At 62.7% G+C, this 113043-nt stretch carries 115 protein-coding genes, 1 tRNA gene and 9 pseudogenes (2 of these 125 only partly in view); 43 read left to right on the top strand and 82 right to left on the bottom strand.

Annotated elements, in window-relative coordinates:
* From CI805_RS16120 to CI805_RS21185, 3 genes and pseudogenes are all read left to right on the top strand, one after another.
* Window positions 1–736, top strand: partial view of a Ku protein gene (locus tag CI805_RS16120; RefSeq protein WP_260929185.1) — the 3' portion only. 143 nt of this gene lie to the left of the window's left edge; 736 of the gene's 879 nt are visible here — the last part of the coding sequence; its start codon lies off the left edge, out of view; the stop codon is at window positions 734–736.
* Window positions 717–1118 (top strand): annotated as a pseudogene (locus tag CI805_RS16115) (DNA polymerase ligase N-terminal domain-containing protein); the annotation flags it as partial. The gene CI805_RS16120 and the pseudogene CI805_RS16115, both read left to right, overlap by 20 nt.
* 235 nt (window positions 1119–1353) lie before the next feature.
* Window positions 1354–2114 (top strand): IS5 family transposase gene (locus tag CI805_RS21185; protein ID WP_260929692.1). Its coding sequence is split into 2 segments (ribosomal slippage): window positions 1354–1690 and window positions 1690–2114, totalling 762 coding nucleotides; the frame shifts between segments, so codons are not numbered across the junction.
* A gap of 754 nt (window positions 2115–2868) precedes the next feature.
* Here the strand turns inward: CI805_RS21185 and CI805_RS16105 are convergent.
* From CI805_RS16105 to CI805_RS16075, 7 genes are all read right to left on the bottom strand, one after another.
* Window positions 2869–3048: a hypothetical protein gene (locus CI805_RS16105; protein WP_260929184.1), complete on the bottom strand. Its 180-nt coding sequence runs from the start codon at window positions 3046–3048 to the stop codon at window positions 2869–2871.
* 434 nt (window positions 3049–3482) lie between these two features.
* Window positions 3483–4409 carry a cation transporter gene (locus CI805_RS16100; protein ID WP_260929183.1) on the bottom strand — a complete coding sequence of 309 codons (927 nt, stop codon included), beginning with the start codon at window positions 4407–4409 and terminating at the stop codon, window positions 3483–3485.
* Entirely contained in the window at window positions 4406–4873 is a 468-nt protein-coding gene (locus tag CI805_RS16095; protein ID WP_260929182.1) for a hypothetical protein, read from the bottom strand. The genes CI805_RS16100 and CI805_RS16095 overlap by 4 nt, the downstream gene beginning before the upstream one ends.
* A 457-nt stretch (window positions 4874–5330) precedes the next feature.
* Window positions 5331–7814: a DNA ligase D gene (gene ligD / locus CI805_RS16090; RefSeq protein ID WP_260929181.1), complete on the bottom strand. Its 2484-nt coding sequence runs from the start codon at window positions 7812–7814 to the stop codon at window positions 5331–5333.
* 72 nt (window positions 7815–7886) lie between these two features.
* Window positions 7887–8543, bottom strand: a complete 657-nt coding sequence (locus CI805_RS16085) for a DUF6766 family protein (RefSeq protein ID WP_260929180.1) — start codon at window positions 8541–8543, stop codon at window positions 7887–7889.
* Window positions 8544–8726: 183 nt separating this feature from the next.
* On the bottom strand, window positions 8727–8972 hold the full coding sequence (locus CI805_RS16080; protein ID WP_260929178.1) for a cysteine hydrolase family protein: 246 nt from the start codon (window positions 8970–8972) through the stop codon (window positions 8727–8729).
* Window positions 8962–9351 carry a hypothetical protein gene (locus CI805_RS16075; RefSeq protein WP_260929176.1) on the bottom strand — a complete coding sequence of 130 codons (390 nt, stop codon included), beginning with the start codon at window positions 9349–9351 and terminating at the stop codon, window positions 8962–8964. The genes CI805_RS16080 and CI805_RS16075 overlap by 11 nt, the downstream gene beginning before the upstream one ends.
* Before the next feature lie 572 nt (window positions 9352–9923).
* Between CI805_RS16075 and CI805_RS16070 the strand changes: the two genes are divergently transcribed.
* On the top strand, window positions 9924–10601 hold the full coding sequence (locus tag CI805_RS16070; protein WP_260929175.1) for a Crp/Fnr family transcriptional regulator: 678 nt from the start codon (window positions 9924–9926) through the stop codon (window positions 10599–10601).
* Between the two features lie 49 nt (window positions 10602–10650).
* Here the strand turns inward: CI805_RS16070 and CI805_RS16065 are convergent, their stop codons facing one another.
* Window positions 10651–10995: a hypothetical protein gene (locus tag CI805_RS16065; protein ID WP_260929174.1), complete on the bottom strand. Its 345-nt coding sequence runs from the start codon at window positions 10993–10995 to the stop codon at window positions 10651–10653.
* A gap of 160 nt (window positions 10996–11155) precedes the next feature.
* On the opposite strand from CI805_RS16065, the gene CI805_RS16060 reads away from it, so the two are divergent.
* Window positions 11156–11698: a Crp/Fnr family transcriptional regulator gene (locus CI805_RS16060; RefSeq protein WP_260929173.1), complete on the top strand. Its 543-nt coding sequence runs from the start codon at window positions 11156–11158 to the stop codon at window positions 11696–11698.
* A 170-nt stretch (window positions 11699–11868) separates the two neighbouring features.
* Here the strand turns inward: CI805_RS16060 and CI805_RS16055 are convergent, their stop codons facing one another.
* The 5 genes and pseudogenes from CI805_RS16055 to CI805_RS16035 all read right to left on the bottom strand — a co-directional run bounded on the left by CI805_RS16055 (window position 11869) and on the right by CI805_RS16035 (window position 15830).
* Window positions 11869–12612, bottom strand: a complete 744-nt coding sequence (locus CI805_RS16055; protein WP_260929172.1) for an alpha/beta hydrolase family protein — start codon at window positions 12610–12612, stop codon at window positions 11869–11871.
* Window positions 12609–13699: pseudogene (locus CI805_RS16050) on the bottom strand (DUF3182 family protein). Before CI805_RS16050 ends, CI805_RS16055 begins: the two are co-directional and overlap by 4 nt.
* Window positions 13700–13914: 215 nt before the next feature.
* Complete coding sequence (locus CI805_RS16045) at window positions 13915–14052, bottom strand: hypothetical protein (RefSeq protein ID WP_409934972.1); 138 nt, start codon at window positions 14050–14052, stop codon at window positions 13915–13917.
* A gap of 12 nt (window positions 14053–14064) precedes the next feature.
* On the bottom strand, window positions 14065–15255 hold the full coding sequence (locus tag CI805_RS16040) for a zinc-dependent alcohol dehydrogenase (RefSeq protein WP_260929171.1): 1191 nt from the start codon (window positions 15253–15255) through the stop codon (window positions 14065–14067).
* Window positions 15255–15830, bottom strand: coding sequence for an SRPBCC family protein (locus CI805_RS16035; protein ID WP_260929170.1), 576 nt, complete (start codon window positions 15828–15830; stop codon window positions 15255–15257). The genes CI805_RS16040 and CI805_RS16035 overlap by 1 nt, the downstream gene beginning before the upstream one ends.
* 568 nt (window positions 15831–16398) lie before the next feature.
* Here CI805_RS16035 and CI805_RS16030 point away from each other — a divergent pair.
* The 3 genes from CI805_RS16030 to CI805_RS16020 all read left to right on the top strand — a co-directional run bounded on the left by CI805_RS16030 (window position 16399) and on the right by CI805_RS16020 (window position 18763).
* On the top strand, window positions 16399–16878 hold the full coding sequence (locus tag CI805_RS16030) for a ribonuclease E inhibitor RraB (protein ID WP_260929169.1): 480 nt from the start codon (window positions 16399–16401) through the stop codon (window positions 16876–16878).
* Window positions 16879–16915: 37 nt separating this feature from the next.
* On the top strand, window positions 16916–18004 hold the full coding sequence (locus CI805_RS16025) for an IS5 family transposase (protein ID WP_260927953.1): 1089 nt from the start codon (window positions 16916–16918) through the stop codon (window positions 18002–18004).
* A 216-nt stretch (window positions 18005–18220) separates the two neighbouring features.
* Complete coding sequence (locus CI805_RS16020; RefSeq protein ID WP_260929167.1) at window positions 18221–18763, top strand: MgtC/SapB family protein; 543 nt, start codon at window positions 18221–18223, stop codon at window positions 18761–18763.
* A 46-nt stretch (window positions 18764–18809) separates the two neighbouring features.
* On the opposite strand, the pseudogene CI805_RS16015 reads toward CI805_RS16020, so the two are convergent.
* Window positions 18810–18995: pseudogene (locus tag CI805_RS16015) on the bottom strand (IS3 family transposase); the annotation flags it as partial.
* A gap of 300 nt (window positions 18996–19295) precedes the next feature.
* Window positions 19296–19475, bottom strand: coding sequence for a hypothetical protein (locus tag CI805_RS16010; RefSeq protein ID WP_260929166.1), 180 nt, complete (start codon window positions 19473–19475; stop codon window positions 19296–19298).
* A gap of 1372 nt (window positions 19476–20847) precedes the next feature.
* On the opposite strand from CI805_RS16010, the gene CI805_RS16005 reads away from it, so the two are divergent.
* From CI805_RS16005 to CI805_RS15965, 9 genes and pseudogenes are all read left to right on the top strand, one after another.
* Complete coding sequence (locus tag CI805_RS16005; RefSeq protein ID WP_260929165.1) at window positions 20848–21618, top strand: LuxR family transcriptional regulator; 771 nt, start codon at window positions 20848–20850, stop codon at window positions 21616–21618.
* Between the two features lie 101 nt (window positions 21619–21719).
* Entirely contained in the window at window positions 21720–22349 is a 630-nt protein-coding gene (locus CI805_RS16000; protein ID WP_260929164.1) for an acyl-homoserine-lactone synthase, read from the top strand.
* A gap of 124 nt (window positions 22350–22473) precedes the next feature.
* A pseudogene (locus tag CI805_RS15995) lies at window positions 22474–22665 on the top strand (GntR family transcriptional regulator); the annotation flags it as partial.
* 15 nt (window positions 22666–22680) lie between these two features.
* Entirely contained in the window at window positions 22681–23079 is a 399-nt protein-coding gene (locus tag CI805_RS15990; protein WP_260929771.1) for a hypothetical protein, read from the top strand.
* A 237-nt stretch (window positions 23080–23316) separates the two neighbouring features.
* Entirely contained in the window at window positions 23317–23892 is a 576-nt protein-coding gene (locus tag CI805_RS15985) for an RNA polymerase sigma factor (protein ID WP_260929163.1), read from the top strand.
* Window positions 23889–24887 (top strand): FecR family protein, encoded by a 999-nt coding sequence (locus tag CI805_RS15980; protein WP_260929161.1) that lies wholly within the window; start codon window positions 23889–23891, stop codon window positions 24885–24887. The genes CI805_RS15985 and CI805_RS15980 overlap by 4 nt, the downstream gene beginning before the upstream one ends.
* Before the next feature lie 90 nt (window positions 24888–24977).
* Complete coding sequence (locus tag CI805_RS15975) at window positions 24978–26168, top strand: TonB-dependent receptor (protein WP_260929160.1); 1191 nt, start codon at window positions 24978–24980, stop codon at window positions 26166–26168.
* Window positions 26162–27526 (top strand): TonB-dependent receptor domain-containing protein, encoded by a 1365-nt coding sequence (locus CI805_RS15970; RefSeq protein WP_313958601.1) that lies wholly within the window; start codon window positions 26162–26164, stop codon window positions 27524–27526. The genes CI805_RS15975 and CI805_RS15970 overlap by 7 nt, the downstream gene beginning before the upstream one ends.
* Window positions 27520–29718 carry a prolyl oligopeptidase family serine peptidase gene (locus CI805_RS15965; protein ID WP_260929159.1) on the top strand — a complete coding sequence of 733 codons (2199 nt, stop codon included), beginning with the start codon at window positions 27520–27522 and terminating at the stop codon, window positions 29716–29718. Before CI805_RS15970 ends, CI805_RS15965 begins: the two co-directional genes overlap by 7 nt.
* Here CI805_RS15965 and CI805_RS15960 read toward each other — a convergent pair.
* The 28 genes and pseudogenes from CI805_RS15960 to CI805_RS15825 all read right to left on the bottom strand — a co-directional run bounded on the left by CI805_RS15960 (window position 29710) and on the right by CI805_RS15825 (window position 51973).
* Complete coding sequence (locus tag CI805_RS15960) at window positions 29710–30414, bottom strand: asparagine synthase-related protein (protein ID WP_260929690.1); 705 nt, start codon at window positions 30412–30414, stop codon at window positions 29710–29712. The genes CI805_RS15965 and CI805_RS15960 overlap by 9 nt on opposite strands.
* Window positions 30411–31424: an asparagine synthase-related protein gene (locus tag CI805_RS15955; protein WP_260929156.1), complete on the bottom strand. Its 1014-nt coding sequence runs from the start codon at window positions 31422–31424 to the stop codon at window positions 30411–30413. The genes CI805_RS15960 and CI805_RS15955 overlap by 4 nt, the downstream gene beginning before the upstream one ends.
* The gene (locus tag CI805_RS15950) at window positions 31421–32119 is read right to left on the bottom strand and encodes a lasso peptide biosynthesis B2 protein (RefSeq protein WP_260929154.1); all 699 of its coding nucleotides are present in this window, start codon (window positions 32117–32119) and stop codon (window positions 31421–31423) included. Before CI805_RS15950 ends, CI805_RS15955 begins: the two co-directional genes overlap by 4 nt.
* Before the next feature lie 23 nt (window positions 32120–32142).
* A complete protein-coding gene (locus CI805_RS15945; RefSeq protein ID WP_260929152.1) occupies window positions 32143–32283 on the bottom strand; it encodes a hypothetical protein in 141 nt (46 codons plus the stop codon).
* Window positions 32284–32593: 310 nt separating this feature from the next.
* The gene (locus CI805_RS15940; protein WP_260929689.1) at window positions 32594–32809 is read right to left on the bottom strand and encodes a DUF2274 domain-containing protein; all 216 of its coding nucleotides are present in this window, start codon (window positions 32807–32809) and stop codon (window positions 32594–32596) included.
* Between the two features lie 3 nt (window positions 32810–32812).
* Complete coding sequence (locus tag CI805_RS15935; RefSeq protein ID WP_260929150.1) at window positions 32813–34093, bottom strand: TrbI/VirB10 family protein; 1281 nt, start codon at window positions 34091–34093, stop codon at window positions 32813–32815.
* A gap of 110 nt (window positions 34094–34203) precedes the next feature.
* A complete protein-coding gene (gene trbG / locus CI805_RS15930; RefSeq protein ID WP_260929148.1) occupies window positions 34204–35181 on the bottom strand; it encodes a P-type conjugative transfer protein TrbG in 978 nt (325 codons plus the stop codon).
* Between the two features lie 65 nt (window positions 35182–35246).
* Window positions 35247–35927, bottom strand: a complete 681-nt coding sequence (gene trbF / locus CI805_RS15925; protein WP_260929146.1) for a conjugal transfer protein TrbF — start codon at window positions 35925–35927, stop codon at window positions 35247–35249.
* Between the two features lie 26 nt (window positions 35928–35953).
* Window positions 35954–37222, bottom strand: a complete 1269-nt coding sequence (trbL, locus tag CI805_RS15920) for a P-type conjugative transfer protein TrbL (protein ID WP_260929144.1) — start codon at window positions 37220–37222, stop codon at window positions 35954–35956.
* The gene (locus CI805_RS15915; RefSeq protein ID WP_260929143.1) at window positions 37219–37503 is read right to left on the bottom strand and encodes a hypothetical protein; all 285 of its coding nucleotides are present in this window, start codon (window positions 37501–37503) and stop codon (window positions 37219–37221) included. Before CI805_RS15915 ends, trbL begins: the two co-directional genes overlap by 4 nt.
* Window positions 37500–38189: a P-type conjugative transfer protein TrbJ gene (gene trbJ / locus CI805_RS15910; RefSeq protein ID WP_260929141.1), complete on the bottom strand. Its 690-nt coding sequence runs from the start codon at window positions 38187–38189 to the stop codon at window positions 37500–37502. The genes CI805_RS15915 and trbJ overlap by 4 nt, the downstream gene beginning before the upstream one ends.
* Entirely contained in the window at window positions 38186–40627 is a 2442-nt protein-coding gene (gene trbE, locus CI805_RS15905; protein ID WP_260929139.1) for a conjugal transfer protein TrbE, read from the bottom strand. Before trbE ends, trbJ begins: the two co-directional genes overlap by 4 nt.
* Window positions 40621–40893, bottom strand: coding sequence for a VirB3 family type IV secretion system protein (locus CI805_RS15900; RefSeq protein WP_260929137.1), 273 nt, complete (start codon window positions 40891–40893; stop codon window positions 40621–40623). Before CI805_RS15900 ends, trbE begins: the two co-directional genes overlap by 7 nt.
* Window positions 40893–41213 carry a TrbC/VirB2 family protein gene (locus tag CI805_RS15895; protein WP_260929687.1) on the bottom strand — a complete coding sequence of 107 codons (321 nt, stop codon included), beginning with the start codon at window positions 41211–41213 and terminating at the stop codon, window positions 40893–40895. Before CI805_RS15895 ends, CI805_RS15900 begins: the two co-directional genes overlap by 1 nt.
* Window positions 41214–41218: 5 nt before the next feature.
* A complete protein-coding gene (trbB, locus tag CI805_RS15890; protein WP_260929135.1) occupies window positions 41219–42202 on the bottom strand; it encodes a P-type conjugative transfer ATPase TrbB in 984 nt (327 codons plus the stop codon).
* A 185-nt stretch (window positions 42203–42387) separates the two neighbouring features.
* Complete coding sequence (locus CI805_RS15885) at window positions 42388–42837, bottom strand: CopG family transcriptional regulator (RefSeq protein ID WP_260929134.1); 450 nt, start codon at window positions 42835–42837, stop codon at window positions 42388–42390.
* Window positions 42838–42955: 118 nt separating this feature from the next.
* A complete protein-coding gene (locus tag CI805_RS15880; protein WP_260929685.1) occupies window positions 42956–44941 on the bottom strand; it encodes a conjugal transfer protein TraG in 1986 nt (661 codons plus the stop codon).
* A 46-nt stretch (window positions 44942–44987) separates the two neighbouring features.
* Complete coding sequence (locus tag CI805_RS15875) at window positions 44988–46517, bottom strand: DUF3363 domain-containing protein (RefSeq protein ID WP_313958589.1); 1530 nt, start codon at window positions 46515–46517, stop codon at window positions 44988–44990.
* Between the two features lie 223 nt (window positions 46518–46740).
* Window positions 46741–47010, bottom strand: coding sequence for a hypothetical protein (locus CI805_RS15870; protein ID WP_260929133.1), 270 nt, complete (start codon window positions 47008–47010; stop codon window positions 46741–46743).
* Window positions 47007–47648 carry a lytic transglycosylase domain-containing protein gene (locus CI805_RS15865; protein ID WP_260929132.1) on the bottom strand — a complete coding sequence of 214 codons (642 nt, stop codon included), beginning with the start codon at window positions 47646–47648 and terminating at the stop codon, window positions 47007–47009. Before CI805_RS15865 ends, CI805_RS15870 begins: the two co-directional genes overlap by 4 nt.
* A 125-nt stretch (window positions 47649–47773) precedes the next feature.
* Window positions 47774–48109 (bottom strand): DUF736 domain-containing protein, encoded by a 336-nt coding sequence (locus CI805_RS15860; protein ID WP_260929130.1) that lies wholly within the window; start codon window positions 48107–48109, stop codon window positions 47774–47776.
* 5 nt (window positions 48110–48114) lie between these two features.
* Window positions 48115–48561, bottom strand: coding sequence for a S26 family signal peptidase (locus tag CI805_RS15855; RefSeq protein WP_260929129.1), 447 nt, complete (start codon window positions 48559–48561; stop codon window positions 48115–48117).
* On the bottom strand, window positions 48561–48770 hold the full coding sequence (locus CI805_RS15850; protein WP_260929128.1) for a hypothetical protein: 210 nt from the start codon (window positions 48768–48770) through the stop codon (window positions 48561–48563). Before CI805_RS15850 ends, CI805_RS15855 begins: the two co-directional genes overlap by 1 nt.
* Window positions 48767–49261 carry a DUF2840 domain-containing protein gene (locus CI805_RS15845; protein ID WP_260929127.1) on the bottom strand — a complete coding sequence of 165 codons (495 nt, stop codon included), beginning with the start codon at window positions 49259–49261 and terminating at the stop codon, window positions 48767–48769. Before CI805_RS15845 ends, CI805_RS15850 begins: the two co-directional genes overlap by 4 nt.
* Before the next feature lie 238 nt (window positions 49262–49499).
* Window positions 49500–50371, bottom strand: a pseudogene (locus CI805_RS15840) (replication initiator protein A).
* 3 nt (window positions 50372–50374) lie between these two features.
* Complete coding sequence (locus CI805_RS15835) at window positions 50375–50638, bottom strand: helix-turn-helix transcriptional regulator (protein WP_260929126.1); 264 nt, start codon at window positions 50636–50638, stop codon at window positions 50375–50377.
* Between the two features lie 117 nt (window positions 50639–50755).
* Window positions 50756–51544 (bottom strand): DUF2285 domain-containing protein, encoded by a 789-nt coding sequence (locus CI805_RS15830; protein WP_260929124.1) that lies wholly within the window; start codon window positions 51542–51544, stop codon window positions 50756–50758.
* A 111-nt stretch (window positions 51545–51655) separates the two neighbouring features.
* Window positions 51656–51973 carry a DUF736 domain-containing protein gene (locus CI805_RS15825; RefSeq protein WP_260929122.1) on the bottom strand — a complete coding sequence of 106 codons (318 nt, stop codon included), beginning with the start codon at window positions 51971–51973 and terminating at the stop codon, window positions 51656–51658.
* A 706-nt stretch (window positions 51974–52679) separates the two neighbouring features.
* Here CI805_RS15825 and CI805_RS15820 point away from each other — a divergent pair.
* Window positions 52680–53195, top strand: a complete 516-nt coding sequence (locus CI805_RS15820; protein ID WP_409934981.1) for a thermonuclease family protein — start codon at window positions 52680–52682, stop codon at window positions 53193–53195.
* 190 nt (window positions 53196–53385) lie between these two features.
* Window positions 53386–53562: pseudogene (locus tag CI805_RS21180) on the top strand (DUF4236 domain-containing protein); the annotation flags it as partial.
* Window positions 53563–53763: 201 nt separating this feature from the next.
* Here the strand turns inward: CI805_RS21180 and CI805_RS15815 are convergent.
* From CI805_RS15815 to CI805_RS15805, 3 genes and pseudogenes are all read right to left on the bottom strand, one after another.
* Window positions 53764–54234 (bottom strand): annotated as a pseudogene (locus CI805_RS15815) (transposase zinc-binding domain-containing protein); the annotation flags it as partial.
* Between the two features lie 4 nt (window positions 54235–54238).
* The gene (locus CI805_RS21175) at window positions 54239–54604 is read right to left on the bottom strand and encodes a tyrosine-type recombinase/integrase (RefSeq protein ID WP_409934971.1); all 366 of its coding nucleotides are present in this window, start codon (window positions 54602–54604) and stop codon (window positions 54239–54241) included.
* A 208-nt stretch (window positions 54605–54812) separates the two neighbouring features.
* Window positions 54813–55117: pseudogene (locus CI805_RS15805) on the bottom strand (integrase); the annotation flags it as partial.
* A gap of 264 nt (window positions 55118–55381) precedes the next feature.
* Between CI805_RS15805 and CI805_RS15800 the strand changes: the two are divergent.
* The 5 genes from CI805_RS15800 (at window position 55382) to CI805_RS15780 (ending at window position 61099) form a co-directional block, all read left to right on the top strand.
* Window positions 55382–55840, top strand: a complete 459-nt coding sequence (locus CI805_RS15800; protein ID WP_260929118.1) for an excisionase family DNA-binding protein — start codon at window positions 55382–55384, stop codon at window positions 55838–55840.
* 3 nt (window positions 55841–55843) lie between these two features.
* Window positions 55844–56434 carry a PIN domain-containing protein gene (locus tag CI805_RS15795; protein WP_260929116.1) on the top strand — a complete coding sequence of 197 codons (591 nt, stop codon included), beginning with the start codon at window positions 55844–55846 and terminating at the stop codon, window positions 56432–56434.
* Window positions 56435–56727: 293 nt separating this feature from the next.
* Window positions 56728–57294, top strand: a complete 567-nt coding sequence (locus CI805_RS15790; RefSeq protein WP_260929114.1) for a PAS domain-containing protein — start codon at window positions 56728–56730, stop codon at window positions 57292–57294.
* A 113-nt stretch (window positions 57295–57407) separates the two neighbouring features.
* Window positions 57408–60752, top strand: coding sequence for a CheR family methyltransferase (locus CI805_RS15785; protein WP_409934980.1), 3345 nt, complete (start codon window positions 57408–57410; stop codon window positions 60750–60752).
* Entirely contained in the window at window positions 60749–61099 is a 351-nt protein-coding gene (locus CI805_RS15780) for a response regulator (RefSeq protein WP_260929112.1), read from the top strand. Before CI805_RS15785 ends, CI805_RS15780 begins: the two co-directional genes overlap by 4 nt.
* Window positions 61100–61127: 28 nt before the next feature.
* Here the strand turns inward: CI805_RS15780 and CI805_RS15775 are convergent, their stop codons facing one another.
* From CI805_RS15775 to CI805_RS15730, 10 genes are all read right to left on the bottom strand, one after another.
* Window positions 61128–62930: an ATP-binding protein gene (locus CI805_RS15775; RefSeq protein WP_260929682.1), complete on the bottom strand. Its 1803-nt coding sequence runs from the start codon at window positions 62928–62930 to the stop codon at window positions 61128–61130.
* Between the two features lie 293 nt (window positions 62931–63223).
* Entirely contained in the window at window positions 63224–63847 is a 624-nt protein-coding gene (locus CI805_RS15770) for a group II intron maturase-specific domain-containing protein (protein ID WP_409934979.1), read from the bottom strand.
* A complete protein-coding gene (locus CI805_RS21170) occupies window positions 63744–64541 on the bottom strand; it encodes a reverse transcriptase domain-containing protein (protein WP_409934970.1) in 798 nt (265 codons plus the stop codon). Before CI805_RS21170 ends, CI805_RS15770 begins: the two co-directional genes overlap by 104 nt.
* Before the next feature lie 718 nt (window positions 64542–65259).
* Window positions 65260–66594: an efflux transporter outer membrane subunit gene (locus CI805_RS15760; RefSeq protein ID WP_260929680.1), complete on the bottom strand. Its 1335-nt coding sequence runs from the start codon at window positions 66592–66594 to the stop codon at window positions 65260–65262.
* A gap of 56 nt (window positions 66595–66650) precedes the next feature.
* Window positions 66651–67769: an HlyD family secretion protein gene (locus tag CI805_RS15755; RefSeq protein ID WP_260929109.1), complete on the bottom strand. Its 1119-nt coding sequence runs from the start codon at window positions 67767–67769 to the stop codon at window positions 66651–66653.
* Window positions 67766–68821: a hypothetical protein gene (locus CI805_RS15750; protein WP_260929107.1), complete on the bottom strand. Its 1056-nt coding sequence runs from the start codon at window positions 68819–68821 to the stop codon at window positions 67766–67768. Before CI805_RS15750 ends, CI805_RS15755 begins: the two co-directional genes overlap by 4 nt.
* A complete protein-coding gene (locus tag CI805_RS15745; protein WP_260929105.1) occupies window positions 68821–69339 on the bottom strand; it encodes a hypothetical protein in 519 nt (172 codons plus the stop codon). Before CI805_RS15745 ends, CI805_RS15750 begins: the two co-directional genes overlap by 1 nt.
* A gap of 493 nt (window positions 69340–69832) precedes the next feature.
* The gene (gene rtcA / locus CI805_RS15740; protein WP_260929103.1) at window positions 69833–70849 is read right to left on the bottom strand and encodes an RNA 3'-terminal phosphate cyclase; all 1017 of its coding nucleotides are present in this window, start codon (window positions 70847–70849) and stop codon (window positions 69833–69835) included.
* Window positions 70846–71214, bottom strand: coding sequence for a hypothetical protein (locus CI805_RS15735; protein ID WP_260929101.1), 369 nt, complete (start codon window positions 71212–71214; stop codon window positions 70846–70848). Before CI805_RS15735 ends, rtcA begins: the two co-directional genes overlap by 4 nt.
* Before the next feature lie 154 nt (window positions 71215–71368).
* Complete coding sequence (locus tag CI805_RS15730; RefSeq protein WP_260929099.1) at window positions 71369–72595, bottom strand: RtcB family protein; 1227 nt, start codon at window positions 72593–72595, stop codon at window positions 71369–71371.
* Window positions 72596–72857: 262 nt separating this feature from the next.
* On the opposite strand from CI805_RS15730, the gene rtcR reads away from it, so the two are divergent.
* Window positions 72858–74444 carry an RNA repair transcriptional activator RtcR gene (gene rtcR / locus CI805_RS15725; RefSeq protein WP_260929097.1) on the top strand — a complete coding sequence of 529 codons (1587 nt, stop codon included), beginning with the start codon at window positions 72858–72860 and terminating at the stop codon, window positions 74442–74444.
* A gap of 135 nt (window positions 74445–74579) precedes the next feature.
* Here the strand turns inward: rtcR and CI805_RS15720 are convergent, their stop codons facing one another.
* Window positions 74580–74894, bottom strand: coding sequence for a group II intron maturase-specific domain-containing protein (locus CI805_RS15720; RefSeq protein ID WP_260929095.1), 315 nt, complete (start codon window positions 74892–74894; stop codon window positions 74580–74582).
* A gap of 97 nt (window positions 74895–74991) precedes the next feature.
* On the opposite strand from CI805_RS15720, the gene istA reads away from it, so the two are divergent.
* Both istA and istB read left to right on the top strand, forming a co-directional pair.
* Window positions 74992–76512 carry an IS21 family transposase gene (gene istA, locus CI805_RS15715; protein WP_260929679.1) on the top strand — a complete coding sequence of 507 codons (1521 nt, stop codon included), beginning with the start codon at window positions 74992–74994 and terminating at the stop codon, window positions 76510–76512.
* Complete coding sequence (istB, locus tag CI805_RS15710) at window positions 76502–77281, top strand: IS21-like element helper ATPase IstB (protein ID WP_260928206.1); 780 nt, start codon at window positions 76502–76504, stop codon at window positions 77279–77281. The genes istA and istB overlap by 11 nt, the downstream gene beginning before the upstream one ends.
* A gap of 66 nt (window positions 77282–77347) precedes the next feature.
* Here the strand turns inward: istB and CI805_RS15705 are convergent, their stop codons facing one another.
* Entirely contained in the window at window positions 77348–78304 is a 957-nt protein-coding gene (locus CI805_RS15705) for a ParB/RepB/Spo0J family partition protein (protein WP_260929093.1), read from the bottom strand.
* A gap of 537 nt (window positions 78305–78841) precedes the next feature.
* Here CI805_RS15705 and CI805_RS21165 point away from each other — a divergent pair.
* Both CI805_RS21165 and CI805_RS15700 read left to right on the top strand, forming a co-directional pair.
* Window positions 78842–79057: pseudogene (locus CI805_RS21165) on the top strand (helix-turn-helix domain-containing protein); the annotation flags it as partial.
* Between the two features lie 77 nt (window positions 79058–79134).
* Window positions 79135–80217 (top strand): tyrosine-type recombinase/integrase, encoded by a 1083-nt coding sequence (locus CI805_RS15700; protein WP_260929091.1) that lies wholly within the window; start codon window positions 79135–79137, stop codon window positions 80215–80217.
* 35 nt (window positions 80218–80252) lie between these two features.
* Here CI805_RS15700 and CI805_RS15695 read toward each other — a convergent pair.
* The 4 genes from CI805_RS15695 to CI805_RS15680 form a co-directional block, all read right to left on the bottom strand.
* A tRNA-Lys gene (locus CI805_RS15695) sits at window positions 80253–80328 on the bottom strand.
* Window positions 80329–80357: 29 nt separating this feature from the next.
* Window positions 80358–80849, bottom strand: a complete 492-nt coding sequence (gene folK, locus CI805_RS15690; RefSeq protein WP_260929090.1) for a 2-amino-4-hydroxy-6-hydroxymethyldihydropteridine diphosphokinase — start codon at window positions 80847–80849, stop codon at window positions 80358–80360.
* A gap of 27 nt (window positions 80850–80876) precedes the next feature.
* A complete protein-coding gene (gene aguB, locus CI805_RS15685) occupies window positions 80877–81752 on the bottom strand; it encodes an N-carbamoylputrescine amidase (protein ID WP_260929089.1) in 876 nt (291 codons plus the stop codon).
* A 30-nt stretch (window positions 81753–81782) separates the two neighbouring features.
* The gene (locus tag CI805_RS15680; protein WP_260929088.1) at window positions 81783–82556 is read right to left on the bottom strand and encodes a class I SAM-dependent methyltransferase; all 774 of its coding nucleotides are present in this window, start codon (window positions 82554–82556) and stop codon (window positions 81783–81785) included.
* A gap of 182 nt (window positions 82557–82738) precedes the next feature.
* On the opposite strand from CI805_RS15680, the gene msrA reads away from it, so the two are divergent.
* Window positions 82739–83284, top strand: a complete 546-nt coding sequence (msrA, locus tag CI805_RS15675) for a peptide-methionine (S)-S-oxide reductase MsrA (protein ID WP_260929087.1) — start codon at window positions 82739–82741, stop codon at window positions 83282–83284.
* A 314-nt stretch (window positions 83285–83598) separates the two neighbouring features.
* Window positions 83599–84711 carry a choice-of-anchor A family protein gene (locus CI805_RS15670; RefSeq protein WP_260929086.1) on the top strand — a complete coding sequence of 371 codons (1113 nt, stop codon included), beginning with the start codon at window positions 83599–83601 and terminating at the stop codon, window positions 84709–84711.
* A 58-nt stretch (window positions 84712–84769) separates the two neighbouring features.
* On the opposite strand, the gene CI805_RS15665 is transcribed toward CI805_RS15670, so the two are convergent.
* The gene (locus CI805_RS15665) at window positions 84770–85999 is read right to left on the bottom strand and encodes an RsmB/NOP family class I SAM-dependent RNA methyltransferase (protein ID WP_260929085.1); all 1230 of its coding nucleotides are present in this window, start codon (window positions 85997–85999) and stop codon (window positions 84770–84772) included.
* 43 nt (window positions 86000–86042) lie between these two features.
* Between CI805_RS15665 and CI805_RS15660 the strand changes: the two genes are divergently transcribed.
* Window positions 86043–86249 carry a DUF1674 domain-containing protein gene (locus tag CI805_RS15660; protein ID WP_260929084.1) on the top strand — a complete coding sequence of 69 codons (207 nt, stop codon included), beginning with the start codon at window positions 86043–86045 and terminating at the stop codon, window positions 86247–86249.
* 68 nt (window positions 86250–86317) lie between these two features.
* Window positions 86318–87211, top strand: a complete 894-nt coding sequence (locus CI805_RS15655; RefSeq protein WP_260929082.1) for a formate/nitrite transporter family protein — start codon at window positions 86318–86320, stop codon at window positions 87209–87211.
* Window positions 87212–87221: 10 nt separating this feature from the next.
* On the opposite strand, the gene CI805_RS15650 is transcribed toward CI805_RS15655, so the two are convergent.
* Entirely contained in the window at window positions 87222–88274 is a 1053-nt protein-coding gene (locus CI805_RS15650) for an endonuclease/exonuclease/phosphatase family protein (protein WP_260929079.1), read from the bottom strand.
* Between the two features lie 119 nt (window positions 88275–88393).
* Complete coding sequence (locus CI805_RS15645; RefSeq protein WP_260929077.1) at window positions 88394–89305, bottom strand: LysR family transcriptional regulator; 912 nt, start codon at window positions 89303–89305, stop codon at window positions 88394–88396.
* A 110-nt stretch (window positions 89306–89415) separates the two neighbouring features.
* Between CI805_RS15645 and CI805_RS15640 the strand changes: the two genes are divergently transcribed.
* Both CI805_RS15640 and CI805_RS15635 read left to right on the top strand, forming a co-directional pair.
* Entirely contained in the window at window positions 89416–89844 is a 429-nt protein-coding gene (locus CI805_RS15640) for a DoxX family protein (RefSeq protein WP_260929677.1), read from the top strand.
* Between the two features lie 29 nt (window positions 89845–89873).
* Window positions 89874–90674, top strand: a complete 801-nt coding sequence (locus CI805_RS15635; RefSeq protein WP_260929076.1) for a DODA-type extradiol aromatic ring-opening family dioxygenase — start codon at window positions 89874–89876, stop codon at window positions 90672–90674.
* A gap of 210 nt (window positions 90675–90884) precedes the next feature.
* On the opposite strand, the gene CI805_RS15630 is transcribed toward CI805_RS15635, so the two are convergent.
* The 6 genes from CI805_RS15630 to CI805_RS15605 all read right to left on the bottom strand — a co-directional run bounded on the left by CI805_RS15630 (window position 90885) and on the right by CI805_RS15605 (window position 97820).
* Complete coding sequence (locus tag CI805_RS15630; RefSeq protein ID WP_260929075.1) at window positions 90885–91427, bottom strand: murein L,D-transpeptidase family protein; 543 nt, start codon at window positions 91425–91427, stop codon at window positions 90885–90887.
* Between the two features lie 5 nt (window positions 91428–91432).
* Window positions 91433–92722 (bottom strand): adenylosuccinate synthase, encoded by a 1290-nt coding sequence (locus tag CI805_RS15625; protein WP_260929074.1) that lies wholly within the window; start codon window positions 92720–92722, stop codon window positions 91433–91435.
* Window positions 92723–92871: 149 nt separating this feature from the next.
* Window positions 92872–93138, bottom strand: coding sequence for a hypothetical protein (locus CI805_RS15620; protein ID WP_260929073.1), 267 nt, complete (start codon window positions 93136–93138; stop codon window positions 92872–92874).
* A gap of 347 nt (window positions 93139–93485) precedes the next feature.
* Complete coding sequence (locus CI805_RS15615) at window positions 93486–94610, bottom strand: ATP phosphoribosyltransferase regulatory subunit (protein ID WP_260929072.1); 1125 nt, start codon at window positions 94608–94610, stop codon at window positions 93486–93488.
* A 387-nt stretch (window positions 94611–94997) separates the two neighbouring features.
* Window positions 94998–96584, bottom strand: coding sequence for a phosphoglycerate dehydrogenase (gene serA / locus CI805_RS15610; protein WP_260929071.1), 1587 nt, complete (start codon window positions 96582–96584; stop codon window positions 94998–95000).
* Window positions 96585–96689: 105 nt separating this feature from the next.
* Window positions 96690–97820, bottom strand: coding sequence for a phosphoserine transaminase (locus CI805_RS15605; protein WP_260929070.1), 1131 nt, complete (start codon window positions 97818–97820; stop codon window positions 96690–96692).
* A 449-nt stretch (window positions 97821–98269) separates the two neighbouring features.
* Here CI805_RS15605 and CI805_RS15600 point away from each other — a divergent pair, with 449 nt between their 5' ends.
* Entirely contained in the window at window positions 98270–98971 is a 702-nt protein-coding gene (locus CI805_RS15600) for an extensin family protein (RefSeq protein WP_260929069.1), read from the top strand.
* 42 nt (window positions 98972–99013) lie between these two features.
* Window positions 99014–99673, top strand: coding sequence for an SDR family oxidoreductase (locus CI805_RS15595; protein WP_260929068.1), 660 nt, complete (start codon window positions 99014–99016; stop codon window positions 99671–99673).
* A 7-nt stretch (window positions 99674–99680) separates the two neighbouring features.
* Here the strand turns inward: CI805_RS15595 and CI805_RS15590 are convergent, their stop codons facing one another.
* The 6 genes from CI805_RS15590 to ykgO form a co-directional block, all read right to left on the bottom strand.
* Window positions 99681–100436, bottom strand: coding sequence for a proteasome-type protease (locus CI805_RS15590; protein ID WP_260929067.1), 756 nt, complete (start codon window positions 100434–100436; stop codon window positions 99681–99683).
* 55 nt (window positions 100437–100491) lie between these two features.
* Window positions 100492–101388, bottom strand: a complete 897-nt coding sequence (locus CI805_RS15585) for a transglutaminase family protein (RefSeq protein WP_260929066.1) — start codon at window positions 101386–101388, stop codon at window positions 100492–100494.
* Window positions 101389–101399: 11 nt separating this feature from the next.
* A complete protein-coding gene (locus CI805_RS15580; protein WP_260929065.1) occupies window positions 101400–102338 on the bottom strand; it encodes an alpha-E domain-containing protein in 939 nt (312 codons plus the stop codon).
* A gap of 1 nt (window position 102339) precedes the next feature.
* Entirely contained in the window at window positions 102340–103740 is a 1401-nt protein-coding gene (locus CI805_RS15575; RefSeq protein ID WP_260929675.1) for a circularly permuted type 2 ATP-grasp protein, read from the bottom strand.
* A 162-nt stretch (window positions 103741–103902) separates the two neighbouring features.
* Complete coding sequence (locus CI805_RS15570) at window positions 103903–104577, bottom strand: HAD family hydrolase (RefSeq protein WP_260929064.1); 675 nt, start codon at window positions 104575–104577, stop codon at window positions 103903–103905.
* Window positions 104578–104675: 98 nt separating this feature from the next.
* Entirely contained in the window at window positions 104676–104801 is a 126-nt protein-coding gene (gene ykgO, locus CI805_RS15565) for a type B 50S ribosomal protein L36 (RefSeq protein ID WP_004210176.1), read from the bottom strand.
* A gap of 231 nt (window positions 104802–105032) precedes the next feature.
* Here ykgO and CI805_RS15560 point away from each other — a divergent pair, with 231 nt between their 5' ends.
* The 5 genes from CI805_RS15560 to CI805_RS15540 all read left to right on the top strand — a co-directional run bounded on the left by CI805_RS15560 (window position 105033) and on the right by CI805_RS15540 (window position 108424).
* The gene (locus CI805_RS15560) at window positions 105033–105566 is read left to right on the top strand and encodes a hypothetical protein (RefSeq protein ID WP_260929044.1); all 534 of its coding nucleotides are present in this window, start codon (window positions 105033–105035) and stop codon (window positions 105564–105566) included.
* Window positions 105563–105814 (top strand): DUF4136 domain-containing protein, encoded by a 252-nt coding sequence (locus tag CI805_RS15555; RefSeq protein ID WP_260929042.1) that lies wholly within the window; start codon window positions 105563–105565, stop codon window positions 105812–105814. The genes CI805_RS15560 and CI805_RS15555 overlap by 4 nt, the downstream gene beginning before the upstream one ends.
* A 77-nt stretch (window positions 105815–105891) precedes the next feature.
* Window positions 105892–106482 carry a DUF4136 domain-containing protein gene (locus tag CI805_RS15550; protein WP_260929041.1) on the top strand — a complete coding sequence of 197 codons (591 nt, stop codon included), beginning with the start codon at window positions 105892–105894 and terminating at the stop codon, window positions 106480–106482.
* Window positions 106479–107621: a M14-type cytosolic carboxypeptidase gene (locus CI805_RS15545; protein WP_260929039.1), complete on the top strand. Its 1143-nt coding sequence runs from the start codon at window positions 106479–106481 to the stop codon at window positions 107619–107621. The genes CI805_RS15550 and CI805_RS15545 overlap by 4 nt, the downstream gene beginning before the upstream one ends.
* A gap of 176 nt (window positions 107622–107797) precedes the next feature.
* Window positions 107798–108424: an RBBP9/YdeN family alpha/beta hydrolase gene (locus CI805_RS15540; protein WP_260929037.1), complete on the top strand. Its 627-nt coding sequence runs from the start codon at window positions 107798–107800 to the stop codon at window positions 108422–108424.
* Window positions 108425–108573: 149 nt separating this feature from the next.
* On the opposite strand, the gene CI805_RS15535 is transcribed toward CI805_RS15540, so the two are convergent.
* From CI805_RS15535 to CI805_RS15525, 3 genes are read right to left on the bottom strand one after another with little or no spacing between them, the layout of a single operon-like run.
* Window positions 108574–109032: a cytidine deaminase gene (locus tag CI805_RS15535; protein ID WP_260929035.1), complete on the bottom strand. Its 459-nt coding sequence runs from the start codon at window positions 109030–109032 to the stop codon at window positions 108574–108576.
* Between the two features lie 11 nt (window positions 109033–109043).
* Window positions 109044–109754 (bottom strand): glycoside hydrolase family 25 protein, encoded by a 711-nt coding sequence (locus CI805_RS15530; protein WP_260929034.1) that lies wholly within the window; start codon window positions 109752–109754, stop codon window positions 109044–109046.
* Window positions 109755–109763: 9 nt separating this feature from the next.
* Window positions 109764–110246, bottom strand: a complete 483-nt coding sequence (locus CI805_RS15525; RefSeq protein ID WP_260929033.1) for a UPF0262 family protein — start codon at window positions 110244–110246, stop codon at window positions 109764–109766.
* 178 nt (window positions 110247–110424) lie between these two features.
* Here CI805_RS15525 and CI805_RS15520 point away from each other — a divergent pair, with 178 nt between their 5' ends.
* Complete coding sequence (locus tag CI805_RS15520) at window positions 110425–111984, top strand: replicative DNA helicase (protein WP_260929032.1); 1560 nt, start codon at window positions 110425–110427, stop codon at window positions 111982–111984.
* Between the two features lie 91 nt (window positions 111985–112075).
* On the opposite strand, the gene CI805_RS15515 is transcribed toward CI805_RS15520, so the two are convergent.
* Both CI805_RS15515 and CI805_RS15510 read right to left on the bottom strand, forming a co-directional pair.
* Complete coding sequence (locus CI805_RS15515) at window positions 112076–112582, bottom strand: CHAP domain-containing protein (RefSeq protein ID WP_260929031.1); 507 nt, start codon at window positions 112580–112582, stop codon at window positions 112076–112078.
* A 173-nt stretch (window positions 112583–112755) separates the two neighbouring features.
* Window positions 112756–113043: the 3' portion of a helix-turn-helix transcriptional regulator gene (locus CI805_RS15510; protein ID WP_260929030.1), read on the bottom strand. It continues 570 nt past the right edge of the window; only the last 288 of its 858 coding nucleotides appear in the window; its start codon lies off the right edge, out of view; its stop codon occupies window positions 112756–112758.

The raw sequence follows: 113043 nt of genomic DNA, 5'->3' as shown, positions 1-113043 counted from the left end.
AAAGGTCGCGCCCGGCGTCGGCCCAGTCGACCGCGACGAGATCATCAAGGGCTTCGAGATTTCCAAGGGCAGTTACGTTTTGCTCGACGAAGAAGAGATCGAAGCGGTCAGGATCGAAAGTCGCAAGACGCTCGAACTTGTCCAGTTCGTCGATGCCCACGAGATCGACGTGCTCTATTACGAGAAGCCCTATTTCGTCGTCCCGGCCGATGATTTGGCAGAGGAGGCTTATAGCGTATTGCGCGAAGCGCTGCGCAAGGCCCGAAAGGTCGGCCTTGGCCAGCTGGCGGTGCGCGGGCGTGAACAACTGGTCTCGATCAAACCGTGCGGGCGCGGACTGGTGATGGAAGTGCTGCGCTATGCCGACGAGGTCCAGAAGGCCCAAGGCTACTTCCGCGAGATCAAGGACACGGCACCGGATACCGATCTTCTAGACCTTGCAACCACGCTAATCGAAAAGAAGTCCGCGCCGTTCAAACCGGCCGAATTCCACGACCGCTATGTCGATGCGCTCCATCGCTTGATCGACAAGAAGTCCAAGTCCAGGAGCAAAAAGCGTATACTTGAGGATGTCGAAGAACCGACCCATGGAAAGGGGAACGTCATCGACCTGATGGCGGCGCTCAAAAAGTCAGTCGGGGGCAAGCCCGCCAGCAAGTCCACCTCATCGAAGCGCAAAACCGCGGTGGAGACGACCTCTTCGTCGAGTGGTAGCCGTGCACGCAAGAAAGCGTAGCGGCAAGAGCGGAAGCGCCGCTGCCGATCTCTTCGCGCAATATAACCGCAAACGGGATTTCGCGAAGACCGCCAAACCTACCGGCAAAAGTGGCAGGACCCGTGGCAATTCCTTTATCGTGCAGAAGCAAGCCGCCCGGCGGCTGCACTGGGCTTTCCGTCTCGAAGTCGACGGCGTGCTCAAGTCCTGAGCGGTAACGTGTGGACCGAGCGCCGATCCCGACGACAAGCGCCTTGCCGTGCGCGCCGAGGATCATCCGTTATCCCATGGCGAATTCGAAGGTGGTATTCTCAGAAGGGAGTATGGCGGCGGCACAGTGATGCTTTGGGATAAAGGTACCTGGCCGCCGATCGCGGGCAAGAGCGCGAGGGACATCGAAGAAGTGAACTGATGCGGTGGATGCCTCCCTTCACCGCATTAGTTCAGCCAACCATGGCAATTGAAAGTCACCGGGAAAAACCCAGCGCCGTAAAAGCTTCGGGTCGGTTGGGAGGGCCTTGAAGGCCTTCGGGTCACAGCCGTCATATTCGCTGCAAAGCGTTAGGCTGTAAACTCATAAAATGCCTTGAGGATTGGCTGTTCGCATGATTCAGAGTGTTCCAGACTTGGAGGGCTTGATGGCACGACGGCGGTACGAACTGACAGATCGGGAATGGGCGATTATTGAGCCGTTGTTGCCCAACAAGCCACGGGGCGTGGCACGGGTGGATGATCGCCGAGTTCTCAACGGGATCATGTGGCGCTTTCGCTCGGGAGCGACGTGGGCCGAAGTGCCAGAGCGCTACGGACCTTCGACGACCTGCTACAATCGGTTCGTGCGCTGGCGCAAAGCCGGGGTCTGGGACCGGCTGCTGGCGGCGGTTTCCGCTGGATATAATGGCGAACTGGTGATGATCGATTCCACCTGCATGCGCGTCCACCAGCACAGTGCGACGGGCAAAAAGGGGGAAGCTGCGATCGTGGCATGGGACGTTCCCGGGGCGGTCTCACCAGCAAACTCCATGCTCTTGCCGATGCTGACGGACGCCCTGTCAGCCTGAGGCTGACAGGTGGGCAGGTTCACGACGCCTGCGAAGCCGAGGCGCTGATCGAAGCCATTCCCGACGGTGCAACTCTGCTGGGCGACAAGGGATATGACAGCAACGCCATTCGCGAGGCGGCTGCGACCAGGAACGTCTGGGCCAACATTCCCAACCGATCAAACCGCAAGCAGCGCTTCGCCTTCTCGCCATGGCTCTACAAGCAGCGAAACCTCGTCGAACGCTTCTTCAACCGCATCAAGCAGTTCCGCGGTATCGCCACCCGATACGACAAAAAACCCGCCAACTTCCTCGCAGCCATCAAGATCATATGCATCCGCATCTGGTGCAGCGCGTAATGAGTCTACGCGGTAACAGGTTGCATCGCTTCAAGGATTTGTTGGCTCATCAGCAAGATGGAGGAACCATCTGACACGATCAGCATTATGCACTCACCGACGGCGCTTACCCCCGTTTGTCTCGTCGGTAGTTGATCGGGCCGGCCAACCTGCCCTGGTAACCGGCCCGATCACGAATAGCGGACGTCAGCACAGCCTGAAGCGCTTCTCCCGTCAGATCCCAATCTAGATCAAGACGCTGAAACTATCGTCGATGGGCCGTGTTGAGGTTATGCCAGCGCGACTTCCCACCCCGAAGCGCTGGACTTGATCGGGCTGGCCCGTTGGCTGAATACTGCGGGCCAGCTCGATCATAGCGCGATCACTGGGGACCGCGTGGTGGGGCTCCGTCCTGCCGGCGCCTGTCACCAGGTGCCGGCACTTTTTTGAGCCCTGATGCTTTGAAGCTCTGTTTGGCGCAGCACTAGATATCCACGAATGACAAATAAGAAGGTGCTAGTGGCTTGCGCCATAGAAAGAATTTTGCCACCGCCCTATTTACTGCGATGCTCGGTTACAACACGCGACCTGTCGCCGACATCGCAGTACCATTTTTCATACATACATTAGGACAGCAGCTTGGACTGTCGTTCGACCGCCTATTGATTTGGCGCCTTCTCGATGGCAAGCAACCGCACGGCTGCGGGTTACGGCAGTCCATTCGATGGAGCCCCGCAGTCAACCGATCTCCGCGCAACAGGCCGCACCAGCGCGTCTAGTTCATGATCGGCGGAACAGCGCTGTCTTGAGGATGGACCCATTCAAAGCTTTCGAGGATCGGAACTTCCTCCAGAGGCTGAGTGGTCTTTTGAATAATCGTGAGCCAGAGGCCGTCGAAATCAGGGATGACCGCCATGGCCGGGCTTTCGGCTTGAGGAAACACGCTGGGGTCCACTTCGACCGCAACGCCTAACCGTATCGATGGCTCGAGCACATGCTTGCGCTGAATATGGATGCAAAGTTCTATAGCCCAACCATATTAACGACATGATTTTTTCTGTCACGGCCACAAACAACCCGAGGCAGGGAACTCCCGGAACCATGTGGCCGGAGCGGCATTATGCACTCACCGACGGCGCTGCCCCCCTGTTTGTTTCGTCGGCAGTTGATCGGGCCGGAGAGGTTCTCCCTGAGCTACCGGCCCGATCACGAGCCTCCGCATGCCGTGGCCTTCAAGACAGGAATGCCATTGGTTGCTAGCTGCCAGAACCGGACGGTCCTTTCCTATGAGCGTAAAATTGGCAGCTGAGTGACTGAACCGGTCATTCGTGGGATAGGCGAATAACCAGGATTGGGCGTGCGATTGCATTTGCGGTATTGTGGCGCCTCTTACAATCCATCCGTAATCGGAGGTATGAAACTGACTTGCGCAAGCCGCCATGCACGGCCTTCTTCCTTGGGCCAATAATGGCGCGGCTGCCGATCCTCCTCTGGCGCATATACGCCGTGGACTTCGGCTCGGATCAAGCGACCTGTCTCGCGCAGTCGAATAATCGCGTTTGGAAATTCATCGCGCAGACGCTCTTCGAGTTTAAGCGCATCGCCGGAAAGCTTAGGGCTGGAAAGGGCCCGTGGTGAACCGTCGATCAATTCGGCGGTTGAAGATCGCAGCGCCTTGACGCCATCGCTGATCACATCGATCGAAATGATCGCCGCCGCTATGGAATCGGACCACCACCAGCCAAACCCAAGGCCTATGACCCCGGCAAGGCCCGCCGCCCCGGTCAGCCAATTCGCTTTGTTCATAAGGGCATCGGTATGCAGCAGCTTGTCGTTCAGCTGCTCGGCGAGTGGTAGCTCCTTCCGTCCGATAAGAATGGGCGGAATAAGCGAATAAAGCTGTGCTGCGATCATCAGCCACCCAAGCCAGAAATCATAGCCCAGCAGCGCGATTGATCCGACCGTCGCGTGGTCGGCAGTCACAAGGGCTACGACCGCGTTATAGAGTAGAAGCAACCCCACCGCCGTAAGCGCGACTGCCGCAACGAAAAAGCCGAGCCCGTTGACCCGCTCGAAGCCGAATGGAAATCTTTTGGACCTCTCACCCTTCAGTTCCATGTGAGCGGCGATGAGAAACATGATCGGAGGTACGACACCAAGGGTGTCCTCTACCCATGCCGTCTTCATGGTTTGGCTTTGGCCGAGCACGAGCCCCATCACGACGATGATGGTCGACGTCCAGAACAGGTTCCAATATTCCAGCCTGATAGCAGCGCGCATGGTATTGCGAAGTTCGGTTGGCAAACTGTTGCTCATTGGCTTCTCGCTTCCGCTGAAACGGCGCGCGATGCGCGTTCCACAAGCATGATCCAACGGTTCTCACCGTTTCGCATCGCTGCCTTCAGTTCGAGTGGATCGCTTTTTGGACCTGATGCTCGCAGGGGTGGCCCGAAAGCTACCTCCGTCTTCCACGGACTGGCTTTGGTGAACTCACCTAAAACGAGATCGAGGTTTCCATCAGACACTCGTTGGAGAAGATCTTCCGCTGTGCCAACCGCAATACTCGGATGTGCGTAGATGCGCTTGGAAATCTCGCCTATCAGCTGCTGGCCCTCCTTCCTGCGTTCGGTGCCGGCAACCATTCCAACTTTGAACTGCCTTTCATGCGCAATCCTTTGTGACGTATTTTCCGGATCGCGCGGCAAAGCCTCACAACCTGGCAGCAGAAATGCCGTTACAAGCATGGCCCATTTCATGTTGAAGCGGTATTTGTTCATCATCGCTAATAGAACGACGCAGTCCCTATGTGGTTTCGTCAACATAGAGATGTAGCAGGGACATTATGCGGAAACTTCAGACAGGGCTTTGCATGCTTTTGCTTTACGTACCACAGGCGGCTTTCGCGCAGGATAGCGGATCATCTTTGGCAGCGCGGAATTGCGCATCGAGAGGCCGCCATTGCAGCCTACACGGTCGAGCTCGGACCGCTCTAGGTGGCATTTGGACTAGCTAATTGACAACTGGGCAAAACAGCGAGCCGCGAGAGGGTCAATTGACGTTGAAAGATATCCAGCGGCGCTATGGACTAGCGGCACAAACTAAAGTCCAGCTTTCACGGAGAGCATATGGGCGCACGACGAGGCGCGATCACCAAACGGGGCCCTGCACGACAATGGAATCGGGGTCCAGCTAAGCCTAAAGGCCCTCAATGATTGCCTTTAGGCTTAGCTGGACCGGTTAAAGATCAGGGATAAACTGGTCGGCCCGACCCCACATCGCGAGATTTTTCGATGATGCACGCTTCAGCATTTCGGCACCATCGCCGATGTGCCAGCGGGACGGCTTATCAAGATTGCGCAGTTCTTCCCAGGTGACTGGGACCGCAAGCGGGGCGTGTTCGCGGTTGCGCGCGCTGTAGGGCATCACCGCTGTGGCGCCGCGCTGGTTGCGCAGATAGTCAATGAAAATCCGTCCGGTCCGTCTCGCTTTCGAAAGCGCAGCAGTGAAGCGGGTCGGCTCCGACTGCTCCAGCGCCGTGGCAAAGCGATGGGCAAAGTCCTTCACCACCGGCCACTCCGCCGACGGAGTGAGCGGCGCGATGACGTGAACCCCTTTCCCACCGGTCACCATCGGAAATGTCGTAAGCCCCATTTCGGACAAAAGATTGCGCATATGGAATGCGGCAGACACGACATCCTTGAAATCAAGGCCCTCGTCAGGATCGAGGTCGAACACGAGTCTGTCCGCCTTCTCGACATCCTCGATCCGCGCCCCCCAGCCATGGAACTCGATTGTACCCATCTGCACGCAAGTGAGAAGGCCGGTAGGCGTATCGACGAAGAGATAGGCTTCTTCATGTCCATCCTTTTCCCGGATGCCGACCTGCCTGACTGTATCGCCGAAACTGCCGGCGTCGTGCTTCTGGAAAAAGCATTTCTTCGCCCGCCCCTGCGGGCACCGTACCAAGCTGATAGGCCGGCTCCCCGCCCATGGCAGCATGATGGGCACCACGGTTTCGTAATAATCCGCCAACTGACCCTTGGTGAGCTTGCCTTCGGGAAAGATCACCCGTTCGCGGTTGCTGATATTCACTATGCTGATCGAAGAAGCAGTGGCCACATCAACCGCTGCTTCCTTTTCGATGACCACCGCTTCTGGCTTCTTGTCCTCACGCAAGCCGAGATAGCTGGGATGGCGTAAGACCCCTTCATCCGTGAATTCCAGATACGCGATCTCTGCGACAAGCTTTGGCTCGATCCAGCGGGCCCCGCGCACGGCGGCGCGCGGAGCCTCGACAGTTGGTTCGTTTCGGGCGAGCGGAGCCATGATTTCCATCAGCCGCGTGATCTCCTCGTCGGCGAAGCCAGTACCTACTTTTCCCGCGTAACGAAGCTGGCCATCCTCGTTGACGGCCAGTAGCAGCGAGCGGAATCCGCGCTGCTTGTCCGAAGGGGTGAAGCCAACGATCACGAATTCCTGACGGCGTATGCACTTGGTCTTCATCCAGTTGCCGCTCCGCGACCCGCTGTAGCGCGCGTCGGCGCGCTTTGAGATCACCCCTTCCAACCCGACATCGCAAAAGCTGGTCAACAGCTTCTCTCCATTGCCGACGATATGGTCGGAGTAGCGAAGGTGCCCCTTTTGCTGGGCCAGGAGCTCGGCAAGCTTTTCTTTCCGCTTGATGAGCGGGAGGCCAGTCAGATTCTCCCCATTCAGTTCAAGCAGATCGAAAGCATAATAATCGATCTTGCCAGGATCATCCTTCAGCGCAGCCTGAAGGGCCGCAAAGCTGGTACGACCATCGGCTAGTGTTACCACAGCCTCGCCGTCGATCAGCGCGCTGTCGACATCGAGCTGGACAGCTTGGGCGATCAGACCCGCAAATCGATCCGACCAATCGAGCCCTGATCGGGTATAGGCCCGCCCTTCGCCACCGCCCACGGCAATGAGCGTTCGGTAGCCGTCATATTTAAGCTCATGCAGCCAGCGGTCGCCTGATGGCACATGGTCCACTAGAGCTGCAAGCTGGACCGGTTGAAAGGGCGGCAGCTTGCCGTTTTTGTTGCGCTGGCTCGGAGCAGCTTTTCTCGCCGGCGCGGATACCGCCGCTTTGGCCCTTACATTGCGTTTCTGTATCGTTTTGCCAGCGGCGATCTCTTCCATCGTGCGGCCGCTGTCTACACTGGTGAGATGTATCCCGATAAGATCATCCGAGCCAGCGGCGAACTCATCCTCGATCTTTCGCAGAATCCAGTTTTCGCCTTTTTCGCGTCCGCGAGGCTTGAGGCGGAACATGATCCACTCACCCTGCATCCGGCGTCCGTGTAGCGTGAAATGCAGATGGCCCTCGGCCAATGTCTTGCTTGGATCCTTTTCCGGGACCGGCTCCCAGGTGCCATTGTCCCACAGCATCACGGTGCCACCGCCATATTCACCTTTCGGAATCGTACCCTCGAAACGCGCATAGTCGAGTGGATGGTCCTCCGTGCGAACCGCCAGGCGCTTGTCGTCGGGGTTCGGACTTGGTCCACGCGTCACGGCCCAGCTGACCAGCGTGCCGTCGAGCTCAAGGCGAAAATCATAATGGAGGCGACTCGCGGCATGTTTCTGCACGACGAAGCCGTTGCCCGCTGTCGGCGTGGATACTCCTGACGGCTCAGAGGTCCGTGTGAAATCGCGCTTGCCTCGATACCTAGCAAGACGCTCTTCTGCTGACGCCATTTTTGCTTTTGAAGCTATTACCATGTCCGCTCCGATCGAGATTGCAAATTGTGGAATGTTTACGGCTTTCCTCTATTCTCCGGTCTGACTGTTGGGCGCAGCGACAGCCTTGGACTCTGGAGACTCGCGCTGCCGCAAGAATATCGAAAGGACGACCAGCACGGCGGTCGAAAGGAACTCACTTTGCCAATTCTGGAAAGATTCAAACCACAGTTTCCCGTCGGCAAGATAGGCCAGGACTGAGAGTGGTGTCTCACCGTGCTCCAGCGCATCCTCCGCCGCCGCGTGCGCACTCTGAAACCAGTGCATTGCAAACGACGCTGCAAATAGCAGAGCGAGCACAAAGCCAAGAGATCGGGCGTACAAGACGCGCAACGCCGGTCCTTTGTGCAATACGGATGGCGCTCCGGGCCGATAAGCCTGATGGTACAGATGTTCGTCTCGTTTGGGATCATCAGGATCTTTAGATTCAGCAGAGCCCTGCTGGATCAGAAACGCGGTGAGAACCACATAGGCTGCCATTTGCAAGAACTCGCTCTCCCAGTTTTCGAAAACCGACGAAAGAAATTGCGGACTGGCGGCATAGGCAAATAGCGACAAGCTTGGCTCGGCATGCCTTCGGGCATCTTCCAACGCGACATGCCACCCCGAAATCCACTGCCCGACAATGCAGATCGCAAACAGGGAAAGGAGGGCAATCGTCAGCCCGTTGTTCTTCAGCCACCCCATGGGGGTCTCTCTCCCATTCTTTCGGCCGTCCATAGCAACACCTGGAGAACAAATCGGTTCGCTGGGCAAGCTGCTAGTACTTCAAGCTGGCCAGCCCATCCATCGACCATAAGTTCCGAGATCGCCGAATTGTCTGCGCCCATGCTCTGTACCATGATTTCCAAAGCCCATCGGCCCCGGTTTTCATGTTCTGCAGCGACCGCATTCCGAAGGCACCCATAGGTCGTAGTCACGCATATGGGCATCTGCCGCAGTGAACAGGACGCATATGTCCGTGGCAATCCCGCTCAAAACCAGTTTGCTGGCGCCAAGCTGCGGTAACAGGACCGGCAGGTTTGTCGCATAGAAGGCGGAAAACTGCGGTTTGATTATGAAATAATCGGCCGGCGCCGGCTGCAGCAGCTCGGTAGCAGGATTTTTAATTTCCAAGGCACCGGCAATCAGGCTGGAAGCTTCCGAATGCCGATCGCCAAATCAGGATGGAAGCTTCCGAATGCCGATCGCCAAAATTGTCATTCACGTAAATGACTGGCCATTGGCGATCACGAAACTCACCTCGCAAGCGATGAATGTTACGCGCCGCTGCCAGCGCGGACGGTTGGAGATCGTCAGCTCCTTCAAAATCGAAGCAGTTGACCATGTCCAGAATGAACATGCCTGGACGATCACGTAATTCAGGGGGCTTCCTCAAACTGGCAAGACTTACCTCACCTATGAAGGTGCGGGGCGAATAGCGATCCAGCGCCGGGCGGTAGCCACTTACCGTATCCTTTTGCAATTTTGACGGCTTGCGCGTCCAGCTTGTCATGATCGTTTCCTACGCGATTGATAAGCTCCTGCGCGCAATCCCCACCACAGCTCCTTAATATCCGGGCTTGTCTGGATTCGCTACGCGCAGCTTTTACCTCTTCAGCGTGTCACGTCTCCGTCTCGGCGCTCCTTGGCCGGATATTCATCCGGATTTACTTCACCCACCATTGGGCGGTCTTCGATCTTTTCGGGCTTCTGTCCGCCACCCGCGCGAGGATCATGATGCTCGTCGGGGCGAGCGTCGCCTAACGCACCGCGCGGCGTCTCCGATGGGTGTGCCGGGTCCGGGCCGCGGTCATCCTTATCTGGGCTAGTCATGGAGCGTCCTTTCAGTGATGCAGACTGAAGAAGAATCCGCGTCCGTTGTTCCAGTCTAGAAGCGCAAGGCTAACCTCGATCAATGTATTTCAATCCGGATGGCAGGGATTGCCCCTGAAAGGTGTTGTACTTCGTCGCTCTAAATGGGCGCTTCATCCGATCAGGGTCAAAATCGCAACCTGGATCAATGCTGCCCTGAAATGAAACCCTACCGAATATGCAGGGAGCGGGCAAACCGGAGAGGCGCATAGCATGACTGATCCTTCCGCGTTGTCATATCGCGAGTTCCGCAAACACGACCATCTGGCGCGTAAGAACGATATCCAGGAGAATATCCTTCGCATCGAGGAAGGCTGGGCGAGCCGTAATTGCGTCCTGCCCGACGGCCGCAGAGCGATAACCTCGTTTTTTCTTCCAGGTGATTATTGTGAGCCTCATTGGCTGCTGTCGGGGAAGGCTGACCTGCCAATTGTAGCCCTGACCAACATAAAAGCGCGACTAATCCCTTTGGCAGACATTCACAGTCGACGTGAGCACGGGGTTAAGGACCTACTCGGCAGCATACTAACAATGCACCGCCGTCAGACCGACATGGCCGTGAGCTTGGCGCGCAAATCCGCCCTTGAACGTGTTTCCGGCCTGCTTCACGAGCTCTTTACACGGCTTGACGCTGCCGGGCAGGCGGTTGGCGACCGGTGCAGCATCCCGCTCACTCAGCAAGATATCGCGGACATGCTTGGTTTGACATCGGTGCACGTGAACCGCGTGCTGAGCGAGCTCAAGAGCCGCGGTACGATTAGGTTAGCCAGCAAGACTTTACGTATACTGAATCCCGCGACCTTTGACGCTTCGCATTCGTCTTTTGCAGAGCCGGGGAGCCCGTCACGGATCCCCCCTATTTCATCTCGACCGAAGGTGGTCGCCGCGTAATTGAAACTTACAGGCTGCTATCGCTGATTCCATTGAGCGTGGGCTCGAATTATGCGAGCATCAATCCGATCCCGATAAAGGCAACGCCGATGGCTCTGAGAGAGTATTTGCCAAGGGTCGTCAATCCGTAGTCTCCCAGAATCGTGCTCGCGACGACAATCAAGCCGAATGCGCTCAGGATCATCATCGGGATGGAGAGATGCGCCATTGAAACCGCCCTTTGATCGCACTGAATGTGATCACCGTACACGCGAACGATTTGGGTGCGTTGACCTATGTTAACGCCGGAACGTTTAGAGGTGGGAACAAAGCCTACGGTCATGGGCTCTACTGTCGCGCTGCCGGAAGGACGGCGCAGGTCATGAATAACCCCTTTGTCCTCAAACTCCAGCACGGCGCCAAGCTGACGGAAGAGGATCGAGAAACTCTCCGTGCGGTGAGCTGCGCTACGCGCCCGCTACACGCCAGGCAGGACATCATTAGCGAAGGCGAACCGCCTCTCAACGTCCACTTGCTAATGGAGGGGCTGGCTTGTCGCTACAAACTGCTGCCGGATGGAAATCGACAAAATTTTTGCACTGTTTGTGCCTGGCGACATTTGTGACCTCCACGTCCAAATCCTGGGGTGCATGGACCATAGCATCGGCACCCTGACCGCTTGTCGACTTGCTGAACTGAGCCCTGCCACCGTCGCGCGGTTGACGGCGAATCCAAGGATTAACCGCGCCTTGTGGTGGGCGACGCTGGTAGATGAGGCGACGTTGCGCGAGTGGCTGGTCAACATGGGTCAGCGTTCTGCAGATCGCCAGCTTGCTCATCTATTGTGTGAGCTGCTCATGCGGTACCGCCTCGTGGAAATGGCCAAGGATGATAGCTTCCAGCTTCAGATGACGCAGAAGGAGCTTGCCGACACCACCGGGCTCACGACGGTCCACGTCAATCGTATGATGCGCGCGCTTCGTGAAGGGAGCCTTATCTCTATCGAAGGGAAACGTATTTTTGTGCCTGATGTGACCGCACTCACAGAGTTTTGTGATTTTGACGCTAACTACCTGCATCTTGACGATAAATCGCCCCAGTTGGGGCGGCGGCGCTGAAGCGAGACACCCACAAATGTATTAAAACCTCCGCTACCCTATGACGATCGGCTTGTGGCAAATGTCCTCGCTAAGCGGATTCCGGCCGCACGAGATACCAAAAAGGAAAGCCGAGCCCTCGATCTTCTGATCGGTCGCCTCCAAGCGCCAAGCCTAGCTGAAACCATCTCTCATTTCACTCTGCGGCCACCGCGAACCATTTCCTCGACCCAAGTCAGCAGAAGGTCGTGATAGGCCTTGCGACATGTCTCGTCGCGCAGCGCGTGATCGGCGCCCTTGAGAATGCGATAGCTGAGTGAATTACTGTGATGAAAAGATGAGATGAACGAGCTTATAGTCTCGTGCGGTACGTAGTTATCATTCTCGGATTCAACAATCAGTACATCTCCGGCAAATGCCTCGCAGGCAGCGAGCGCCTTATCGTGCTGTCCGGTACGGAAATGGCTGCGGTAAGTCATGATCTGATCCCGAGGGAGCAGTGCTTTGGGTTTTTCCCAATGCTCGTCGGGATATAGCGCTGGGACCCTTAAAGCCAGCCAGGCTACAGGTCGATATTTGGTCAGCAGCGCAGAGAGGTAACCGCCATAACTTGTCCCGACCACAGCGATTGCCGAACGATCGACCTGCGGCTGCGAGGCCAGGAAATCGTAGGCGGCAAGGACATCAGCCAACCCGTCCGATCGAGTAACTGTATTGCGCTCGACGTCGTGACGCGCATGACCGCGCAGGTCAAATGTGAAGCAGATGCAGCCCAGTTGGGCAATTTCTTCAGCGCGAGCCAGATCCTGAACCTGCGACCCGCCCCAGCCATGCACGAAGAGGACACCCGGTATCAGCTTCGCTGGCAAGAGCAGCGTTCCATCAAGCGTTTGCCCTTCGACATTTATCGTTACGCCTTTACGTCCTTCGATCATCGTCTCTCTGCATACTTGTCGAGAAGTCCGACCGCCGGATCTCTCCCATGAAAATAGATGGTGGCACCGGGCGGCAGAACCGATGTGCCTCCGTAAACTTCGACCGTAGCTGTCTCCACCATTTCAAGGTCTGGATCTGCGGCGAAAGCTTCAAAAGCGGCAATTTCCGCGCCGCTCGCTCCGCCCGCGCGCCAACTTTGTTCAAGCACCCCAATCTTTCGCAATCCTTGCGCATCGGTGCCGGACACTACATCGTAATTGCGACGCGACGCGATTATATCGGGATAAGCATCGAAAACCGCCGCATCGAAATGCCGCGCCTTAGCGACAATCTCAGTAAGAGAGGGCATTTCGCATGGCGTTGCGAGTGCTGCCCACCCGCCGCGGACACATCGCAAGTGCGAACCCGCATAGACTTGGGCGCCACGGTTATCGCGCGTGAGGTTCTGCGTACCCCAATAGGCGATCGAGTCTCCGAACAGGCTTACCGTTCCTACACTGTAGGTTTTTACCGCCTCTAGGTTTTCTTCTATGACGAGACCGGTGCGTCGCAGTGCTGTTGGATCGTAACTAACAACGGCGGCATCTAGGGCATCACAATCGCGCACGACGACCTGTCCTCGCCCGATGTTGCCTCGACATCTTTTAGCCTGATAGGCCCAAGTTCGAGCAGCATCCGGCCTGCCACCCGCGCTTCATCAGCCGAAAACACGGAGTAGCCGCGCAACACCGCATCGCCGAGGTTGGCGCTCAATGTCCGCGCCCAACCGAAGGGATGAATAGCAGCAGCATCCCAGAGCCCATGGCTAATAATTTTCGTCGCGACGAACGGCTCGGGCACAGCCCCTCCGTATAATTGTTCTTCAGATAGGATCCCAAACTGGGTAGCCTCCTTGAGAGTCAAAGTATCAGCCGGAATGAAGAACGGTTGAGAATCAGATCGCACGCCCGGCTCGATGACCCGGCCGCCGCACAACCCAGCGAGACGCTGCGCCAGAACGGCACGTGTCGATATATCGTGACCATTTGCAAAGTTCTCTCCAAGTAACCTAGGCTTAGGAAGCAGTATTGAGATTTCGACATCCATGCGTGCTTCTCCCAATTGACCGGTTTGCGCTTCCGCCCGGATAAGGATCTCCTTGAATGAGCCGCGCATTTTGCGCGGCATTGCCTGCAACCATCTTCGTAGTTTTGGCGGCCTTTTAGGGGCCTAATCGACATCTTTTAGACGGTAAGCGGGCGGTCGATGCCATCCAGCGTTGACGAACTGCCTCCATTGGCACGACGTTGCCCTGCGCAAGCTCAAATCGGTTGCGGCTGCCTCGATAGCGGTTCGTCCGCTACCACCAGCAGATCGTAACCGGCCCACACGACGCAATGCGCAAGCTCGAACCTGATCCCGATGGCCGCGTCCGTAATGACGGCGAATTTATCGGCCATGTGCGACTCTCCTCATACGGCGACGCGGTCGAGGCCAGGCTTCATCACGACCTTGGTCACGTCATTCTGATGGTCGTGAAACAGGCGGTACCCCTCTGGCGCCTGCTCCAATGGCAGTCGATGGCTGATGAGGAATGTGGTGTCGATCTTGCGCTCGACGATGGCGTTGAGCAGTCCCGGCAGATAATGCTGCACATGAGTCTGGCCGGTCTTAAGGGTCAGGCCTTTTTCCATGAACGCGCCAAGCGGGAACTTGTCGACGAAGCCACCGTAAACGGCGGGCATCGAAACCCGTCCGCCCTTGCGGCAGGCATGGATCGCCTGTCGTATGCTGTGCGTTCGGTCGGTCCCCGTAAAGGTCGAGACTTTGATTTGATCCCAAACGTTGTCCGCGAAGAACCCATGGGCTTCGAGGCCCACCGCATCGATGCAGGCGTCCGGGCCTATACCACCTGTCATCTGGATCAGAGCCTCGTATGTTTTTGTTTCTTCATAATTGATTGTCTCCGCTCCGAACTTTCGCGCGAGTTCGAGGCGGCGCGGAAAATGGTCGATGGCGATGACGCGTTCTGCGCCCATCAGGAAAGCAGACTGGACGGCGAAAAGCCCCACCGGGCCGCATCCCCACACTGCGACCGTATCCCCCGGCTCGATCTGCGCATTCTCCGCCGCTTGCCAGCCCGTGGGAAGAATATCCGAAAGGAACAGCACCCGGTCGTCATCGATGCCGTCTGGAATGACGATAGGCCCCACGTCGGAGAACGGCACACGCACGTATTCAGCCTGGCCGCCCGCATAGCCGCCGGTCATGTGACTGTAGCCAAATAGACCGGACATCGGCTGGCCGTAGAGTTCCTGAGCTATATCCTGATTGTCCGCCGGGTTGCCGTTGTCGCAGGCAGAGTACTGATGCTTGCCGCAATGATAGCAGCTTCCGCAAGCGATAGTGAACGGCACGACTACGCGCTGGCCCTTTTGCAAAGTCGATCTGGAACCTGTCTCGACGACTTCGCCCATGAATTCGTGGCCGAGGATATCGCCTGCCTTCATCGTAGGGATGAAACCGTCGTAAAGGTGCAGATCTGAGCCGCAGATCGCCGTTGACGTCACCTTGATGATGGCGTCACGCGGATTGAGGATTTCGGGGTCATCCACGGTATCGACCCGAACGTCGTGCTTGCCGTGCCAAGTTACTGCGCGCATCAGGCAGTCTCCTCTTCGCGTTGCTTGAACGTGCGGGCCGCGGTGGCAACCTCGCCTGTTTCCATGAGTTGCTTGAGGCGCCTGAGATCGCGCCGCGTCTGGGTGCCGGGTTCGCGCTGGAACAGCTTGGCGACCAACTTGCCAACAAACCCTGCCGGGGGCTTGTAGAGGATTGTTGCAGTCACGACTGTCCCTCTCCCGCCTGCATCGCTAAATTCCACTCGGCCGCTATTGGAAACGTCTGAGCTATTCGTCGATACCCAGGCTAATGCTTCACCGGGAAGGTCCTGGACGATTTCTGCGTCCCACTCGACGGTCATTCCGGCGGGGCCTGTCACGACCCAGTGAGACGTGCGATCATCCTCCACATCAATACGCCTCACGTTTTCCATGAACTTGGTGAGGTTCGGAAAATGCCGCCAGAATCGATACAGATCGTCTCTGCTGCGATTAATTGTCACAGAACAGGCAATAAGGGTGCCTCTCTCACCGGAGGCGCTTTCGCGCACCGCATTTTGCATGGCACTTGCATGCTTTATCGTGGCCGGCGGGGCATCGTCACGCAAGTCCGTCATTGTGGGTCCCTATTCGTATGAAGTGCATTGGTAATATGCCAACCATTTAAATTGTGCCGATGCTGTTCCGCAGTGGGTTGGCGGGGTGCCAGGCCGGAACGCTTATGCTTCACCAAGCGATCCCCACCGACAGCGTTCCCGGATGGCGCCCATGCGCTAACATGGATCAGTCTGTCCGATTGCTGGAGGAGCGTGACTTGATCGAGGTTAGGAATACTCGGTTGCTGGGAACGGATAATAATACCTGGCCCTTCCATCATGTAACGGAACGGAAGGAGCGATATGCCCCGTAAGATCACGCTCACAAACGGTGAGGAGCCCCGGCTACGTGCTGGCGATGATCCCTATGAAACACCGCACGGTCAAATGGGGACGCCCGTCCAGACGAGAAGCACAATCCTCCAACGCGCGGCGCTCAGAAACCAGAAGAGGCGGATGATCGGCCCGTCGTCAGGAGCGTCAAACCGGAGGATTATCCCGAAAAGGAACGGTGCGACGGGGACGTCGATCATGACCCTCAACGATCAGCCTGATTATAAGGCGGACGAAAAATCGAGGAGAATTAAGCATGAGACCAGATGAAGACAGCTCTAAAAACGCCGAGGCTGAGAACGAGATGATCTGCCCTCCCTCCTACCAAGGTGTACAACTGCGTCCGACCACTGGGCCTGCACGTTCCGGATCGTCCAACATTCGGAATCCCGAATATGCTGACGAAACAAGAGCGACCAACGAAATGCAACTTAGTAAGGAGGCGGATGAAATAAAGACGATTGTCTTCTCCTTCGTTTTTCTCAACCGGGCGTCGGCACAAGCTTTCGCTGTTTCCATCGAGAACGAAGAAGTACACGCACAGGTCGCAGATCCGACGGACGGGACTACATCCTGCACTGTTCAGGTATCCAAAATCCTTGCTGCTAATTCCGAACGGATATTGTCAGAGCAAAAAGAAATGCAAACAGTAGCGGAGCGTCAGGAAGGTAGATCTGACGGCTGGCTCGTCCGCGAACTGGACACCTCGAAAAACTCGTGGCGTCTGACGGCGTGAAGTGCTTCACTGCCTTTGCGCGATAGCGGAGGTGATGATGGCAGGGCAGCCGGGTTTCTTCGATCTTTCGGACCGATATGAGGCGTTGAGCGCGGCGGGCGATCCGCTGGAGCGTCTGGCGGCAGTGGTGGACTTCGAGGTTTTCCGGGGACCGCTGGTAGTGGCGCTGCGCCGTAGCCCTCGCGGCAAGGGTGGCCGCCCGCCGTTTGATCCGGTCCTCATGTTCAAGGTCCTCGTGCTCCAGGCGCTCTACTCGCTTTCGGACGAAGCCACCGAGTTCCAGATCAAAGATCGCCTCTCTTTCCAGCGTTTTCTGGGGCTTGGTCTGGATGGTACGGTGCCCGATGCGACGACAGTGTGGCTGTTCCGGGAGCGTCTGGTGAAGGCCAAGGCGATCGACAGGTTATTTGCCCGCTTCGATGCCGCTCTCACGGAGCGAGGGTACCTTGCCATGGGCGGGCAGATCATCGACGCGACCGTAGTGCCGGCCCCGAAGCAGCGGAACACCGAGGAGGAGAAGGCGGCCATCAAGGAGGGCCGGATACCCGAGCGCTGGAAGGGTAACCCTGCGAAGATCCGGCAAAAGGATCGCGATGCCCGCTGGAGCGTCAAGTACACCAAGGCGAAGGTCAAGGAAGGCGCGGCTCCCAAGGCCTTCAAGCCGGTCGATCTTGCTATCCCCATGTTCGGCTACAAAAACCACATAGGGATCGATCGCGCACATGGCTTGATCCGCACCTGGGATGCCAGCGCCGCCAATGCCCATGATGGTGCAAGGCTGCCGGTGTTGATCAGTCCAGATAACACCGCCTCGGGCGTCTGGGCCGATACGGCCTACCGATCAAAGAAGAACGAGGCGTTCCTCGCCAAGGGCATGTTCACCAGCCACATCCACCAGCGCAAGCCGCACCGCCGAGCGATGCCCGAGCGTATTGCACGGGCCAATGCGAAGCGGTCGGTGGTTCGCTCTGCCGTCGAACACGTCTTCGCCGGGCAAAAGCACCGCATGGGCCTCGTGGTGCGGACCATCGGCATCGCTCGCGCCCGCATCAAGATTGGGATGGCGAATCTCGCCTATAATTTCCAGCGACTGGCCTGGCTCGAGGGGCGAATTGCGCCTGCATGACGCCGAACACGGCCTATGCTCTCGGATCCGTTACGCAAATCACTGAATCAGCCTCAAAAACGGACGCTCCCAATTCGCCCCGCGCGCCGTCACCTTGCTATCATGCCGAAATCAGGCGGTTCTTCGAAGTGTCCAACTTCGTCAAAAACGGAGCAGCCGAGCGTAGCCGTTATTGTGTGAGCATTGGTAAGGCTCACAACCATCCGGATATCGCCAATGCTTGACGGGGATTTCACTACAGCAATCTTGCGGCTCGGACTGGCAACAGTGTTAGGTGTTGCGTTGGGCCTAGAGCGGGAACGGCACTGTCATGATGCGGGCCTTCGCACGCACGGCCTCGTCGCCCTTAGCTCAGGTATGCTAACACTCTCCGCTTTAGAAATGGTGGAGCATCACGGCCAAGGCGATCCGGTTCGCGTGATCCAAGGGCTTGCGCAAGCGATCGGCTTCATCGCTGGCGGACTTATTTTCGTGCGTGGGGGCGATGTCCGCAACATGACTACTGCAACTAGCCTTTGGATGGCGGCAGCGGTCGGCATTACAGCCGCTGCCGGCCAATACGGTCTGGTCCTCACTGGCACTGCCCTGGCCTTAGCATTACTCGGTGCTGCAACTGCAGTTGAAAAACCATTGCCGCGCCAGGATAAAAGTTTGCGTAGCGGGGAGCAAGGCCAGATGCCCAATCGCCGAGGGGCGCTACCCCAGGCGACGCAGTTCGATGACCAGGTTGTGACCTCAAACGAGCAGGACAAAAATTAGATGCCCAATCGCCGAGGGGCGCTACCCCTGAGTAGCCCCTAGTTTTCTAGACACCTTGAGCCCTCAAAGCCTGCCGTCGTTCGAACTCGACGGGCGACAGCATCCCGTTTCTGGCATGCTTACAGATCGGGTTGTAGAACATCTTGATATAATCGAACACGTCCTGCCGGGCTTCGTCGCGTGTTTTGTAGGTGCGTCGCGGGATGCGCTTGAGCGATGAGAAGAAGCTTTCGGTCGCAATCAAGAATTTTGGTCTGGTAAAAATCGTACAGCGCCAGAGCCTGCTCGAGGGCAAAGATGTGTTCATCTCGCCAGGTGCCAGGCAGGGCCGCGCATATCTTCTCGGCAGATGCATGACAGCGAATGTCGCGCATCGCCGCCAAGGTATCTGGCACCGGCTCGCCCGAGACGATCGCCCTGATGATCCGCATGCCCGTAACCCCTGTGATATTAGTGACGACATGGTGGAGCTGCACATTCATCTCCATCAACGCCTTCTGCATGTGTTGGATGTGCGAGGCGCAATATTCGATCAGGCGTTCACGTTGCCGCAAATAGGCCCGGAGCGTGGCGCACCTCCTTCCGGGGGAAAGCTGCCGCGCAGTAGACCATAGCTGTGAAGGCGTTGTAGCGAGGCGGCGTCGTTCACATCGGTTTTGCGGCCCGGCACATTCTTGGCGTAACGGGCGTTGACGAGGATCGCGAAAGCCATGTTCCTCGAGCACTTCATAGGCCGGTATCCAATAGACGCCGGTCGATTCCATCGCCACGCTGGTGTCACCGCAAGTCTTGAACCAGCGCGCTATGGCGTGCAGATCGCCGGTGAAGGTACCAAAGGATTGCACAAGATCACCGTCAGCATTCGGATTGACGGCTGCCATGTGCATGGTCGAGCCAATATCAACGGCGGCTGCGCCCGGATTGACCATGGACAGGGCGTTCATGCTTCCAGATTTTGGTCGAGTCATTCCACATTCTCCTCCGGGTCCGGAGGGTATGGGCGATGCAAACCGTCATTTTCCTAACCGGGGTCACCGCGACGCGGCGCTACCACTCTCAAGTGCTCAAATGCCCACGGGCCACGTTCTTTAACGGGGTATCATACCACCAATAAGCTATCGGCCGCGGCCCTTCGTTCCCCGACTTCTTTCTATATTTTCCAAACCGCAGGAATATCGCGCCCAAGCTGCGCGCGCTGATCAATCACATCAAGCGGCAACGGGTGCAGGCACCAGCATGACGCTTAGTCGGAAATGGCTTGGGTCTGAATCATAAATCCCTGTTAGGCAGGGTTGATCATTCAGACCACTCGGCGAGCAGAGACTGCCCAGCCCGTGATGGATATTGATACGGGTCGGGGTCTTTGCACCTTCGCCATTCGAACCCTCGCGTGCAGGACGTGGGATACCCCGCCTGGAAATTGAACTGATGCGATGAAGGGAAGCATTCCACCGCATCCGTTCAATCGCCGGTTGGCGCGTCGATGCGAGCTGGCTCGATTTGGGTAGGGGATTCGACGTTTGTCGCCACAGGTTTGGCCGATCTTCCTAGCGAGTGCTCTTGCGCTTGCATTAGCCATAGAACAGCAGTTTTTCGAGCCCTATTTCCACTTTATGTTTTGCCCTACAGGTTATGGAAAGATCCCTTGGCCGATCTTCTGGCCGAATTTTAGTACCCGATACTGCGATCACGCGCGGAATTTCATAAGTATCGCTCGGTGTCGCGCGCCACTAAACTGGTGCGGTGGATGCCTCCCTTCATCGGGCTCGTATGATGCTGGACGGTGCCATGGCAGCGCCAGAAGGAGGAGCGTAGCAGAGGCAGGACACGTTCGAAATCTGCCCAGCCCCTGCCCCCGATGATATCGCAGCAAGGCCCTTTGCGTCCCGGTTGAGCAACCAGCTGACATAAAAAGACGTTGCCAATCGGAAATTGTTCAGAAATAGTTGCAGCATCAATAAAAATTGATCGCTTTGCGGAAGAGGAAGTCTCGACCGGCACCAGCCTGTGTCCAGGGCACGACGGGGAATCGTTGCAACGGGGCACACAGCTTGAAAGGGTGTTTTGCGCACGGTGAGGCGAACGTGCCGTCGCAGACGCAGTGCTTTGATATGCGACTTGCGCTTATAGAGGCGCTGCGCGCGCCGATCCTGGAGGCCTCATCGCTCGACGAACTCCACGAGGCACTGGCGCGCGCCAGCTATGACATGGGTTTCGAACGCTTTGCCCTTGCTCTCGAGATCGGCCTTGGCGGCGATGCCGGAACATCGCTGTTGGTCCACGACTACCCCGCAAACTGGGCCGACGTCTATACCGGCTTCAACTTGGCCGCGACGGACCCGGTTCGCCGGGCAGGAGAGCACAGCATGGTCGGCTTTCGCTGGCAAAGGATCGGCGCACTTATACCCCTCACCAAGCAGGAATGCATCATGCTGGAAATTGGCCAGCAATTCGGGATTTGCGATGGCTTCACCGTTCCCCGGCATTTGCCGGGCACCCTGACCGGAAGCTGCAGCTTTGTCACCGGATCTCAAAGCCTGCCCGAGCCCTACCTGATTGTCGCAGAAGCCGTTGGTGCGATGGCACTGGAACGTGCCAGTCAGTTGTCAGGACAAGTGTCACGCCCGCAAAAGGCGCGCCTGACGCCCAAGCAAATCACCTGCCTGTTATGGGCAGCGCGCGGCAAAAGCGATTCTGAAATCGCCAACATAGAAGGCATCAGCTACCAGACCGCAGCCCAGCACCTCAAGGATGCCCGGCTACGCTACAATATCGGTCGGCGCGAACTGCTCATCGTCTATGCGCTGTTCGAAGGGCTGGTCAGTTATGCAGATATCTTTCGCTGGCGCGATTGACGCCTGGAGGCTTCCCGCGCCCGGCTCCCCAGATATGGGGATAGGCGACTCGCACGCAAATCGTCTTCCTTGCAGAGGCATCACTGCACAGGAAAATGACCATGATTGCAGAACTCTACGACGGCGCGCTGGCGCGCAGCCGGTCACCACTTCGTGCCATGTTCCAGGCACGCAAGGAGGTTTTCGTCGATCTTCTGGGCTGGGACGTACCGGTGTCTGCAGAGCATCTGGAAATCGACCAGTTCGACAATGCCGATGCCCGGTATCTCGTGCTAAGCGATGAACAGGGACGCCATAGGGCCTCGAGCCGACTGTTGCGCACCGACCGCCCCCACCTGCTCGCCGACTGTTTCGCGCATCTGTGTTCCACTCCGCCTCCGGCCGGTCCGACCGTGCGAGAGATCACCCGTTTCTGCCTCGATCGCCACCGGCGCGCTGCGGAACGTCGCCTCGCCCGGAACCGGATTGTCACCGCGCTAAGCTGGTATGCGATGAATGTCGGCATCACGGCCTATACGGGCGTGGCCGACCAGGCCTGGTTCGAACAGATCTGCACCTTTGGCTGGGATTGCGAAGCTCTGGGTCGACCTGCCCGGCATGGCAATTCCTGGATTGTTGCGCTTCACATCGCCATTGCGCCCGACACGCTTGAACGTCTGCACAAGAGCGACATCTTCGCGCCGGTCCCGCTGACGATGATGCCATTTGTGATGGCCGATGCGATCGCATGACCGATAGCCAACTCACGCGAGCCACAGCGGCCCGACGGAGGACGTCCGGCAGGCCACCGGACACCTGCGCCTCGCCATCTCCCCGCCGCGAAGGAGCGCATTGCTCGCCAAACGGAATGGACCTGTGAGCCCTGCGCACGTACTCGAGCCGACCTATCACGCGCTGCGACGGCGTCTTGTGAGCGGTGCGTGGCCTTCGGGCTTTCACCTCGAGGCCGCGAAACTCGCGACCGATCTGTCAGTCAGCATCACCCCTGTACGCGATAGCCTCAACAGACTGTCGGGAGAGCGACTTGTCACGACCAGACCGGGGGCCGGTTTTCAGGTTCCGGTGATCGACGAGGCCGCGTTCCTTGCCCTTGTATCCTGGCATCATACCTTGGCCCAGCTTGCCATCGCGGCCGTTTCGTTGCCGGTGCTGTCCATCGAAAGCCCGCAGAACCGGGAGGGAGAAGCCGACGCGGCAGCGATCCTTTTCGCCTCGATCACGGCAAGAAGCGGCGATCCGGAACTGGACTGGGCACTAGGCAACGCTGCGGCCAGATTGGGGCCTTTTCGCCGATGGGAAAGCGCGATCCTGCCACGTACAGCACAGGAGTTGCGTACACTGCGCACAGCCGTTGGCGGACGCGATCGCGGCAAGGTGTCCGACCTGATCGCAAGATACCACGACAGACGGCGAAAGTTTGCCCGGCAACTGGTTGAAGCCGCGGCATCGGGCCACGCTTAAATCGCGCTTGCACCATGAAGACGGTGCAGCGATGATGCCCGGGCGCGGATCACGTTCTGGCCGCTCCGTGCGCAACCTTGCCAGGCATCATGTACGCCGGTCCTGTCGGGACAGGCGGCCGGACCGGAACGGTGACGCCACAAGGCTTTCTTGGGCGAACCCAACGACGGCGCAGCTATGGAAGCGTGTCCTTCGGTTTTGCCGAGCAGGACGTGCGCCTGTCGCGGACATGCTAGCGTGCCGTCCCTGCCTGCATCGATCGGCGATCCTGCGATCGAGATCGAAGCCACCGAACCTCTCGGCCCGGGCGATGAGACCCATGCCGTCACTCTTGCGCTCGTTTTCCGTCAGGAAGAGCCAAGATTGCTGCGCTATTTTCGTCGCCGTGCCGGGCAGGATCTTGCTCCTGACCTGGTGCAAGATGTCTTCGTCCGCGCGGCCGGAAGCGCCCAGGCGCATTCGCTTTCCAACCCTGCCGCCTTCATCGCACGCATTGCCCGTAATCTCCTGATTGATCGCGCCAGGCGCCACAAGCACGCAGCGGCCATCGATCTTCCGCTCGATGAGGAACGGGATCTTGCCACTGAACCGGTACAGACCCATGCGATCGAGGCCGCCGATCTGTTGCGCGTGTATGAGAATGCCCTCGATCTGCTGCCGGAAAAGACCCGGCGGGTTTTCCTCATGCACCGGGTCGAGGAGTTGACCTATCGCGACATCCATCAAAGACTGGGCATCAGCGTGGCGACCGTGGAATACCATATGATGAAAGCCCTGCGGCACATTGCCCTTCATGTGGATGCGGCCCGATGAACGAGACACCGATCGACAACGCGCCACTTCCTGCTGATCTGCGGGACACAGCCATCGGCTGGTTCGTGCGCCGGCGGGGCGAAAATGCACCGGACCATGAGGATGCGTTCATCGCTTGGCATGGCGCCTCGCCACTCCACCAGCGTGCCTATATCTGGGCCGAAAACCATTTTGCCGAAGCGGCCATCGTGAAACTGTCTTCGCGACATGGCACTATCCAGCCATCGCCACGCCCCCACCACTTTTACGGCAGAGCGGCATTCGCGCTGGCAGCAACGCTCGCTTTGGTCATAGGGGTTGCAGGGTATCTTCTCGTTCCGCGCCAAGTCCTGCCGGCGGCAGCGCCAACCATCGCGCTGGCCAGCCAGGCAGGACAGATCCGCGTATTCACCTTGCCGGATGGATCACGCGTAACTCTCGATGCATACAGCCATGCACTGGTGCATATCGGCGGTCGCGAGCGGCGCTTCACGCTCCAGTCCGGACGCGCGCGGATCGCCATCGCATCCAATTCCACTCCCTTCGTCGCGTCGATCGCATCGGGACGTGTCACGAGCTCGCAAGGCATCCTCGATCTGGATTTCGTTGGCACTTACGGCGCACGCGTTGCCTTGCTCGACGGACACGCCGCACTCTCCGCGGCCCGCGCGAGCACGGCCTACATCAGGCCAAGTCACATGCTGATCAAGGGACAGGCCTTGTCCTATTCGGCAACCCGTTTCGACCCGGCTCCGGCGCCAGCCTCGGATGTGGATGAGCGGGACTGGCCCCAAGGATGGTTGGACTTTCGCGCTGTTCCCTTGAGCGAACTGGTCGCCCGCACAAATCGCTACGGCCCGCCCGTCATCGTCCTGGACAACAGCCGGCTTGGGACACTGCGCATATCGGGCCGCTTCAAGGTTACCGACCCGGCCAGAATCGCCGCCAGGGTGGCAGACGTCTTTTCTCTGGCCGTCACTCATCGACCCGACGGCATCCATCTCGACGAAAAATAAATTCGTACCACGCACTAAGGTCGCGCTTCCCCTCACGTCAAAGCTCCTCGGTAGCGGGAAAATCCCGCCAAAACCAAGGGGGCTTTGATCATGAGGAACAGATTGCTTTTCGCGCTTTCGCTGGGAACCGGCGTTGGCATGCTGTCCATACCGGCATCGGCTCGCACGGAGACGGTCCTGCCATTCGACATGCCGGCACAAGGCCTCGGCGATGCCCTGCGCGACGTCGCCACCCGCGCAGGTTGGGAGCTGTTCGCGCCCGGCGACATCGACAGCCTGCGCGCGCCTGCCCTGCACGAACGATTGAGCGCTCGCGAGGCGATCGTGCGGCTTCTTGCAGGAACGCACCTTCGTGCCCGGTTCTCGGCAGGCGCGGTGACGATCCGGCGCATCACCGACGCCCCCCGGCCGGGGGGCGACCAGCCAACCGGCGCGCAGATCCTCGTGACCGGCAGCCGCATTCATGGCGCGCCACCTTCGGCGCCGGTCCGGACAGTCACCGCTCAGGACATCGATGAAAGCGGACAGGCGGATCTGGGCGAAGTCCTGCGCAGTTCCCCGCTCAATTTCGCAGGCGGCCAGAATCCCGGCGTCGGGACAAGCCAGGGGGATGACGATGGCAACGTCAACGGAGCCAGTTCGGTCGATCTTCTGGGACTGGGGCCCAACGCGACCCTGACCCTACTCAACGGCAACCGGCTAAGCTACTCGGGCATCAATGCCGGCGTCGACATCGATGCCATTCCTGCCGGCGCGGCCGAACGGATCGAGATCGTGGCCGACGGTGCTTCGGCGATCTATGGTGCCGACGCCGTGGCCGGTGTCGTCAATGTCGCCTTGCGCAGCGATTACCAGGGTCTGGAAACCGAGGCGCGCATCGGCGGCTCGACCGATGGCGGCGATTTCCAGCAGCAGTACAGTCTCCTCGCCGGTCACATCTGGGCGCGTGGCGGCATCATGGCCGCTTATACCTATACCGGCAATTCGGGTATCGCCGCATCGCAGCGTGACTATGCAAGTTCGATGGGGACGGATGCCTCGCTGTACCCATCCCTGAAACGACACAACCTGCTGCTCAGTGCGCATCAAGATATCGGCAGCGCCCTCACGGCCCGGATCGACATGCTGTACAAGCAGACCCGGCAGTATTCGGTGTTCGGCGGAACCGCAGGCCAGAGCCACCTGTACGGCGGCCAGGATAGCCGAGGCAAAAACCCCTCTTTCACGGTCGCCCCACGCTCAAGGCTAATCTTGGCCATGGCTGGACCGGCAATCTGCTGACCTCCTATGCCTTCGATAGGACACATTTCATCTCGGGCGTCTATGCGCAGGGCGTCCAGACATCGCAAGGCGACCGCCGCTACGACAACTCGGCCTCTTCCATCGAGATCAATGCCGATGGCCCGGTATTCGCTCTGCCCGCAGGCGCCGTGCGAATTGCCATCGGCGGCGGTCTACGCAGGACCAGCCTGTCCCTGCTGGCGGCATCGGCGGCTTCGACCACTGGCTTCGATACCCATCGATATAACCGCTTCGGCTATATCGAGACGTTCATCCCCCTGCTCGCGCCAGGGCAAGCTTCTGCCCTTGGGCGCTCGCTGTCGATCACCGGCGCGTTTCGATACGAGGCGAACAGCGGCACCGCCTCTGCCGCCGTCCCCAAGGCCGGGATCATCTATGCGCCGGTGGAGGGTGTAACACTCAAGGCCAGTTGGGGCCGCTCTTTCCGACTGCCGACTTTCTATGAGCAATACAACGGCTATGCGCTGGTGCTGCTGCCTGCCTCGAGCTATGCCAGCGGCTATCCCGCAAGCTCGACATTCTTGTACCTTGCAGGTTCCAATGCCAACCTGAAACCCGAGCGCTCAGAAAACTGGACCGTGTCCGGAGAAATAAAACCGCAAGGATTGCCAGGACTTACAGCAACACTGGGCTACTTCCATTTCAACTACCGCAACCGGATCGCGACCCCGATCTCGTCGATCACCGGCGCCTTTTCCAACGACCTTTATGCCAGCTTTCTCGATCCGGATCCGTCGCAGACGTTCCAGGATAGTCTGATTGCCGGAGCCAACAGCCGTGGCCTGCAAAATGGAACGGGGGCTGCATACGATGGCGATACGGTCGTTGCCGTTCTCGACAATCGCTACCAGAATGTGGCGCGGGAAATCTATCGCGGGCTCACCGGCTCGGTGCGCTATACCATGGTCCTTCCTCAGGGCGCGAAGCTAGGCCTCACACTCGATGGCGTTTGGATCGACAGCGACCGGCAGCTCATCGCTGGCGCGTCAATGGTCCAGCTGGCCGGAACGCTGTTCAATCCGCCTCATATCCGTGTCCGTGGCGGTATCAGCTACTCAACGCGGCAATTCTCGCTTTCCGGATTTGCCAACCTTGCCTCGAAGCTGACCGACACCCGCACCAGCACCCGTTACAGCATTCACGGTCCCAGAACGATCGATCTGGCGGCGCTGTTTCACGCAAGCGGCGGCCTTGATCTGGGCATGACAGTGAACAACCTGCTCAATGCCAAACCGCCCACGATCGTCACCAGTTCTGGCTACGACACCCCGTTTGATTCCACCAATTTCTCGGCCATCGGGCGGTTCATCTCGGTCAGGATCCGCAAGTCATGGTAAAAGCCCTGATCAACCGGCTTGCCCTTGCGCTGATCGTTGTTGCCGGCCCGAATACCGCGACCGCCGCGCCGCCAACACAGCCCGCGCGCGTCGCTCGGACATGGACGATCGAGGATATACTGACCATCCCTCAAGTCGAGCAGATCGCCTTGTCGCGCGATGGCAGGAGCGCTGCTTACCTAGTACGTGTGACACGCAGCCAGGATGACGGGCCGGTCTTCGAATTGCATGTCCTGGATCTGCAATCCCGTCGGGACGTGATTCTTGCCCGGTCTGACTGGATGGAACACCTCGAAGCGATGCCCGCAGGGCCGGGCTGGAGTGTGCTTGCAGACTTTGGCGCAGGCGTGCAGCTCTATCGTGTTAGCGGGAACACCCCACCCTCTACCCTTGTCTTCAATCCCCGGCCAGTTCTCGTCGGCAATGTCGATGGCGGCGAGTTTGGTGTGACTTTCACCCGTCCGCTGCGTTTTGGTGTGGCCTTCTACAGCTGGTCGCCTGATGGCAGGAGACTGTTCTATTCGACGCTCGAAGCCTCGAGTGCCCCCCCTGCTATCGTGGCAAACGAGCCCATCGCGCGCGCCAGCCTGCACCACCGGACCGGCCCTCCTGTTTCGGTTCATTTCTTTATGAAGCAGCAGCAGGTCGCACCTGTTCCGGTCATGACCGTGTCCGACCACGACAGAGTCGCGCGCTGGCTCGGTGCCATGCCAGTCTGGCGCGCGGATGCGATCGAGTACGCACGGCAAATAGACACTCGCAGCGATCCGACAGTCCAGCGCTTCGCGTGGGATTTTGCGACCCGGCAGTCGACACCGCTGCCCGCTGCAGCGGGCCTCGCGCGCCCGGCGGTCATCGGACCGCACGGCGGCACGCTGGCAATCGATCGGCTCGACAATGTCCTGCGCCTGCGCGAACATCAGCCCGATGGCCGGGTCTACGACTACGGCGCCAGCGAGGACACCCTGTCCGATCCCCGCTCGCCCGGCAGCTGGCGTGCAAGCGACGGCGCGTTTTCCTTGACGGCCGTGCGCATACCGCGAGAGGCACGCTATGCGCTCCTGAAGATCGACGAGGCAGGCCACAGGCAGCTGATCGATGCGCGCGGGTCGCTGAGGAACTGCGCATTCGATAGCGCGCTGCACCGAGGTATCTGCATCCACGAAGCCCTCGACCGGCCGCCGCAACTGGCATCGGTCGATGCACGCAGCGCTCGTGTCACCGATCTGCATGCGGTCTCGGCGCGGTACGAAACGATCGCGCCCCTGCGGATCACGCCGCGGACTTGGACCAACGCCTATGGTTTCGTTTCCGCCGGCTTCGTCATCTATCCCCGCGGCTACCAACCCACCAAGCGATATCCCGCGATCATCGTCACGCATGGCTCGGATGCGGACCAACGGTTCGGGGCGCCAAGTTTCCAGTGGAACTACCCCGTGCAGGTCCTGGCCGAACGCGGGTATGTCGTCGTGCTTCTCAATGACCCTTTCACGGCGCAGAGCCCGACGATCGAGATGGCGGCTACGACGGAAAACAGCTGTGACGGCAAGACCAGCCCCGCCGAAGTGCGCCAGCTGCTCTGGCTCAACACCGTCGAGAGCATGCGCAGTGCGATCGCCCAACTGGATAGGGACGGGATCATAGATCCGGCACGGGTCGGGGTTGCCGGCTACAGCTTTGGCTCGCAGATCGTCAATGTGGCCGTGACCCAGACCCATCTGTTTCGCGCAGCCTCAAGCGGCGATGGCGGATTTCTTGAACCCAGCGTCTATCTGGCCGCGGCATGTTCCTACAACGCAATCTATGGTGGCGCCCCCGGTGACCCTGCTGCTGCCGGCGCCTATCAGGCTTTTGCGCCCTCCTACCGTGCTTCGTACACGCATACCCCTGTCCTGCAGCAACTCGCCGAACCGCTGGCCATTCCGACGACGGATTTCTACCGTGCCTTGCGCGCGCACGGTGTCCCGGCGGAAATGACGCTCTATCCCGGTGAAAGCGAAGCCTCAGACGAAACCCATATCTTCCACATTCCGGCAAACCGACGTGCCGCGATGCAAGAGAACCTCGAGTGGTTTGACTTCTGGTTGCGCGGGATCGAGCCGTCTTCCGGGCCGGACGGACAAAGGCGCCAGCGCTGGGATGCCCTGCGCGACGAGGCCCGGCGCGACGAGGCTGAGCCCATGTCACCTTGATGACTGCTGCCAAGCCTGTGCCCAGTTCTCGGCGGCAAGCAAAGCCAGCAGGCGGCGCCCGGCGCCAGGTTCGAGCGATAGCCTCTCATCCGGCGCCGGGAGATCGTGGACCACGCCCTCGCGTTTCAGCAGGCCATCGTGAAGGCGTTGCACGATGTGCTGCTGGTGCGCCAGAAACAGCGCTTCGGTAAATCCCGAAGGGCCGCCTTTCGAGCGACGCGCGACGATCTGGGCTGGAAGATCCCCGGCGAAAGCATCCCGTGCCACCGAACGGTCCTGTCCCCTGGTAATCCACCGCCAGCTCGGTATCCGCAGGCACAGTTCCACCACGGGCTGCGCCAGCAGTGGGCAGATCATGGGGGGATGCGTTGTGCGGCTATGGATACCATCGTGGCCATGCGCGCGTCGGATCGAACGGACGTGGGCGGCGCGGCCGGCTGGCGTCGGGGAAGGCGGCTGATTCCATGGGTGTGAGGCGATTTCATCGCGTGCCGCGCGAAAGCGGCCAACGTCGAGAAAACGCAGATCGGCTGTATCTCGCGAGGGACGCCGGGCCAGTCGCCGTGCAAGGTGTAACAGGATCGTGGGCAGGTCGGCATCGTTCAGACGCGCGACATCGGCGATCGTACGCATGATAGCCAAAGGACCTTGCAAATCCAGCATGGCGTCAAGAACAGGCGTGACCGAGCGGATCATACCAAACACGTTGTCGCCGCCGTGCCCGGAGATATAGCCCTCGGGTACCCAAGGACATCGTCTGTCGCGGCCAGCGCCTGAACATGGAACGACAGCTGGGGGCGCGACGTGTCGCGCACGACCGGCGCATCGAGATCCACGTCCGAAAAACGATAGGCGGCTTCCTGCAGATCCACCCCCGCCGATTGCGCGGCCAGCCGGGCCCATGCGCGCTCATCGCCCTCGCCGTCGGGCCAATAGAGCGTCACGCCCCGAACTCTGGTCCGTGAACGGTGCAGCGCGGCGGCCACGATCGAGGAATCGAGACCGCCCGACATGCCCAGAAGCACCGAGGCGAAAACATCGCCCCATGCGGCGACGACATCGGACACGACAGCATGCAGGTCGTCCGCCGTGACCTGCGCGTCCTGCCGGCGGTCGTGAACATGATCCCACGGCGACCAGAGCGCTGTGTTTCGGACACCGTCGTTGCCAAGACACAGCACTTCGCCAGCCAACAGTTCGCTGACACCTGCCAGGCAGGTCGCCGCGCCGGCGTGATGGGCAGCGCCGAGATGAAGGCACAGGGCCTCGTAATCGATACCCACCCCGTCTTGGTAGCGAAATGGGGGTTCCTCGAGGCCGGAGGCCAGTGCAATTCCGGCTGCCAATCGCCGCCAGTAAACAGGGAGTGTTCCCGAGGGGTCGCGCAAGATGTGCCAGCACCCCTGCGCATCGAGAAGGAAAGCGACATAGCCTCCCCAGAACTCGCGCACCAGGCTGGCCCCCTTCGTTGCCACAATACGCTCGATCCGGTCCGGCTCGAGACGCAGAACCCGGCGACTGACCGCTCCTCGTTCGAAAAGATGGCCGATGATCGCACCCTGACCGCATAGCGGGATGACCGGGCCGCTGGCCCTGAGGTCGAGGCCCTTGCCGGAAGGCACCGGGACCAGACCACCGTTACGGTTGGTATGCCATGGCATTGCATGATCGGTGCCGAGCCAGGCCGAAAAACGCGGTGTGGTCATGTCGACCAGATGGGATGGAAGGGCGTTATCGCCTCGAGGCGATCGCTGATCAGTCGATCTTCGCACTGGACCCAGCAATGAGCGGCAATCGGCAGACATACGCCGATCACGATCCGGGGGCGATGGCCATGACGCGCGAGCACCGAGGCCAGCGCAAGGCTATCTGGCACACAACGGCCATCGCCGGCGAGCCACAACCTCGAGCATGCAAAGGCTGTGGCGATCTCCGCTTCGCCATGAGATCGCCGCCAGCGTGCAGGCGATCGTTTGGGCGCGACCGCATCGCGCAGCGCCTGCAACGTTTCACCGAAGGGCCGGCCGCGTAGATGGTGCCGCGCCGCAAGCCGCTTACCGAGAGCGGCCATCACTCTCTTGCCAGGCACGGTTTGTGACAGGTCTTCTCGCCGGGACCTGGTGACGACAGGCGCATCATGCACGCGCACCTGCGCTTTCGCGTCCCAAGCGAGGAGGCCGTGGCAGCGCAGCATGTCCTCCATTGCGGATGGCATCTGGCGCTCGACGGCATCGAGCAGACTGCGGGAAGCATCGCCGCGAAGGGTCAGATAGCGCCCCTTCGCCGTATCAAGGAGCACCGGCTGATGAGCGATGGTACAGCCATGAAGCGTATCCGACAAAGTGTACATCGTGCCCCCGCCCTTTTCGAGATCGGATGCGAAACGGGCGCAGTTCTCCAAGAAAACTGCGCCCGCTCGCAAGGTCAATCGTCCTGGCTGATGCCGCCTGAAGTGCGCGACATGTCGTTTAAGGTATCCTGCGGGCCGAGGAGGGCATCGCCGCGGGTCAAGGCCACGGCATCGCCAAGCTCGACGAGTTCGGCGGTGGTGTCGGAACGATCCATGATCTGTACTCCTTCGTCAGGTGCGGCCACCATGACCGCAACACAAAGGTTTCATGACCATCCGACATCGGCCAGTTTATAATCAATTATAATACGGTCATGCCGCCGAGACCTGGCAATCCATCGGTATGAAAAGTGACCGAGCGGGGAAACGTCCGGCGAACGAACGCACTGGAACCTTTAGCGATAAAGCCTGGACATGCGCACCAGCGACCCGGTCACGATACTGCATCAAAAGGTGCAGCACTGCCAGTATGGTCACCATTCATATTGTTTCAAACGGTATCTCACTGATTTCTTGTCATGCACTTCAACGTGCACGTCTTGCAAATCCGCGATCCGAAGCCATGAAACGCTCGAGCATCGGCGCGATCAGTTTCTCGGGACTTCTGGCCTGCGCCTGTCCGTGCTGCGCAGCATGGGCCTGGGCATAGGCCACGAGATCGCGGTAGGTCGCGGCCGGGATTTCAACGGTAAGCTTGACCGGCCGATCATCCTCGAGCGGCCCGAGTTTCAAAGTGCCCATCATCTACCTCTTGGAAACAGGTGCCAGTACAAGGTCGCGGGTCACAATGACCCGCAAGGGATATCCAGGCCTGACCGACAGGGTTGGCGGCACATCGATCTCGCGTTGCACGAGTTGTCGCCCTGTCTGGCTTACGGTGTCCTGCGTGCCTTCGCGCAACGCGCGCACCAGACGTCCATCGCTGTCAGCCGCCAGATCGCTTCCCACGCTCAGCACGCTCGAGACGAGGGCCGCCTTGAGGACATTGCCCCAGTGGTGGTTGGTGCGGTCGGCAAGCCCTGCCATACCCGATGCATCCGCGCCTGCGAGACGGTCCAGCATAATCGAGCGCCCGCCTGGAAAGATCAGGCGGTCCCATGCAAAAAGAACCCGCGTCTGGCCTGCGGCGATGGCGCTGTCGTATGTGCCGATCAACCGGGCGCCTTGCGGGATAAGCAGGATGGTGCCGGTGGGACTGTCATAGACGTTCTGGGTAACCTGAGCCGTGATCTGGCCGGGGAGATCGGACTGGATACCGGTGATCAGCGCTGCCGGGATGATACTGCCGGCCTGGACGACATTGGCGGATGGAGGCGTCACGATACGGGCATCACTGACGGGGGATGCCTGCTCGCCTTGTCGCAGAAAGGCACGATTGCCAGCCACTCCTGCCGTATCCGCCGAAGTCGTGGCAGCCGGCTGCGACGCGGATGCCGACATCTGCGATGCGAGCGACAGAGGCAACTGCGTCATTGACGTACCTCCTGGGGAACTGCCGCTGTCATCTTCGTTCGCGTGCGCCGCAAACAGCCCACTGGATCTCGCCGCCTCGATACTGGCTGCCCTGCGTTCACGAGCCTGCTGTGTTTTCGTATCTTGATCTGGAGGGGCCGGATTTCGGGCCTGTGCCTGTTCGGCTTCCAGAATCGGGCGCCCCAGATCACCGGGCAGCGGTGGTCCCAGCCGGGGCACCTGCGAATAGTCGCTGGTGCCCCCCGCAAGGCCGAACGCCTTGGTGGCATTCATCGGCTCCACGAGATTGCGCGGCGCAGCGGGCGGCGAGGTGCGCAGCGCATAGATGACAGACCCTGCGACCAGGGCTGCGCTCACCCCGCCCAGAATGGTGAGCGAGTTGCGCGACAGTCGCTTGACCTGCGGCCATGGAACCCCGAGACGAAAGGGATCCGCCCCGGGTTCCGGGCTCGGGTTGAAGTCGGGGAACGGCGCAGGTGCGTCATGAACTTCATGCCCGACATCGCCCCCTTCTCCATTGCCCGGGTTTGAACCGGTGCCGGACTGCGACACGGGGCCCCCGGCTGCATCGGGCACCGCGCGATCGCTTGCCGCAGCCTCTTTCCGATCGAGGCCTTGAACCGGATCGCTTCCCTGTCCGACATGCGGGTCTTGCGTCGCGTTCATGTGCCAGCCTCGCTGCGCCGCGCGCGCGCGACATGCTCTATGATGACGGACTGCTGCGTCTTTGCAGTTCCCAGCCGCAGCTGCGCCTGATCAAACAGGCGATCCACGATCATGTAGCGCCCCTCGACCCGATAGTTCACCAGTTCGCTGGCACCGTGCTCGCCCATCACAAAAAGCGGCGGCATTTCACCGGTGCCGATATCGTCGGGAAACTGGATCAGCACCCGGTGTCCGTCACCGAAGACGCGCAGCGGACGCCAGCGCGGTCGATCGCCCTTGAGGCGATACCCGAAATCGAGAGCGGCAGCATCAATGGCCGGCCCTGAAGGCGACGGCGATGGCGACGGCACCATTCCGGCACCAGCCTGCAGTGCAATCAGCGCATCGGCGGGATAGGTCCAGGACACCGAGGCCATGTAGGTCGAAGGCGTGGCGTGCAGCTCAATGTGGTACGTGCGCCGGTCGGTGTTGATCACCAGATTGGTCGCAATGCCCGCGCGCGCCGGTTTGACCAGCACATGCAAATGCGCGCTCGCCCCTGCCCCGCTTGCAGTATCCCCGATGATCCAGCGGGCCGTATCGCCGGCCGCGACCGGCCCTGATCCTGCAAATTTCTCACCGGCCTCGAGAACGATGTCTGTCACTCGCCCGGGCGCCGTATAGACCTGATATAGTGCGCTTTCACTCCACGCATATTGCACGATCCCGCTGGCATCGCTTTCGGCGTCGGGTCCGATCCGCGCTGCAGCATTCGCTTGGCGGACGCGCGCTGCCGCACCGTTGCGAGCCCGCGCGCGGGCTGTTGGAGCCGGACGGCGGCGTAACCTATGGCGCGCGCCATGGTGCGCCGTGGCGTGAACGGCAACGATGTGCTTGCCGTCTGCGGGGCGGACCGGCACCGTTGGTTGGCTGCGCACCGCAATCCTTGCGCCTGGCAAAGCCGTTGGCACGCCCAGTCCGGCAGCAAAGGACACAGGCGCTGCAAGACCAAGGAAAGCCCCTGTGACAAGGCAGCAAAATCTACGCGCAGTGTGGACCATCAGCCAAGTTCCTTTGACCAGTCGAAAGCATCGACGAAAATTCCCAGCGGATTGCGACGCAGGCCATCGGCCGTGCGCGGCGGTTCGACAGCGATCGTGAGGATCGCAGACCAGCGCGTGGTCTGGGCCAGTGCACCGTCCTCATAGCGCCGCTCGCTCCAGGCGACCCGGAAGCTGGATGGTGATGCCCGGATGACACTCGAGACATCCACGGCGACCTGTGTCTTGCCGATCTTGGCAAAGGGATCATCGCTGCGCGCATAGTCGTTCAGGGCCTGACCACCACGCTCAGAGGTAAAGTCATAGGCTCGCAGCCAGTTCTGACGCAGCACGACCGGGTCGGAAGGGATCGAGCGCACCTGCTCGATGAAGCGCGCAAGGTGATACGCGATCTGAGGATCCGAAGGCCGGTATCCGGCTTGGGCCGGAGCAACGGCACGAGCCTGCCCTAGCCGGTCGATTTCGACGACCCAGGGTATCACGGATCCTCGCGAGGCCTGCCAGACCAGAGCGCTTGCCAGCCCAGCGGTCAGTCCCAGGCAGCAGAAGCAGGCCAGGCGCCAGTTGCGCGCCTGCACCCGCGCGGACCCGATCCGCTCGTCCCAGACCTGCGCTGCGCGCTGGTAGGGCGTAACCGGGACAGGGCTCTTGCCGTAGCGGATCGAGGATCGTCGAAACATGATCTGTGGCCTCCAGTGCTTAGCGTTCAGCTCTTGTCGGAAATATCCGGCGCACCGCCTGCACCATGGCTGTCGCCAGCCTTCAGCGTGTGAGCGGCAACGCTGGCGCCATGACTGAGGGTCTGGCCTCGTTTCATCGCGACCGCCCAGCGCGGTGCGCGGCCTGCTGTCGAAGAGGCGGAGCTTTCGGTTTCGGCATCGGGCGTACCGCCTGCGAAGCGTTGCGCGAGATGGGTGGCCGCCGCGCGCAGCGGAGAGCCTGCTGCCTGTGCGCTTTGCCGGGCAACACCGGAAAGCCCTCCAACCGCGGCACTGGCCCCGCTCCTGCCTGCCGCTCCTGCGGCAAAGGCACGAGAAAGCCCGCCCGCCGCGGCCGCGCCGGAACCGGCAAGGCCGGCGGCAGCTCCGCCGGCGAGACCCACTGCAGCACCTGCGCCACCCACGGCGGCCCCGGCGGCAAGTGCGGTTCCTGCAGCCGCCCCTGCGCCCAGTTGGGGGCCTCCGGCGACGATTCCGTTGGCGATACCGGGCCCGAAGATCGCAAGCCCCAGCAAGCTCAGCGCCGCCAGCACAAGCGCCAGCACCTGTTGCAGGGTCGGCTCGCTGCCGAGCCCGGCCGAGGTGAACTGGCTGAAGAGCGTCGTGCCGATCCCGGTAATGACGGCCAGGACCAGGAGCTTGATGCCCGAGGATACGATATGTCCGAGCACCTTTTCAGCCATGAAGGCCGTGCGCCCGAAAAACGCGAAGGGCAGCAGCACGAAACCGGCCAGCGTCACCAGCTTGAACTCGATGATGGTGATGAAGACCTGGATGGCCATGACGAAGAACGCGAGAACGACGATCAGCCAGCCGATCAGCAGGATCGCGATCTCGACGATATTGGTGAACAGACCGACCGGTCCCAGCAGGTCGGCGGTCGCGTCGAGCAGCGGCATCGCGGCATCGATCCCGGTCGATGCGAGCGTTCCCGGCTTCAGGAAATCACCCAGCGCAAGGGAAGATCCGGTTGCCTTGAGGCCCAGCCCTGCAAAACTGTCAAACAGGATCGTCGCCAGATTACCGAAGTTCCCGATGATCCAGGCGAAGACGCCGATATAGAGCGTTTTGCGCACGAGGCGCTGGAGCACGTCCTCCTCGCTCCCCCAGGCCCAGAACAGTGCCGCAAGGGTCAGATCGATCCCGATCAGGCTCGAGGAGAGAAAGCCGACTTCCCCGCCCAGCAGTCCAAAGCCGCTATCGATGTACCGGCTGAAGACCGAGAGGAAGGTATCGATGACGCTCGTATCGTTCATGGTGCACTTCCTCCTGCGGTCTGCTCCCCGAAGAAATGCCGTCGCCGTGCATCCCAGGCCTGCTCGCAGGAAGCCACCGGCACACTGGCGCTGCGGCAGCCGGACGTATCGCTACTCTGGCCCCTTGCGTCGGCCTGGGTTTCGATATCGGGAGCGAAGCGCTGACCAGGTTCCAGTAAGGCGTCCGGAGCAGGCCCCTCGCCGGCAAACACCAGTGAAATGCCGATCATCATGCAGGCGCCAATGACCGCCACGGCGAGGCGGAAGCGGCGCCGCATCATTCTCCCCTGAACCGCTTGAAGCGCGCGGCGCCTTCGGCCTGGGTGGCACTCGCATTGGCAGCCTCCAGAGCCTGGGCCCGAGCCTGCGCGGCCATCGCTGCGGCCAGATCAGCCAGTTGCTGCGACTGGAGCGCCAGCAGCTGATTACCGACCTGAGCCGCCTGGAGCGCGCCACTGGCCGACTGGCTGGCACCGACCAGTCCGGTCACAGTTTCGCGGGTGTCACTCAGATTGCCGACCAGGGTCGCACCGACTTTCAGCGAATCCTGGAAAGCCGCAACGCTGTCGCTCCAGCGCGCCTGGGCATTCGTCGCCATCTGGCTCGCGCTGCCGGTCAGGGCCGAGCCTGTATAGCGCTGCGTGAACGCACTATCGATGCTGGCAACACTGTAGGAAATCCGTTGTGCCTCGAGCAGTAGCTGTCGTGTCCGGTCGAGCTGCTGCTCCAGACTTGCCAACCGGGTCTCAGGCAGAGACGCCAGGTTCTTCGCCTCGTTGACCAGCGAGGTCGCCTGATTCTCTATCTGGCGGATCTGGTTGTTGATCTGTTCGAGCGCACGCGCGGCCTGCAGGACATTCTGGGCGTAGTTTGTCGGATCATAGACGATGAACGCCTGGGCGCGCCCGCAACAGCTCACCAGCGCAAGGGCCCCGGCGATGATCGAGGCTGGCACCCGGATCTTCATGCCACCCTCTCGTGGCCATCGACATCGTCGATCAGGTCGGCGGCCCATGCCAGACCGCAGGCACACAGCCACGCCCGGGCAAACCCGGTGCGCCCGTGTTTGGCGAGAATTGCATCGATGCGGATCTGATCTTGCGCCGCCGAAGTTGCGGTGAAGGCCAGCGCGACATCGCCCAGCCCAAGTTCGAACAACCGGTTGCCCCGTCGCGACTGGCAGTAGTAATCGCGCTTGGGCGCCGCTTGCCCGAGGATCTCGATCTGGCGGTCGTTGAGCCCGAAGCGCTGATAGATCGCCGCGATCTGGGGTTCGCTCGCGCGCTCGTTGGGCAGGAAGATGCGGGTGGGGCAGCTCTCGATGACCGCCGGTGCAATGCTCGAGGCTTCGATGTCGGCAAGGCTCTGGGTCGCAAAGACCACGCTGGCATTCTTCTTGCGAAGCGTTTTGAGCCATTCGCGCAAGGTCGCCGCGAAAGCCGGGCTGTCGAGCACGAGCCAGCCCTCATCGATGATGATCAGGCTGGGGCGTCCATCGAGCCGCTGCTCGAGGCGATGGAACAGATAGGTGAGAACCGGCGCAGCCGCCGCCGTACCGACCAGCCCCTCGATCTCGAACGCTTGTACCATCGAGCTTGCCAGGTGTTCGACGTCTCCATCGAGCAGGCGCCCCCAGGGACCACCCAGACAATAAGGGGCGAGCGCCTGCTTGAGCCGCTGCGAGGAAAGCAAGACCGCAAGACCGGTCAAGGTCCGCTCCTCGACCGGCGCCGTCGCCAGCGATCCGAGCGCGCTCCACACCGCCTCCTTGATGGCAGGCTCTTGGGCAATGCCCTCGGCCTGGAGCAATGTCGCGAGCCAGTCCGCCGCCCAGGCCCGTTCGGCCGGCTCGTCGATACGTGCGAGCGGCTGGAGAACCGCCACATCGGGTACGGCGCCAGGATCGAGCGCGATGCCCAAGTCCTGCCATTCCCCGCCCATCGCAAGGGTCGCAGCCCGGATCGACTTGCCAAAATCGAAGGCAAAGACCTGTGCAGCATCATAGCGCCGGAACTGCAGTGCCATCAGCGCCAGAAGCACCGACTTGCCGGCACCGGTGGGCCCTACCACCATCGTGTGCCCGACATCGCCGACGTGAAGAGCGAAGCGGAACGGCGTGGCTCCATGGGTCTTGCCGAAGAACAGCGGCGGACCTGCAAGATGATCATCCTCCGCCGGCCCGGCCCAGACGGCCGAAAGCGGGATCAGATGCGCAAGGTTAAGTGTGCTGACAGGCGGCACACGGACATTGGCATAGACATGGCCGGGCAGCGAGCCGAACCAGGCCTCGAGGGCATTGAGCCCTTCTGCGCTGCACGTGAAATCGCGGCTCTGGATCACCTTCTCGACAAGGCGCAGGCGATCGGCGGCAACGCTCGGGTTTTCGTCCCACACTGTCACTGTGGCGGTGACATAGGCGATGCCGGCATGGTCTGCCCCCAGCGCCTGCAGCGCCTGGTCGGCATCGGCGGCCTTGTTCGCGGCATCACTGTCGAGCAGTACCGACTGCTCGTTGGTCATCACTTCCTTGAGGATCGCAGCCACCGACTTGCGCTTGGCAAACCACTGGCGACGGATCCGGGTGAGCAGCCTGGTCGCATCGGTCTTGTCCAGCATGATCGCGCGGGTCGACCAGCGGTAGGCGAACGCCTGACGGTTGAGTTCGTCGAGAAGGCCGGGAAACGTGGCGCTGGGAAAACCCGTAATCGTCAGCGTCCGCAGGTGCGCCTGCCCCAGCCGGGGTTCGAGGCCGCCCGCAAGCCCCTGGTCGGCCAGCAGCGCGTCGAGATAGATCGGTGTCTCGGGGACACGGACCTGCTGGCGCCGTGTCGAGACGCAGCTGTGCAGGTATGTAAGGGTCGCGCCATCGTCGAGCCATTGGGCCTCGGGCATGAAGCCATCGAGCAGATGCAGCACGCGCTCGGTGCGATCGATAAAGGCACGAAGCCATTCTGCTGCATCATGGCCGTGATCGCTGCGCCCTTCGTAGAGCCAGCTTTCCACCCGCGCGGCCTCCTCTGCAGGGGGCAGCCAGACCAGGGTCAGAAAGAAGGCACTTTCGAAATGGCGGCCCGTTTCGCGAAACTGTGCCCGACGTTCGGCATCGACCAGCGCGGAGGCAGGATCGGGAAAGCGGCTGTGGGGATAGGCCTGGGCCTGTGTCCGCTGGGCCTCGACAAACAGTGTCCAACCTGACCCCAGGCGTCGCAGCGCACCATTGAGGCGCGCGGTCACGGCCATCAGCTCGGACGGGGTCGCGCTATCGAGATCGGGCCCGCGAAACCGGGCGGTGCGCTGGAACGAGCCATCCTTGTTGAGCACGATGCCAGGCGCCACCAGAGCGGCCCAAGGCAGGAAATCGGCAAGCCGGTCGGCCTTGCCGCGATATTCGGCAAGGCTCAGCATGGCCCCATCCAGACCGGATAGCGTATGTGTCGGCGCGCGACATCGACAAACTGCGGATCACGCCGGGCCGACCATACCGCCAGCCCATGTCCCAACGCCCAGACCACGAGACCGACGATCCACAGCCTGAGACCGAGCCCCAGGGCGCCCGCCAAGGTGCCATTGACGATGGCAAGCGCGCGCGGAGCACCGCCCAGCAGGATCGGCTCGCTGAGCGCGCGGTAGACCGGGACGTGGAACCCGGCGAGCTCGACCGGCTGCGCCATCAGACGAGTGCCCCGCCGGAAAAGCTGAAGAAGCTGAGGAAGAAGCTCGAAGCTGCAAAGGCGATCGAGAGCCCGAACACGATCTGGATCAGTCGCCGGAAACCGCCCGAGGTATCCCCGAAGGCTAGGCTGAGGCCGGTGGTGATGATGATCATGACGGCGACGATCTTGGCGACGGGCCCCTCGATCGATTCGAGGATCGAGTTGAGCGGGGTTTCCCACGGCATCGAGGAACCGCTGGCATAGGCCGGCGTGGTGACGATCAAAGCGATGGCGAGGGCGCTGGCGACCCGGCCACTGCGGACACGAATGAAGGGCATAGCAGTCATGGCAGTTCATCCAGTTCGGCTAGAAGGGAGACAAGGCGGTAGTCGCCGGTGACAGGATCGAGCCCGTCGAGGCGGATGAGCTCGGCGAGGCGGCGGCCGTGACCGTCACGAACCAGCACCGCGACCAGATCGATGGTCTGGGCGATCAGCGTGCGAGGTACCGAGACCACCGCCTCCAGGATCAACTGCTCGAGGCGATGCAGCGCGCCTGACGCACTGCCGGCATGGATGGTGCCGATACCGCCCGGGTGTCCGGTGCCCCAGGCCTTGAGCAGATCAAGCGCTTCGGGCCCACGCACTTCGCCAATGGGAATACGGTCGGGACGAAGGCGCAAGGAGGAGCGAACCAGATCGCGTAATCCGGCAACGCCATCCCGGGTACGCAGGGCCACAAGATTGGACGAGCTACACTGCAGTTCGCGGGTGTCTTCGATAAGCACGATGCGGTCCGCCGATCGGGCGACTTCGGCCAATAACGCGTTGACGAGCGTGGTCTTGCCGGTCCCTGTCCCTCCGGCCACCAGGATGTTGCAGCGCTCGGCGACAGCCCGGCGCAGCGCAACTGCTGCGCCGGGCGTCATCATGCCGCCCGCGACATAGGCCTCGAGCTCGAAGACGATGCTGGCGGGCTTACGGATAGCGAAAGCCGGTGCGGCCACTACAGGTGGCAGCAGCCCTTCGAAGCGCTCGCCCCCTTCGGGCAGTTCGGCGGAGAGACGCGGCGCGCCTGCGTGCACTTCCACCCCGACATGGTGCGCGATGAGCCGGATGATCCGCTCGCCATCGGCCGCACTGAGCTGCGCGCCGCTGTCAGCCATTCCCGAAGACAGACGATCGACCCACAGGCGCCCATCGGGATTGAGCATGACCTCGATGACACCGGGATCGGACAACCATCGGGCGATGTCGTCGCCCATCGCAGTGCGCAGCATGCGTGCGCTGCGCGCATTCGTATCGCGGTGCAGGCCCGAAGCGGACATTCTCGTTCCTCGCAAGGCGACCGGGATGGCCGCCTGACGGGATCGATCAAGAAAGGCATAAAGCCGTGGCGATCAACATCTGTTTGGGCCGAGCGTAGCCTGGCGTAGAAAGACTTGCGCTGGCGTAGGCCATAGAAGTTCACCTGGCCCGCCAGCGCCTTGCCCTGACATCCTCATGACCGCGGCTAATCGGCTTGTTGCTCACGGTCAGACCCGTCATCCTCCTTCAGGTCAGCCGCGAAATCCTCGCCGATCTCGTTCATGAGATGGCGGCCGGCGGCATAACGACGCGCCAGTGTTTCAAGGAAACCTTCATAGCGCTGACGCCCCTTGACCTGTGCTGCGGCCTGATCCTCATCGGGCAGCGGCGGCGTTACCGACAGCCAGAAACGCACGAACAATGCCAGAGCCTCGGTCGTGAGCCCGGCGTTGCGCTCGAGGCGCTGGACGTGCCGGCTCAGGCGATCGAGCCGGCGGGCGAACGCGGCTTCGAGCCGATCCGAACCGTCTGGCGACATGTAGGATGCCACGGCGGCCTCGATGATCGCCGAACGCGACAGCCGGCGCCTGATCGCAAGCTCGCTGACCTGACGGGCCAGGTCCGGCGCAAAGTAGACGTTGAGACGAACGCGCATCGTCTTTCTCCTTTAGAACCGTCTGGGATCTGACAGCGTGCCCCCATCCCCCGACTTCGCGATATGCTGCGTATTTGTGCGATCTTCCGGGTAATTTTCCCGGTGATTGCAAGGTGCTCTAGAGCTGCATTTTGTCATCGGGATCGAGCGAGGCCTGCCGCGCCACCTTGCGCTGGCGCTTTGCGACGGCTTTCCTGCTTTCTTCGCCCAGCGGAGGATCGTCGGTCACCGAAAACTCGTTGGACGGCTTGGGTGAAGGGGCGCGGCGTACCTTCGCCGGTACCTTCATGGCCACCTCATCCATCCCGCCATCGTCGCCGGTCACCGACGGAGAACGTCGCCGTGGCGCCCCCCCAACGGGCGAGACCTTTGCAGGAGGTGTTGGCAAAAAGGCTTCCCCCTTGCCGGTCCAGTCATCGCCACTGGCCTGACGCGGCGGTGGTAGAATCCGCGCTGCAAACCGCCGGTCCTCGAAATAGCGCACTTTTTTCGCGCGTACCGGACGCGCGCCTGCCAGCATGACGATTTCCTCATCGTCAGCCAATTGCATAACCTCGCCGGGCGTCAGCAACTGTCGTGCCGTTTCCGAACGCGAGACCATCAGATGTCCGAGCCAAGGTGACAACCGATGGCCGGCATAGTTCTTCATGGCCCGCATCTCGGTTGCCGTTCCCAGCGCATCGGACACGCGCTTGGCCGTGCGATCGTCGTTGGTCGCAAAAGCCACGCGGACATGGCAATTGTCGAGGATTGCGTTGTTGGGCCCATAGGCCTTCTCTATCTGGTTGAGCGACTGGGCGATCAGGAAGGCCTTGATGCCGTAGCCGGCCATGAAGGCGAGAGCGCTTTCGAAAAAGTCGAGCCGGCCCAGCGCAGGAAATTCATCGAGCATGAGCAGCATGCGATGGCGCGTCGCGACGGGATCGAGCGTTTCTGTCAGCCGCCGCCCGATCTGGTTGAGGATGAGACGGATCAAAGGCCGGGTCCGGGCGATATCGCTGGGCGGAACCACCAGATACAAGGTGACGGGCTGCGGCCCCTCGACAAGGTCGGCAATGCGCCACGCACACTGGTGGGTGACCTGCGCAATGACCGGGTCGCGATAGAGCCCGAGAAAGGACATCACGGTCGAGAGCACACCCGAGCGCTCGTTTTCCGATTTGTTGAGCAGTTCGCGCGCCGCGCCAGCGATCACCGGGTGGGGACCGCGCTCGCCCAGATGCGGTGTTTCCATCATCAGTTCGAGCGTCTGCTCGATGGGGCGCGACGGATCGGACAGGAATGCCGCGACACCGGCCAGCGTCTTGTCCGCCCCGGCGTGCAACACGTGCAGGATCGTTCCCACCAGCAGCGAATGCGCCGTCTTTTCCCAATGATTGCGCGCCTCGAGCCGACCATCGGGATCGACCAGGATATCCGCGATATTCTGGACATCGCGCACCTCCCATGTTCCGCGGCGGACCTCGAGAAGCGGGTTGTAGGGTGCAGAGGCAACGTTGGTGGGATCAAACAGCAGCACCCGGCCATATCGCGCCCGGAAACCCGAGGTCAGTTGCCAGTTCTCGCCCTTGATATCGTGAACGATGGCCGAGGCAGGCCAGGTCAACAAGGAGGGAATGACCAGCCCGACACCTTTGCCGCTTCGCGTGGGGGCAAAGCACAGAACATGTTCAGGACCATCGTGGCGCAGATAGCGGCGGCCCAGTCGCCCCAGAATGACACCACGGCGTGCGCGCAGCCCGGACCTGCGGACCTGAGGCGGTGATGCCCATCGCGCCGACCCGAAAGTTTCAGCGACCTTGCGTTCACGCGCGCGCCACACCGACATCGTCATGGCAACCACAATTGCGGCCACCCCGCCCGAGGCCGCAATGACCGCACCTATCGCAAAGACACGCGGCGCATAGGCGTCGAACGAAAACCACCACCAGAAAAACGCGAGCGGTTGATAGATCGGGCGATGGGCCAACGTGAACCAGGGTGGCCCAAGCTGCGCCTGATACGAGAGCGCAGCGGCCGTCCACTGTGTGGCAGACCACAGCGCGGCCAGCACGATCGCGAACACGGCGACAATCTGGCACCACAAAATCTTAGTAGCAGCCATGACAGGACCTCCTTTGTAGACGGGGAAAAACGCAAGACACCGAACGTCACCGGCTGAGGCCACGCTGGCGCCCCAGCGACCATTCGATACCGCCACCGGGCCTCGCCAGCCCCGTGACCCGCTGGCCTGCGAGCCCGTCAAGATCGCGAGACCACGGCACCAGAGTGAAGCCCAACCCACCCTCGATCACGGCAAAGCGCCCCGAGCTGAGCGCGAGACGCCGACGATATGTCCCCGCGACCGATTGCCCGGCGCGCGTATCGCGCCAGCTGTGTCCCGAATGCGTGGCAATTTCGCGCGCCACCGCCTCGAGTTCATCGCCGCGCAGCCTCTCGAGCAGCCCCTTGGCAAAGACGACCCGTTCGCCGATGCGCCTCGCCAGTCCCAGATCGACAAGATGATCGCAGCGCGCATCCATGGCGCGCCGCACGTCCTGACCGAAGCCCTGGTCAGCGATACCCTTGCCCCGTTCGATCAGCCGGTGATCGAGCCACGTCGCGCCGGGTGCGGCGACCTGACGTGCCAGATCCCAATCCGAGCGGGTCACGAGGCGTAAACCTGTTCGGCTGCCCGCACCTTCTCTCGCGCTGTGCAGTTCGACAATGCCGCTCGCATCCGACGGCCGATCGATGGCCTCGGCACCGGGCAGGATGACATGATGGGTCTGCCCGTCGACGCCGTCTATCACCGCATAGACGCTGCCGGAGAGTTCATCGTGCAGGCCGCTTGCAAGGAGCCGCCCGACAACCGGTCGCCGTGGCGCGCCGTGGACTATCGCATATCGCTCCAGTCCGCGCTCTTCGCCGGCATCGGCAAGTGCGCGGGCAATCGTGTGAATGATGTCGCGCCGCCTTCCCATATCGCGCAGAGTGCCTTGCGCGCCTTCGGCAAGATGCCAGCGCCCGGGGGCGGTTTCCTGAGCAAGCCCGCCCTTCTCGAGATAGTTCAGGCGCGCGATCATCAGGCGCCGGATGCGCGGATCGCCCGGGCCGGTTTTGCCGGGGCGCATATCGATCTCGCCCCGCTCGCCAGCCGCCCGCACGATCTCGGCATCCAGCCCGGTCCAACGATCCGCCGCGATATCGCGCGCCAGCGCCTTTTCGATCGCGTGCTCGGATCGCGGCCCCAGTTCGGCCATGACCAGATCCTGCGCCCGCGAACGCAGGCCATGCGCGATGTAATCGCGAGAAAGTACCAGATCCTGACCGGCAGCATCGACCCCGCGCACCAACAGGTGGACATGCGGATGCGCGGTGTTCCAATGATCGACCGCAACCCAGTCGAGCGGCGTTTCAAGATCGACCTGCATCTGGACCATGAGATCGCGGGTGAAGGCGCGCAGATCCTCCATCTCGCCCGCATCTTCGGGCGAGATAATGAAACGGAAGTGATGCCGATCCTGCTGGCATCGCGCCGCGAAATCCGCAGCATCGGCGGTGTCTGCGTGCGCGTCGAACAGCCGTGCCTCGGCGCCATCGCGCGTGACGCCCTCACGAACGAGATAGGCGATATGCGCACCAAGCGGCGCGGCGCGCGATCCATTATGCCGATGGCGGACCGGGAGCGCCTTGATCACCACCCGGCGCGCCGATCCGAAAAGCCGGCTGTGCGCAAAGGCTGTCCGCCCCGACCGAATGTCGAGAACCCGCGAGCAGCGCTTGCGCCCGACCGGCGATATGGTCCCGGTGACCGCCCTGCCGTTCCGCGCGCTGCGGCGCGCAGGACATCTGCGACCAGTCCCCCTTCGCGCGGCGAACGCCGGGACCGGCCGGGACGCGGCCGAAAGGTGTCCTCATCCCTCACAACACCAACTCCAAGGGGCCAAACTGCCCAGCAGTGCCATCCGGAAGTCTGAAATCGCTGCCTTTTTTCTTCCGGGCGGCACGCCCGTCGACCAGCGCCCCCTCATCAACCGATTGAAAGACAGCGTCTTTTTCCGGAATTGGGGCGCGCCTTGTATCTTGCCATCGCCCCTTCCCCTCCCGAAAACCTTCAGAACACACCTGATCACTGCTTTTGGCCAGTGCACGTCCCCGATCCGCCGCAGCCTCTTTCTGTGCGCCATTCATGGCTGGTCATGCCAACCGGCAGGCACGAACAGCCCTTCGGTCCAGTAGGGTGCCCCTGACACCAGAGCAGGCGAGGCATCGGTGTTTACAGGAGCGCCTGTCGCAGACGTGGAGGCGCGCAAGAGCTCTCGATCCCGCACCGGGCGAGCGACCGGATCGGCAACGGCGAACAGAACATCGGGCGACCGAAGGTCTCCTCCCCGCGCCGGCAGCCTGTCGCCGTTGTCGATCCCGGCAAGGACATGCGCGACGTAGGCGCTGGTTTCCTCGGGCAGCGCACGTGTCCCCGCCAGCCAGGCATCGACACGTGCAGGGCCTGCATTGTAGGCGGCCAGAGCCACCACCAGACTGCCATATCGCTCGAACATCTCGTGCAGGCAGGCTGCACCGGCCAGAATGTTGGCGCGCGGATCGAAGGGATCGCTTCCCAGCCGATAGCGCGCCGAAAGCGTGCGCCAGGTCGCCGGCATGACCTGCATCAGACCGCGCGCACCGACTGGCGAGACGGCATCTGCGAGGCCCGCACTTTCGGCCTGCATGACGGCCTCTATCCATGACGGCGCAATGTCGAAGCGCTGCACCGCTTCTGCCACGAAAGCGCCATAGCGTGAGCCGCTCAACCGCTGTTCGGAAGACACAATCGCGCGCGGTTCCTGCGCATGGAGACTATCCGCATTGCAGCCCGACAAACCCAGCCCCGCTATGACAAGGGCCCGGACAAACCCGTGCCTTGCACACCGGAGCGTTCCTGCGGGCCACGTGTTCACGAGCTTTCCTTGCCGCGTGCGCGCGGCGACCAGTGCAGCACGTGATCGCCATTGCCATCGCGCGGAGGTAGCAAACGGGCCCGGATTGGGCGTGGGAGCGCCGGGCACTGGAGCTGCACGGCGAGGAACGCGACGCCGGCCGCGCTTGTATTGTTCCAGGCGACGCCGACCTCGACTTCGTCGCGCCCTTCGCCTGCCAGGATCCGCCAGTCCGGCGCCGCCGCTGAGGTCCCGCCCTCCAGCACGACAATGCGCAGTGCCAGGTCCAGCGTCAGGGTCTGCAACCGACCCGCAAACGCCTTGTTACCGGGCGTGAAAGTACCAATCCGCATGATGTCTATCCTTTCGTGAAAGGCAGGGAAGAGGAGGAGACCGACCGCCTGGTCTGCCGCATGCCGATAGCTGCTGCGTCGGCCGCTTCAGTGTCCGGGGCCGTAGCCGGGCTGGCGCCGATGCCGCGCCAGTGAAGCGCCTCGCCCGGTCGGCGACGCGTCAGGAGCGGTATGGCGCGCGCGATGACACTGGCGCGCGGCACGGCTCCGAAATAGCGGCTATCGAAGCTGTCCGGGGCAGCGTTCAGAACGAAGACTTCGTCTGCTCCGAGCCGATGACACCCCTGCCAGGCCGGCAGGGCACGGTGGTGGCTGTCGCGGGCAAGGGCGCGCGCAGCGGTCCGGCCATTGATGGTGATGGCGTCACCAAACCGGCAGACCTTGTCGTCGCCAAGTGCAGCGATCCGTTTCAGCAGCGGTACCGAACGGGGCAGATATCGGCGCCGTGCCATCAGTCCTGCCAGCCTTTCGGGCGCGCGAAGAACGACAAGATCACCGCGCTGTATTGCCCATCGGACAGGCGATAAAGGCCGATCGGCGCACTGGCTGTGGCATTCCAGACAAGCATGGGTCTGGGCTGCACGAGCAGGACAGCCAGGTAGAGCCCGGCGAACAGTTCGGCACATACCAGCGTGACGACGATGTAGCCGAGCCGGCTCACTGACCGGTTGCCTTGCGCTTGAGCCAGGCGGCGTGGCGAAGCGGCGTATAGGCGCGGGCAGGCTGCCCGGCGGCAATCCGATTGCCGAGATGCAGCCAGTGCTCGGGCGCCGTTTCGCAAGGGTCGAGCGCCTGGGCCTCGATCGCATCGATCTGGGCAAGGACCTGCGACACCTTCGGCCAGCCCTGCACCGAGAGCAGCACCTCGCCGCCCGGACGCACGAATGGCACGCTGGTGTATGCCTCCCCGCGACCGACCGCACGCAGGACATCGATACGCGAATGCACCGTGCCCCAGTCGTTGGCCGACCAGCGCACGAACGCGAAAACGGCGTCCGGGCGAAACGAGACGACCCGCGTCCGGCGTGTGAGAATGCGCTCGTGAGCGATCCGGCCGAAGCGGATCCAGTGCTCGAGGCGCTTTTCGATCCACACGAGCTCGACGTCGGTTAGCGCGCGCCGCGGTGCCCCGAACAGGGAGCCCGCGTTCACGTGCCCTGCTCCGCCTGGGCGAGCGACAGAACATACGCCTTGCGCGCTCCGTATGCGCTCCCGCTCGGAGCCGTTAGCAGGAATCCGAAGGATTCCTTTCTATTAGCATCGTTAGAAGGGCACCAATATTCCAAGCATTGGCAGTCCCTTACGCATGATCCCGGTTCCCGATCGGACGAGGTCCAGGTTCCTGATCGGACGAATGGATGGGTTCCTGATTGGACGAGTGACATGATAGTTATCCACAGGGCTTGAGGCGCACACGGCGCATGGCGGCGGCAAGGGTATCGGCGGGCTGCGGCGTGAACTGCAGACGCTCGCGCCCGAACGCCCGCTCCATCGCCAGCGTGTAACCGGGCAACGGTTGGCGCCGGACAATCTCACGAAGTTCGAAGGCGAAGCGCTTGCGAGGCGAGAGGGCCCCGGATTTGAGGTGGAGGTGCGCGACATCGAAGCTCCATCCGCCGCTCTGGCGCCCCCATGCTTGCGCACGAGCCGGTAGAGCCAACGCTCCAGGCCGCCTGTCAGCGCGAAATAGGCCTTGTCGATCGTCAGCACGAGCGCGCGGTCCATGACGCCTGCGTAGAACCATTCGGCCAGCACCAGCTCGATGCCGAGAGGACGCCCTGTGGCATCGAACCGCTCCTGCCATTCGTTGATCCATGAGAAGCGATGGAAACGTCGCTGATGCGGCTGGCGGATGGAGGTCGCCACCGTGGTCGACTGCAGGCGATCGAGCGCGGCCTTGAGGCGCTCGTAATTATCCCGCCCGGTACCGCGTCCGACGAACTTGAGGATTTCGTGGGGTGTGGTCGCTATCAGGCGCGAGGTGGAACGTCCGGCATCTCGGGCCTCGACCAACTGGCTCGCGGCCCAGATCAGCACGTCGGCATCCCAGATCGTCGCCATGCCATGTTCGGAAACGGCTTCGACCTGGATCCACGTCTCGCCCATCCGGAACGAGATCGGCCGGGTGCGCCGGGACTTGGCGAGACTGAAGAACGGCCATGTCATGAGGTCCTGGGCATCGCGCACGGCATGATCGCCCGGTACCGAGCGGAACAGTTCGAGCTGGCCGCGTCCCTCCAGCGATGGCGGAAACAGCGTCATGGCTCAGCGCCGGACCGCGCCGGCGGTACGCCGGGCAGGCCTGCAGGTGCCTTTGCCCGGATCGCTCGTCGAATGGCGCTGACCAAGCGCGGCCCAGGCTTCCAGGGCCTCGATCGCGTATACAACGCGGCCTCCCAGTTTGTGGAAGACCGGCCCGGTTCCGAACACCCGATGCTTTTCAAGCGTGCGGGGCGACAATCCGAGACGCAGGGCTGCATCGGGGGTCGTGAGGTAGCGGCGCACGGGAAAGCGGCCGGCATCATCCATGAAAACCTCCATCGAACGCTGGCGTGCTGCGGGTAGCTGCCGGCTGTTGCGGAGTACGCTGGCGCATCGCCCGCCAGCACGGGGAGCGGCTATTGTGCACTCTGCTTTTTGTCGCCCTCACCCGACCAGCAGATCGCGATATCCGCCGTGCATCAACCCGAGCGCCTCGCGTATGAGGCGCTGGGTGCGGCGACGCTGGGAGGATGTCTTCCACACCGCCCCGCGCCCCAGTGTCATGCCACGATAGACATGGCGGCCTGCAATATCGTGCAGGCTCATCCGGGGACGGTCCGCCGCTCCGATGTCATCAAGAATGCCCAACAGCATCGCAAGACGGGCCCGCTGGAAGGGCGACAACGCTGTGCCGCTCCCGCGCGCTTCTTCTGCCCCTGCCCCGTGATCAGGCGCGAGCTTCAGACGCCGGAGCAGGTGCCGTGCCGCTGCGAAACGTCGATCGGCAAACGCATCGCCGGGAACCGAAACGGCCAGTGCCCGCGCAGGATCGAGCGAGCGCAGCCATATCCGGTGGGGCACGTTGCAGTCCCCCAGCACGAGATGGCGCCCGTCGGCGAGTATCCGGTCAGCCTGTATGTCCGGCCAGGAAAACAGGGCATGCGCAGTGATGCCGTCCATGCCGGGCGGCGCCGGCTCGAGGATCACCACCGCGGGCACAGCCCGGGCCAACCAGAGCGCCGGCCCATCGCTCGCCGAAACATCGGGATCGCACGGGAAACGCCAGGCCCCATCGCCGGGCCATGACCTCGCCTTCCCCTGCATGCGCGAGGCGGGAGGCAAGCGCGCATACTCGGCACGGTAGACCGGATTGCGGCGCAGAAATTCCTGCGCAAACCCGACAGCATCGAGCGCCTGAAACGGATTATCGATTTCGCGCGCGATCGAGGCCATGCGGCGTACCTTCCAGGTGGGAGGCCCAAACCTGCCGCGCCTGTGGCTTTGACGGTATTCCGGGATGCGGGGAGGCCCCTCCCCAAATTTGGGGAGGGGCCTTGGGAAGGGTTACTCGCCCGTGCGACGCGAGCTGCGGGTCCAGACCAGGTCGTGGGTGCCGTCGGGGTTCTCAAACAGCTGGGCGAAGATGGGCGCCACGAGGCTGGGGTCGTCGAGCTTGACCGAGAGATAGGTCCGGTCGTCCTGCGTGCTGCGGGTCCAGGCTGCACCGATTTCTGCCTCGCCCGCGAAGATGCGATGGCCGGGCGCGTTGCCGGTGGCAGTCTCATCGGGGACGATCCTGACCGACTTGGCCTGTACAGCCAGGGTCGTGATGGCGCCGCGAAGTTCGCCCGAGATGATCTTGAATGTGCCGATCTTTGCCATTGTCTACGTTCCTTTTTTGCTCGAGCCGCGCCATTGCGGCCTCGATGCGCAAGGTCAGCCGCCCGCGACCGGCGCCGCAGCCGCAGGCCCGCAGCATCGCGAAGGACGTCTCGATCCGCGTGTTTCCTGTCTCGCGAGGAACGCCCCATCGGGGCGGGGGATGAAACAGGGGGACGAGACGTTGCGGCAAGCCGGGCGAGCACCAGCGACGCGGCGGCCATCAAGCGCATCGAAGGCGAGGCCGTCATGGCCCGGATACCACCTGGAACGTCTGCATGGCATCAGAACCGCACAGATCCCGACGGCAGGACAGCAGGCAGTTCTTACCCCAGGCCAGCCAGGATGGCAGCATCGTCCGGGCTTCGCGAACACCTGCCTGTGTACCGACACGCATACCGGATGCGAGGCCTCTTGCGGCGCCGGGGACGAGGCGGGATCTCTTTTTTGGGCCCGGATCGGCAAGACCGGCTTTACCATTGCCAGACTAAGGTGCGTTCATGACTAACGCTCCCTGCGAACGGGCCCTGCGGACCGGATATCGCCTTGCCTGCGGCTTTGCACTCACTGCGGGCCTGACGGCCCTGCCAACATCCGCACATGCGCAGATCTATTCGGGGCCGGCCACGGTCATCGATGGTGACACTCTGCAAATGACCGGCGAGCGCATGCGTCTGTTCGGCATTGATGCCCCTGAGAAAGCGCAGTCCTGCATGCGCGACGGACAGCCTGGCCCTGCGGCGCCGAAGCGACCCGCAAAATGGAGGAATGGGTCGGCGACCAGACACTCGAATGCACCCAACAGGGCCGCGACGAGTACGGCCGCGTCGTTGCGATCTGTACGGTCAGCGGCGTCGATCTTTCCGAACGGCTCGCGCGAAACGGGCTCGCGATCACCCTGCCCCATTTCACCGACCGCTACCTCACAGCGCAGCAATACGCGCACCAGCACGGCATCGGCATCTGGGCCGGTACATTCGACACGCCGTCTGCCTATCGCGCCGCCCACCCACGCCAGTATAGGCCTGCGCCGCCGCGCCCCCGGCCGGCCACGCCCGCACGGACAGCAGCTACGCCCTCTCGCCCGGATCTGTATTTTCGCAGCTGTCGCGAGGCTCGGGCAGCAGGCTATGCCATGATGCGGCGAGGAGAGCCTGGCTATCGCGTCGGGCTGGATGGCGATCTCGACGGCATCGCCTGCGAACCGCCACCCCATCGACGTTAAAGTGTCCCCCCAAAACAGGCCATACTTCATCAGCCGGCGAATCCTCCCGGCTCATTGAAAGCTCCCCTTCGTTCATCGCTTCTGCGGAATCTCGCACGTCAATATCGCGTCGCTCGAAGCCCAGCGTGAAAAATTGGAAATCCGGCACGCGCTTTACCAATTTTCGTCCCGAGGTGGCTAATCCGAAGCGATGAGAAGGTACGCAGTTGGACGATTCAAGGTGCCGTTCTATTTCCGAAAATCGGTGAGCGCAGGCCCCTTTCGCTTTAATTTCTCATCCGGCGGCGTCGGTATGTCGGTCGGCGTACGGGGTTTGCGCGTCGGTACAGGCCCACGAGGTCACTATGTACAGGCTGGACGGAACGGCTTTTATTACCGTGCTTCCCTCGGAGGCGCACGGAAGTCGGGTTCACCAAGGCGAGCAGGCGTTCATGTGCCAGCAGCAAGGCTTCCCGACAGCCCTGTTGAGATGATCGAAGTGACCTCGGGCAACGTTCTCGCGATGGAAGATGCATCCTTCAGCGACGTCTTGGCAGAGCTCAATGCGAAACACAGGCAACAACGCCTGGTGAGACATTGCCGTCCCCCAGGTATGCAGCACGGCGGTGATCCCGATCCGGGCGCCCAGATGGCGGGGATCGGCGGCGATGGTCAGCATCGTCTGCGCGGCCGCCTTGAACAACAGGTCGTAGACCAGCGCCTTGTTCTGCCACGCGATGTCGGCAACCTCGGCGGGTAGCGTGAAGACGACGTGGAAGTAGTCGACGGGAAGCAGGTCGGCCTCCCGTTCGGCCAGCCAGGTCCGCGCGGCGGCGCCCTGGCATTTTGGGCAATGCCGGTTGCGACAGCTGTTATAGGCGACCCGCCAGTTGCCGCAGTCCTCGCAGGCCTCGACGTGCCCGCCCAGGGCTGCGGTGCGGCAGGTCTCGATCGCGGACATCACCTTGAGCTAAGTAAGGCTCAGGTGCCCGGCATGGGCCGCCCGGTAGGCTGGCCCTGCAGAACGGAAGATGTCCGCGACCTCGAGGTCGGCGCGCACCGGCTCATCCGGCGTCGTCTGGTCTTGTGGGCGCCTTGCCCTCCATCAACGCCATCAGCTGGTCGAGCGGGCTCGAGACGGCGTGGATCGTGCGGGTCGACACCTTGGTGTAGAGCGCGGTGCTCTTCAGCTTTCTGTGGCCCAGCAGGACTTGGAACACGTGGATATCGACATCCTGCTCGAGCAGGTGCGTGGCGAAGGAATGGCGCAGGGTGTGCGGGCTGACGCGCTTGCGGATGCCCGCCACCTCGGCCGCCTCTTGGACCGCGCGGTGCCGTTGCCGGGTCGAGATGGCGTCAGTGACGTTCTGGCCGGGGAACAGCCAGCCATGCGCAATCAGCACCCCGCGCTTGTGCCATTCCTTCGCCACCACATCCGCAGCAGCTCGAGTAGCTGGGGCGAGAGCATCGCATTGCGATCCCTGCCGCCCTTGCCCTGTTCGACGCGGATCAGCATGCGCGTGCTATCGATGTAGCTTCGCTGAACTTCGTTTCGTCGACCTTGAGGTGGGCCACCTCCGACACGCGCAGGCCCGCGCCATAAGCCACACCCAGCGCCGCCTTGTACTTCATGCCGGGCGCGGACTGCAGCAGTTCAAACTGAACCGGCCTGCCCGTCTTTTGCTGCACGACCGTAGCCCGTGTTCGAATTTTCCGATCACAAACGATATCGCTGATCCTGATCTTCACCAGATTACATCCACGAACTTACTGTCGATGGCGAGGTCAAAAAGCGCCCGGTCGCGGACCCGCTCATGCTGATCGAGAAAGAAGCGGATCCCCCATATCTGACGGGGTTTGAGCGCTCGCTTTGCACCAACTTTGCGCCCGGCGTTCCACGACACCCTCTCGCGAGCGGCGGGATCAAATTCGGATAATCCCATGACATATCTCCTGTGGCCCTGACGGCCATCGGTAGAACGCTTCAAAGCAGACGTACCGCCCCTTATCGGGCACTCTGGCTCTGAATCTAGTTGCCCACGTACGGCCCGGCAGCTTTCCCCGTCGGGGCAACCAATAGGGCCCGGCGACCAGCATCAGCGGATTAAACGGCCGATGGGAAGGTTCCCCCCATCCCAAGGGAACCAATTTTCGTTGCGTTTATTTCGAATATGCGCTATTGAATTGCTCTACAACGGAGAGTTTCCATGACGTTGCCTGCGCATTCAGAGCCGTTCGGCGGCCATATGCCGTCGGCTGATGATCGTCAGATCGCTAACCAGCTTCGTCGCATGCTTGCTGCCCAAAAGTCGGGAGAAGCAACCTTGCGTCTCCAAGAGCCGGAATCAAAGAGGCGTGTCGAAATCACTCTCACTCCTGCCATGTCTGACCTGTTTCTGGAATTGCTGCGCCATATCGGCAGCGGCAGCGCGGTAACACTTGTACCGATCCAGGAAATGCTGACGACGCAGCAAGCCGCCGACCTCCTCAATGTGTCACGTCCATACCTGATCAAGCTGCTTGAGCAGGAGGCCATGCCCCACACTCTAATAGGACGACATCGCCGTATTCGGGCCGATGACGTGTTCCGCTATAAGGCGCAGCGCGATGATGAACGTTCGCGGGCCCTCGACGAACTCATCAGCGGCGATGCGGACTTAGCCTGAACCGTGTTCGCAAACCGCTACACTGCCCTCATTGATGCCTGTACGCTCGTCAGTATCTGGCGGCGCAACTTGCTGCTGTCGCTTGCCGAAGCCGAATTTTTCCGCATCCGCTGGTCAGAACCCATCCTGAACGAGACCAAGGCTGCCCTGATCAAGATGGCGCGAGAGCGCGATCTCGATGATCCTGAGGCGCGAGGGATGCGAGCGGTAAAGGCCATGCAGACGGCTTTCCCGGAAGCCATGGTCGAAGACTTCAAACTGATTGGTAGCGCTCAGTTTGGCTTGCCCGACCCTGGTGACGAACACGTCATCGCCGCTGCCGTCAAAACGCAAGCTCAAGCCCTTGTCACCGAGAATCTGAAAGATTTTCCAGCTGCCATCCTCGGCCAGCTCAACATCGAGGCTCGAAGCGCCGACGACTTCATTGCCGACACTATTGCCCTTGAAGAGGGGCGGGCGATCGCAGCTATCCGAAAAATGCGGGAGCGCCTGAAGCGACCTGAAATGTCCCCTGAAGATTTTCTACGGGCATTGGAAGCCAACGGCCTGCTCGAAACAGCTTCTGTCCTTACTCCCCACCTCAGCTCAATCTGAAGGTCAGTTTCCAGCATCTCCGACCCTATGCGGCCGTTGAGCGGGCAATTTTACGCTCCCAGGTGCGGACTGGCAGCTTTCATCGTAATCGCTCCTTACTACAGTGATTGGCAGACTGCTCTGGCTCGCGATGGTTGAGCCGTCATCAGGTCCGCGCACTTTCGCCTCGAATTTCGTCAGAGAGAGCAGAAGGCTCGTGACCCTACTCCACAAATCAGGCACATACGGCTGCGCAACCCGATGGGATTGATGGGTTGGTGAGAAACAAAGTGCAAGCGACGCTTGCAGGAGACATGGAAGTGCAAAACCTGAGCGTGCCCGACGAGCTTAAGACGTTTTTCGAGAATTCGCCGATAGCGCTTGCCCTCGCTCTTCCTGACGGAGACCACCCGCTGGCACTGGTGAATCGCAGGTTCGTGGAACTGACCGGTTACGCGTCTTCGGAATTGATCGGACACAACTGCCGCGTGCTCCAGCGCGATGCCGACGAGAGCGAAGCTCGGGCCAAGCTGCGCGCCTTTCTGGAAGACGACCTGTCTCCCAACGTGCGCACCCCGATCCTCAACTTCCGCAAAGACGGAACGCCTTTCGTCAACTTGCTTTACATGTCCCGGCTCCGATCACTGGCGGGTGAGACACGATATATCTTTGCGTCTCAGTTCGACGTGAGCCGGGCCCAGCCAGAGCGTCTTCAGGGTTATGACCGGGAACTGAGCCAGACGCTGACCCGGCTAAGCCCCGTTGCCGCAGAAAGCGGGATAATCGTCGAGGGCACCTTGACCACAATTGCCAATTCGGCCGCTATAATTGCACAGGCCAAACTGACCCTCGCCAACCTCGACGACAGTTCGATCCTTTGAGCGACGACAACAAACCTGATCATGTGGCGTTGCACTCTGAGGGCACGTCTCCGATAGCGGTACCGGTCGTAGGCATTGGTGCTTCGGCTGGAGGGCTTGAGGCGTTGCGTGAGATGCTGTCGGCCGCGCGCCGCCCCACTAACATGGCGTTCGTGATCGTCCAGCATCTCGATCCCAATTACGAAAGCATGCTCGCGCAGTTACTCGACCGGGCGTGCCCGCTCGATGTGTTGCAGTGTGAGGGTGGCGAATCCTTGTTGCCCGATCGGGTATATATCATCCCACCCGGTCGAGGGCTGGCGCTACAGGATGGCAGGCTGCAACTGACCGAGTTCGCCCAACCGCGCGGGCTGCGTCGGCCGATCGACGACTTCTTTATCTCTTTGGCGTCAGACCAACAGGCGAATGCAGCCTGCGTCATCCTATCGGGAACCGGGGCCGATGGATCCACTGGCCTGCGCGCCATCAAGGAGCATGGCGGCGTCTGCGTCGTCCAGCAGCCTGAAACGGCGCGCTACGACGGCATGCCGGTCTCGGCGGTTGGCACGGGTCTGGTGGATTACGTCAAGCGCCCAGCAGACATCATCGACTGCCTTTCCGCATTCTTCGAACGTCGCAGCGTCGAGCCTCGCGAGCAGCAGGCTGAATTCGTCGCCGATCATGTCGATGACCTGTGTGGTACCCTGCGCTCGGCGGTGGGGCACGACTTCTCGGGCTACAAGCGCTCGACGCTCGTGCGGCGCGTGGAACGGCGGATGCACGTGCTCTCCATTGCGTCAGCGCGATCCTATCTGGACCGGGTACGCAGCGATCCTGCCGAATGCGAGGCGCTGTTTCGCGACCTGCTCATCAACGTAACGCGTTTCTTCCGTGATCCCGAGATGTTCGAGGCGCTGCGAACCAAAGTCATCCTCCCGCTCTTGCGCAACCGCGAGACCGACGAAGAAGTTCGCGTCTGGGTACCAGGCTGCTCCAGCGGCGAGGAAGCCTATACGCTGGCAATTTTGTTCGCAGATGCCGCACGCGAGAACGGGTTCGCCAACCCAGTACAGATTTTCGCGACCGACATTGACGAACAGATGCTGCAGATTGCCCGCGATGGCAGCTATCCTGCTTCCGCGCTTGCCGACATTCCCAGCCCTTTGCGCGAACGATGGACGAACCCGCACGGCGAGCGCTTCTCTATCGCGAACCAGATCCGCGATCTCATTCGGTTTTCCAATCACAGCGTCGTCAAGGATCCGCCATTTTCGCGGATCGATCTAGTATCCTGCCGTAACCTTCTGATCTACTTCGATGACCGCCTTCAGCAGTCGGTCATGCCGATCCTGCATTACGCGATCCGGCCCGGCGGTTACCTGTTCCTTGGTCCGTCAGAGAGCATCGGCCGTTTCGATCATTTGTTCCCTCCCGTCGATCATCACGCCCGCATCTTTGAGCGGGGCGCTGGCAGCCCAAGCTATCCGATCGATCTTCCCGCCAGCGACCGAAATACCCAGCGGCAACGTCAGGTGTCGAGCCGGGCGGAGGGCGGGCGCAGGGCCGCAGAAAATGAGATCGCCATCCAGCGGCTGACGGAACTCTATGCACCGCCCTCAATGGTGTTGAACCAGGACGGCGCGGTACTGGCTGCGTACGGAAAGTTGAGCCGCTACTTCGACTTTCCTGTGACCCGTACCGGCGGCGCCAACGCCATTTCACTCGCGAAGCCTGGTCTTCGCGACGTGCTTGGGCCACTCGTGCGCCAGGCACGTGACGGCAAGAAGCGCACCGTCGCGCGGGAAGTTGAGGTCAAGTCGGACTACGGCCTGCAGCCGATCGAAGCGGTTTGCGAGCCGCTGCCTGATGGCACCCTTCTGCTCGTGTTCCGCGACCGCGCGCCGTTCCGCCCCTTCGATGAGCATGATGCAGCAGAGATCGAGGACGGCGACGATCACATGGAGGCGCTGGAAGAGGAACTGCGCCTTACCCGCCACAAGCTGCGGACGGCGGTCGAGGAGCTGGAGACGGCAAACGAGGAACTGAAGAGTTCGAACGAAGAAATGATGTCGATGAACGAGGAGCTTCAGTCGACAAACGAGGAATTGTCCACCGTCAACGACGAGCTCAAGAGCAAGGTCGACCAGCTTACCGTCGCAAATTCTGACCTACGTAACTTCTTTGAATCTACCGATCTTGCCGTGATTGTTCTCGATCGCAACCTGCGCATCCGGAGCTTCACCGAGGCCGCAACCGGTATCTTTCCGCTGCGCCCCAGCGACCGGGGGCGCCTGCTCGCAGACGTCGCGACGCGGCTCGACGACAACGGCTATCTCGACGATGCGCTGCGGGTTGCCGAAACTGGCGAGGCTCTGCAGCGGCGGGTCCATACGCGCGAAGGGGGACGCACGCTGGCGCTGCGCGTGCTCCCCTATCGTACGCAGCATGGGGGAGTGGACGGCGCCACGCTGGTGCTAACCGATATCACCGTAGCGCTGCTTATGGAAAGCGATCTTGCTGCCGAGCGCGAGCGGCTCGATCTTGCGATCACGGCGGGAGGCATTGGCGTCTGGGAGTACTGCGAGAAAACCGATGAACTCATTCCCGATGGCACCAATCGCATTCAGTTGGGTTTACCGGTCAGAGGCGAAGTGACGGTGGCAGACGTGCTCTCGCGCATCCATAGCGAGGACCGCGCGGCGGTTGAGGAAGGCCTCCGCCGCACTGCATCGGGCGCCGAAGACTTCGCTGTGACGTTCCGCGTGCCCCAGCAGGACAAGGACGGAGTTGTCTCCGACCGCTATCTCAAAAGCTTCGGGCGCACGATCGGAGGTTCGAACCCGCTGCGCATGGTGGGGGCCGCAATCGACATCACTGCCGAATACGCCCTTGCCGATGCGCGCGGCCTGATGCTGCGCGAAATGAACCACCGCGTCAAAAACCTCTTCGCGGTAGTCAGCGGCATGATCGCTGCGGCGAGCCGAACTCACAACGATGTCCAGAGCTTATCACTGGACCTGCGCGAGCGGATTTCAGCCCTTGGCAGCGCGCATTCGCTGGCTGCCCCGGCTGGCGAGCCGCGACCGATATCATTGAGAGACCTGATCGAAACGACCACGGCGCCTTACTCGGGTCAAGCAAATATCAAAATCGATGGCCCTGACGTCACGGTCGCGCGCACGGCCCTGTCCTCGCTCGCGCTGATCCTGCACGAATGGACAACCAATGCGGCAAAATATGGCGTGCTGGGCGCCCGAACCGGCAGCCTTTCGATCACATGGACGTTACGCGAGCGAACCATCTCGATGGAATGGATCGAAGCAGGCGAGAATGAGATCGACGTGACGGAAGGCAAGGGATTTGGGACGTTGCTTGTGGCCACGTCGGCCCGTCAGCTCGGCGCGAGTATCGAGCGCACCGTGGAAAGCGGCAAACTGGTGCAGCGGATGGAATTGCCTGGCTCGGTGATTGCCGGATGACGTGCGCTGTCCTGATTGTTGAAGACGAACTGTTCGTGGCGCTTGATCTGGAAGACACAGTCGAAGCGCTTGGATACTCCGTTGCAGGTACATGCGGAACGCTTGCGGGAACTTTGGCCGCGATCGAGCGGCAACTTCCCACGTGTGCCATTCTCGATGTCCGCTTACCGGATGGCGAGGTGTTTCCTGCCGCCGACGTGCTCAGGGATGCTGGTGTTCCGCTGATCTTCCATTCCGGCCATGCTGACGAAACTCAGCTGAAGACTCGCTATCCCGACGCCCAGGTCTATTCAAAGCCCTGTTCCCCCAGCCGCCTGCGCGAAGCCCTGCTGCGCGCGGCAGCGTGATGATCTTCAGGCTCTATCGGGCGCGGCTCTAAAAGACGTTTCCGTTCTGTGCATGAGCATCGCGCATTACGCGTACAAGGTCGTCAAGCGAATAGGGCTTTTGTAGCAGGGGAAACCCATGCCGCATATCGTCGGCGAGCACGTGGCTGTATCCGCTGGTGAGTACCACTGTCAGGCCAGGCCAGCGTGCACGGATGCGTCGACATAACTCCACCCCATCCATACCGGGCATTACGACGTCGGAGAACACGATGTCGATCTCTTCGTGTTCGGTTTCGAGCACGGCTAGCGCCTCGCGCGCGTTTCCGGCACGCCGTGCCGTGAAGCCCAGGTCAGCCAGCAACTGCGCAGCGAAGTCCCCTACCTGCTGATTGTCTTCGACGATAAGGATTTTCGCATCTGTGACGATGGCAGATCCCCGCAATTCCGGGCAGGTGTCTTCGATTTTTGCCTTCGATCGGGGTAGATATAGGCTGAAGGTTGTTCCGAGGTCGATTTCGCTGGTGACCGCGATCTCGCCGCCCGACTGCTTGGTGAACCCATAAACCTGGCTCAGGCCGAGGCCGGTGCCCTTGCCGACTTCCTTCGTCGTGAAGAATGGTTCGAACACACGGTCGATGTGTTCCTGCGGCATCCCCGATCCGATATCCGTAACCGAGACCTTCACGAAATCGCCTTGCGCCGCTGCATGACCGCGGCAGGCCGGGACCGACCGTGCGGTGTCCACGCAGATGGTGATCCGACCCTCACCGCTCATTGCATCGCGTGCATTCACCGCCATATTCACCAGCGCCGTCTCGAACTGGCTGGCATCCACTTCGACAAAAGTGGGATCACACAAAGAAAGGACATCAATGTCGATGCGCGAGCCGACCACGGTGCGCAGCATCTCCGAGATGCTGGCCACCTTTTCAGCGGGGTCGAAAACTTCCGGCCGCAAGGGCTGACGGCGGGCAAATGCGAGCAGCTGGCTGGTGAGCTTGGCCGCCCTGCCGGCTGTCTCCGAGATAGCGTCGATGTACTTGCGCTGCTTTTCGAGCGGCAACTCCCGCCGTGACAGCAGTTCTGCTGACGAGCGAATGATCGTGAGGAGGTTGTTGAAATCGTGCGCGACCCCGCCGGTCAGCTGGCCGATCGCCTCCATTTTCTGCAGCTGCCTGATCTGGTCCTCGGAAGCCATGAGTTCTCGAGATCTTTCCTCAACCCGGATCTCAAGGGTTTCGTTGAGCTGGCGAAGAGCCTCTTCCGCAATCGTGCGGTCGAGCAAATCCGCGGCCTGTCGCGCGAGAATGTCCAACATCCGCAAATCGCGCTCGCTGGGTTCATGCGGCTGCGCCCAGTGCGTGGAGATCATGCCAAGGAGCTTGCCGCTACGCGAAATGAGGGGCGTGGTCTGAGCCGAGCGAATTCCGGCCTGCCGAAATGCGACCAGATCCTGGGTGCCTGCGATATCGGCCCATTCTTCGAAATCAGGGACGATTGCGCGTTGGCCGAACTTCAGAGCGAGGGTGCAACTGCTGTATGCGGCAGGCTTGACCCATTTCCAGAATTCGATGGCGTGCTCGGGTAGGCCGCGATGAGCAAGCAGTTGCAGTTCGCCGCCATGGCCTGACGTATCTCCGGCAGGGCATAGGAGTTGCATTGTGCCAAACTGAGATCCCGCGATCGCGACCGCAGCCTCGACAATCTTACCGTAAAGTTCGAAGCGGTCCTGTTCACCGATCAATGTGACGCTGATCTGATGGAGCAGCTCGATATCGGATAGGTCTTCCTCTGCTCGCCCGGATATCAGCTCGTTGGTCTGGATCGCCAGATTGCTTTTTGCCGACATCACGAACTTGCCCCCACAGCTTTGCTATCCCACTGCATCAAGGTGCAATACGCGCAAAGGGCTTACTGAGTTCCTAGGTCACACATCTATTACATCCGGTCTTCGGCGCAATGCTGCAGGCAAAATACGCGGCGATAGCATTGCGGCCTTCCTGCCGTCGGTAGAGTCAGGAAGTGGCGCGGTGTCGTGCGGCGCGCCTGTGGGGCTTGCCAGACGGTCCGTTTCCACTCCCTGCTCATCGAACCGGACATGCAGATCTCCCGCATCCGGCTCTCGGACAAGACATCACGCCTTCACCCACGGCGGGCTGCGGCCAAGTCGGCCAGACGCACGAGGCCGAAGCGCTCGTACAGCTCGGGGGTGTGATAGGCTCCCGCTCGCTTTCGTCTGGTCTTGTGCTTGGCGCGTAGCCACCGGCGCAACCGCACCGCTGTGTAGCTGTCGATGGCGCGGTATGCGTTGCTCGCGGTCCCTACCGAGAAGTAATTGGCCCATCCGCGCAGCACCCGGTTCATCTTAGCCACCAGATATGTGGTATCCTGCCATGTACGCGCTCGGTCTGTCAGTTCGTGGATCGTTGCGACCACGCGCTGGATGCTTTTCTTCGACGGCCGGTAGCCTATGCGGGCTCTGCCGGTAATCGGGGAGTACATCCGACCGAACGTGTATCCCAAAAAGTCGAACGTTTCGTCCGGCACCGTACAGATACGTGTCTTTTCCTCATTCACTGTCAGCTTCAGCTTTTCCATGAGCCTGCGCATGTGATCGAGCGCAGCTTCCGCGTTGCCCTTCTCACAGAGGATCACGAGGTCATCAGCATAGGTGACGAGCCGCGAGCCTAGACGTTGCCCAAGGCCGAGCTTCCGCCATCCCAAGACGAACCGGCGCATGTAGAGATTTGCCAGCAGTGGTGAGATGGGTGATCCTTGCGGGATGCCGCGCCGCTGATCGCGGGCCTGCGTCGTTCTTCCTGCCCTTGTCATCCGTTTCTTCGACAGCGCATTCCAGCCAGGATTTGATCAGATGCAGAACGCGCGGATCCACGATCCGGCGCGATATCGATTTCATCAGCTCGAGGTGGGGGATGGCGCCAAAGTAGTCGGCAAGGTCGGCGTCCACGACATCGGGTCGGCCATAGAACAGTTGCTCCTCCACCTCGATCACGGCCTGCTGGGCGTTGCGCCCGGCTCGGTAGGCGTAGATCTCGGGAGGGAGGTCAGCTTCAAAGATCGGTTCAAGCACCAGCATCGCTGCCGTCATGCAGACCCGATCCCGCACGGTGGAAATGCCCAGCGGCCTAAGCTTGCCGTTGGCTTTTGGTATGTAGACCCGTCTGATCGGATTGGGTCGGTACGCCTCCTTCCTGAGCGACAGCGCCAGTTCCGCCAGCCACCGCTCGACGCCATAGTCCTCGATATCCGCAAAGTCCTGTCCATCCACACCCGGCGCGCCCTTATTGGAACGACACTGGGCGTAGGCATGAGCCAGAATGTCATCGCGGCTGATCTTGTCGTACAGCGCGTAAAACCGGTAGCCGACTTCTGCCTTCGCTTTCGCGTGCAACGCCTTCTGCAGTTTCTGGACGCTTATCGGAGTTGATAGGTTACCCAATCTCCTGCCCCTCACCACGTGTTGCGTTCATCTTGAACTGAGGCCCCTTTCCTCCACCGGCATTACCCGGCTTCCTCGGTACTACGGACCTCTCCGCCACCCCATCGCGCCCTTCCCTCCCTCGCGGGCGTCCGGTTGCCGATCACTCGGCACGCCATGGGGCTTCCCGTGTTGCGTGCACTTTCCTTGCGTACATGCTGTCACCACTACCCCGGCGCAGCAGACGGGTTCAAGCGTCGCTCAGACTCGCCCATCCATATCAGCCTTCCCCGTATGGGTTGACGGGTCGGCCTGCACATCGGCATTTTCGAGGATTGCTCAGCGTTCACTCACGTTACGGCCTGTACGCTCGCACGATCACCTACGTGACCGTTATCCGGGGGCTTCAGACATTTCGTCACCTCCATGCCTGCCCCGGTCGCTTCCGGCTGGAGCATCGCCGGGTAGGCCTCTCACCCACTAGAAAGTGCCGCCTTTTCACGGCGCACACCCATTATTGCCGTTCAGGCGCCAAATTTTTGGCGCCTAGGTCCGGCCTTACAGCTATTCTGGCGGGTGTCGACGAGGCACCGTTTTTCCTCATTCGCTAGAAGAACGGTCGGGTTCGCCGTGGCCTGCCGTTTGTTCGCCGACGATAGATCGGATGAACGCCTAGTTTCAGGCCGGTGATGTGTCCTTGGGGAAGGCTATGACGAGGTTATTTCTCGTTGCGCCGAAACTATTTCCAGCCACCGCCTGCGGCCTGATAGAGTCTCACGGTCGCTAGCAATCGCGCACTGCGGGCTTGTATCAGGCCGAGGCGCGCTTGAAGTAAAGTCCTCTGGGCATCGATCACGTCGAAATAGTCGCCTTGTCCTACATCGAAGCGATGCCGCGCGTGATCGTAGACACCGGCGTCGGCATCGCGCGAGGCTACGGCAGCCTTCTCTTCCCGAGCGGTCTGCTTGAGCGCACTGAGCTGATCGTCGACTTCGCGGAAGGCATCGAGCGCAATGGCGCGATAGGCGTAGGCTGCCTCGTCACGCCGGGCGGCTGCAGCATCCTCGTTCGCGCGCAGGCGCCCGCCTTCGAAGAGCGGCGCCAGCACGCTGCCGAACAGCGACCACAGGTTGACCGGTCCCGGATAGACGTCGGCATTGGTGCGGCCCAATGTACCGCCCAGCGAGAAGTCCGGCAGGAACGCCGCCCGCGACGCGCTGAGCGAATGGTCGGCGGCGATCAGCTGCTCCTCCGCTGCCGCGATGTCCGGACGGCGGCGTAACAACCACGATGGCAACTGGCCGACGGCGGGCAGGAGCGGCAGATCCATCAGCGATGCGCCGCGGGGGATCGCCTGCGGATTCTCTCCCAGCAACAGCGCCAGCGCGTTCTCCTGCTCGACCATCTGCTGCGTCATTTGCGCCTGTTGCAGCTCGACCTGATGCAGTGCGGCATCTGCCTGGAGGACCACGTCCTGCCCAATCTGGCCGACGGCGCGCTGATGCTGGCGCATGGCCAGTTCGCGCGCCAGGCTGGCATGGGTATCGTCCAGGACCTGCTGCGTCGCGTCCAGCGCGCGAAGCTGGCAGTAGTCCGCGACGACCGAGGCGACGACGGCAATGCGCACGCCGTCCTGAGTGGCGCGCTGGGCCAGGTATTGCGCCTGCGCGGCGGCGGTCTGGCTGCGCAGCTTGCCGAAGATATCGGCTTCGTAATTCACCGAAGCCTGCGCCTGATACTGCGTCAGATCGACGCCGACGAGCGTGGTCTGGCTGAGGATACGTTCACGCGGGTAGCCGGTTGCACCCGCACTTATTTGCGGCAATTGATAGCTGCGCGTGCCTTTGACTTGCGCTGCGGCCTGCTCGACACGAGCAGCGGCCTGTCCGAGATCGGTATTGTGCGCAAGGGCCTGCGTGACCAGCCCTGACAGTACCGGGTCGCCCAACTGCTTCCACCACTCGGGATCGATATCGACACCTGCCATGTCGGGGTCTGCTCGCCACGCTTGCGGAGCACGGACCTGCGCATCGGCAGGGGGCTGGGGCCGTGGCCCCATGCAGCCACTCAACACCAGCGAAACCGCTGTCGACAAGAGCAATACCGTCCCGCGTGAAGCGAATACGGCCTTCACGAGCCCCGCTCCGCTTGGCGAACCGGGGTGGTCGTGTCGATCCTGGTTTCTACCGACATGCCCGGCCGCAGCCGCGCAGCCAGCGGCTGGTCGATATCGGGAGAGATGCGGATACCAATGCGTTGCGGGATCTTCACGAAGTTGCCCACCGCATTGCTGGGACTGACAGCGGAAAACTCCGCTGCCGTCGCCGGGGCGATCTGCGTTACCCGCCCGCGCAGCTTCGCGCCGCCCAGCGCATCGACGGTGAACCACACCCGCTGCCCCAGCCGCACGTTGGCGATATCCGATTCCTTGTAGTTCGCGATCACCCAGGCGCCGCGCGGGATCAGCGTGAACAACTGGCTTCCGCTGGCAACCAACTGGCCAAGGTGAATGGTGACACGTCCCAACTGGCCATCCTCGGGCGCGACGATGCGGGTACGTGAGAGGTCGATATCGCTGGAAAGCTGGCCAGCCTTCGCGGCGTCAAGCTGGGCTGCCAGTTGGGTGCGATCGACATGCGCCGTCTCAAGGTTCTCCTGCGCGATGCGGATCTGTGCGCGGGTCTCGTTCAAGGCCGAGCGTGCGGCATGATAGGCCATGGCCGCTGCATCCAGATCGGCCTGCGAGACGCTGCCATCACCAACGAGCGCCTTTGCCCGCTGAAAATCCGCTGCTGCCTTGCGTTCGCTGGCCTGCGCCTTTTCCAGCCCTGCCTGCTGGCCTGCCAGTTGCGCCGCAGCACTGGCCTGCTGCTGCACATTATTGGCAAGATTGGCGCGGGCTACTTCGACTTGCGCGGCGGCCTGCCGGGCTTGCGCGCGATACGTACTCGGATCGATCTCCAGCAGGACCTGTCCCTTATGAACCATGGCATAATCGCTCACGTAAACCTTGGTCACATAGCCGGTCGCCTGCGGCGCGATCACTGTCGTGCGCCCCTGGACATAGCTGTTGTCGGTCTGCGGCCCTATCCCACGAAACGGCCAGAGCCCCCAAGCTGCAAGCACGGCCAGCACTGCGACCAGTGCCAGCACCGCGATAATCACCCACGTCAGCGGGTGCTTCTTAGGGGGCGTCCAGTTGACCGGGGCATCGGCGTCATCGTTCGGCGGCGTCATGTCTTCGCTCAAGGTTCCACTCTTTCCCAGCGTGCGATGCCGCGCATCACCAGCATGTAGACAAACAGGCAGGCCGCTCCGCTCGCGGTCAGAACGCCTACGAAGCGAAAGGCGTCCAAATATCCGAAAACGCCCGCGCCGGAGGTTATCGAGGCCGCGCCGGTTGCGGCGGCATCACCGCCCGATGCGGCGAAGGGGCTGGCAAGTGGGCTCCATGACGCCAGCACCGTCAAGGCATCCTGCTGTGCCACGAACTGGTAGCTGCCGATCAGCGCTGAGCCGATCAGCCCCCCCATGTTCTGCGTGAAGGCAAACATCAGGATCATCGTCACCAGATTGTGCGGGCCGCTGCTCATGACCTTGCCGACCATGAACAGCAGGCCGGACGCGACGAAGGCCACGCTCGCACCGCCGATCACGAATTGCGTGACCAAAACGTCCATCGGCGTCACGAAGCCGTTGCGGCCACCGTCGAACCATGCCGCGCCCGCTGTTGCCAGCATGCAGATCAGCATGATCCATCCTGCCCGCTCAGGCTGAAAGAAGCGGGCGAGAAGGACGACACCTGTAACCTGCCCCAGTAGCGAGGCCAGCGACATCAGGTGAAGCTGGTCACTGTCGAAACCCAAGGCCGCCATCAACCCGCGCATGCCGGTGGTCTGCTCGGCGAGGCCGATCCGTTCGAACACAACGACAAAGATCAGCATCAGGAACTGGCGCGAGGTCATCCACTCAATCTGGAGTAGGGGGTGGCCGCGGCGATGCTCGCGGATCATGGCTGCGGCCACCAGAGCGATCCCGCCCGCCAGCATCCAGCCGATCCACGGGGCCTGCGACCACCAGTACGTGCGCCCCTGCGCCAATGCCCCTGCCAGCAACAGAACGCCAGGCACCGCCATAGCAATCGTCACGAAATCGCCTGGCGAAAATACCTTGTAGCGATCCGTTGGGGTCAGCGGGAACAGCAGCGTCAGCGCCAGCATGGCACAGGGTGCAGCGAGGCAGATCAGCCTGCACCCCAGCGCGCCATTTTCGGCGATCGTCTCGACCGGTACGAAGCCCACTAAAGAGGAAGAGGCCAGCAATGCCCGATAGCGGTCATTGGCGCGCGGAAGCGCTTGTCTGCCGGCACGACCACCAGCATGTAATAGACAGCCATGGCAATCGCCATCGAGTAGACCGCACCGTTCGCGGCCCGGTTCAGCAGCAGCGTGACGAAGGTGGGATACAACAAAAACAGCAGCGACGTCGCCGCATAGATGCTGATGACAATATGGAAGAAGCGCGTAGTGCCGAACTGCATCCGTCCCTTAATGACGAAGAGCGCGTTGCTGGCTCCAAAGCCGTAGTAGAGCGCCGTTGCCCAAGTCGCCTGCGCGCTGGTCAGATGAAGCGGGCCTGCCAGATAGGCAATATCGGTCGCAAACAGAAACTCACCGAACGTCGCGAGCGTGGCGATGCTGATGGCGCAGATGACATAGGCTATCTTCAGCTTTGGCCCGATGGGAAAGAGATAAGGCCCGCTCGGCATCGTCGGGCGGAGTGCAGGAGATATCCGGGCATGGCGCAGATCAGATGTCATGCAACCAACCCGTTGCCACTGCTGAGGCGCCGGTGAACTCGCTCGATACTACCCTAAAACCCATGCCCACCATCTGCCATCTCCGGAGATCGGGCACAAAACGCGAGGTCGTCAAATCGCGTGCCCGTCCCCCTATAAATGCGTGCTTCTCTCCTTTCCTGTCATGCTGGCAAGAGCGCGTGACTTTGATCTCGCTGGGCAACGCACCTTTCCAGAGTTTGTTTCATGGGCTGCCCATCTTATTGATGGCGATAGTAACCCGCTTTCTGGCTCCCCGATCATAAAGAGAGACCAGAGGTTAGATACAATGGCCTGCAGGCGTCTGCACAAGAGCGTCGGGCATGGCGACCCGGTCCTGCTCTGACTGAAGCGACCCTTTGCAGCCGCTTAAACGCTGATCTACCGGCCCCAGGTCCGGTCGGTCTGCTTTCCCATGCACAGATTCCCGGATTAGCCGCCATTGCCCGTGCGGGGTTCGCCCGCGCCGATCGCTTTATGCAAATCGGACTAGATGCTTTCCGCAAGGTTCTTGCTCCAGCGTGATAGGCTTGCCAAGAAAACGCTGCGCCAGTTCGATGGCCGTAATGAGGTGGCCTGTCGGCTTCACCGTGGTGAATGCGCCTCTGCTCGCCAGCGCGAAGGGCAGAACCAGCTGGTCGGCAAGGTACGGACCCGCAAAGGCCTGTGACGCGACGTAGCCTTTCAGGCGGCCCGCCGCCGTCTTGGCAAGACGTTCGGCTGGCACGCCCAGCTGGCCGAAGCCGCTGGCAATCTCGGTCACATGCGCCTTGCGTGCCTCGATCATGAGGATGACGCCGGGGCCTTGGTCGGCCGGCAGCTCGCGCACGGCGAAGGCGTCCTCGGGCCACTCGGGCAGTTCCCTGCGCAACCGCGCGATCATGCGCTCGGCGATCTCGAACGGCAGGCCGGTGAACAGCACTTGCGCCGATCCTCCTTCGAAACCGCCGCCGTCGAGGCATTCCAGCGGGGCGAGCGGGGCCGGGATGATGTCCACCTCGATCCGCCCGCCGCCGCGCGGGTAGAAGCCGTGGCGGACGAGGCGTGCCTCCACCTGCGGCCCCATCCGGTTGATGACGGGCAAGAAGGTACGCTCGATGAAGTCGAACGGTGGGGCCAGCATGTTGTGCGTGCCACCTTCCAGGACCAGGCGCGAGGGACGGTCCGCCAGCGCCAGCGGCATCAGCACCGTCTGCAGGACAAGCCCGGTGCTGCCCGCCGTGCCGACGGCGAAGCGGTACTCTCCGGGCTGCACGACGCCAGGGCGGAATTCGAGCGTGCCCGAACCTACCGCAGCGCCCGTCACCTCGGCCCCGCCAATCCGCGCCGCCGCTTCCACGGCAGTGACGTGCTGGCGCATGAGCCCCGGCTTGGAGCGCCCGCCACGGACGTTGGTGATGCGGAAAGGTGTACCGGTGACAAGCGCAAGCGCGCACGAATTGCGCACCACCTGCCCGCCGCCTTCACCTTCCGAACCGTCGATCTGTATCATTTCGTCCTCTTGTCGTACGTCATTGCAGGGACGGCCCGCGGCATCCACCAGAACCACCACGGATCGGCCTTCTTGTCGGCGGACGGCTTCATGCCGAAATCACCGTCGCCGATCTCTACCGACGCGAAAGCCGCGCCGAGTTCGCAGAACGCCGGTCCGCCCGCCGTCATCGTCAGGCGATCACCTTCCACCTCGAGGCGAAGCGCCGTCGCGTCGGGGCGGTACTCGATGCGCAGGCGCAGATGATGGTGATCGATCGGACCGAGGAACCCCGGCACTTCATGCACGGCCTGCGTGACCCGCGCCAGTTCCAAGGTGCGATGGCACGGAGCGCCGCCGACCATGCGGTCGATCAGGTTGCGCATGGAGCGGCATCCCGCCGGATCACCGGTAAAATGCCACCCCGATAAGCCTGTCGAGGCTGGCGGTAGCGCCAAACGAACAGTTGGCCCTGCTGCCTCCACTCGCTCACAAAATCGCGCATCTCGCCCTCCGTGGCGATGGCCCGCGCAAAGGGTGTCACCCCTTCACGCAGACCACCTGCTTCAAGGTGTGGACGATCTCGACGAGATCAGCCTGGGCCGCCATCACCGCCTCGATCGGCTTGTAGGCGCGGGGCGTCTCGTCGATGACGCCTTCGTCCTTGCGGCATTCGACGCCTGCCGTATCGGCCACATGCTCCTCCAGCGAGACGAGCTTCTTCGCCTGCGTCCGGCTCATCACCCGGCCCGCCCCGTGCGAACAGCTGTCGAAGCTCTCCGGGTTGCCGAGTCCGCGCACGATGAACGATTTCGCGCCCATCGAACCCGGAATGATGCCCATCACCCCCTTCGCCGCGCGCACCGCACCCTTGCGGGTGACGAGCACGTTCTCGCCGAAATGGTTCTCCCGGCGAACGTAGTTGTGATGGCAGTTCACCGCCTCCAGCTCCGCCTCGAAGGGCTTGGCGATCTGGGCGCGCAGGGCTCCGATCACGTTACCCATCATCATCCGCCGGTTGAGCGCGGCGAAGTCCTGCGCCCAGCCCACCGCCTCGACGTAATCATCGAAGTGGTCGGTCCCTTCCGGGAAGTAGGCGAGATCCTCGTCGGGCAGGTTGATGTGCCACTTGCGCATGTCCTGCTTGGCCAGTTCGATGAAGAACGAGCCGATGGCGTTGCCCACTCCGCGCGATCCGGAATGCAGCATCACCCACACCCGCGCCTCTTCGTCGAGGCAGAGCTCGATGAAGTGGTTGCCGGTGCCCAGCGTGCCCAGATGCGTGAGGTTGTTGGTGTTCTTGAGGCGGGGGTGCCGCTCGCACAGCCGCTCGAAGCGCACGGCCAGCGTGGCCCAGGCCTCGACCACGCCCGGCGGCGGCGCGCCCCATGACCCATGGTCGCGCTTGCCGCGTCCCACCGAGCGCCCGTGCGGCACCGCCTGCTCGATAGCGGAGCGGATGGCCTCCAGACTGTCGGGCAGGTCATGCGCCATGAGCGAGGTGCGCGCGGCCATCATGCCGCAGCCGATGTCCACGCCCACGGCGGCCGGGATCACCGCGCCCTTCGTCGGGATCACCGAGCCCACGGTCGCGCCGATGCCGACATGGACGTCGGGCATCGCGGCGACGTGGCGGAACACGAAGGGCATCTTCGCCGCGCGGGCGAGCTGGTCGTGCGCCTTGTCGTCCACGGGCACGCCGCGGGTCCACATCTTCACCGGCACGCCGCCCTTGACCTGCCGCAATTCGAAACTGGTGTCGGTCATGGCCGTACTCCTGAAATCCTCTTGCGGCGAAATGGAGGCGGCCGGCCCATTCCGGCCGCCCCGCTTTCGCCTGCTGAGCCGGGCTGTTCGACTGACCCGGCGGAAATAGAATTGCAGGGGGCGTGCCAAACCGACGACGTCTGGCGAAAATTTCTCGGAATCGGCGGAAAACCGGTACGCTCCGGCTGCAACCCTTCAGGATGCCGAGATCGAAAGACTCACAATTTGTATATCACTGTATAAGCGATTATCATATAAGATCATGAAACCACTCACCGTCATCGGCTTTCTCGGCTCCACGCTCGACGCTGCCAAGTTCGGCCCCTCGCGCTGGATGAAATGGCGCCCCACCGTGGCGCTGACGATGCACGAGGATCTGCGGGTCGACCGCTTCGTGCTGATCCACGGCACCGCGCACCGCCGCCTCGCCGAATACGTCAGCCAGGACATCGCCGATGTCTCCCCGGAAACCACGGTCGAGCGCCATGTCATAGACTTCTCCGACGCTTGGGATTTCGAGGAAGTCTATGGCAAGCTGCTGGATTTCACGCGCACCCTGCCGCTCGACCCGGAGACGGAGGACGTGCTGGTCCACATCACCACCGGCACCCACGTCGCGCAGATCTGCCTGTTCCTACTGACCGAGGCGCATTACCTGCCCGGCCGGCTGCTCCAGACCCAGCCGAGCCGCCGTGCCGACGCCACCGCGCCCGGCAGCTGGAGCGCCATCGATCTCGACCTGTCGCGCTACGATTCCATCGCCACCCGCTTTGCGGCCGACCGGCGCGAGGGCACCTCGTTCCTGAAGTCCGGGATAGAGACGCGCAATCCCGCCTTCAACGCCATGATCGACGAGATCGAGCAGGTCGCCTCGCGCACGCGCGCGCCGATCCTGCTGATGGGGCCGACCGGCGCGGGCAAGAGCCAGCTTGCCCGCCGCATCCACGATCTCAAGAAGATGAAGCGGCAGGTTGCGGGGCCATTCGTCGAGGTCAACTGCGCCACCCTGCGCGGCGACGGCGCGATGTCGGCGCTGTTCGGGCATCGCAAGGGCGCCTTCACCGGGGCCGCTGCCGACCGCCCGGGACTGCTGCGCAGCGCCGATGGAGGCATGCTGTTCCTCGACGAGATCGGCGAACTCGGGCTCGACGAGCAGGCGATGATCCTGCGCGCGATCGAGGACCGGCGCTTCCTGCCGATGGGCGCGGACGTGGAAGTGGCCAGCGACTTCCAGCTGATTGCCGGTACCAACCGCGATCTTGGCCGCTGCGTCGCCGAAGGCACCTTCCGCGAAGACCTCTACGCCCGCCTCAACTTGTGGACCTTCGCGCTTCCGGGCCTCGCCGCGCGGCGCGAGGACATCGCCCCCAACCTCGACTACGAACTCGACCGCCATGCCGAGCGCGAGGGGATGCGCGTCTCGTTCAACAAGGAGGCGCGCGCCCGCTTCCTCGACTTCGCCACGTCGCCGCGCGCGAGCTGGAACGGCAATTTCCGCGATCTCGCCGCCAGCGTCACCCGCATGGCGACTTTCGCGCCTAAGGGGCGCATCGACGTTGCCACGGTGGATGGCGAAGTGGCCCGCCTCCAGCGCCTCTGGACCGGCGGCGGCGAGCGTAGCGACGGCCTCGAGGCAATCCTGAGCGCCCGACAACTGGCCGAGATCGACCCCTTCGACCGCGTCCAGCTCGCCTACGTCGCACGGGTCTGCCGTGAGAGCCCCTCCCTATCGGAAGCCGGCCGCCGCCTCTTCGCCGCTTCCCGCGAACGCCGCGCCAGCACCAACGACGCCGACCGCCTGCGCAAGTACCTCACCCGCTTCGGGCTGGAGTTCACAGCGCTCCGGTGACGGTAGAGTCAGGAAGTGGCGCGGTGTCGTGCGGCGCGCCTGTGGGGCTTGCCAGACGGTCCGTTTCCACTCCCTGCTCATCGAACCGGACATGCAGATCTCCCGCATCCGGCTCTCGGACAAGACATCACGCCTTCACCCACGGCGGGCTGCGGCCAAGTCGGCCAGACGCACGAGGCCGAAGCGCTCGTACAGCTCGGGGGTGTGATAGGCTCCCGCTCGCTTTCGTCTGGTCTTGTGCTTGGCGCGTAGCCACCGGCGCAACCGCACCGCTGTGTAGCTGTCGATGGCGCGGTATGCCTTGCTCGTGGTCCCTACCGAGAAGTAATTGGCCCATCCGCGCAGCACCCGGTTCATCTTGGCCACAAGGTATGTGGTATCCTGCCATGTACGCGCTCGGTCTGTCAGCTCGTGGATCGTAGCGATGACGCGCTGGATGTTGATTGCCACTGAGAAGTGACCCGGGGCGCGTATAAATTACCGCTGAGAATTGACCCATGTTTTCCTCCCTTCCGGCTGCCAGTCGGAGGGTCTTGGAGTGATCGACATGGACTTATTCAGTGTGATCCGCCGGTGGCATTTCCGGCAGGGGATTTCCATTCGGGAGATCAAGCGCCGGACCGGCCTGTCCCGCAACACCATCCGCAAGTATCTGCGCTCCGACACGGTTGAACCCAGCTTCAAGGTTCCGTTACGGTCGAGCAAACTCGATCCCTTCGCAGACAAACTGACGGCTTGGCTGCGAGTGGAATCCAAGAAATCCCGCAAGCAGAAGAGGACCGCCAAGCAACTCTACGTTGATCTGGTGAAGCTGGGTTACGATGGTTCCTATAACCGGGTGGCCGCCTTTGCGCGGCGATGGCGGACCGAGCTTCAGTATCAACAGCAGACCAGCGGGCGCGGGACGTTCGTGCCTTTGGTTTTCCAGCCTGGCGAGGCCTTCCAGTTCGACTGGAGTGAGGATTATGCCGTGCTGGACGGCAAGGTGACCAAGCTGCAGGTTGCCCATACCAAGCTGGCACATAGCCGCGCCTTCATCGTGCGAGCCTATCTGCTCCAGACCCATGAGATGCTGTTCGACGCGCTGGCGCAGGCATTCCGGGTGCTTGGCGGCGTGCCGCAGCGTGGCATCTTCGACAATATGCGGACCGCTGTCGACAAGATCGGGACGGGGAAGGCGCGGCAGGTCAATGCCAGGTTCGCCGCCATGGCCAGCCACTATCTGTTCGAGGCCGATTTCTGCAATCCGGCTTCTGGCTGGGAGAAAGGACAGGTCGAGAAGAACGTCCAGGACGCTCGACGCCGGCTGTGGCAACCGATGCCCAGCTTCCGCGATCTGGCTGAGTTGAACACCTGGCTGGAAGAACAATGCATCGCCCAATGGGGCGAGATCCAGCATGGTGTCCTGCCCGGCACCGTGGCCGATGCGCACGCCGAGGAAGTTTCCTGCCTGATGCCGCTGGGCCGGCCCTTCGATGGCTTTGTCGAGCAGATCAAGCGCGTGTCGCCGACCTGCCTCATTGCCTTCGACCGGAACCGCTATTCGGTGCCTGCATCCTTCGCGAACCGACCCGTCAGCCTGAGGGTCTACCCGGATCGTCTGGTCATAGCGGCCGAAGGTCAGATCGTGTGCGAACATCCCCGGCTCATCGACCGTTCCCATCACAAGCCGGGACGCACGATCTATGACTGGCGGCATTATCTGGCGGTGATCCAGCGCAAGCCCGGCGCCTTGCGTAATGGCGCCCCCTTCCTCGAGATGCCCGAAGCCTTCCGGCAGTTACAGGGCCATCTGCTAAAGCGCCCGGGCGGCGACAGGGAGATGGTCGAGATCCTGTCTCTCGTTCTGCATCATGACGAGCGGGCAGTGTTGAGCGCGGTCGAGTTGGCTCTGGAAGCCGGTGTTGCCACCAAGACCCACGTTCTCAACATGTTGCATCGCCTTATCGATGGCAAGGTGCCTCCAGCAGCGCCGATCGATGCGCCTCAGGCCTTGCGTTTGACGCAGGAGCCCGAGGCCAATGTCGTACGCTATGACAGGCTAAGGGAGATCCGCCATGCGTCATGATCCCGCCAGCGCGGCCATCGTCGTCATGCTGCGCAGCCTCAAGATGTTCGGCATGGCGCAAGCCGCTGGCGATCTGATCGAGCAAGGCGCGCCTGCCTTCGACGCTGCCGTGCCGATGCTGTCTGGGCTCCTGAAGGCAGAGATGGCCGAGCGGGAGGTCAGGTCGATCGCCTATCAGATCAAGGCGGCACGCTTCCCGGCCTACAAAGATCTGGCGGGCTTCGATTTTGCCGCCAGCGAGATCACCGAAGCCCTCGTACGCCAGCTTCATCAGGGCGACTTCATGGAAAACGCCGACAACGTCGTGCTGATCGGCGGGCCCGGCACCGGCAAGAGCCATATCGCCACGGCTCTGGGCGTTCAGGCTGTCGAGCATCACCGCAAGAAGGTTCGCTTCTTCTCCACGGTCGATCTGGTCAACGCGCTTGAGCAGGAAAAGACCTTGAACCGGTCCGGCCAGCTGACAGAACGCCTGCTACGCCTCGACCTGCTCATCCTCGATGAACTGGGCTACCTGCCCTTCAGCCCATCGGGCGGTGCCATGCTCTTCCATCTTCTCAGCAAGCTGTACGAGCGCACCAGCGTCGTCATCACCACCAACCTGAGCTTCAGCGAATGGGCTGGCGTGTTCGGCGATGCCAAGATGACCACCGCGCTGCTCGATCGGCTAACCCATCACTGCCACATCCTGGAGACCGGAAACGACAGCTTCCGCTTCCGCGCCAGCACCGCTACGCCCAAAGCCAGAAAGGAGAAGCCCGCACCTTGAACCTGCCCAAAAACGGCAGCACATAAACCATACCCACCCGGGTCAATTCTCAATGGAAATCCCGGGTCACTTCTCAGTGGCAATCAACACCCTGCCCCCCTTGGCCTTCGACCAAGGCGCATGCTCCCAGCTGTAGAAGGTATCGCCTCGATCCATGACGACGACTTCGCTCCAACCGTCTTCGCGAAGAACTTCGGCCCTCCCCTCGACCGCTGCCATCTGCGCACTCCAGAAGGCCTCTGCGCTGGCGAAGTAGCGCTCGTTGCCGAACAGGTCAGACACGATCTCGCCCGGGAACTCGTCGATATCGAAGAGTGCGGCCTCAACCGGAATCGACGCGCCGCCAAACAACCATGACTTAAGCGCAGCACCTGTCGGTGCATACGCAGCTTCGTCATCGTGCAGCGCCAGCCATTCACGCTGTCGCGCTTTCGAAGCCATCGTCAGATGCCGCAGTGAAACGGCATCGATGCCATCGGCGCGATAGAGACTACGCAGGCGAGGGACGAGATTGCCGAGTGCCAGCGTGCGCCTCACCTGCAAGGCGGTAAGCCCGAAGGTTTGGGCGATGGCTTCGACATCGCGGCCTTCGCGTACGAGACGGGTGAAGGTTTCGCATCGGGTCATTTCGTCGGGATCGAGCCTCGCGATGTTCTCGATCAACGATGCTTCCAGAGCGGCAGCATCATCGCCCGGCGCGATAATCGCACAGGGCAGGTCCTTAATACCCCCACCCTCCTCACGCACCGCCATCGCGGCATGATAGCGCCGCTTGCCCGCAAGGATTTCGTAGGCGGGCAGTTGATCGACGGTACTTGCACCAATCACCGCGCCGCCGCCTCCTTCCGGATGCTGATTGGTGCAGACAGGCTCGCGGGCCGTTTCCCGCACGATCAATGGCACCAATACCCCGCGCGTTCGAACGGACGGCAGGATGTTGGCAATGTCGCAGGTCTTCCTTGTGCCGCGCATGTTGAGATTCGAGATTGACAGACGGGTAATGTCGATGTGCTTGAGTTTCATATCCTTCACTCCATTTTCATCGCACACATTGGCCCGCCGCAGGGCGGGGTGGGCGACAGGAGCGAACCGGCAGGCCCGCAGGATAAGGCGGGGCGCACCTGACAAGGCCGTAACGAAGTGGAGGACCTGAGCCCCGGCTCAGGTTGCGCGCCGCCGCGGCGGGCCTAGAGGCTGAGCGACGCCCACCCCGCCTGTCGGCAGGCCAACAAACGAAGCGCCAGCGCGTGGATACCACGCGATGTCCGCCGCCCATCGTTCCATGGATATGTCTCCAGTTTACGCCAGGGTACGCCAGCGCCGCTTTTTCTGCGCCGCCCTACCCCCGTTTCAGAAATCCGGCGCGGCCTTCATATCGAAGGTGATATGTACGGATTGACCCAGCCGCCTTTCGCAGCCCGTGAACAACGATCGCTTTTGATCTGATGTTGCTGCTCAATAAACCTCAAAGGAGGTACCCCATGACCAAGTTCGAACCTCGAAAACTGCCTGCTTGCAGAACGAAAAACTTGGCCGGCACGCTACGAGCCTTTCTCGAGGGTGACCGTGCGTACGCCCGAGCCCGGGCAGCGCAGGAGAGCCGCAACCGGTCGGATCGAGACCGTGGCTAATACAACAGGAGGGCAGGACAAGCTGCTGAGCCTCAAGCAGGCTGCGGATTTCCTGGGCGTCCATCCCAATACATTACGAGCCTATGTTCGCGAAGGCCTCGTTCGCGGCGCCAAGCTGGGACGGGATTGGCGCTTTCAGCAGGCCGACCTTGTCGCCGATGTGCAGGCGCGATATTCTGCCAGTGCACGGATGCGACTGGGTGCCGACCGAAAGGAGGCACAATGGCACTCTGGAAGCGTGCAAACATATACTACGTCAAACTCACAGCACCGGACGGAACGCTCCTTAGACATTCTACTGGAACGACCGACCGGAAAAAGGCCCGGGAATACCACGACAAGCTGAAAGCCCAGCTGTGGGATCTTGCCAAGCTCAAGCAGAAGCCGAAGCGAACATGGGACGAAGCGGCTTTACGGTGGTTGCAGGAAAAGAAGCACAAGAAGTCCTACGCGGACGACGTGTTTCGGATCCGGTTCTTCACCCGTTTCCTGCGCGGCAAGACATTGGACCAGGTGAGCCGGGACATGATCGATGGGATCATCACGCGCCATCTCGCAAAGACTGCGCCGCGAACAAGGGATCTCTATGTGGCGCTCATTCGCGCCATTTTCCGGATCGCGATGCGGGAATGGGAATGGATCGAGACGATGCCTGCGTTCAAGACCTATGTCAGAAACGAGCAGCCTCGTGTACGCTGGTTGACGCATGCACAGGCTGAGCGGCTTCTGGCCGAGTTACCGGAGCACCAGCAGGACATGATGTTGTTCGCGCTCGCAACTGGATTGCGACAAGGCAACATCAGGCGCCTGACCTGGGACCAGGTCGATCTTCGTCGCCGGATCGTGATGATCGCGCACGGCGAGACGAAGAACGGCAATGCGTTGGGCGTCCCGCTCAACGACCTGGCCATGGCGGTTCTGACGAGGCGTAAGGAAAAACAGACGGACCACGTTTTCACCTATCGGGGAATGCCGATCAACCAGGTGAACACCAAGGCGTGGAAGGATGCGCTCAAACGGGCCGGGATCACCAATTTTCGTTGGCACGATCTGCGACACACCTGGGCGAGTTGGCTCCGGCAAAATGATGTCCCCACATGGGTACTTCAGGAGCTGGGAGGTTGGAAATCGGACACGATGGTGCGTCGCTATGCGCACATGTCGGTCAAGCATTTACAACCCTTTGCCGACCAACTGATTTTCGAGGGCACAAAGCCGATTGGCCAAGTGTTTGAAAAGTCAGAAGGGCAAGGTCACAAAAATGGTCACACCGCGAGCCGTCCCCGGCTCTATCTGGTGAAATGACCCAATACAAGTCATTGAAATGACTGGGTTTCCAATGGTGAGCCCTGCTGGGTTCGAACCAGCGACCTACTGATTAAAAGTCAGTTGCTCTACCGACTGAGCTAAGGGCCCCCTCTCGACCGTGGCCGGGTGGAAGGGCGTCACCTAGGCAGCTTGCGGCGCTTGGTCAAGCGGGCATGATGATGTCTGGGGGTAAGTCCGCTCAACGGGTCGCGCCAGTGAGGGGCGATGCGGCGTGCCGGTGCCAGTACGAAATCGCGGCGGCGGTAGAGCGGGTGCGGAATCACGAGGTGATCGCCCGCATAGGCGCCGCCGCTCCACAGCACCACGTCGAGATCGAGCACGCGGCTGCTCCATGCCTGCCCGCGCCGCTTGCGACCGAATTGTGCCTCGATCTCCAGCAGCAGGTCGAGCAGCGGCTCGGGCTCCAGATCGCTGGCGACGACCGCGGCACCATTCGCGTAGCGGCGCAGCGACGGGCCAATGGGCGCACTTTCCAGCAGTGGCGAGGCAGCCTCTATCCGCAGGCCTGCTGTCGACAGCGCGTCGAGCGCCGCAGTCAGCACCCGGCGCGGGAGGCCGTATTGGGGATGCCGCCGGTTCGAGCCGAGCGCGATCAGATAGTGGTGCATCGTTCCCGGCCGGACCGCCCTATTCGCTCAGATATCCTGCGTAATGCGGGTGTAGAGTTGCGGACGCCGGTCGCGGAAAAAGCCCATGCCGGCGCGATGCTTTGCGGCGCGGGCGAGATCGAGCGTCGCGACAAGAACTCCGGTCTCCTCGCGGCCATATTCGGTAACGTAATCGCCCCACTCGTCGGTGATGAACGAGTGACCGTAGAACGTCTGCTCGGTGTTACACTCGCGCTCCACGCCGATGCGGTTCGCGGCGATCACCGGCATGCAGTTCGACACCGAATGGCCCACCATCGCCCGGCGCCACATCCGCGAGGTGTCGAGGCTGGCATCGTAGGGCTCGGAGCCGATCGCGGTGGGATAGAGCAGCAGTTCGGCGCCCATCAAGGCCATCACCCGCGCGCACTCGGGATACCACTGGTCCCAGCATACGCCCACGCCGATACGGGTCACGCCGCCTGCATGGGGCACGTCCCAGGCCTTGAACCCGTCATTGCCGGGGCGGAAATAGTACTTCTCCTCATAGCCCGGACCGTCCGGGATATGGCTCTTGCGATAGGTACCCATGATCTCGCCATCGGGGCCGATCATGGCGAGGGTATTGTAATAGTGGTGCCCGTCGCGCTCGAAGAAGCTGGTGGGGATGGTGATCTTCAGCTTCGCGGCGAGCGCGCGCATTGCGATCACCGAGGGATGTTCGAGCGTCGGGCGTGCCGTCGCGAACAGCTCCTCTTCCTCGGTCTTGCAGAAATAGGGGCCGGAGAACAGCTCGGGCGGCAGCACCAGCGAGGCGCCCTTTGCCGCGGCCTCCTCGACCAGCGCCGAGACGGCCGCGATGTTCTCGCCCTCATCGGCAGAGCCAAGGGCCAGTTGCAGGGCAGCGACGGTAATCTGGGTCATGATCGGGCGGTCTCCTTGCGAGGCCCCTTATCAGTCCCGCCGCCGGAACAGAAGCGTCATGCGGTCACTCTCGCCGATGGCGCGATGCGCGTCCTCGCGCTGGGGATCGCAGGCGAGCGTGGGCAGCAGCGACCACACGCCGCCGGGATGATCGGCACGGTCGTGCGGATTGGCATTGATCTCGCTGGCATCGAGAAAATCGAACCCGTGCGCGGCGACGAAGACGATGGTGAGATCCTGGGGCAGATAGCCGTTCGCGCCATCGGCATGGTCTGGACCGGCGCCGGGCGGCGCGCGGTGCTGTTCGATTCCGAGCAGACCGCCGGGCTTGAGCAGATTGCGCAGGCGCAGCAGTTCGCGGCGCCCCTCCTCGCCCATCAGCAGACGGTGCATGACCCGCAGGACCAGCACATGATCGAAGCGCTCCTCCTCCTCGTGCGGCCAGTCGCGACACAGACGCGATCCCGGATCGAGCGGCAGCACCCGGTGGTGGCCCTGTGCCGCAAGGTAGGGCGCAAGCAGGCGCGAATACCAGCCGTCGCCGGGCGCATATTCGGCCACGCGCATGTCGGGACGAACGCCGAAGAAGGCCAGCGTTTCTGCCGGATGACGATAGCGGTCGCGCGCCCGGTCGGCATGGCGCGAGGGATGCGCGACGGCCAGTTCCAGCAGGGCCTCGAATTCCAGCGCCAGCCCCGAGGTCGATGGTGAGGGGCCGGGCGCCTGGGCATAGACCCCGCGAGGGGTATTGAGACCAAGGCCGAGGCCCAGGCCTACGGAAACCGATTCCAGGAATCGCTGCATGGCATTCTCCGTCTCTACCCCCGTTTGGTTTCGACGAACATCGGATGTCGGCAGTGCCCCCTTCCGCTGACGGGGTCATCTGCTAACGGGTCAAATGTGAACGTAGGCCTGCTGCTCTGGCAACCCGGAAAAGTGTACCTATCTTGTCGCAAGACACAGCGAATTCGAGGAATTTCATTACAATGCAAACGGCCATCATCGCAGGCGGATGCTTCTGGTGCACCGAGGCGGTGTTCCGCGACGTCGTGGGCGTCGACACCGTCGAAAGCGGCTATATCGGCGGCTCCGTGCCGAACCCGACCTACAAACAGGTGTGCGGCGGCGACACCGGCCATGCCGAGGCGATCCGCGTGACGTTCGACGAGACGGCGCTGTCCTACGGCGATCTGCTCGACGTGTTCCTGGGCACGCATGACCCGACGCAGCTCAACCGCCAGGGCAACGACGTAGGCACGCAGTACCGCTCGGCGATCTTCCCGATCGACGATGCGCAGCGAGCCGAATCCGAGGCCGCGATCGGCCGCTGGAACGCGGACAACGGCGCCATGGCCGTCACCACCATCGAGGGCTTCTCGGACGGTTCGCAGGTTGCTCCGTGGTATCCGGCCGAGGACTACCATCAGGAATACTGGGACGGCGAAGGTCAGCGCAATCCCTATTGCCTCGCGGTGATCCCGCCCAAGCTGATGAAGCTGCGCAAGAGCTTCCAGAACAAGGTGAAGGGCTGACGCGAACCCGCCCTACACCAAGCGACGCTTGCACCAGCACGCGGCCCGCGATGTCAGACAGCGACATCGCGGGCCATTTTTATGCGCCGATGATACCGGAGTTTACAAGGCAACGCGTGCAGCTTCACGGGACTTCCGGCATGAAATCCTTGTTCGTTAACCCCTTAGCGTAAAATATGTAATTATTACCTGAAGGTTAAGGCCGATAAGGCCGCAGTACCCCGTCTCGCTTCGAGACAATGGTAAACGCACCCTCGTAACGTTTGCAAAAAATCCGTAATGAAGCGGCACACCACTTCGAGAGTTTCCCCGCAATGTCGTTCCTGAAGTCCGCCACCGCGCGCCGGATGGCTACCTTTTCTGCAACCTGCGCACTGGCTGCCGGCCTGATGAGCGCGCCGCTGTTCGCCGACACCTCCGCCAGCCTGATCTCGGGCACGGACATTCTGCGCACATGGAACCTCGTGGTGCTGGGCGACCTCAATTCGACGTCCGAGGTCGAGGGCAAGACCTTCGTCGGCGGCAACCTCACCGGAAGTTCCTCGAACTACCAGATTGCCTCCAGCGTCGCGAACGACAGCACCACGCCCGGCCTGACGGTGGTGGGCGATGTCACCGGCAGCACCAAGAACCTCAACAACGGTTCCGGCGCGGTGATCGGCGGCAACGTCACCAGCGGCTTCAACCTCAACGGCGCGGCGCAGACCGTCGAGGTCGGCGGCACGATCAGCAACACCAACGTCAACCAGAACACGGTCAACTCCGGGCTGGCCACCAGCAACCCGGACTTCGTGCAGAACCTGCAGCAGCAGTCGAGCCTGATCCAGACCTCGATGACCGACCTGTCGCACCAACTCGGCACGCTGGCGACCAACAGCACTTTCGCGATCAGCGGTAACACCGGCACGTTCACCGCGCAGCCCGATGCCAGCGGCGTCGCGGTGTTCAACATCACCACGGCGGACCTCGACAAGATCGGCGAGATTTCCTTCAATCTCAACGGTGCGGACACCGCGATCGTCAACGTCTCGGGTTCGTCGATCACGCTGAACGACAACTTCCTCGGCGGCACCCAGAACCTGGGCGAGCATGTGATCTGGAACTTCGAGGATGCAACCTCGCTGACCGCCACGACCGCATGGGGCGGCTCGGTACTGGCGCCCGACGCAGCGGCCACGACCTACAACTACATTCAGGGTTCGGCGGTGTTCGCCAGCCTGAACCAGTACGGCGAAATGCATGTCGGCACTTATGCGGGCACGTATGAGACACCCTCGGGCGACAGCACGCCGACCGATCCGGGCAGCACCTCGTCCTCATCGGGCGGTGCGACTGCCGTGCCGGAACCCGGCATGCTGGCGCTGATGGGCCTCGGTTTCAGCGCAGTCGCGCTGCGCTTCCGCCGCCGCCCGCGCAAAATGGCCTGAAGCTAAAAGGGCGCCGGATCGACCGGCGCCCTTGCGATCCTACTTCGGCCTTCTTCTCCTACTTCGTCCAGCGCGCGACGAAGAAGCCGTCCAGCCCGCCCGCTTCGGGCAGCATGCCGGGATCGGTGCGCAGCCAGCCTTCGGAAGTCGGCGCCAGTCCTTCGGGCAGTTCGTCGGCGCGGATCGGCGCAGGCGTCAGCGTCGATTTTGCCGCCACGTCCTCGCCCTCTTCGGGCTCCATCGAACAGACCGCATAGACCAGCGTCCCGCCCGGCTTGAGCCAGCCCGAGGCGCGTTCGAGCAGTTTGCCCTGCAACTCCTGCATCTCGGCGATCTGACGCGCGGTGATACGGTGAAGCACGTCCGGGTGACGCCGACACGTACCGGTCGCCGTGCAGGGCGCATCGAGCAGGATCGCATCGAACGGCGCGTCAGGCTCCCAGCTCAGCGCATCGCCGACCACGACTTCGGCGGTCAGGCCCGTGCGCTCAAGGTTTTCGCGCAGGCGTTCCATGCGACGCTTGGCGATGTCGAGCGCAGTGACGTGCCAGCCCGCCGCCGCCAGTTGCAGCGTCTTGCCGCCCGGTGCAGCGCACAAGTCCAGCACGCGGCGACCTTCGCCAGTACCCAGCAGGCGTGCGGGGATTCCGGCAGCAAGGTCCTGCACCCACCAGCCACCGTCGCGGAAGCCTTCCAGATGCTCCACCGCCGAGCCGCGCGGCAGGCGCACATGCCCCGGCATCAGCGATACACCGCCAAGGCGCTCGGCCCAGCTGCCGGTCTCGGCGGGATCCCGCAGGGCAAGGTCAAGCGGCGGCGGCACCGCAAGGCCTGCCGCGATCTGCGCCCCGCGCGCAATCCAGCGCCCGGAAACCGTCTCAGGCAGCGTCGGCACCTCGGGCAGCTTGGCCTCGCGGCGCGTCAAGGTCGAGAACACGCCGTGCGCCAGACGTCGAGGCCCGCCGGTCAGCAATTCCAGACCCGTGGCGATCACCGCGTGCGGCGGCGTTTCGAGGCGCAGCACTTGTGCCAGCATGATTTCCAGAACCGCGCGCACCTTGGCATCGTCGGCCAGGGGCAGGCGCGTGGCCGAATCGATCAGGGCATCGAGATCGGTCTTCCAGCGCAGCACTTCGCCGGCGATCGCGCGGGCCAGCGCACGGTCGGCATCGCCGCGTACGCGCGAGAGGGCAACGCCTGCCGCCTGGTCGAGCGTCTCGCCCCGGCGCAGCACGGCATCGATAAGGGTCAGCGCGGCACGGCGCGCGGGTAAGCCGGGAATATCCATCCGCCCCCTAACCCCGATTGCGTTTTCGCGCCAGCACCCCCACATGGGACAAATGACCGAGCGCGCAACCTCCCGCTCCACCAGCCGCCCCAGCGACGGCTTCGTGAAGCCCGCCCACTGGACCACCGAACCCGCCCCTGCCCCGCAAACGGGCAGCGCCGTAGCGCCGACTTCGGACGAAGACCCCGACGGCCTCTCCCCCACCCGCTACGGCGACTGGGTACGCAACGGCATCGCCGTCGATTTCTGATACCGGTGCTGGCGCGAGCGCTCCGACAACGGCGGCAACCGCAGGCCCGCTGACGCATTGAGCGTTTCGTGACCGACGAGACGCCCGCCCCTCCCAAGCCAAGCACCCGCGCCACCTCTGCCGAGCGCGAGAACGAAGCGCGCGAGATCGCCTCGGGCGATACGTCGCTCACCCGCCACGAGCGTTCGCAGGTTGACGAGAACAAGGCGTTCTCGGCGCTGACGATGTTCACCATCATCCGCCGTCAGGGCGAGGAGGAATTGCGCCGCCCGTTGCTCTCGCTGTGGTGGTCGGGGATCGCTGCGGGAATAGGGATCTGCGCCTCGGTGTTCGTGCAGGCGCTACTGTGGATCGCCTTTGCGCATAGCCCCTATCGGCTGGAAATCGCCCAGCTTGGCTACACCGTCGGCTTCGTGATCGTGATCCTCTCACGCCTTCAGCTGTTTACCGAAAACACCTTGAGCGTCGTGCTGCCCGCGCTTCACAAGCCGACGCGCGAACGCTTCGTGCAGTGGGCACGGCTCTGGGCCGTGGTACTTGTCGCCAATCTTGTGGGCACGTTCGCGACGGCGCTGGTTGTACCCGCGCTCCAGATCGCCAGCCCGGAGCAGACCGCTGCGATGCTGGAGGTCTCGCGCCATGCCATGGAAGCATCAGGCTGGGAGGCGATGATGCGCGGCGTGCCCGCAGGGTTCTTCATCGCCGCACTGGTCTGGATGCTGCCCAATGCCAAGGGCTTCGAGCTGTTCCTGATCATGCTGATGAGCTGGCTGATCGTGGCGGGCGGCTTCACCCATATCATCGCCGGGTCCGCAGAGGCGTTTCTGCTCATGCTCCATGGCGAGGTCGGCGTAAGTGCCGTATTCACCCAGCACCTTGTGCCGATTCTGGCCGGCAACGTACTGGGCGGAACAGGCCTGTTCGCGCTGCTCGCCTATGGGCAGATTCACGCGGAAATCTGATCCCCAAGGATCAGATCGTATGTGCCGCGGCCCCTTTCGCAGGCGGCAGCGCGAAGTGGACCATCACGCCCACGTGATCGGACAGCATGCGCCCATCCGGGTCCTTGCCGAAGCCCTGCACATCGCCGACGGGAGCGAAGGCCGCATTGCCCGCTGCGCGATAGGCCATCAGCGTCTTGGTGGAGGTCAGCGAAGTGGAGTTCAGATCGTCCATCACCGGTTCGCGGCAATGCGCGCCGCAGGTGTTTTCCTTGGCCGCCATCTGCAACCCTGCTCCGTCGAGCAAGGCCCCGCCCAGCATCGCGCCGCGCTGAGGATAGTGGCCGATGTTGAAATCGCCCCCCAGCACCACCGCCGAGGCATCCGCCTCCAGCCCCTGCACGAACTGCGCGAGAACCGCCACTTCGCCGTCGTAGGCCGCAAGCTGGCGCTTCGCCTTCACGTCGGAATCGCCTGCCGCATTCAGATGCGTGTCGACGACGACGACCGGGCGATCCTGCCCCGGTACGGCCAGCGCCACCGCGAGGGCGCCCTTGTTGGCAAGGCAGTCCCACCCCGCGCAGCGTGACGGCCCGAAGGCGACTTTCTTGGTCCACAGGATCGGATAGTCGGAGAACACGGCAAGCCCGCTGTTCTCGAACTTGCCGATCCCCTCGCCATGCCAGAAATGGCTGTGGCTGAGGTATTCGCGTTCCGCCGCCTCGTCCACGGCGGCACCGTCCATGTGCTTGCCGGGACCGAAGGCGGCATAGTGATAGCCTGCCATCATGCCGATCTGGCGCTGCGCAGTGCCGAAAGCCTCCTGCACCAGCACCACCTGCGGCTGCGTGCCCTCCGCCCGCATCTCGCTCAGACGTTCCGTGATCTCGTGTGCCGCCGCGCCCCGGTTCCACGCGAAGGGCCAGGGCAGACCTTCGACATTGTACGAGAGGATCGCGATCTGCGCGGGGTGCGCATCGGGATCGACAGTCGGCCAGCGCTCGGCCGGATCGCGCGCGATTTCCGCCGACAGGCTGGTCGACATCAGGGCAACAAGGGCAAAGGCAAGCGTAAGCGGCTTCATCGAGAAACTCCGGCGCCCGAATCTTCCGTCGGGACACTCACATGCGACACGGGCCCGATGCACCCGGCCACATGAACGACACGAAAACGTCATGCGACAGTAACGTGACCCCTGCCAACTTACCAGTCCCTCGCCGCTTGTGGAATGTGCATCGCCAGATGCGCGACGAAGGCCCGCGTGCGCGCGGCGGGCCGTCGTGCCGGATGCGTTACGGTGTGGATCGCGCCAAGATCGAGCAACGGCTCGCCGAGGTCGATTTCTTCCAGTGCGCCGCGCTCCAGATGCGCTGCCACGAAAAAGCGCGGGCCGTAGACCAGCCCCTGCCCCGCCAGCGCCGCGCGAACCAGCACTTCGCCGTTGTTGGCATGGAGCGATCCGTTCACCGGCACCTGCCGTTCCCCACGCGGGCCGAAGCCCCAATGCACCGCGCCGGTCAGCGCACCGAGCGTATAGCCCAGGCAGTCATGCGCGGCGAGATCGTCAAGCCCCGCAGGCCGTCCTCGTCGGGAAAGGTAGTCGGGCGAGGCGCAGATGCTCATCCGCACCGGCGCGAGTTTCCGGGCGAGCAGGGTCGATTCGGCAAGATGTCCGATCCGCACCGCCACGTCCCAGCGCTCCGCCAGCAGGTCGACGAAGCGATCGTCGAGCCCCAGTTCGACCGTCACCGCCGGGTGCGCGTGGGCGAACGAGGCGACGAGCGGGGCCATGTGCAGCACGCCGAAGGCGGCGGGCGCAGAAACCCGCAGCAGCCCGCGCACTTCGCCCGAGCGGGCCGCTGCCTCGGCCTCGGCCTCCTCGAAATCGGCCAGCAGGCGCTCGGCCCGGTCGAGATAAGCCTCACCCTCGGCGGTCAGGGACAGTTTGCGGGTGGAGCGATGCAGCAGCGTGACGCCGAGCCGGGCTTCCAGCGCATTGAGATGCTTGGAGGCCATCGCCGGCGACATGCGCAGTTCGCGGGCCGCAGCGGACAGGCCGCCCTTGCGCACCGCCCGCACGAAGACCTCGATTCCGGTCAGCCGATCACTCGTCATTCAACACCCACAGTTGAAGCTTATTCAATATACATCGTGATTATCATACATGAGCGAAAAATCCATATACGGGGCATCAGCCATCGTCCCCATGAGGAAATGCACATGACATCGTCTGCCCCACTCTCTCTTCGGCCCTCACGCCCAACGCCGCCTACGCCCTGACGCTTCAGCGCGTGGTGCTCGGCGGCCTGTTTCTTGCCCACGCCGGACTCAAGCTCTTCGTTTTCACGCCTGCAGGCACGGCCGCCTACTTCCAGAGCATCGGCCTGCCCGGACCGCTCGCTTACGTGACCATGGCAGTCGAAATTCTCGGCGGCCTCGCGCTGATCCTGGGGATCTATGCCCGCATCGTCGCGCTGCCGCTGGCCGTGCTGCTGCTCGGCACCATCGCCACTGTCCATGGCGCCAACGGCTTCTTCTTCAACAACACCGGCGGCGGCTGGGAATACCCGGCATTCTGGGCGCTTTCGCTGATCGTGCTGGCCATCGGCGGCGACGGCGCACTGGCGCTTCGCCCCACGCCGACCAACCGCTAACCAGCCAGCCGCCAGCAAGGACGTCCGCAATGTCCCAAACTTCAGCCACCCTTCCCGCCTTCTATATCCCGCACGGCGGCGGCCCCTGCTTCTTCATGGCAGATCCCGCTGGCGTCTGGACCGGCATGGCGGACTTCCTGCGCTCGCTCCCCGAACGCCTGCCCGAGGCCCCGCGCGCCATTCTGGTCGTCTCGGGGCACTGGGAGACCGACGGCTTCGCCTTCACCGGCGCCGAACGCCCCGGCCTGATCTACGACTACTACGGCTTCCCGGCGCATACCTACGAGATCGCCTATCCTGCGCCGGGCGCTCCCGCGCTGGCCTCGCAAGCGGCAGCGCTGCTCCATGCGGCGGGGCTCAAGGCCGGGGTCGATGCACAGCGCGGCTGGGACCACGGGGTGTTCATCCCGCTCGCCGTGGCCTGGCCCGAGGCGAATGTGCCGGTCGTCGAAATGTCGCTCGACCGCTCGCTCGATCCTGCGCTGCACGCCGCTGCCGGACGCGCACTGGCACCCTTGCGCGATCAGGGCGTGCTGATCCTGGGCTCGGGAATGAGCTTCCACAACATGCGCGCCTATCGCAACCCACAGGCGACCGCACCCTCGCAGGTCTTCGATGCCTGGCTGGGAGAGGCCATCGCGCAGCCCCCGCTCCAGCGCGAGGATTCCCTGTCGCGCTGGGCGGACGCGCCGAACGGCCGCTTCTCGCACCCGCGCGAGGAGCACCTGCTGCCGCTGATGGTCGCTGCTGCCGCCAGCGAGGCACAAGGCGAACCTGTCTACGGTGAACTGGTGATGGAAACCGCGATCTCGGGTTATCAGTTCGCGTGAGGCGCTGGGAACGCGCAGGCGAATTTCAAGAACGTCGCAGACGCGTTCCATGCACCTGATATATCGCTAAATTCGACTGCGCCCCCGGTTTCCAGATACCGCGAAAAGGCGTAGCCCGAAAGTGCGTTGCCGGTCCTTGGCATCCCTCCCCCATCCCTCACGGGGGCCGGCGACGCGCTGTTCCTTCAGATTCGGATCACATCCGGCAACTCACGGCAGGATATCGATCGGCGTGCCATCGGGCACCGCGCGATAGACCGCATCCATCTGCGCATTCGACAGCGCGATGCAGCCGTCGGTCCAGTCCCCCTTCGCCCGCACGCCGCTGTTCGCACCGGGCAGATCGTTGGGCTGGCCATGGACCATGATCATCCCGCCCGCCGAACGTCCCTGCCCTACCGCATAGGCAGTGTCATCCGCGCTCGGGTAGGAGACATGCAGCGAGAGGTGATAGGCGCTGTTCGGGTTACCCCAATCGATGGTGTACTGGCCCTCGGGCGTCTTCTGGTCGCCTTCGAAGTGCTTGGGACCAAGCAGATCGCCACCCAGTTGCAGGCCCTCGATCACATGGACGCGGCCATCGACATCGACCAGTTCCATCCGCCGCTCAGCCTTGTGGACGCGGATCAGGGTGATCGGCGGCAGCGCCTCTACATCACCCGGCGCATCCTGCGCGGATAGCGGCGCCGAGGGCAGCAGCAGCGCGGCGGCCAGCGCCGGAAGCAAAGTTCCAAGCCAGCCGCCGCGTGCCATCGTCATCAATCCTGGAAGGGATCGCGCACAAGGATGGTGTCCTCGCGCTCGGGGCTGGTGGAGACCAGCGCCACCGGGGTCTCGATCAGTTCCTGCACGCGCTGGATGTACTTGATCGCCTGCGCGGGCAGGTCCGCCCACGAGCGGGCGCCCGCGGTGGTGCCCTGCCAGCCGTCCATCTCTTCATAGATCGGCTCGACATTCGCCTGATCGGCGGCATGGCTGGGGAAGTAGTCGAGGATCTTGCCGTTCAGGCGATAGCCGGTGCAGATCTTCACCTTCTCGAACCCGTCGAGCACGTCGAGCTTGGTCAGCGCGATGCCGGTCACGCCCGAGATCGCGCAGGACTGGCGCGTCAGCACCGCGTCGAACCAGCCGCAGCGACGCTTGCGACCGGTGACAGTGCCGAACTCGTGGCCGCGCTCGCCCAGACGCTGGCCGGTCGCATCCTCCAGCTCGGTCGGGAACGGGCCCGAGCCGACGCGGGTGGTGTAGGCCTTGACGATGCCCAGCACGAAGCCGGTGGCCGAGGGGCCAAGGCCCGAACCGCTCGCCGCCGTGCCCGAAACCGTGTTCGAGCTGGTGACGAAAGGATAAGTGCCGTGATCGACGTCGAGCAGCACGCCCTGCGCGCCCTCGAACAGGATGCGGGCGCCTGCCTTCTTCACCTTGTTCAGGCGGCGCCAGACGGGCTGGGCGAACTGCAGCACGAACGGCGCGATCTCGCGCAGGTCGGCGATCAGCTGGGCGCGGTCGATCGGCTCCTGCCCGAAGCCTGCACGCAGCGCATCGTGGTGCGCACACAGACGATCGAGCTGCGGCTCCAGATCGTCAAGGTGCGCCAGATCGCAGACGCGGATCGCGCGGCGACCGACCTTGTCCTCGTAAGCCGGGCCGATACCGCGACCGGTAGTGCCGATCTTGCCCGCACCCGCAGCCGCTTCGCGCAGGCCGTCCAGCTCGCGGTGGACCGGCAGGATCAGCGGACAGTTGTCGGCAATCGCGAAGTTCTCGGGGTTGATCTCGACACCCTGACCGCGCAGCTTCTCGACTTCGGACTTGAGGTGCCAGGGATCGAGCACCACGCCGTTGCCGATGATCGACAGCGTGCCGGTGACGATGCCCGAGGGCAGGAGGCTCAGCTTGTAGACCTGCTCACCCACGACCAGCGTGTGACCGGCATTGTGGCCGCCCTGAAAGCGCACCACGGCATCGGCGCGGCTGGCCAGCCAGTCGACGATCTTGCCTTTGCCTTCGTCACCCCACTGGGCGCCGATCACGGTTACATTGGCCACGGATACACTCCTCCACCTGCCCGGTGATCCAGAAACGCCCTTCGACAGGACTCGGCGTAGCGGATGGAGCGAAGGGCGCGCAAGAGCGCTCCCGAATGTGCGGTGCGCGCCCTAGCGGATCGGGCGGGTGAGTCAAGGGTGGTTGGGCTTCAAGGAAGGAACTTGCGGGTGGTCGGATCGGGAAGCCCTTCCTGGCAGCGGCCCGGCTCGCCGTCGCAATCGAGCACAGTGTTCATACGATCACGCACCTCTTCGAGATCGCGACACGGCAAGCCCATTTCCGTTTCGAGATAAAAACCGGGCTCGGGATCAAGTTTTCTGGCCTGCTCCAAGAGCTTCGTGAACGCAGCGTCGGAAACGCGATGGTCATTCCAGTAGATGTGCCCAAAGCGGTTCACGGAAATGCGGTTCATCATGGTCCGAAGACCGGGGCCGAGCGATGGTATTTTCCAACTCGCAAGTGGTGGTGTGCAGGCGCGTGTCTCTGGCTTGGCACATGCCGCAAGACTGAATACCGCGAACAAGAATGGCAAAATGAGATGGTTTCTCATCATGCATGCATGACTGGCGAATTTTTGACGCCATTCAAGCACAGAACGCTCGGCCAGCGATCCCAGCTTTCGCTGGGATGACGAAGTAGAGAACGAGGTGACAAACCTCGGAACACGCGCCTCCCCGCCCCACGCATAAACGCCAGCGCCGGGAGACGTAACGGGGTCCGGGACCGATGGCCCCGGAAATCACCTTTACCCTTCAAAAACCCTCAGAGCGCGACGGCACTTCCGCCGTCGAGACGATGCGTGCAGCCGAGCGCCAGCGCATCGTCCCCGTCGCCCAGTGCAGCCACTGTCGTCCAGCCGACCGCGCGCAGGCGGGCGGCGGCATCCGCATCGTGCCCCAGCGGCAGGAACAGGCGGTCCTTGGGCGCGGCATCGGCGGCGAGCGCGTCGATCAGCTTGTCGGGATAGAGCGAGAAGCCGCAGGCTGCTTCACCCTCACCGCCCTCGCTGTCGAGGATGCGATAGGTGCCGCCGCGACCGAGGCTGCCCGGCACGTTCTCGGCATAGATCATGAAGCCGAACCATGACTGGTATTCGAAGCCGTGACGCTCGGACGGGTCGAGTGTGAGGCGCGCCTTGCCGCCAACGCGCGCGGCGATCTCGCGAAGGCCCGCGATGCGACTGGCCAGGACACCGCCGACGTCAAATTTTGCCAGTCGCTCGATCGCGGCGTCGAACGGGCCGACGGCATAGAGCAGCGGCAGATACGCCTGCCCGCCGACATCGACGAGGCCGCCCGCGTCCTTGGAATCGAGCATCTGCCGCACCTTTTCCACGCGCGAAGCGGCCAGTGGCAGCGCCTCGTGAGAGAGAGTGTCGACCAGATCGGGCAACGTGAAGTCCACCGAAATGCCGGTGGCCCCGGCAGCGGCCAGCGCCTCGATGGCGACTTCGACGATTTCGGCAGCGGCGGCCACGCTGTCGGTGCCGACCAGTTCGACGCCCAGTTGCAAGCGTTCGCGCACCGGGTCGAGCCCGTCGCCCTTCACGGTGACGACCTGCCCGCCATAGCACAGGCGCAGCGGGCGCGGCGCGCGCGACAGGCCCGTCGCGGCGATACGGCCGACCTGCACAGTGATGTCCGAGCGCAGCGCCAGCGTGCGCAGCGAGAGCGGATCGACGAAGCGGAACATGCGCCGCACGCTGACATTCGCCATGCGGCTGGCGAGCGACTTCTCGAACTCGATCATCGGCGTCTCGACGCGGGCGTAGCCATGGCGCGCCATAACATCGAGCGCTTCGCGGCGCACACGCTGGGCGGCAGTGGCCTGTGTCGGCAGACGGTCGCCCAGTCCCTCGGGCAGCAGATCGCGGTCGGTGTCGTGCATAATGAGGCGGGCCTTAGCGCCATGTTGCGCGCTTGTCGAACGAGTCTGGGCATTTCCGGCAAGGAAAGCGAAGGCGCCGCACGAGAGCGCGCAACAACCGTTTTCCTACAGATGTGCGATGACGGTATCGGACAGGAATGCCCGCCCAATTCCTATCCTCTCCATCGGCTTCCATCCTGTCACTTTATCTGCTGGTAAAGTGCCACAGGCGTCCTTCAGGATGCCGGGCAGGCAAAGTGACACTTTCCCTCTGGACCGTGTCAACTGTGTCAACTGTGTCAACCAGAGTGTCACCTTGCGTGTAAACACCCCGCCCCCGGACGCGAAAAAGGGCGGCGCCCTGCGGCACCGCCCTTCCCTGTCTCGTTAATCCAACCCGTTGAAGGATCAGGCGAACTTGAGCGCCTTGACCGTCTTCACGCCGGGCAGCGCCGTCGCCGCCTTGAGCACGTCGTCCGACACCGCCGTATCGACCGAGAGGAGCAGCACTGCCTCGCCACCCGCCGCACGGCGACCGAGATTGAACGTGCCGATGTTGATCGCGTTCTCGCCCAGCAGCGTGCCGATCCGGCCGATGAAGCCCGGCGCATCCTCGTTGACGATGTACATCATCGGGCCGGTCAGCTCGGCTTCGACCTTGATGCCGAACATCTCGACAAGGCGCGGCTCGACGTTGTTGAACAGCGTGCCCGCCACCGAGCGCTCGCCCGCCTCGGTCTTCACCGAAACGCGGACCAGCGTGTGATAGTCGCCCTCGCGCTCGGTCTTGACCTCACGCACTTCGAGGCCGCGCTCCTTGGCGAGGTAGGGCGCGTTGACCATGTTCACCGTGTCCGACTGGACGCGCAGGAAGCCTGCGAGAACGGCGGCGACGATGGGCTTGATGTTCAGCTCTGCGGCAGCGCCCTCGACGTGGATCGAAATGCGCGGCACCGAATCCACGGTCAGCTGACCGACCATCGAACCCAGCTCTTCGGCCAGCTTCATGTAGGGCTTGAGCTTGGGCGCTTCCTCGGCGGAGAGCGAGGGCACATTCAGCGCGTTGGTGACGCCGCCCGAGACGAGGTAGTCGGCCATCTGCTCGGCCACCTGCAGCGCCACGTTGACCTGCGCTTCGGTGGTCGAGGCGCCCAGGTGCGGGGTGCAGATGAAGTTCGGGGTGCCGAACAGCGGCGAGTCCTTGGCGGGCTCGGTCTGGAACACGTCGAGCGCGGCACCGGCGATGTGGCCGGAGTCCAGCAGATCCTTGAGCGCGGCCTCGTCGACCAGACCGCCACGCGCGCAGTTGACGATGCGCACGCCCTTCTTGGTCTTGGCGAGGTTCTCTGCCGAGAGAATGTTGCGGGTCTGGTCGGTCAGCGGCGTGTGCAGGGTGATGAAGTCGGCACGGGCGAGCAGCGTGTCGAGGTCGGCCTTCTCGACGCCCATTTCCACGGCGCGCTCGGGCGTCAGGAACGGGTCGAAGGCGACGACCTTCATGCGCAGGCCCAGCGCGCGGCTGGCGACGATCGAGCCGATGTTGCCCGCGCCGATCAGGCCGAGCGTCTTGCCGGTGACTTCGACGCCCATGAAGCCGTTCTTCGGCCACAGGCCCGCCTGGGTCTGGGCATTGGCTTCGGGAAGCTGGCGCGCGAGCGCGAAGATCAGCGCGATGGCGTGCTCGGCGGTGGTGATCGAGTTGCCGAACGGCGTGTTCATCACGACGACGCCCTTGGCCGAAGCCGCCGGGATATCGACGTTGTCGACACCGATACCGGCGCGACCGATGACCTTCAGATTGGTCGCGGCCTCGAGAATGGCAGGCGTCACCTTCGTCGAGGAACGGATGGCAAGGCCATCGTACTCGCCGATGCGGGCGATCAGTTGTTCGGGGGTTTCACCGGTGATGACGTCAACGTCACAGCCCATCTCCTCGAAGATACGGGCGGCGTTGGGATCCATCTTGTCGGAAATGAGAACTTTGGGCTTGGTCATATTCAGTATCCAGTCGTCATCCCAGCGCAGGCTGGGATCGCGGGCCGCAAGCGCGGCGCGTGGAGGAGAGCGGTCCCAGCTTTCGCTGGGACGACGTTGAAAAGTTCAGCCGGCCTTGACGGTGGCGTAGGCCCAGTCGAGCCAGGGGCCGAGCGCCTCGATATCGGCGGTGTCGACCGTGGCGCCGCACCAGATGCGCAGGCCTGCCGGGGCATCGCGGTATCCGGCTACGTCGTAGGCCGCGCCTTCCTTTTCGAGGAGGGCCGCGAACTTCTTGATGAAGTCGGCATCCGCACCTTCGACAGTGAGACAGACCGAGGTCTTCGAGCGGGTGCCCGAATCCACCGCGAGGTGGCCCAGCCAGTCACGCTCAGCGACGATCTTGTCGAGCGCGTGCGCATTGGCGTTCGAGCGGGCCATCAGCCCTTCCAGACCGCCCAGTCCCTTGGCCCATTCAAGCGCGAAGATCGCGTCTTCGACGGCCAGCATCGAGGGGGTGTTGATCGTCTCGCCCTTGAACACGCCCTCGGCCAGCTTGCCCTTCGAAACAAGGCGGAACACCTTGGGAAGCGGCCAGCTGGGGGTGTAGTTCTCAAGCCGTTCGACCGCGCGGGGGCCGAGGATCAGCACGCCATGGCCGCCCTCGCCGCCCAGAACCTTCTGCCACGAGAACGTGGCAACGTCGATCTTGGTCCAGTCGATGTCGTAGGCGAACACCGCCGACGTGGCATCGGCGAAGGCGAGGCCCTCGCGGTCGGCCGGGATCCAGTTGGCATCGGGAACGCGAACGCCCGAAGTGGTGCCGTTCCAGGTGAACAGCACGTCGTCCGACCAGTCGATCTTGTCGAGGTCGGGCAGCTGGCCATAATCGGCGCGCACGACGGTCGGTTCGAGCTGGAGTTGCTTGACGGCATCCGTCACCCAGCCCTCGCCGAAGCTTTCCCAGGCAAGGGCAGTGACGCCGCGGGCACCGAGCATGGTCCACATGGCCATCTCGAAGGCGCCGGTGTCCGAACCGGGGACGATGCCGATGCGGTGCGTATCGGGCAAACGCAGCACTTCGCGCATCAGGTCGATGCAATAGGCGAGGCGCGTCTTGCCGATCTTCGCACGGTGCGAACGACCCAGCGATTCGGTGAAAAGCTTTTCGGGGGAATAGCCGGGCGGCTTGGCGCAGGGACCCGACGAGAAGTGCGGACGCGCAGGCTTGCGCGCCGGAATCATAATATCAGTCATTTCTGACTCTCCTTACAGAGAGCACGCGCGGCGTTGGGACCGCGTGGCCCGGAGCCGCGTTTAAAGTGCGCTGGCGCCATGTCAATCGCACTTTGTCGAAACTGGAGGCCGGGGCGACGAAACGATGTTGTTTTCCACGCGTTGGCAAGCTGGAGTTAGGGTCAGGGCCCCTTACTCGCATCGTCGAGGTTTGAAGCAAAATGGCTCAGCACGAGAAGGGAAGGCGCAGGAATATGTCGATATTTCAAGACTTCCCGACGAAGTGCCGGGCCATTTTGGCCAAATCCCTGCGGGACGCCCGAATGGCTTCCATCTCGAACCAAATCACCCTTGGAAAGGCAAAAAGCCTTCCCGGCGGGCGATTTGCCCCGATATGTTCGCCATTCGGGCGCCTCGACGGTGCGAGTAAGGGGTCCTGACCCTAAGCCTTGGGGGGCACACTCAAGTCCATGCGTATAGACACGAAGATCCTGCTCGGAGGCCTGCCGGTGGTCCTGACACTGGCCTTGCTGAGCGGCTGCATCGGCGGTCAGGGAGCGCGCGATCGCAACGAGTCGCGTCGCCCGCCGGGCCGGATGCAGTCACGCCCCGCGCCGGTTCCGCGCGCGATCAGCGACCAGCAGTGCATCGCTGATCTCAGCGCCCGCAACGTGCAGTTCACGCCCCTGCCGGATCGCTATTACGGATCGGGCTGCACGACGCTGGGCACTGTCCGGCTGGTCAGTCTGGCGAGCGATTCGTCACGGATGGAAGTGACCAACCTTGGCCCCGTCACCTGTTCGATGTCAGAAGGCTTCGCCGGATGGGCGCGATTCGGCGTGGACCGCGCCGCGCGCCAGATCCTCGGCAGCCCGGTGGTGAAGATCGAGACCTTCGGCAGCTACAACTGCCGCAATGTCGCAGGCACCAACCGCCGCTCGGGCCACTCCACGGCCAATGCGATCGACGTCTCCGGCTTTGTGCTGGCGGACGGACGCCGGGTGACGGTGCTGGGCGACTGGAGCAGCGGCACGGCGGACGAGCGCGAGTTCCTGCGCGTGGTGCACGACAGCGCCTGCAAGCGCTTCGGCACCGTGCTTGGCCCCGGTTACAACAGCGCGCACCAGAACCACTTCCATCTGGAGGCCACGCCGGGGCACTTCTGCCGCTAGGCCCTGCCACTAAGCCGCTCGACAGACACAAGGAACACCATCATGAACATCTTTATCGTCGGCGGCGCAGGCAAGGTCGCGCGGCGGCTGATCCCGCTGCTGGCCGCCAAGGGCCACACGCCCCGCGCGCTGCACCGCCACCCCGAGCAGGCCAGCGAATTGCTGGCGCTGGGCGGGGAGCCCGTCGCGGGCGACCTCACGGCGCTGGACGCAGCCGCTCTGGCAGCACTGATGGCAGGCTCTGACGCCGTGGTGTTCAGCGCGGGCGCAGGCGGCGCCGGGATCGAACTGACCAACGCGGTCGATGGAAAAGGCCTCGAAACCGCCGTTGCGGCGGCCCGCATGGCCGGAATTACCCGGTTTCTGCTGGTCTCCGCCTTCCCCGAGGCCGGGCGCGGCACTGCGCCGCGCGAGGGCTTCGAGAACTACATGCGCGTCAAGAAGCTGGCCGATGCCCATCTCGCCGCCAGCGATCTCGACTGGGTGATCCTGCGCCCCGGCACGCTGACGCTGGAGCCCGGCACCGGCAGGGTCGAGATGGGCGTGGCCCTGCCCTACGGCAGCGTCACCCGAGACGATGTTGCAGCCGTGCTGGCCGCGCTCGTGGAAACGCCGCAGATACGCCGCCGCATCATCGAGCTGACCGAAGGTGCGGAACCGGCGTCGGCTGCCGTCCAGCGGCTGGCGCACGAATGGGGCTGACGCGCGCTCAGCGCTTGCCGTCGCGCTCCATCACATAATCGGGCAGGCCATCGAGCGCTTTCTTCAGGGCCTCGCCCCAGCTGTTGGACAGCGTGGCAAAGTACGGATCGTCGCCGTCGATGCGCCGCTCCTGCAAGGGCTCGAAGGTATCGCGCTCGACCACCAGCAGGTCGAGCGGGAGGCCGACCGAGAGATTTGCCTTCAGGGTCGAATCGAAGCTGACGATCATCAGCTTCACCGCCTCCTCGAAGCTCATGTCCTTTTCATAGGCGCGGATCAGGATCGGGCGGCCGTACTTGGTCTCGCCGATCTGGAAGAAGGGCGTATCGAAGCTGGCCTCGATGAAGTTGCCTTCGGGGTAGATCAGGAACAGGCGCGGCTCCATGCCCTTGATCTGGCCCGCCACGATGATCGAGGCATTGAAGGTGCCCGCCGCCGCGTGCTGGCCGTTGTCCTGCGCGGAGTTGGCGATCGTATCGCGCAGCAGTTCACCCACCGCCGTCGCCACCTGGAACATGGTGGGCGCTTCGAGCAGCGAGTTGTGCCGTTCCGCAGGCGCCTTGTTGCGCTCTTCCAGCTGGCTGATCACCGCCTGCGTCGTGGCGAGATTGCCCGCCGTCATCACCGCGATCAGTCGCTCCCCCGGCACCGACCAGTGGAACATCTTGCGGAACGTGGAAATGTTGTCGACGCCGGAGTTGGTGCGCGTGTCGCTCATCAGAACGAGCCCGCGATCCAGCACCATGCCCACACAATAGGTCATGTCGTATCTTAGTCCTGCAACCCTTATGAACGCCCCACCCCGGAAGCGCGGGCGATCAGCCGCCCTGCACCTGCTGCCCCGAAGACGCGGACTGGGATTGGGACTGGCCCGAATCCGACCCGGACTGCTGCTGCGCTTGGCTTCCTAGCATCTTCTCGCCCACCGATAAATGAACGGAGAGGCTGGTATCCCCCGCACCCACGGCAAGCCCGGTGACAGGCGCCGCTTCGGCATAGTCGCATCCGGTGGCGACGCGGATATAGCGCTCGTCCGGGCAGATGGCGTTGGACACGTCGAAGCCGACCCAGCCCAGCCCCGGCACATGCGCCTCGGCCCAGCCATGCCCGGCCTCCTGCTCGTCCTGCCCTTCCATGCGCAGATAGCCGCCGACATAGCGCATCGGGATATCCAGCAGGCGCCCCGCCGCGATCAGCACATGGGCATGATCCTGGCAGACGCCTTCACCGCGCACCAGCGCCTCTTCCGCCGTGGTTGCCGCATCGCTGGCGCCCTTGGTGTAGGCGATCCGCTCCCCCACCGCCTGCGAGAGGTGATGCAGCATGTCGAGCGGATTGGCGCGGTCGAGCGCAGTATCGCTCACCAGATCACGGATCGCCGGGCCGGGGCGTGTCAGCGCGGTGGGGCGCAGGAAACACCACAGCGGCATCAATCCCGAGTGCGAACCCGTCACGCCGTTGTTGTCCACCGTCTCCACCTCACCCCGGCAGGTGATGACGACTTCCTCCACGCCCGGATCAATCGAGACGAGCACGGTGCGATTGTCGTTCTGGTCGACATATTCCGCCTCGGGCTTGGCGCCGAGATAGCCCACCGACCAGTCGATCACGCGCTGGCCGTGGGTGGACTTGGGCCGCAGCCGCAGGCGTTGCAGCCCGTGCGAGACGCCCTGCGAGAAGCCGTAGCGAGTGGTATGGGCAACGCTGAGCAGCATGGTCCCGGCTCCTATTCGACGAAACGGTAATCGGCGGCGATGGCCGTGCCGATGCGGATATTGCGGGCGATGAAGTCCTGCAGGAATTCGTGCAGGCCGTGGTCGAAGATATCGTCGATCGAGGTCTGGTGCAGCCTTGCCCCGGCATCGCGCAGCAGTTCGTGCGCCGCCGTCTCGCGCCCGTACTGCTTGGCGAGCCCGGCCATGTTGCTGCGCACCTTCTCGTAACAGAAGGTCAGGCTGCGCGGGAACTGGCCGTCGAGGATCAGGAAGCGGGCGATGTCGCGCGGGTCCATGGTGCCGGCGTTCAGCCAGGAATAGGCCCGGTTGCCCGCCACCGAGCGCAACAGCGTATCCCACTGCACGTTATCGAGGCTGGAGCCGACCCATGCCACCGAAGGCAGCAGCACGTAGTACTTCACGTCCAGAATGCGCGCGGTGTTGTCCGCCCGTTCGATGAACGTGCCGATCCGTGCGAAGTTGAAGACATCGTTGCGCAGCATCGTGCCTTCCAGCGCGCCGCGAACCAGTGTCCCCTGCCGCCGGATGGTGGTGAGCACATCGCCCAGATCCGCCTCGCGCACGGGGCGCGCCAGCAGCGCGCGGATGGTCATCCAGCTTTCGTTGGTGGCTTCCCAGACCGAGTTGGTGATGCTGGTGCGCACCATGCGCGCGTTGGTGCGCGCATTCTCGATCATCTGCAGAACCGAGCCGGGATTATCCCGGTCGCGCAGCAGGAAGTTGAACACCTGCGGCCCGGAGAAATCATCGTGCCGGGCAGTATATTCGTCGAGCAGGCCGGTGGTGGTGAGCACCGACTTCCACTCCTCGTCCGCCGACTTGCGCGTCAGCGCAAGGTGGAAGCCGACGTCGATCAGCCGCGCGGTATTCTCCGCCCGTTCGAGATAGCGGCTCATCCAGTAGAGCCCGTTGGCAGCGCGTCCCAGCATCTTATTCGTCCAGCACCCAGCTGTCCTTGGTCCCGCCCCCTTGCGAGGAATTGACCACAAGAGAGCCCTTCTTCAGCGCCACGCGGGTCAGGCCGCCGGGCGTAATCTCGATACCGTTCGGGCTGACCAGCACGAAAGGCCGCAGATCGACATGGCGCGGCGCGAGGCCTTCCTTGGCGAAGATCGGCACGGTGGAGAGCGAGAGCGTGGGCTGGGCGATATAGTTCGACGGCTTGGCCCGCAGCTTCGCCTCGAACTCGGCCAGCTCCTTCTTTGAGGAGGTCGGCCCGATCAGCATGCCGTAGCCGCCCGATCCGTGGACCTCCTTGACGACGAGATCGGCCAGATTGTCGAGCACATAGGCCAGCGCCTCCGGCTCGGAACAGCGCCAGGTCGGCACATTGGGCAGCAGGGGCTTCTCGCCCGTGTAGAACTCGACGATCTCGGGCATGTAGCTGTAGATCGCTTTGTCGTCGGCGATGCCCGTGCCCGGCGCATTGGCGATGGTGACGCCGCCCGCACGGTAGACGTCCATGATGCCCGCGATCCCCAGCACCGAGTTCGGGTTGAAGCTGAGCGGATCGAGATAATCGTCGTCCACCCGGCGATAGATCACGTCGATCGCCTTGTAGCCGGTGGTGGTACGCATGCACACGCGCCCGTCGACGACGCGAAGATCGCTGCCCTCGACCAGTTCGGCGCCCATCTGGTCCGCCAGAAAAGCATGCTCGAAATAGGCCGAGTTGTAGATGCCCGGCGTCAGCACCGCCACCACCGGACGATGCCCGCGAAACGCCGGCGGCGCGCAGGCCCGCAGCGAATGCGCCAGACGGCGCGGATAGTCGGAGACGGGCCGCACCGGAACCTTGGTGAACAGCTCGGGGAACATCGACATCATCGTCTCGCGGTTCTCGAGCATGTACGAGACCCCGGACGGCGTACGGGCGTTGTCTTCCAGCACCATGAACTCGTCAGGGCCGGTGCGGACAAGATCGATGCCGACGATATGCGTGAAGACCCCGCCCGGCGGTGTCATCCCGATCATCTGCGTCAGGAACGCCTCGTTGTTGCGCAATGCCTCGATCGGCAGACGGCCCGAGCGGATGATCTCCTGCCGGTGATAGAGATCCTGCAGAAAGGCGTTGAGCGCGCGCACCCGCTGCTCGATGCCCTTGGTCAGCTTGCGCCATTCGGCCGCCGTGATGATCCGGGGGATCATGTCGAAGGGGATCAGGCGCTCCTCGCCCGCATCCTCGCCATAGACATTGAAGGTGATGCCGATGCGGCGGAAGAAATGCTCCGCCTCGGCGTCCTTGCGCTTCAGCCAAGCGCGATCCTGGGCATCGTACCAGTTCCGGAAATCTGCATAGGCAGGGCGGACCGAACCGTCCGCATTCAACATTTCGTCGAAGTTCTGTACCTTGGTGCCGCTCACTCGTGACTCCCGTTTGACCTTGTGATGCAACAAGGAAACGGGCTTGCCAAGCGGTTCCGCCGCGCCTGCGAAATAAAAATGCAGAAATTGCGAAGGCGGAATTACGACTATTTCAGTCGTTAATTGCCTTTAAGACACGTCGTTACCGGCAGGAGCCTCGACAGCCAGCAATCCGCGCGCGGTCAGGTCGGCGCGAAGCCCTTGTGCATCCGCGAAATGATGCACCTGCCAGCCCAGCTTTGCAGCCGACGTGATGTTCGCCGCATTGTCATCGATGAACAGCATGCGCTGCGGGGCATGGCCGAAGCGACGCGCGGCAAGATCGAAGATCGCCGGGTCCGGCTTGGCAAGCTTTTCGTCGCCCGAGACGACGATATCGCCGAACAGGTCGAACAGCGATTCGCTGGCCCGATATTCGCGCCAGAAGGGCGTCGCGAAGTTGGTGATGGCAAACAGCGGCGTGCCGCGCGCGGCCAGTTCGCGCACGATCTCGTGACTGCCGGGCACGTTGCCGGGGATCGTCTCGAGGAACCGGGTGGCGTAGGCGTCGATCGCCAGGTCATTGCCGGGATAGAGCGCCTTGCGCTCGGCCACGAGGTCAGCGAGTTCCTCGCCCGCATCATGGCGCGCGTGCCATTCCTCGGTGATCACCGTCGAGCAGAACCAGTCGAGGTGCGCCGGATCGTCGATCACCCGCGCGAACAGGCGGCGCATGTCCCACTGGACCAGCACCCGGCCCACGTCGAACACCACCGCATCGACTTGAAGGGCCCCGCCCCCGGCAAAATCGGCAACTGCAGACATCACAAGACCCCCGCGGTCAGGCGGGGGCCTCCTGTCGTCGGAACGGAGCCGTCCGCCGAAATGCTCCCGCGTGGTGACGCAGGAGCAGGCAGACTGGATCAGCCCTGACGCGCCTTGAAGCGGCGGTTGGTCTTGTTGATCACGTAAGTACGGCCACGGCGGCGGATCACGCGGTTATCGCGATGGCGGCCCTTGAGCGACTTGAGGCTGTTACGAATCTTCATGGGTCTATCTCGTCTGCGTTGGTCGGGCGGTTACCGACCGCCGGAAAATCGAAGCCGCGCCGTTACCGGTGCCGCCCGGCAAAGTCAAGCACGGCACCGCTTTTCCATCGCGGCTCCGGCACAACTTGCGACAGGCGTTCATTTGTCGGCAAGGCACGCTTGCCCTATATGCACAAACACGCTCGTAACCAAGCCGGTCTTTTTCGCCACAACCAGCAAAGCCTTCCAGCCATGTCCAAAACTGCCTCTTCCAGACTGACGCGCGTGGCCCTGCTGGCCGGTCTTGCCGCCACGATCACCACGATTCCCGTCGCTGCACAGGCGCAGCGGGGGCGTTGGGGCGGTGGCTGGGGCGCCGGTGGCTGGAACGATCCCTGGGGCTATAACGGCTGGGGCGCTGGCCCCTTCGATTCGCCGGGCATTCCCACCCGCAGCTTCGACCCGCGCGAGGGCAAGATTTCGGTCAGCCGCTTCCTGGCCTCGCCCGATGCCGCGCAGGAACTGGGCCACGGCATGGCCACCATCGCCTCGGATGCAGCCAAGGACGGTGCAGGCGGCGAATCGGACAGTGCCAACTTGGTCGCGCAGGACGACCGCCAGACCTTCGAGGCGGCCGTGATCGATTCGCTGGTCGGCGCCGGCTACGACACCACCCATCCGCATGCCGACACCGGCCAGTCGGTGGAAGTGCGCGTCAGCCGCCACGAACTGGCCCTGCCGAGCAGAAGAAGAACCCGATCAGCGGCAGCGCCGCGATGGGCGTGAGCAACTATGGCTCCGCCTATGGCCTTGCGATCAATGTCGATCTCAGCAAGCCGCGCTCCGCCCTCGTCTCCACGCGCCTCGACGTGCGCATTCTCGACAAGGCCACCGGCAAGCCCCTGTGGGAAGGCTATGCCACCATCGCCACCCGCGATGGCGACGACGGCTGGACCGAAACCAAGATCGCCAACCGCCTATCCGAAGCGCTGTTCGACGACTTCCCCAAGGCGGATACGCCCGGCAAGCCGTGAGCCCTATACGCCGGAGACACTGCTTGCCTCCGGCACGCAGACACCCCACATCGGTTGCTCAATTCAGGAGAGGTTCGATGCGGCAAGGCATTCTGGTGGCAACCACGGCAGCACTGGCCGCAACCCTGCTGGCAGGCGGATGCGCGGCGCCCGTCGGGCCGGTTTCGGTCACGCGCTTTCATGTGACGCCCGCGCCGATCGCGCGCGGCGCGATCCGGGTCGTTCCCGGCCCCGGCATGGATGCGCAATCCATCGAGTACCGCGACTATGCCACCGCGCTCGCCCGTGAACTGAACGCTGTCGGCTATACCAGCGGTGACGGTGGACAGGTGGCGATCCTCACACTGGAGCGCGAAACCGCCCTTCCGGCGCCAAGGCGCAGCCCGGTTTCGGTAGGCCTCGGCGGCAGCACCGGCAGCTATGGCTCGGGCATGGGAATGGGCATCGGCATCAACCTTGCCGGACGGCCCAAGCCCGCCGTCGCGACGCGCCTGCACGTCTTCATCCGTCAGAACGCCGACGGCCCCACCGTGTGGGAAGGCCGCGCCAGCTTTGTCGTGCGCGGGGATTCCCCGCTCGCAACGACCTCGCTGGGTGCTGCGAAGATGGCACAGGCCCTGCTCAAGGGGTTCCCCGGCAACTCCGGCGAGACTATCGAGGTCAAATGACCCAGATCCAGATCACCTCCGCTTTCGATTCCGGCAATATCGAAGTCCTCTCCATTGATGGCACCGAGGCGCGCCTTGCGGTTCGCCACGATCACCAGAGCGAGTTCTACCAGTGGTTCCACTTCCGCGTCGCGGGCGCGAAGGGGCAGGATCTGACGCTGCGGATCACCGATCTTGGCAAGTCTGCCTATCCGCTGGGCTGGCCCGCCTACAAGGCGCGCGTTTCGGAAGACCGGCAGTTCTGGGGCCTTGCCGAAACCAGCTATGACGCCACCGTCGAGGGCGGCACGCTGACGATCCGCTATCGCCCGGAAGGCGATCTTGCCTGGTTCGCCTATTTCGCGCCCTATTCGCTGGAGCGCCATGACGACCTGATCGCCGACGTCGTCGCCGCCGCCCCCGGCGTCTCGCATCGCATGCTGGGCACCACGCTTGACGGGCGCGCGATCGACTGCCTCGAAATGGGCGAGGGTCCGACGCAAGTGTGGCTCTATGCCCGCCAGCATCCCGGCGAATCGATGGCCGAATGGTGGATGGAAGGCGCGCTCGACGTGCTGGCCGATCCGGCGAACTCCGTGGGCCGCGAGTTGCGCCGCCGCTGTTCGTTCCATGTCGTGCCCAATGCCAATCCGGACGGCTCGTTCCGCGGCCACTTGCGCACCAACGCCGCGGGCGTGAACCTCAACCGCGAATGGGCCGAGCCCACGCCCGAGCGTTCGCCCGAAGTGCTGGCGATCCGCAATGCGATGGACGCGACCGGCGTCGACTTTGCGATGGACGTCCACGGCGACGAGGCGATTCCGGCGGTGTTCCTGGCAGGGTTCCACGGCATCCCCTCGCACAAGGACACCCAGCAGGCGGGCTATGACCGCTACGCCGAACTGCTCGACCGCCGCACGCCCGATTTCCAGCGCAAGCTCGGCTATCCCGAAGCGCGCGCAGGTGCGGCCAATCTCACCATGTCGACGAACCAGCTGGCGGAACGATTCGGCGCGGTTTCGATGACACTGGAAATGCCCTTCAAGGACAACGACGACGCCCCCGATGCCGCACAGGCGTGGAGCCCGGAGCGCTCGGCGCAGCTGGGTCGCGACTGCATGGCGACGCTGCTGGAATGGCTGGTCGGCTACGAAAACTGAGGTTTCGCGCGGTTCGGCTGTCTATCGGCCGAACCGCGCCTGTCCTTTCGGCGCATCGCCTCTTCGGATCGCCGCAAGGCTATTGTCTACCATATCAGTTATGATAAATTTGCTCTCACTCGGGACGTAAACAGAGTCGACCGGGCCCATTTCCGCACAGCATGTGGAGAGAGCCGATGACGATCTACCGTTACCCTGAAGACCATGCCCACCAACCGCTGATCCTGATGGTGCCGGGCGCCCCGCTCACCGAAGGGCACTGGATGACGCGCTGGAGCCGCTGGAGTGCCGATGCGCAGATCCTCGAACTCGGGCTGTGGGACGAACCGCACCGCAATACCTGGGTGAACAAGCTGAACCTCGCGATCCAGCGGGCCGACCGGCCCGTGGTGATCGTGACCGAGGATATCGCCGCACTGGCGCTGGCCTGGTGGGTGGAATTCGAGGCCGTAGGTCCCGAAAACGCCGTGACCGGCGCCATCATCGTCAACCCGCCGGACCTCGACCTGCCCGGCGCCGACGAACGCCTTGCCCGCTTCGGCGCAGTGCCGCGCCGCGAACTGCCGTTCCGCTCGTTCCTGGTCAGCGATCTCGAAGGTTCAGTCGGCCGCCAGCGCTCCCTCGCTCGCCTCGCGCGGGACTGGGGCGCCTGCCCGGTCTGCGACGACACCCGGCGCGGGTTCACTTCGGGCTGGATGCTGTTGCAGACGGTGTTAGGGCTGGAGACGAAGCAGCCCGCTCCTGATGCGCCCTTCGTGGGCGTGCTGCCGGGCAATGCGCCGGGATCGTCCCTGCGTCAGTGAAATCGGGGGAGGTTTGCCCTCCCCCACACCGTCGTCCCAGCGAAGGCTGGGACCGCTCTCAATGTCGCGCTAAATTCACGACGATCCCAGCTTGCCCGCAGGGCAGTTTATCCTGAGCGCCAGCGAAGGACTGGGATGACGATATGAGGTTATCCCCGCCCCGTAATCCCCAGATGCGCCGGACCGAAGGCGTGGGGCAACATCTCTGACAGGCGCATTTCCAGCGGACCCTCGGCGCCGTCGCTCCACACGACCGGATCGGTCCCGCCCAGTTGGGCAAGTTCGTTCAGCACCTGACGGCAGCGTCCGCACGGCGTCACCGTGTCGCCCGCGCCCGGCGCCCCTGCCAGACCGCCGGTGACGGCAACCGCCTCCAGCTTCGGCGTTTTGCCGGTAGACAGGATCTTGGCGATCGCCACCGTCTCGGCGCAGAGCGAGAGGCCATAGCTGGCATTCTCGACATTCGCGCCGGTGACGACAGTGCCGTCTTCCAGCAGCAGCGCCGCACCGACATGGAACTTCGAATAAGGCGCATAGGCCCCACGCGCGGCCTCGCGGGCGGTGGCCAGCAGGGCGTCGCGTTGCAGGCGGGCCGTCTCTTCGCTCATGATCTCATCCCTCAGGGCTGGACGACGACCCAACGCAAACCGTGCTCGGTCACTTCGTTGAGGTAGTCGGAATTGGCGGTCCACATCGTCCAGGGACGACCGGCATAGTCGGGCTGCACGCGATCGCGCACCAGCCACAGGTTTCGATCGAGCTTTGCGGAGATGTCGTAGCGGGACTGGAAGCGCGGCGTAACCTTCAGGATCACGGGCTTTCCGGTGTGCGTCTCGATCTGGTTGAGGAAGGTCATCAGCTCGCTCTCGACCTTGGCCTCGCTGACGTGCACCGGGCAATCGTCCGCAAGGCGGTCCAGCTCGACCGCAGGCGGCAGCATGGTAAGATCGCGCGGCACGGTGACGACGAAGTTCGCCGCCTGGTTCTGCGCGGGCTGGCACGGGTCGTAAAGATGCACCGCGCCCACCTGCAAGCCGGCTGCGCGCGCGTGCTCCAGATTGGCGACGAAGCGCGGATCGCGCGCAAAGGCGCTGGCGCTCGCATCGATATAGGCGAACTTCACGCCGATGGCCTTGAGCGAATCCCAGGCGATATCGCCATCGGCATCGCTCACTTCCACGCCCTGCATCGGATAGGCGTCATGCGGCGGGGTCCAGTGGCGCAGGTGCCACCAGGCAATGCCGCTGCCGACCGCCGCCAGCAGCGCCAGCACGATGACGACGATCAGGATCAGTCGGGCCTGCCCGACCCGGCGCTTCTTGCGAGCCATCGGTATTCTTCAGCCCCGGATATGAAGGACGCAGATCAGCGTGAACAGCCGCCGCGCAGTGACGAAATCGGTCTCGATCTTGCCGTCGAGACGCTCGATCAGGATTTCCGCCGCCTCGTTGTGGATGGAGCGGCGGGCCATGTCGATCGTCTCGATCTCCTGCGGCGTCGCCTTACGGATGGCCTGATAGTAACTCTCGCAGATCGCGAAATATTCGCGGATCGAGCGCCGGAACCGCGCAAGGCCGAGCAAGAGCGATTCGACTTCCGCGCCCGCCTCGTCGGCGATCTTCATCGACAGCCGCCCGTCGCGGACCGAAAGGTGCAGGCGGTAAGGCCCTTCATGGCCGCTCTCGAACGCACGCAAGGGCTTGAAAACGCTGTCTTCGATCAGGTCGAAAATCGCAATCCGCCGCTCCTGCTCGATATCTGCGTTGCGCCACAGAATGGTCGCCTCGTCGAGTTCGATGTGGGAGATGCGCGGATCGGCCATGATCCTCGAAGCCTTACGCGGTCACAGGGGTATGCGGCAAGGGAGCGGCACCTGAAAAAGCGGCAGGGGCAAATGGCCGCCGGACGGACCTGTCCCTCTCCGTCCACACCCTGTGGAAACAAATCATCCGGGCCGCAGCTTGAAGCCGGGCCGGTTCGCGCGCATGGTTGCAACCCTTATGGCATCCGAAAGCACTCTCGTACGCGCCGTCCCTTCGGCAGCGGCAGCCCCCGGCGATTCCGGCAGTTCCGCGGGCGAGCAGGGACGCACCCTGCCCTCCAACGTCGAGGCCGAGGCCGCCTTCCTGGGTGCAGTGCTGATCGACAACCGGGTGATCGAGGAACTGCAGACGCAGCTGACGCCTGCGCACTTCTTCGAGCCGGTCCATGCCCGCATCTACGAGCGCGTGCTCAACCTGCTCGATCGCAAGGCAGTCGTGACGCCGGTCACGCTGCGTCCCTACTTCGAATCGGACGAGGCGCTGAAGGCGCTGGGCGGCGTGGGCTACCTTGCCCGCCTGACCGCAGACGGACAGGGCCTGCTGGCGCCGCGCGAACTGGCCGACCAGATCTACGACCTCGCCCTGCTGCGCGAGCTGATCTCGGTGGGGCGCAACCTCGTCGAAAGCGCGATGGACACCTCGGAATCGGTCGAGCCGCTGGAGCAGGTCGAACGCGCCGAAGCCGCGCTCTACAAGGTGGCCGAAGGCGCCGCGACGCAGAGCGAGGCGCAGAGCTTCGGCGTTGCCACCCGCACCGCGATCCAGGCGATCGAAAAGGCGTTCAATTCGGGCGGCCACGTCTCGGGCAAGACCACCGGCCTCAATTCGGTAAACGAGAAGATCGGCGGCCTGCACGATTCCGACCTTATCATCCTTGCCGGACGTCCCGGCATGGGCAAGACCTCGCTCGTCACCAACATCGCCTTCAACGCGGCGGATCGCCTTCAGCGCGACCATGCCGACGGCATCACCACCGAGAAGTCGGTCGGCTCGGCCGTCGCCTTCTTCAGCCTCGAAATGAGCGCCGACCAGCTGGCGACGCGTATTCTTGCCGAGCAATCGGGTATCAGTTCCGAAGCGCTGCGCATGGGCAAGATCAGCCGCGAGGACTTCCAGCAGCTCTCGTTCGCCAGCCAGCGCCTTGCCGAGCTGCCGCTCTATATCGACGATACGCCGGGCCTCACCATTGCGGGCCTGCGCACCCGCGCGCGCCGCCTCAAGCGCCGCCACGATATCGGGCTGGTGGTGATCGACTATCTCCAGCTGTTGCAGGGCTCGGGCCGTGCCACCGACAACCGCGTGAACGAAATTTCCGAAATCTCGCGCGGTTTGAAGACGCTGGCCAAGGAACTGCACGTTCCGGTGATCGCGCTCTCGCAGCTTTCGCGTGCGGTGGAACAGCGCGAAGACAAGCGCCCGATGCTGTCCGACCTTCGTGAATCGGGCTCGATCGAGCAGGACGCGGACATGGTCTGGTTCGTGTTCCGCGAAGACTATTACGTGAAGGCGACCGAGCCGAAATTCCCCAGCGATACCGATACGCCCGACGTGAAGGACAAGTGGGAAAGCTGGCGCGCGAAGATGGAGGAAGTCACCGGACTTTCCGAACTCATCATCGCCAAGCAGCGCCACGGCGCCACCGGCAAGGTGCGCCTGCGCTTCGAGGCGCGGATCACCAAGTTCTCGGACCTCGCGCACGACGACCTGCGCGCCAACCAGTACGGCTCGGACGACTGATTGCAATCTTCGGGCTCAGTGCCCCTCATACGAAAAGGCCCGCGTGGAGCGATCCGCGCGGGCCTTTTCGTATGAGGGTGAGCTGTTGCGATCAGCCCGCCGAAGAGGCCGTATCCGCATCGCTGCTGGCGATGGCGGTATCTGCCGCAGGGACATCTGCTTCTTCCGGGCCGTAGATGAAGCCGAAGGCCGCGTTCGGGCGCAGGCCGAGCGAATGCGTCGGGCTGTACCACACGCGCACGTCCGACCAGTCCCCCGCTGCCGAGACGTCCTCTGCCATCGCGTCACGCTCGACCATGCCGGGGCGCGACCAGTTGGCGTGGTTGAGGATGACGTGGCGCGCATCGACGACCTTCTCGATCACCGCGACGTGGCCGTAGGGCATCGAGCCGGTGGCCTTGAACACCAGAACGGCACCGGTGCGCGGATCGTGGCCACGCTCGTAAGTGCCGGCGGCCTGCGTCCACCAGGTGGCGGCATTGCCGTGCAGGTCGACGTCGGAATGTTCGCGGGCATAGGGCGCGCACTGCAGCGGCGAGGCCATAACGGGCGTTGCAAAGAGCGACGCGATCAGAGCTGCTGCGGGAACCCACTTCATGGGAGAAAGTTATAGGCAGGAGAGTGTAACCGGGACACCTGCCGACCCGGAAGGTTGCCGTTCGTCTTGCACGGTTCGTCGCGCGGTGAACGGTGGGCTGTGCATAATTCATCGCCCATACACCGCAATGCAGCATGATCGGGCGCAAGGGCATCCGCCCCTCCACCGCGCGCTCACGCTACTGATTCGAGAACTTTTTCTGTCGCGCGGCTTGCGCAAAGTTGCCGGATGCGATCGCGATCCGCCGGATCGACGGGGTTGTAGACGATCATCGCCAGATCGGTCCGCCCATCCACTGCGAACCCTGAAAACTCCAGCGCCAGCTCGCCCAGTTCGGCATGGCGGATACGCTTGATCCCGCCGCCGAAAGCGCTGACGTCGCGGTCGTGCCACAGGCGGCGAAACTCCGCGCTGGTCTCGCACATCTCGTCGACCAGCGCCTGCGCTCGGTCCTGCGCCCC

Source organism: Novosphingobium sp. 9, from assembly GCF_025340265.1.
Classification (GTDB): Bacteria; Pseudomonadota; Alphaproteobacteria; order Sphingomonadales; family Sphingomonadaceae; genus Novosphingobium.
The sequence above is the reverse complement of the archived record's forward strand: the minus strand, read 5'-3'. Positions and strand labels throughout refer to the sequence as shown.

Excerpts from the sequence above, each read along its gene's own strand:
- CI805_RS16100 (WP_260929183.1), bottom strand. The coding sequence starts at position 4,409 with ATGAGCAACAGTTTGCCAACCGAACTTCGCAATACCATGCGCGCTGCT.
- CI805_RS16095 (WP_260929182.1), bottom strand. The coding sequence starts at position 4,873 with ATGATGAACAAATACCGCTTCAACATGAAATGGGCCATGCTTGTAACG.
- ligD (WP_260929181.1), bottom strand. The coding sequence starts at position 7,814 with ATGGCGTCAGCAGAAGAGCGTCTTGCTAGGTATCGAGGCAAGCGCGAT.
- CI805_RS16085 (WP_260929180.1), bottom strand. The coding sequence starts at position 8,543 with ATGGGGTGGCTGAAGAACAACGGGCTGACGATTGCCCTCCTTTCCCTG.
- CI805_RS16075 (WP_260929176.1), bottom strand. The coding sequence starts at position 9,351 with ATGACAAGCTGGACGCGCAAGCCGTCAAAATTGCAAAAGGATACGGTA.
- CI805_RS16070 (WP_260929175.1), top strand. The coding sequence starts at position 9,924 with ATGACTGATCCTTCCGCGTTGTCATATCGCGAGTTCCGCAAACACGAC.
- CI805_RS16060 (WP_260929173.1), top strand. The coding sequence starts at position 11,156 with ATGGAAATCGACAAAATTTTTGCACTGTTTGTGCCTGGCGACATTTGT.
- CI805_RS16055 (WP_260929172.1), bottom strand. The coding sequence starts at position 12,612 with ATGATCGAAGGACGTAAAGGCGTAACGATAAATGTCGAAGGGCAAACG.
- CI805_RS16045 (WP_409934972.1), bottom strand. The coding sequence starts at position 14,052 with ATGGCCGATAAATTCGCCGTCATTACGGACGCGGCCATCGGGATCAGG.
- CI805_RS16040 (WP_260929171.1), bottom strand. The coding sequence starts at position 15,255 with ATGCGCGCAGTAACTTGGCACGGCAAGCACGACGTTCGGGTCGATACC.
- CI805_RS16035 (WP_260929170.1), bottom strand. The coding sequence starts at position 15,830 with ATGACGGACTTGCGTGACGATGCCCCGCCGGCCACGATAAAGCATGCA.
- CI805_RS16030 (WP_260929169.1), top strand. The coding sequence starts at position 16,399 with ATGAGACCAGATGAAGACAGCTCTAAAAACGCCGAGGCTGAGAACGAG.
- CI805_RS16025 (WP_260927953.1), top strand. The coding sequence starts at position 16,916 with ATGGCAGGGCAGCCGGGTTTCTTCGATCTTTCGGACCGATATGAGGCG.
- CI805_RS16020 (WP_260929167.1), top strand. The coding sequence starts at position 18,221 with ATGCTTGACGGGGATTTCACTACAGCAATCTTGCGGCTCGGACTGGCA.
- CI805_RS16010 (WP_260929166.1), bottom strand. The coding sequence starts at position 19,475 with ATGGCTTTCGCGATCCTCGTCAACGCCCGTTACGCCAAGAATGTGCCG.
- CI805_RS16000 (WP_260929164.1), top strand. The coding sequence starts at position 21,720 with ATGATTGCAGAACTCTACGACGGCGCGCTGGCGCGCAGCCGGTCACCA.
- CI805_RS15980 (WP_260929161.1), top strand. The coding sequence starts at position 23,889 with ATGAACGAGACACCGATCGACAACGCGCCACTTCCTGCTGATCTGCGG.
- CI805_RS15975 (WP_260929160.1), top strand. The coding sequence starts at position 24,978 with ATGAGGAACAGATTGCTTTTCGCGCTTTCGCTGGGAACCGGCGTTGGC.
- CI805_RS15965 (WP_260929159.1), top strand. The coding sequence starts at position 27,520 with ATGGTAAAAGCCCTGATCAACCGGCTTGCCCTTGCGCTGATCGTTGTT.
- CI805_RS15960 (WP_260929690.1), bottom strand. The coding sequence starts at position 30,414 with ATGATCCGCTCGGTCACGCCTGTTCTTGACGCCATGCTGGATTTGCAA.
- CI805_RS15955 (WP_260929156.1), bottom strand. The coding sequence starts at position 31,424 with ATGACCACACCGCGTTTTTCGGCCTGGCTCGGCACCGATCATGCAATG.
- CI805_RS15945 (WP_260929152.1), bottom strand. The coding sequence starts at position 32,283 with ATGGATCGTTCCGACACCACCGCCGAACTCGTCGAGCTTGGCGATGCC.
- CI805_RS15940 (WP_260929689.1), bottom strand. The coding sequence starts at position 32,809 with ATGGGCACTTTGAAACTCGGGCCGCTCGAGGATGATCGGCCGGTCAAG.
- trbF (WP_260929146.1), bottom strand. The coding sequence starts at position 35,927 with ATGTTTCGACGATCCTCGATCCGCTACGGCAAGAGCCCTGTCCCGGTT.
- trbL (WP_260929144.1), bottom strand. The coding sequence starts at position 37,222 with ATGAACGATACGAGCGTCATCGATACCTTCCTCTCGGTCTTCAGCCGG.
- CI805_RS15915 (WP_260929143.1), bottom strand. The coding sequence starts at position 37,503 with ATGATGCGGCGCCGCTTCCGCCTCGCCGTGGCGGTCATTGGCGCCTGC.
- trbJ (WP_260929141.1), bottom strand. The coding sequence starts at position 38,189 with ATGAAGATCCGGGTGCCAGCCTCGATCATCGCCGGGGCCCTTGCGCTG.
- trbE (WP_260929139.1), bottom strand. The coding sequence starts at position 40,627 with ATGCTGAGCCTTGCCGAATATCGCGGCAAGGCCGACCGGCTTGCCGAT.
- CI805_RS15900 (WP_260929137.1), bottom strand. The coding sequence starts at position 40,893 with ATGGCGCAGCCGGTCGAGCTCGCCGGGTTCCACGTCCCGGTCTACCGC.
- CI805_RS15895 (WP_260929687.1), bottom strand. The coding sequence starts at position 41,213 with ATGCCCTTCATTCGTGTCCGCAGTGGCCGGGTCGCCAGCGCCCTCGCC.
- trbB (WP_260929135.1), bottom strand. The coding sequence starts at position 42,202 with ATGTCCGCTTCGGGCCTGCACCGCGATACGAATGCGCGCAGCGCACGC.
- CI805_RS15885 (WP_260929134.1), bottom strand. The coding sequence starts at position 42,837 with ATGCGCGTTCGTCTCAACGTCTACTTTGCGCCGGACCTGGCCCGTCAG.
- CI805_RS15880 (WP_260929685.1), bottom strand. The coding sequence starts at position 44,941 with ATGGCTGCTACTAAGATTTTGTGGTGCCAGATTGTCGCCGTGTTCGCG.
- CI805_RS15870 (WP_260929133.1), bottom strand. The coding sequence starts at position 47,010 with ATGAATGGCGCACAGAAAGAGGCTGCGGCGGATCGGGGACGTGCACTG.
- CI805_RS15860 (WP_260929130.1), bottom strand. The coding sequence starts at position 48,109 with ATGCGGATTGGTACTTTCACGCCCGGTAACAAGGCGTTTGCGGGTCGG.
- CI805_RS15855 (WP_260929129.1), bottom strand. The coding sequence starts at position 48,561 with ATGGCACGGCGCCGATATCTGCCCCGTTCGGTACCGCTGCTGAAACGG.
- CI805_RS15835 (WP_260929126.1), bottom strand. The coding sequence starts at position 50,638 with ATGGATGATGCCGGCCGCTTTCCCGTGCGCCGCTACCTCACGACCCCC.
- CI805_RS15830 (WP_260929124.1), bottom strand. The coding sequence starts at position 51,544 with ATGGCCTCGATCGCGCGCGAAATCGATAATCCGTTTCAGGCGCTCGAT.
- CI805_RS15825 (WP_260929122.1), bottom strand. The coding sequence starts at position 51,973 with ATGGCAAAGATCGGCACATTCAAGATCATCTCGGGCGAACTTCGCGGC.
- CI805_RS15800 (WP_260929118.1), top strand. The coding sequence starts at position 55,382 with ATGACGTTGCCTGCGCATTCAGAGCCGTTCGGCGGCCATATGCCGTCG.
- CI805_RS15790 (WP_260929114.1), top strand. The coding sequence starts at position 56,728 with ATGGAAGTGCAAAACCTGAGCGTGCCCGACGAGCTTAAGACGTTTTTC.
- CI805_RS15785 (WP_409934980.1), top strand. The coding sequence starts at position 57,408 with ATGCTGTCGGCCGCGCGCCGCCCCACTAACATGGCGTTCGTGATCGTC.
- CI805_RS15780 (WP_260929112.1), top strand. The coding sequence starts at position 60,749 with ATGACGTGCGCTGTCCTGATTGTTGAAGACGAACTGTTCGTGGCGCTT.
- CI805_RS15775 (WP_260929682.1), bottom strand. The coding sequence starts at position 62,930 with ATGTCGGCAAAAAGCAATCTGGCGATCCAGACCAACGAGCTGATATCC.
- CI805_RS15745 (WP_260929105.1), bottom strand. The coding sequence starts at position 69,339 with ATGACATCTGATCTGCGCCATGCCCGGATATCTCCTGCACTCCGCCCG.
- rtcA (WP_260929103.1), bottom strand. The coding sequence starts at position 70,849 with ATGATACAGATCGACGGTTCGGAAGGTGAAGGCGGCGGGCAGGTGGTG.
- CI805_RS15735 (WP_260929101.1), bottom strand. The coding sequence starts at position 71,214 with ATGCGCAACCTGATCGACCGCATGGTCGGCGGCGCTCCGTGCCATCGC.
- CI805_RS15730 (WP_260929099.1), bottom strand. The coding sequence starts at position 72,595 with ATGACCGACACCAGTTTCGAATTGCGGCAGGTCAAGGGCGGCGTGCCG.
- rtcR (WP_260929097.1), top strand. The coding sequence starts at position 72,858 with ATGAAACCACTCACCGTCATCGGCTTTCTCGGCTCCACGCTCGACGCT.
- istA (WP_260929679.1), top strand. The coding sequence starts at position 74,992 with ATGGACTTATTCAGTGTGATCCGCCGGTGGCATTTCCGGCAGGGGATT.
- istB (WP_260928206.1), top strand. The coding sequence starts at position 76,502 with ATGCGTCATGATCCCGCCAGCGCGGCCATCGTCGTCATGCTGCGCAGC.
- CI805_RS15705 (WP_260929093.1), bottom strand. The coding sequence starts at position 78,304 with ATGAAACTCAAGCACATCGACATTACCCGTCTGTCAATCTCGAATCTC.
- CI805_RS15700 (WP_260929091.1), top strand. The coding sequence starts at position 79,135 with ATGGCACTCTGGAAGCGTGCAAACATATACTACGTCAAACTCACAGCA.
- folK (WP_260929090.1), bottom strand. The coding sequence starts at position 80,849 with ATGCACCACTATCTGATCGCGCTCGGCTCGAACCGGCGGCATCCCCAA.
- aguB (WP_260929089.1), bottom strand. The coding sequence starts at position 81,752 with ATGACCCAGATTACCGTCGCTGCCCTGCAACTGGCCCTTGGCTCTGCC.
- CI805_RS15680 (WP_260929088.1), bottom strand. The coding sequence starts at position 82,556 with ATGCAGCGATTCCTGGAATCGGTTTCCGTAGGCCTGGGCCTCGGCCTT.
- msrA (WP_260929087.1), top strand. The coding sequence starts at position 82,739 with ATGCAAACGGCCATCATCGCAGGCGGATGCTTCTGGTGCACCGAGGCG.
- CI805_RS15670 (WP_260929086.1), top strand. The coding sequence starts at position 83,599 with ATGTCGTTCCTGAAGTCCGCCACCGCGCGCCGGATGGCTACCTTTTCT.
- CI805_RS15665 (WP_260929085.1), bottom strand. The coding sequence starts at position 85,999 with ATGGATATTCCCGGCTTACCCGCGCGCCGTGCCGCGCTGACCCTTATC.
- CI805_RS15660 (WP_260929084.1), top strand. The coding sequence starts at position 86,043 with ATGGGACAAATGACCGAGCGCGCAACCTCCCGCTCCACCAGCCGCCCC.
- CI805_RS15650 (WP_260929079.1), bottom strand. The coding sequence starts at position 88,274 with ATGAAGCCGCTTACGCTTGCCTTTGCCCTTGTTGCCCTGATGTCGACC.
- CI805_RS15645 (WP_260929077.1), bottom strand. The coding sequence starts at position 89,305 with ATGACGAGTGATCGGCTGACCGGAATCGAGGTCTTCGTGCGGGCGGTG.
- CI805_RS15635 (WP_260929076.1), top strand. The coding sequence starts at position 89,874 with ATGTCCCAAACTTCAGCCACCCTTCCCGCCTTCTATATCCCGCACGGC.
- CI805_RS15630 (WP_260929075.1), bottom strand. The coding sequence starts at position 91,427 with ATGGCACGCGGCGGCTGGCTTGGAACTTTGCTTCCGGCGCTGGCCGCC.
- CI805_RS15620 (WP_260929073.1), bottom strand. The coding sequence starts at position 93,138 with ATGATGAACCGCATTTCCGTGAACCGCTTTGGGCACATCTACTGGAAT.
- CI805_RS15615 (WP_260929072.1), bottom strand. The coding sequence starts at position 94,610 with ATGCACGACACCGACCGCGATCTGCTGCCCGAGGGACTGGGCGACCGT.
- serA (WP_260929071.1), bottom strand. The coding sequence starts at position 96,584 with ATGACCAAGCCCAAAGTTCTCATTTCCGACAAGATGGATCCCAACGCC.
- CI805_RS15605 (WP_260929070.1), bottom strand. The coding sequence starts at position 97,820 with ATGACTGATATTATGATTCCGGCGCGCAAGCCTGCGCGTCCGCACTTC.
- CI805_RS15600 (WP_260929069.1), top strand. The coding sequence starts at position 98,270 with ATGCGTATAGACACGAAGATCCTGCTCGGAGGCCTGCCGGTGGTCCTG.
- CI805_RS15595 (WP_260929068.1), top strand. The coding sequence starts at position 99,014 with ATGAACATCTTTATCGTCGGCGGCGCAGGCAAGGTCGCGCGGCGGCTG.
- CI805_RS15590 (WP_260929067.1), bottom strand. The coding sequence starts at position 100,436 with ATGACCTATTGTGTGGGCATGGTGCTGGATCGCGGGCTCGTTCTGATG.
- CI805_RS15585 (WP_260929066.1), bottom strand. The coding sequence starts at position 101,388 with ATGCTGCTCAGCGTTGCCCATACCACTCGCTACGGCTTCTCGCAGGGC.
- CI805_RS15580 (WP_260929065.1), bottom strand. The coding sequence starts at position 102,338 with ATGCTGGGACGCGCTGCCAACGGGCTCTACTGGATGAGCCGCTATCTC.
- CI805_RS15575 (WP_260929675.1), bottom strand. The coding sequence starts at position 103,740 with ATGTTGAATGCGGACGGTTCGGTCCGCCCTGCCTATGCAGATTTCCGG.
- CI805_RS15570 (WP_260929064.1), bottom strand. The coding sequence starts at position 104,577 with ATGTCTGCAGTTGCCGATTTTGCCGGGGGCGGGGCCCTTCAAGTCGAT.
- ykgO (WP_004210176.1), bottom strand. The coding sequence starts at position 104,801 with ATGAAGATTCGTAACAGCCTCAAGTCGCTCAAGGGCCGCCATCGCGAT.
- CI805_RS15560 (WP_260929044.1), top strand. The coding sequence starts at position 105,033 with ATGTCCAAAACTGCCTCTTCCAGACTGACGCGCGTGGCCCTGCTGGCC.
- CI805_RS15550 (WP_260929041.1), top strand. The coding sequence starts at position 105,892 with ATGCGGCAAGGCATTCTGGTGGCAACCACGGCAGCACTGGCCGCAACC.
- CI805_RS15545 (WP_260929039.1), top strand. The coding sequence starts at position 106,479 with ATGACCCAGATCCAGATCACCTCCGCTTTCGATTCCGGCAATATCGAA.
- CI805_RS15540 (WP_260929037.1), top strand. The coding sequence starts at position 107,798 with ATGACGATCTACCGTTACCCTGAAGACCATGCCCACCAACCGCTGATC.
- CI805_RS15535 (WP_260929035.1), bottom strand. The coding sequence starts at position 109,032 with ATGAGCGAAGAGACGGCCCGCCTGCAACGCGACGCCCTGCTGGCCACC.
- CI805_RS15530 (WP_260929034.1), bottom strand. The coding sequence starts at position 109,754 with ATGGCTCGCAAGAAGCGCCGGGTCGGGCAGGCCCGACTGATCCTGATC.
- CI805_RS15525 (WP_260929033.1), bottom strand. The coding sequence starts at position 110,246 with ATGGCCGATCCGCGCATCTCCCACATCGAACTCGACGAGGCGACCATT.
- CI805_RS15520 (WP_260929032.1), top strand. The coding sequence starts at position 110,425 with ATGGCATCCGAAAGCACTCTCGTACGCGCCGTCCCTTCGGCAGCGGCA.
- CI805_RS15515 (WP_260929031.1), bottom strand. The coding sequence starts at position 112,582 with ATGAAGTGGGTTCCCGCAGCAGCTCTGATCGCGTCGCTCTTTGCAACG.